Here is a 113,555-nt window from a genome sequence, read left to right on the forward strand (position 1 = left end):
TTATAAGATTTTGACAGATAAATTCAATTCTTGAATGCTGGATAGGTTTATATATAGCGTTTTACAGCTCAGTGAGGTACAAATTTATAAATCACGATTAACCTGACAGAACTCAAAGAATTGTTCGTCTGTCATTTGCATTGATGGCGGAAGTTGCAACACCAAAGGGGATGAAAGCATAATCCTACCAGATTGACTTTTACTTTTATTCTGACGCTAAGAAAAAAAAGACGCGAAGATATAACTTTGCGCCTTTGCGTCTAATGTATAAAATATTTTAATCAAACTTACTTGTTGGGTTGAGGAGTTAACCGCAAGTAGGGTTTTACTTCCTCGTAACCTTTGGGGAATTTCTCCTTCAGCACTTCTGGATCTTTGAGTGAGGGGACAATTACAACCTTATCCCCATCTTTCCAGTCAGCTGGTGTAGCCACGCTGTAGTTATCAGTCAGTTGCAGAGAATCAATTACCCGCAACAGTTCATCAAAGTTGCGTCCGGTGCTAGGGGGGTAGGTGAAAGAGAGGCGGAGTTTCTTATTGGGGTCGATAACGAAAACCGATCGCACTGTTACCGCTGCGTTGGCGTTGGGGTGGATCATATCATAAAGGTCAGAGACTTTACGATCTGCATCTGCCAAAATTGGGTAGTTGAGAGTAGTACTTTGTGTTTCTTCGATATCGCCCACCCATCCTTTATGGGATTCTACATCATCAACGCTGAGGGCGATCGCTTTGACATTGCGCTTGTCAAATTCTGGTTTGAGCTTGGCAACTGCGCCTAATTCAGTGGTGCAAACAGGTGTAAAATCGGCAGGGTGTGAAAACAGCACTACCCAGCTGTCACCTGCCCATTCGTAAAAATTTATGTCGCCGTGTGTTGAGGCTTGCGTAAAGTTGGGTACTGTATCACCAAGACGGAGAGTCATGAGGGATTCCCTGTAGTTAGAAAAGCATTATGTATCTTACTACCAATCATGACATAAAGCTCCGGTTCGCCTATCGGATTAAGCGGCTTGTCATAAAATTTTAAACTATGTAATTTCTCCTAAAGTAGCTAAATTAATTACTCAATTACAGTTAAGATTTGCTTGTATGCAGAGATAGTTTGACGAGCGATCGCATTCCAGCTGTAATGTTGCAATGCGTATTTTTGGGCATTTAATCCCCGTCGCTGGCGTTCTTGGGGATTTTGTAAAGCTTCTTGCAATAAATTTACTAGTGCTTGCACATCTGTTGCGCCTACCCACCCCGACTGGCTTTCACTCACCTGATGACAAATATGCACCTGGTCAGAAATCACCACAGGTGTTCCTGCTACCATTGCCTCAGCTACAGCAATACCAAAATTTTCATAGTAGGAAGGCAAGACAAATAAATCAGCAGCTTGTAATAAACTAGTTTTTAATTCACCTGTAACAAAGCCTGTAATTGTAGTGTGCGATCGCAATGGTGAATTTTGGATCTGGAATGTAATTTTTTGTTCATAATCTGGATCTTGGGGATTTGTCCCAGCCAACACAAAGTGAAAATTACAACCCATCAATAACAACTTTTCTAATGCTGGAATCAACAAATTCAACCCTTTTTTTGGGTCAATCCGCGACATAAATAATACTATAGGCACATCGCTTGAAATTCCCCGCTGGCTTTGTAACATACTTCTTGTTTCTGTAACAGAAGATTGTTGGGGAATCACACCCAAAGGAATCACCAAATCCTGCGTAGCTACACCAAAACGGTTTGATATTTTTGCCTCTTGAACACTGGTAAAATGAATCGCCGCCGCACCTGCTAAATTTCGCCGTTCCAGCATTGCAACATAAAGCTGTTTCAATTGCTTTTTCTTGCATAAATCAGCTGGATCGAGAGTTCCCAAAGGACGCAAAATATAAGGTAGCTTTTGCTGACGACACACAATTGCAGCGGCACTACTTACAGGAGAGAATAAAGCATGAATATGGGCTAGATCAAACTCACAAGCGTGACGTTTTAGCCACTGGATTAACTCCAGCGAAAACTTGTAACGGCGAAATGGAGCGCAACGGAAATAAATTATTTCATAACCATCTTGTTTCACTGGTTCATTTAACGGCACATCCAAGGATTTTTGTCCAGTATCGCCATTACTATCGGTTGTGATAACAGTAACTTCTACTCCCTCTTTTGCTAAAGCGGGAGCTAGTCCTAATACCATTTGACTGGGGCCGCCATAAATTAAAGAAATTGAAGGAACTATGTGCAAAATTCGCATATTTTTTAGTTGTCAGTATATGTTATTTTTATTGATGATTAAATTTTAATTACTGATTACTAACAACTTTTTGGTAAAACTCTAATTGTTGTTGAGCTAATGCTTTATTTGTATATTCATTCAGCGCTTTTTGATAACCACTTTCACCAATATTATTTGCAAAATCTGGTTTTTCTATTAGTTGAGTTAAGCAATTAGCAAGAGCTTTAACATCACCTTCAGGAAATACTAAACCAGCATCGCCAATTACATAAGGAATTTCACCAGAGTTAGAACCAATCACTGGCACTTTACAAGCCATTGCCTCAATTAATACGTGCCCAAATTGCTCCTTCCAACCAACGGCAGTCAAAGTTTTAAAATTATAAGTTGTTTCTGATGGCAGTACTAAAGTACTCATTAAATTTATATATTTAGGAACTACATCATGAGGTACACTTTCAATAATTATTACTCGTTGTTTAATATTGTTTTGCGCTACAATTTTAATTAGTTCTTCATGCAAAGGGCCACGCCCAAGCAGTAGTAATTTCCAAGGTTTATCTTGCAAAGCTACTAATGCCTGTAAAAGTGTTAGTAACCCCTTCTCTTGGACAAATCTACCGACAAATCCCACTACAAAATCGCTTGGTTTAATTCCTAGTTGAGTAGCTAATTCAGGTTGAGGTTGAGGAGCAAATAGGCGTTCATCCACACCCAATTGTGGCATTACCTTAATAGGGCCTCGATATCCTCGTTGTTGTAATATTTCTGCTCCATCCTGATTGCCGCAAATAATACCGTGGCTATGCTTTAGGTTATATTTTTCTAATAAAGCAACTGGGAATTTTAGCTCGTATGGTAAATTCCACCAAGTAAAAAATATATTTTTTGCCTTTAATCTCAATAGTTGATTTAAAAAAATCATCTGAGTATAAGCCAGCGCTCTAGAACCTTGCTCCACCTGGATAATTTCTGGGCGAAACTGTTGCAATAAAGATATTAAATCGCTACCAAAAGTTAAAAGCCCTTGATGATTTTGGCTAAAATTATAAATTGGAACTATTCTAAATGCTCCCTCATCGCAGTATTCAGTTTCAATAACTTTATTTTGCACGCCACCAGGTTTCCAGCGTTTGGGAACAACAACCGTCACTTCAATTCCTGGTTCTAGTTGAGATAAAGCGCGTAGCTTTTCACAGTTTAGGTCTACAATATAAGTATGGCTAGCAACTAAAATTTTCATTATTAGAAGTAATTAGTAATAGATACATTAAAAATAAAATAGGAATTAGCAGCTAATGACTAACTCCTCATTTTCCATTAAAACGTATTGGCATTTAAGCTTTAAAATTGCTCATCTAAACGGCTATAAATTTGACCATCATTCCATCTAGATTGAATGACAGTCCCCAAAGCTTTGAGAAAACCCAAGCTGTAGAAAAAGCCGCGAGTCAGAATTTTGAGAGGAGAACCGCTTTTATGGCAAGGTGGTCTTCCCAAAACGTGACAGTCGAATAAACGGGCATATAGCTGTAAAGCTTGGGTAGCAGTGAGGTTTTTTAATGCCATTAAGAAATGATTGTGGTAAAAGGTAATTTGATATTCTAGTGATCGCATACTAATATCATGGCAACCTCCTGTCTCTTCACCTAAATGCACTAAATAAGCATCTGGGTCATACCAAATCTTATATCCCGTCTGCCGCAGCCGCAAACAAAAATCTGATTCTTCGCGCACCGCACTACCACCAAATCGTTCATCAAATCTCAACCCATACTTGGTAAAAATTTCACGGCGAAAGGACATATTACAACCCCTAGCTGTTAGCACTTGCTGTGGTTTGATAGTATGCACTAAATCAATGTGATACCAAGCAATTCCTGGGTTCATTGCTTGGGGAGGAAGATATTCAATTTCTAAATATCCTCCAGAATCACCTAATTTCATTCTGTCAAATACTCGTCCAGCAACAGCTCCTATCTCAGGATTGTACAAATAGTTTTTTGCATGGGCTGATACAAATTCAGGAGTTATTTTAACATCATCATCAATAAATAAAATGATTTCCCCATCTGCTCGACGCACACCATAATTACGCGCCCCTGGTAAACTAGCCCAATTTAAGCGAAACCATTTAATCTTCTTTGCTGTTGCTAATTCCTCCAAATAAGCTTGAATTTCTGGTTGGTGTTTTGGGGTTTGATCAACTACTAAAACTTCAAAATTCGGATAATCTTGGTTCAATAAATCTACAAGGCTATCCCGCAATGCTTCCTCCCGTCCATAGGTCGGGATCACTACGGAAATTGAAGGTAAAATACTCATAATTTCTTATATAAAAAATATTTGCTGTTTGGGAAATCAGATAATGTAAAATTGGTTAAATTTATATTTTTGAGCCTTTTTTCTTAGTTTGTTGCGTCAGACCAGCTTCTTGCTTCTCTTGTTTATCTAGTACTGGCAATTTAAAAATAACTCCTGCAAAAAACCAATAGTAGGCAGCAACTGGATCGACATCCAGAGGATAGTAGTAAGTGTTGTAGCTAATAAACAATATAAACACCCACAAAGCAGATCCGTAACTGCGGAAATTACGGTTTTTCACTGAGCGATAGGCTTTGAAGGCTGCTTTTATAAGGACGGTGACCAAAGCCAGAAAACCCAGTACTCCAAGAATTCCAACTTCATACAATACTTTGGGATAGTAGGTTTCTACCAGTTTGGTTGAACCCATCGCACGGGCAGAGTTAGTAGCTCGACCTAAGCCACTTCCTAAAGGCCCATCGACATTTTTCCAATTCTCCTCAAATTGCTGGATAATAAACTCTTCGGGCGGTGAAGCTTCCCAACGCCCCGTAAAACTCTCCATCCTTTCTTGCACGACAGTAGGGTTTGTTACCATCGCAATTCCGAGAATTACAGCAAGTCCTATACCGATGGGAATGAACCGTTTGAGGTTGGCAATTTGACCAGTAACAAATAGCAAAATTACAAAGCAAGCTGGTACTAAAGCTAAGGCAATTCTCTGCCCAGAAATTACAGCATTAATAAAAACTGACGCTAAAGAAGCTAAACTGATCAACCGCCAAATAATTGATGGATCAGTGAAGCCAGTACCAAAAGTAAAAAAGGTGCTGGAAATTAAGAACCATGCCCATTGCCAAGGAGCTACAAAAGTTCCTGGTAAACGAATAACACCTTCTTCTGGACTATATAGCAGCGAGCCACCAAAATAACATCGGGCCTCCAATGTTGCTCTAAATAAAGCATCTCCCTCTAAACCTCTAGTACCTTGGCATACACCGGTTAGCAGCAATAGATATTGAATAAATCCTAAGACACAGCAGATAAGTGTCAGGACAACCTGTAAGCGTGATAAAAAAAGAAAATCGCTCTTATTGCGAATTAGATAATAAGCACAACCTATTAAGGGTACATAGCCTAAAAATACTTTCAGCCCCAGAATACCCATGCCTATGGGAAATTCATTTGGTGGTTTTTCCAGCAATCCTACCTTAGGCGGGTTGAACTGCTGCCCTCCGTTAACAAACAGCAGCGTTAGCAAACACAAGCCCAATAAAATAAACAGTGGAGTTTTAATCTCTTTGGGAATAATGAAGGGTAGCCCCTGTTTACGGCAAGTTTGCCAAAGTCCAATCAAGGCTGGGACATAAAAAGCGTCTTTAGCTAATTGCAGTATAGGACTATTACCGATGTAGTAAGTGATTGTACCTCCCAAAGGAATGTAAATCATGAAGGCAACAAGGGCTTGGCGGGGATATTTGTACGATAGAGAAAAAATAAGAATTGCTAAGACACCTGGAATTGCTGCCTTAATTCCACCCACGAAAAAAAGAATAATGCCAAAGAAGACACCGCCAAAGGTGGCGGTGGTTAGTAAGCTAATAAATTCTTTGCGTGCTAGGGTTGCTTTGCGCTTTTGGGCTAACCGTTCTTTAACGCTAAGGGTAGGTTTTTCGCTTTGCGATCGCTTTTTTGATTGTTTGGATTTTCGCTTGGGTTTGGGCATGAATTTGAGTTATCAGCGCTGAGTTGTGAGTAGATCCACTCAGCACTTCAGCACTCTTTATCCTAAGTGTTGTTGGACTTGTGAAACTAGTTCATGTGTCCAGTAGTTGGCAAGTTCAGCGTTGGCCGCTTCCACCATAACCCTGATTACTGGTTCTGTGCCAGAGACGCGGACTAAAATTCTGCCAGAATCATTCATTGCTGCTTCGGCCAGGGCGATCGCTTTTTGTACAGGTTCACAATCTTTCCACCCCAAACGGCGATCGCGATCTACTACTCGTACATTCCGCAACAATTGGGGATATGTCTGAAAGCTTTGGTCTACCATTTCGTTGAGGGAAACACCAGCTTCTTTGATCAAAGCTGTTATGTGTAAGGCTGTTAACAAGCCATCTCCTGTAATACCATAATGACGGCAAAGAATGTGACCAGATTGTTCACCGCCTAGCATTCCTCCATGACGCAGCATTTCTGCTTGCACATACTGGTCACCTACTGCTGTGCGAATCAAATTACCACCAAGCTGTTTCCAAGCCTTTTCAAAGCCTAAGTTGGCCATAACAGTGGAAACTATCAGATTATCTGGTAGTTGTTGCTTTTGCTGTAAATGCCGTCCCCAAAGGTAGAGAATGTAATCGCCATCGACTGGTCTACCTGTATTGTCTACAGCTAACACCCGGTCAGCATCGCCATCAAAGGCAAAACCAACGTCAGCATGGTGCTGCTTAACTGCTGCTTGCAGAATTTCTAAGTGTGTGGAACCACAATTGACATTGATGCGCTCGCCATCTGCTTCATTATGCAAACAAATGACCTCTGCCCCCATATCTGTAAATACTGATGGGGCTAATCCTACTGCTGCTCCCCATGCTAAGTCCAAAACAATCTTCATTCCCTGAAAATTGATTGCGCTGTGCAATGGTTGTTTCAAAGAGTCGCCATAATGCTTGACTAACTCATTTCGCAAATAATGCCGTCCACAATTACCCACACTGGCAACTACTGACCGATTGCCGCGTAGCCCTGCCTCAATTTCTGCTTGCAAGGCTGGTGATAACTTAGCACCATCCGCACCAAAAATTTTAATTCCATTGTCCTCTGGTGGGTTATGGCTGGCAGAAATCATGACTCCGCCGATGGCATCACTAATGCTAGTAAGATAAGCGACACAGGGAGTCGGGCATAAACCCAAATACCAAACTTCAATTCCCGCTGCTGTTAACCCTGCACTCAATGCCATTGCCAGCATATCGCTGGAATTTCTAGAGTCTTGTCCGAGAATGATCGGCCCTGAATTAGAAGCATGGGTACGCAACACAATACCCGCCCAAAAGCCTATCTGTAATGCTAAAGGCGCACTTAGCAATTCTCCTACTCGTCCACGAATGCCATCTGTACCAAACAGAGGAGTTGTTGGCAATGATATTAAGTTGAGGGCAAAATTGCTTGTGATATTTTCTCTCGATCCATCAGATGCGGAAGCAGAACTTCCATGAACGCCGTCTTGAGTACGAGTTATAGATGAAACCATAATTTTAAACACTCCACACAGTCACACAGGACAATAGCACTTTACACTTTGTTCAACAATTTTGACTCAATAGTTCTAATTGGTGAAGTAACTAAGTGTAGATAAACATCAGCGTGAGATTTGCCAGTAGATATACCTGCTCTTCGCTTTTCATTGACAGTTATTAAGGGTTTTTTACGTTTATTTCTACCCACCAACTTCACTATAAACTTGTTTTTCAAGGCAGGCATTGATTCTAAGAAGACTGTTTTTGCGTAAAATTACTTATAAATATTTGTAGTTAATTGTAAAGATTGTCTAAGTTTGGCATTTTCTCAAAAGTCAGAAATCGTCTTTGCAAATATCGCTATCCATGAAGATGTTTATGACTTCGTTTGATGCTAACGGATAACTAATAGCACTTTACAATGTGTCCGAGAATGAATAAACTATAAAAAGTCATTAATTTTAGCTTTTTTAGCAAATTAATGAGTTATTTGGTCAAAAATAATCATCTAATCGCAAATTAGCTAATGCAAATAAAAATCCAAATTTAGGTTACAGAGATTTTATATTCTTAGGCGTTTTGCCATGTCAAAAATTACAACCCGTAAGAGCTTAAAAATTTTTAATATAAATTCTCATCAAATAGTTCTAATGTAACGTTTTAATGGCCTTTTTTAGCCGTTAGTAAATCAAAACTGCGGCAGTTGACCTTTTAAAGTAGAGAAATTTAGCATGAGTAGCAATTTAGCAAGCAAATTGCGTGTAGGCACTAAAAAAGCTCACACAATGGCAGAGAACGTCGGTTTTGTCAAGTGCTTTTTAAAAGGGGTAGTAGAAAAAAGCTCCTACCGAAAGCTAGTTGGTAACTTCTACTTCATCTACTCAGCTATGGAAGAGGAGATGGAAAAGCACCGTAACCATCCAATTCTTGCCAAAATTAACTTTCCTCAGCTGAACCGCAAGCATACCTTAGAAGAAGACTTGAGTTACTACTATGGTTTCAACTGGCGGGAGCAAGTTCAACTATCTCCTGCTGGGGAAGCTTATGTGCAGCGCATCCGAGAATTATCTGCAACCGAACCAGAGTTATTAATTGCACATTCTTACACCCGTTACTTAGGCGATTTATCTGGAGGACAAATTCTCAAAAACATTGCTGTAACGGCGATGAACCTTTCAGAAGGTCAAGGTACAGCCTTCTATGAATTTGCAGAGATTACCGACGAGAAGGAATTTAAAGCTAAATATCGTCAAGCTTTGGATGAATTGCCTATTGATGAAGCTACAGCCGATCGCATAGTTGATGAAGCTAACGCTGCTTTTGGCATGAACATGAAGATGTTCCAAGAATTAGAAGGTAATTTGATCAAAGCGATCGGTGTAATGCTGTACAACACCCTCACACGGCGGCGTACACGTGGTAGCACTGAACTCGCTACCGTCGAGTAAATTATTGTAAGTTAATTTTTTGTCAATTTTAGGGGCAATTTCCCTGGGGTCTCCTGAGTAAAATGAGGCGATCGCAAGGAAGTTGCCCCTACTGTTGCAGCTTGTTAAGAGCTTCTATTGCGTGCTATTTCAAAGTTTTAGCGAAACCAGTTGCGGCAATATCATAAATTGATTATAGAGTTACAAACAATTGCCTTAGTGCAAAATCTCGATTAAACAATGGCTACAAAAATTCCTGTCACAGTAATCACAGGCTTCTTAGGCAGTGGTAAAACCAGCCTAATTCGCCACCTGCTACAAAACAACCAAGGCCGCCGGATTGCGGTTTTAGTTAATGAATTTGGTGAACTTGGTATTGATGGCGAATTGCTGAAATCTTGTCAAATTTGTCCCGAAGATGGCGATAGCGGGGGTAATATTTTTGAGTTGACAAACGGTTGCTTATGCTGCACGGTGCAGGAAGAATTTTTCCCCACAATGCAAGAGTTACTGAAGCGGCGGGACAGCATCGATTGCATTGTGATTGAAACTTCGGGTTTAGCCTTACCAAAACCCCTAGTAAAAGCTTTTCGCTGGCAGGAAATTCGTGCTGGTGCAACCGTGGATGCTGTGATTACCGTTGTAGATTGTGCAGCGGTAGCAGCGGGGACATTTGCCAGCGATCTAGAAGCGATCGCAGCGCAGCGGCAAGCAGATGATAGCCTAGAACACGAAACACCCTTACAAGAACTTTTTGAAGACCAACTTGCTTGTGCAGACTTGGTGGTGTTGAATAAAACTGACTTGGTGGATGCCAAGACAAAAGCCCAAGTTGAGGAGTTAGTTAAGCAAGAGTTGCCCAGAGTTGTGAAGATTGTCGAGAGCGATCGCGGTCAACTTGACCCATCTATATTACTGGGATTTCAAGCCGCAGTTGAAGATAACTTAGATAGTCGTCCTAGCCATCATGATACCGAAGAAGACCACGACCACGACGAAGAGATTACCTCAACTCACCTCATTTTAGACCGTGCCTTTGACCCAGAAAAACTGCAACAACAGTTGCAAATACTGGCAAACCAACAAGAGATTTATCGAATTAAAGGCTTTGTAGTCGTACCAAATAAACCCATGCGCCTAGTAATGCAAGGTGTAGGAAACCGATTTGATAAATTTTATGATCGCCCCTGGCAACCAGAAGAAGCAAAGCTAACCCGTTTAGTTTTTATTGGTCGTGATTTGAAAACCGCGGAAATAGAATCACAACTGGTAGCTTTATGAGTAAATTATGAATGATAATATTTATCATTCATAATTTCACTATGACTCTTAGTCAACTGTTTAATGCTGCCAATCTTTTTGTTTTGCCCTTTTGGGCTTTGATGATTCTCCTGCCAAATTGGAAAGTAACAAGGCGGGTAATGGAATCCTATCTACCCTTTGTGCTTTTAGCTGGGGCATATTTGTATTTGTTCATTAACAGCATTACCCCAGAAAATGCCCAAGCTTTATCAAATCCCCAGTTAGCAGATATTGCACGATTTTTTGCAGATGAAAAAGCTGCTGCAACTGGTTGGATTCATTTTTTGGTAATGGATTTGTTTGTAGGTCGTTGGATATATTGGGAAGGGCAGAAAACAGGTATTTGGACAATTCATTCCCTTGCCCTATGTTTATTTGCTGGGCCGTTGGGAGTTTTGTCTCACATCTTGACTTACTGGATCACTAAGATATTTTTCCCCAACTTTCAGCAAGATGAAACAGCGAAGGTAGCAGAAAATTCTGCATCATCAACTAGTGCTTAGTTATATATAAATACAACCCTCGAACACATAGGTAAATATGTTCGAGGAAATTTGTAAGGGGTAATTGGAGAAATTGAATTACTCCTTATCTAATTTGAAAAACTCTAAAGTTAAGAGTTTCTGTAGTTGGCATCTAACCAACAACGTGGTAGCTTCTCTCCAGAAGGAAATACCAGATTTTCTTTTTTAAATGTATCAGATTCTTGTTCTTCTTGACCTTCTTGTTCTTTTCCGTGAACAACGTCGATATTGGGATCAATTAGTTCCTGAACATCGATAATTTTTACTAAATCATCACTATCTTTGAGTTGTAAAAGCATAAAGTTAACCTCCGTAAGTTTACATGGAAATTTGAAACGAGGTGAAGATAATCTCGCCTAAGCTTGAATTAATACAAATGGTTGAAGCACCTTAGTTTTGGTAAATACCCAATTTTTAGCGTTAACTATCAACCATTACTTAAATTCTCCATCCAACAAAGTAATCCTTACTTACCAGATTGTTGAACTAATTTTTTAAACCGCATATATGCTTCTTCTGGTGTCAGCGGTTCTGATTCATTTTCGTTCGGAATGTAGTATTGTCTGCTATCAGAAAAATAACGCACTACAAAACTTGGTATTAAACCCAACTTTAAAGCTTTTTTACCCAGTTGTTCTGCTGTTTCCGCTAGAGTATATTCATCATGAAACTGATACGTGGTCATGTTATTGACCTCCTAAAAGAACATCGCCCAAAAAGCAATTTTGAATACTTTAAAGTGGAGAAATTAAATTTGGCTTTGATATTTCTCTAAAATATCTACCAGATTAACCTGACATTGCAGAGGTAGTAAATCGATTAAAGGAAGTTCTTTTCTCCCACCACCAATCTTTACTGGAATAGATTCCAAAAGTTCTATAACTCGGTCTTCAGTTACACCATTAGAACTTATCAAAGGATAAACTTTTTCAGCAACGACTGTATGCAGCTTGGCATCAGATAAATAAAGATGCCACTTAGCAATGTCTATATAGACGTTTTCGCCTATTTCAGCTGCTAGGGCTTCCAGTAATTCTGTGGTGTTAGTCTTAGCCATAAAAATAACCCTATATCAACAAAGAGCGCGAACTCTCAGGCTATTTAACATTATGGCTCAATTAGCTAGGCTAACTCTACAGCCCCAGGTTACAATCGCCCCAGCATTAGTAGTCCCTCTTCAGGTGGATTCGGGTGGCGTCTCGGAGTAATTGGCGATCGCGGCAATATAAATAAAATGCACCAACAGTAATACTATCCAGCTTACTGTCAACCAAGGCAGCCACTCCCAGGTAGCTGCTTTCAGATTATGGAAAAACCACAGCCCAGAATTAATCGTAGCTGCGATCGCCACGTGCAAGGCAAAATTCATTCGGTCATCTATCTTGCGGTAAGCTGGGTCTTTGCGATCGGGTTTGGTAGGCCAACGAGGAGGCATAAATATTTGTTACAAATTTCAACACACTTAATTATTCTAAGATTGTTAGGGCTGTAGTTACTATTAGTCCAGACAATACGGCAAATAAATTTTCCTTGACACTGAACAGCATTGATCAGATGACTATCTTGCTCTACAAAACGCTCTGCATCTAAACTTGATAGTTTTTCGGCTTGTAGCGCGCAGGGGTTCGCTCCTTGAAGGTGCGATCGCTCCCATGCTTGATAAATTGGCGATCGCAACAGATTCATAGGAATTGCACCAGTAAATTTATATACGCGTCCTGCTCCAAATCCATCACTATATAGAGAGGACATGGCCTTAATCCCAATTCACAGTTATCAGTGTGGTCTAATAAATCTCGTCTTTTTTAAATCTTTTTATCTGTGACAGTTGTGACAGTATTTAAATCAGATACTATAACATTGAGTAACTGATTAGTTTTACTTAAAACTTAAAATTCCAGATTATTTTAATATTGTTAGTTAACAAACTATTGCTGATCTATAAATTGGTTTCTGCCATTATTTAATAGTAAATAAATTACAAAGGTTGTTAAAAATAGATTTTGAAAATGAATTTTTGATTATTAGAAAGTATCTAATATAAAAATTGTTACATCAATCGATTGGCTGACTCTAAATATTTATAAGTTAAAAATGTTTCCTCTGTTTGATCGAGGGATTCAAGAAATCCACTTGTGAAAATCGAAATGAACTTTGGAGGTGGATAAAATGGCTAAAGCTAACCCAATTTCAGTACAAAAATACTTGAAAGGTGTTGACTATCCCGCTACCACAGAAGAATTGATTCAACACGCTCAAGAGCAAGGCGCTGATGAGGAAGTGCTATCAATCTTAGAGCAATTACCCGAAGATGAAGAATTTGAAAGCCCAACCGAGCTCAGCGAAGCCATAGGCGAGCTTGAGTAGGCTATAGTTCAGGCGGGGAATAATCTCCTGATTTCCCGCCAGTTTTACTAATTAACCGAATCGATTCAATTTGAATCGACTTTTCCAAAGCTTTTGCCATATCGTAAAGAGTAAGAGCCGCAATAGAAACGGCGGTTAAGACTTCCATCTCTACACCAGTTTCGGCTTTGGTTTTGACGGTGGCCTGAATTTGATAGCCGGGTAGTTGCGGTTCGGGTATTACCTCGACTTCAACTTTTTGCAATGGTAGGGGATGACATAGAGGAATTAAAGAAGCTGTCTGTTTAGCTGCCATAATCCCAGCTATTCTAGCAGTTCCTAACACATCACCTTTTGGGGCATTTCCGGCTTGAATAGCAGCGAAGGTTTCTGGTAGCATTCGCACCTGTGCGGCGGCTACAGCTTGGCGAATCGTGGCGGCTTTCTCAGACACATCCACCATTTGGGCCTGTCCTTGCCGATCTAGATGAGTTAAGTTGGCAGAATTAGATTGAAAATTGTCTTGCATCATTTTGAGATAACGTGTTAATATAATTTTCTTGTAAGGGCGTGTAGCTCAGTGGACTAGAGCACGTGGCTACGGACCACGGTGTCGGGGGTTCGAATCCCTCCTCGCCCGTTAATGAAGAATATTGAGAGATATAAATAATTGTATCTCTCAATATCAAGATTTATTTAGGGCATAAGCATCTCGCCCACGGCCAAGAGCAAAACGCAGAGAATCTGACAGGTTTCTGCTGCACTGAGTCAGGAAAATCAGCAGTGCCAGAACAGTTAAACCAGCGCAGTAAGCAAACATATTACGGTAGCCGACTTGTTCAGCTACAGAACCCAGAACAGGGCCAGCGATCACAATTCCTACATCTAAACCCATAATACAGATAGAAAATACTCGTCCCCTTTCTTGCGGCAGTGCCCGATCCGCAACCACTGTAGAAACCATCGGCATCAGGATACCAGAACCAGCCCCCTCCAAAAATCCTGCTATTAAGAAAATATTCGCGCTGTTAGCTTTCCATAGCAAAATCATGGATACAGCATAAATCACGAGGCTGAGGGTAATAAACAAACCTCGACCGTAGCGATCGCTAGCTTTACCACTGAAAAATCGGACGCTAAAACTAGCAAGTGCGCCAACTGTATAAAACAAGCCTGGGTTTAAATTTACCTGAGCAGATTTGATAAATAAAGGCACAAAGGTGTGCAAAGTCCCAAAAACCAAGCCAATCAGTAACATGACTGTTGCTAGAACTCTCACTCTCGGACTAAATAACAGTTGCCAAAATTTGCGATCGTTACTGTTAACTCGGTGCTGCTTTTGGATTGGTGGATTGACAATCGGGACAAGACACAATAAACCGACCCCAGCCAATCCCGCAGCTAACAAAAATAACAGCGTGTAACCAGTCGCAGCTTGTAAATATCCTCCTAATGCTGGCCCAATGGCTGCACCAATCGGAGTTACCAAACTCATATAGCCAATGATTTCACCACGATTTTTTTCTGGGGCCAAGTCTGCTACCAGTGCTAAATAACCTGTGGTAAAAGCAGCGATACTGATACCATGAAAGGCACGCAGCACGATTAACTCAGGAATTGATTTGGCTACTAAGTAACCAAGCGGTGCGATCGCATTGACCAGCATCCCGATCAGCAAGACAATTTTACGTCCTCGGTTATCTGCCAACCGCCCAAATAAAGAACGAAATAGCAACATACCAATTGCAAAACTGCCTAGCACAATTCCAATTTGTTGGTTGGTTGCACCCAACTCTTCCATGTAGAGCGGTAGCGTTGGTAATAGAGAACCTAAACTAGACCAGAATAATAAACCTGCTGTGAATAACGCCAGCAGGTTACGTCGTAGTTGGGAACCAAAGAAGTGAAGGACTTTCAAGGCTGATGCAATTGAAGACTAATGTGTTTTATTCCTATTGTTACGTTAGTTAACACTTTTAGCTACCACCTCCCGCACTCGATAGATGGGTCTTCCTTGGGATTCATGGTAGGTACGCATCAATAACTCTGCCAAAAGGCCAAAGGAAAATAGCTGCACCCCGGTTACCAATAGCAGAACCGCTAAAATCAGCAATGGGCGATTGCCAATCATCTCGCCTAAAACTAATTTGACAAAAGTTAAGTAAATTCCGATGATTGTCCCTGTAACCATTGAAAATAAGCCCAAAAGCCCAAAAACGTGCATTGGGCGTGTGAGGAACTTTTTCATAAAGGAAATGGTTAACAAATCCATCATTACCCGGAAAGTCCGCGATAACCCATACTTACTTCGGCCAAAGCGCCGGGGATGGTGACGCACGGGTATTTCTGTAATTCTTGCTCCTTCGATATAAGCTAGGGCAGGTAAAAATCGATGCAGTTCCCCATATAAATTCATATCGGCCAACACTTCTGCACGATAGGCTTTTAGGGAACAGCCATAGTCATGTAATTTCACACCAGTGATGTTGCCAATCAGCCAGTTGGCAATTTTAGAAGGAAGTAACCGCGACAGTGCTGCATCTTGCCGTTTATGTCGCCAACCACTGACCAAATCGTAACCTTCCTCCAGTTTTGCCAATAATATGGGTATATCAGCAGGGTCATTTTGTAAGTCAGCATCTAAAGTGACGATCGCTTTACCTAAAGCATGGTTAAACCCGGCTGACATTGCCGCAGTTTGGCCGTAGTTACGCCGCAGAATCACCGCTTTTAAATCACTGCGGGTTTGTGCTTGTTGCTTGAGAAATTCGGCAGAACCATCAGTTGAACCGTCATCCACACAAATAATTTCGTAACTCAGCTGACTGGCGCTAATAGTAGAAGCGATCGCCTCCAGCAACAGCGGCAAACTTTCCACTTCATCACGCACCGGTACTACCACTGAAATATCTAGGACAGTTGATACAATTGCCCCATTTTCCCCAGCCGTTTTTTCAGGAACCAGCCCACTCCTCATATTCCTCCGCATCCTCAGCGTCTCTGTGGTTCGTAACTCTTCACAACTCTGCCAGCACCGCGCAGTTGCTGATAATATGACCGACTAACCTCATCTCCCTGTTCCGTGAGGCGGTCAATTCCAATACCGTTTCGTCCTTTATCTTTTCCAGAACTATGGATATAGTAACCATCTCCCAAATGCAAACCTACGTGAGTTGCTTTTTGGGGAGTTCCAAAAAATATTAGATCTCCAGGTTCTAATTGCGCGATGCCTTCGGCAACCCGAAACGGGAACGCAATTGGTTGAGTAAAAGCTTCCTGTTGATAGGCATCTCTAGGTAACCAAATACCCACCGAGACAAACGCAGCTTGCATCAATCCAGAACAGTCGTAATTTGGCCCGACCGTACCACCCCAAAGATAATAGTTAGATTGTTGCATCGCTTTGTGCGTGAAGGCGATTACCTTCGGTAGCAGTTTTTTAATTTCAGATTCAGAAAATATTGCAGCTCGATAAGGTAAAGTAGCTCTTTGTAATAAACTCACATCAGCAAGGGATAACCAACCAGGGTAATCATCTTCACACAAATACACCTCAACAGCCGCATCCTGATAATTTGATGTTACCCGTAGATGTCGCCCAACTGAGGCTTGAGTTGCCAAGCGCGTACATTCAGCAGAATCATATATGTTGAGGTCAGCGAGGCAATCGTACTCAGCCGCTTGGAGATTTTGAATTGGGGATTTTAGATTAGAGACCATTCTGCAAGGTTAATAACTAACAATGATTTTCTTTCACAAAGACGAACAACTCGAAAAACTTGGATCAGACATATTAAAGGCAACTTGGGCAGAATTTCCTACCTTAGCCCGTAATCAAATTGCTCTGACTTGGATTGTCTACGATCCGCCTGTACTAGTAAATACTGGTGGTGCTTTAACTCCCAATGCTTTTTGGAACCATGCTGTCCGTGGTTTTACTTATCGTGGTGTTGAGCGGATTTATCCTGCGAGTGTAGTGAAATTATTTTATCTAGTGGCAATCCACGAATGGCTAGAAAAAGGCATGACTCAAACTTCTAAGGAGTTGGAGAGAGCCATACGCGATATGATTGTGGACTCCAGCAATGATGCTACTAGCTTGGTTATGGATGTTCTCAGTGGAACCACCTCAGGGCCAGAGTTACCGCCAGGGCCATTTGAAACCTGGAAGTTTCAACGCCATATTGTTAACCGCTATTATCAGTCTTTAGGCTGGGAAGAAATGGAGACGATTAACGCCTGTCAAAAGGCTTGGGGTGATGGCCCTTATGGTAGGGAGAGGGCGTTTTATGGGGAAATGCTAGACAATCGCAATATGCTGACGACCAATGCGATCGCTAGATTATTACATAGTATTGTTGGTGGGGTGGCAGTTTCGAGTGGGCGATCGCAACAAATGATGGCTTTGCTCAAACGTAGCCTCAACCCTGATGATTTGCCCACTGATGTAGAAGAAGATCAGGTAACAGGCTTTTTGGGCGGTGGACTTCCCCAAAATGCCCAACTTTGGTCAAAAGCAGGTTGGACAAGTCAAGTGCGCCATGATGCAGCATACATTGAAATACCAGATCAACATCCCTACCTTTTAGTGGTATTTACTGAAGGCAAAGCAAATGCTAAAAATAGGGATATTTTGCCCTTGATTTCAAAGCTAGTTACTGAAGCAGTTGGTAGCCTCTAACGCTAACTGAAGTTATATTTTCTCCTGAGGCTTGCAGAAATCAGTTAGTTCCCTAAATTCAAAACATCAGCGTTAAAAAGCGATATTTATCTAGGCTGAAGCCAGGGCTTTGTTTTTGCGCGACTACTCAGGCTACGTTAGATATAGAGGCTTTTTATTATTACCAAGTAATATAACGCTATTTTTTGAAATTATTGCCATCCATCAACTTCAGGATATTTTGTATAGATTTTTGGTGTGGAATCTTAAGGAACTCCGTCAATTACAGGATGTGAGAATTAATTTTTTCGTGCTAAAAAATGGTTGAGTGTTGCCAAGATTTCTTGCTCAACACAAAAAATCGTTTATCTATGTGTGGTAATTTTCTGTTAGGAGTGAATGTGAATACTATTTTTCTTCGTAAAGCAGTTTTTTGTCTGCCAACTTTAGCAACTCTAGCAGTTCTAGGTAATGGCTTCTCCGCTGTTGCCCAAACAGTAGATACCTCAAGCAATCAGCAGATCAGCGAAACTTCTGCAACTGTAGTGTCTCCCAATCAATTAAGTACTGAAGTAGAGGCTACCAGCCAAAACCTTCCTGGTGGAATAAATCAATATTCGACACTAGAGAAGCAGTTCCCTAACGCTGCTCACCAGGAAACTGCTAGTCGAATAGTTACACCTATTCCAGGTACAGTAGCAACCTCATCTGTGGCATTTGATTCCCAATACTCAGAAGCTACATCACAACAACCTACTTCACAACCATCTGCACCCGAAGTGGCGCAAGCGGATATTGATTTAGGTAGAACTACCCGTGGTGGCAGAAGCTATCTTGGCCTTGCTGCCAACATTGGTTTGAGTGGTAGTGACTCAGGTTTAGCTGACGGGAACTTTGCGATCATCAGCAAAGTGGGGATAACAAATGCTTTATCAGTGCGGCCATCAGCAATACTGGGAGACAACACCGTAATTTTAGTTCCCCTTACCTATGACTTCTCTTTCCAACAGGTAGCAGATCCATTTAGCGAACCGTTACCGATTGCGCCTTATGTAGGAGTAGGTGCAGCCTTTAAAACTGGCGATAACTCTGAAGCAGCCTTTTTAGTATCTGGTGGTGTCGATTTCCCTCTCAATTCTCAATTTACGGCTACAGCTGCTGTAAATGCCGGATTCTTTAACAATACCGATATTGGTTTGTTGGTAGGAGTCGGTTACAACTTCACTGGCTTCTAAAAACTTAAAGGTTATAGGCTGGGGAGCTAAGTGCGGAGTAATGAAGTGCTGAGTGCTAAGTAACAATTTCTCTCCTTGTCCCCGTGTCTCCCAGTCCCCAATCCCCAGCCCCAGCCCTTAGTCCCTACTTGGGGCTAACTTTGTCAATCACCTTGATTTGTCCATCTTCTCCTACCGTCCAGACATCGTAGACACCCACAACATCGCCATTTGCGTCAACGTCTACGTTACCGCTGGCTCCTTGGTAGTTAATTTTTTTACCTTCTTTAAGTAACTTCAACCCCTCACAGACATCGGTAACTTCTGTACCAGTCCCACTGGAAACTTCACGAATTTTGTTGGCAATGCCAACGCCTGTATTTTCCTTAGCGGCTTGTGCAGCTAATACCAGCAGTGCAGCTGCGTCCCAAGCTTGAGGTGCATATTCACCAGGTGAACCGCCCTTTTTCTCTTTCCACAGCTTATTGAAACCTTCTAAAGCCTTACCATCAGAACCAGGGACTGTACCGATCGCTCCGGTTAAAATATATTTGCCGTCGCTACCTTTGCCAACTTGCTCAGGAAAAGTAGGTGCTTTCACGCCATCGGTAAGTAGAATTTGCACTCCCTTAGTTAAGCCTTGTTGATAGGCAGCTTTGAGGAACAAACTGCCAGTCTCGGCATATAGCACCGCCAGTACTGCATCTGGTTTACCAGCAAAAGCAGCAGCGGCTTCGGTGTCAAATGTCTGAGCTTTGGGGTCGTAGCGGACAGGTCTGTTTTTATTAACTACAGTTCCACCCAATTTTTCAAAAGTTTGTACAAATGCTTTTTCAAAACCAACGCCATAGTCGTTATTAATTACAACTGTAGAAACTCGCTTAAATCCTTTTTTATTAGCAAGTTGGGCTAAAGCTAGTGCTTGGTAGGTATCGGGGGGAGCAGTACGGGCCCAAAAGCCATTAAAGTCACCTTTTTGGGCTTTTTCGGTAAATACAGGGCTGGTGCTACCAGGGGAAACCAGCATTACTTTATTAGGTGTGGCTACTGAGACGGCGGCAGTAGAAACACTGCTAGCAAAGGAACCTACTACACCAGCAACCTTATCCAGAGTTGCCAGTTTGGTCATACCAGCTGCACCTGCTTTGGGATCGGTTTGATCGTCTACTGGCACTAAAGTTACTGGTTCACCATTGACTCCGCCACAGGCATTGACTGTCTCAACGAGCAAGGGAACTGAACCCACCATCTGCTGTCCGATGGAAGCCAAGTCGCCAGTTGTTGGAAGTAGGGAACCAATTTTTAACCCCTTGGCACTGCTAGTTGTGTTTGCTGCTGGGGCCGCAGAAACTCCAGTGCTACCTGTGGTATTGGTTGTAGTAGTATCACTGCAAGCGCCTAAAAAGACCCCTGTTGCTAGGGTAGCCACACTGAGGGCTAAGGCTGTACTAATTCTTTGCATAAATTACTTTCGCTCCTCTAATCTTCAGGAGCCTGAAAGTAAGACTCAAACTAGATTTTCAGGTTAGGTTGATCTTATACAGACTCCAAAGGATAAATAATAGCATCCTGCTGAAGATATAGATGTACAAGCCTCTATATTAATACCTATACCTAAAGACCTATTTTTTAAAGGGGTATACAAATTCTTTATCCACAATTGTAGAAACAATTGTAAAAAGGTTAGTTTTCGTCAGTGATGAGATCTACTTTCCATTATTCATCACTTAGCTAAATGCTTTGAAAAACGGAGAGGGAGGGATTCGAACCCTCGGTACGGAGTTGCCTGCCGTACAACAGATTAGCAATCTGCCGCTTTCGACCACTCAGCCACCTCTCCTGGGTCACGAATAACAATATTAGCTGATATGTTGTGAAAAGTCAAATACTTTTTAGTCAGCTGAGTAGTGAGTGCTGAGTAGTGAGTGCTGAGTGAATAGAGTAATGAATCTTTTGGTCAGTACTCGTCGTTACTCCTTACTCAACACTGTCTTAGCATCTGGTATATGCCCCGCTCCTTGTGGGCGCGGTTTTTTAACTCAGGACTCAGCACTTTTAACTCAGGACTCTTCATAGTACTTGCGATCGCATCCAAGCCAGTGGCAATGTGCGTATTTTTTTCCACTGAGGGACATAGGCACGCTGACTGAAAACATCATAATTGTTGCGTTCAATCACATCCAAAATTTGTCCATACAGCATCGAAGCCGCCCACACAGGCCAACGGGCATCAGTTGCTAGGCAAGTAATTCCCCTTTCTGCCTGTGTATAGAATTGGCGCGCTCGGTCTATTTGAAAGCGCATTAGTGCTTGCCAGCGATCGTCTACTACACCTTTGAAGAAGTCTTGCTCAGTGTAATTGAACCGCGTCAAGTCCTCTAGAGGAATGTAGATGCGTCCACGCTGGGCATCCTCCCCCACATCTCGCAGGATGTTGGTAAGTTGATTGGCTATTCCCAGAGCGATCGCTTCTTCGGTGGGAATATATGGTTGTTGTTTCTGATGCCAGGGAGCTGTGTTTTTGGAGGTATCCACGCCCATAACTGCTGTTGACATCAAGCCTACAGTGCCAGCGACGCGATAACAGTAAAGGTATAGCTCTTCAAAAGTTTCGTAGCGACTGCGATATAAGTCCATGCGCTGACCGGCAATCATATCCCGAAAGGGTTGAATGTCTATCGGGAACTGTTGCAAGGCATCAACTAAAGCCACATCGAAATTTTCTACTGGACGTCCTGCGAAAATTGATTCTAGGCGCTGCTCCCATAGGTCTAGGGTTTCTGGTGTGGTAATAGCAGCAGCAGGGCCGTCCACTAATTCATCTGTACGGCGACACCAAGCATAAATTGCCCAAATAGCTCGACGCTTTACAGCACTCATCAGTAAAGTGCCCAGATAAAAAGTCTTGGCATACTTTTGTGTGAGATGCCGACAAAGTTGATAGGACTCGTCCACAGAGACCAGCGTTTTCATGCGCGGGGGGGAATCAGGCAGTTGCAGCATTCGTTGCAGGCGATCGGGTTAGCGTTTGCAGGTTTGAGGCATTTGCCACTGGCAGTGATTCACAAATCGCCTGCGCTGTCAGCTTACCAGAAAGTACGGCCCCTTCCATACTGCCTAAGTAGCGTTGCATGGTGTAACTCCCACTGAGAAAAAAGTTGGCTATGGGAGTTTTTTGGGACGGACGATACTGTTGACGACCTGGGGTCGCTTTGTAAACTGAACGCGGCGTTTTCACCACATGAGATTTCAGCAATTTTGCGGGATTGTCTCCCCCAAAGTGGTCGGGGAAGAGTTTTTCCAACTCGGTCATAGTTGCAGCAACGATTTCCTCGTCGGATTTGTTAATCCAATCTTTGGCTGGAGCCAGAACTAGTTCCAGCATTGAGCGATTAGGATCAGCATATCCACGACAAGTATTGCTCATATCAGCATAAACGCTGAGGAGGGGCGATCGCGAAAATAGCAAATGATCAATATCTGTTAATTTCCGATCAAACCATAAATGCAGGTTAATTACTGGTACGCCTTCTAAACCTTCTAGCTTCTGGAAAAACTCCATTTGCTTCCAAGGTTCTGGCAACATGACTTTCAACGGGTCAACTGACATAGCTGACACGTAAAAATCTGCTGTAATAACTTCATCTGGTTCCTCATTTAACCCACGCAGCAAGAACCCTTTTACTGTACCATCCGGGTTGAGCAAAATCTCTTTCAAGGGAGCGTTGAGTCTTACTTCTCCACCACGTTCGGTGATGTAATCTACGATAGGTTGGCAAAGCCGTTCTGTGGGAGAACCATCTAAAAAGGCTATTTTGGAGCCATATCGTTCTTGCAGAAAGCGATTTAGTGCAGTTAATAAAATTGTTGACGAAACTTCATCAGGATTGATAAAAGTAAGCGCCTTAGAAGCAGCAATAAACACGTCACTTGCTACCCGTTCACCAACACCTTGCCTTTTCAACCACTCTAAGAAGCTGTACTTGTCCATCTCCTCGACATACTTCTGGCCGCGAACTATCGCTGGAAGTAGGCCAATCGCGAAGCGAATCTTCTGCTCCCAAGTCAACATATCGTTGTTGCGAAGAATCGACGCTATCACGTTGAAAGGAGATGGAATATCTGGAACATCAAAACGTGAGAGTGTTCCTGGCTTCTCCGGTTGATTAAAAATCAGTGTATGCTCTTTCCACTGGAGTCTGTCTTCAATGCCCAACTCTTTGAGCAACTGGAGCATATTGGGATATGCCCCAAAGAAGGCGTGTAACCCAGTTTCGTACCAGTCGCCGTCAGAGTCTTTCCACGCCGCAACAAGGCCACCCAATACGTCCCGACGCTCCAAGACAATGGGAGTATGACCTGCGTCTGTGAGATATTTCGCGCAGGAAAGTCCTGCTAGACCAGCGCCCGCGATCGCTACTCGCATTTAACCCTACTATTCTTCAATATTTCTTAATCGTTTTGCCGTTCTCATTATACGTTGCAATCTGTTACATTTAGCGGCCGATGTGCGATCGCTTCACGAAAAAACTTCTAAATTACCTGCAAAATCACTACTAGCACTCCTATTGGCAGCTTTTCCGGTATACCAAAATAAATACCTACAAGCTCAGATGTTTGATGATTTACAAGATTCTCAGTTTCCGCAGCCAAATTACACTAGCCAGAATTCACCTCTTCTCTCTCCAGGTTGAGGAATTCAGCAATTTTGTTTTCTGCCAACTAATATGCTGTTAGAGAGTCGGCGCTTTGTGTTGCATTCACAACTACCACAGTAAGTATTTGGTTTAAGCGATCGCTACAAATATTTAAACATACCCATTAATGCAATTTTGATTTAAAAGGTTAGCTAGATTTGCGTGCTTCTACATTTATTTTCAATCTTTTATTGTAAGAAACAAATTAATTATAAAAATTTTAAATTAAAAAACTAATATTTAAAAATAATATCAGAAAGTATTATTTACTTGTTTAAGTAGAAAAAATTCTCAACAAAATTACTATATAGCAATCCAATTTGATTCCCGAATTACTTGCGTGGGCAGGTAACAGGAAAAAAGGCATAGATGTGTACTAAGTATTGTTCAAAAGTCAAATAGGAGTCCTATAGTAGTGACTTTTTAGCAAGTAAATAGATTAACAATACTCGTAGAACAGCAAGAAACAATGTATAATTTGACTCTTTTCCAAAAGTATCACTGTTTCCTCATATCTAATTACTAATAACTAATTGCATAATTATCTGGTAACAATTACCATACTTTTGAGATCAAAAATTAATCGGTATTAAATTTTTAGTTTATAAAAATAGGTAAAATATTATGCCAGTAGGACAGCATCTACAAAACTTTGGGCATCATTTGATTCTCGGTGTTTCAGGAACTACATTAAGCGATGACGATAAACGTGTACTTAGTGAATTGCAACCAGTTGGGGTGATATTTTTTGCTAAAAACTTTCTAGATGGCACTTCCTATGAGATTTGGTTGCAAACCTTTAGGGAGTTGATTGACCAGATACGACAATATGCTGAACGTGATTCCATGTTTATTACTTTGGATCATGAAGGAGGCCGGGTTGTCCGCACACCATTACCAATTACTCGATTTCCTCATGCCTTTCTGTTGCAATCGCGATCGCGTCAGGTAGGAAGAGCTACAGGAGTTGAACTCAAATCGCTGGGCATAAATTTATCTTGGGCACCTGTAGCAGATATTTATTCCAATCCCCAAAATCCCGTTATTGGGCCTCGCGCTTTTGGTATAACTCCCGAAACCGTTGCCAAATGTGTCCGTGAATATTACTTCGGACTTCAAGAGTCAGGAGTTTTAGGATGTGGCAAGCATTTTCCTGGTCATGGAGATACCAGCAAGGACTCTCATATTGAGTTACCAATCCTCAATTTGACTACAGAAGACTTGCGAAATCGAGAACTTATCCCCTTCAAAGCACTAATTGAAGAACAAGTGCCTTTGATTATGACAGCCCATATCCTGTTTCCCAAAATAGATCCTGATGTACCTGCAACTCTTTCTCAGCCTATCCTCAATACCATACTGCGCCAGGAATTAGGCTATCAGGGAATAGTGGTGTCTGATGATTTGGATATGAAAGCGGTCTCAGATATGTTTATCCAGAAGGGAACTGTAGCGCGGTCATTTCAGGCTGGCTGCGATCTGTTTATTGTCTCGCGTAATATCAACTCATCATCTATCGAACGTATCTACCAGATTGCTGAAGATTTTGGCGATTCCCTTGGTAAGGGTAACCTCGATGAATCAGTAGTAGCAGCAGCTAGAAGCAGAATCGAGAAACTGCTGGCTGCAACTCCCCAATATCTCGTCCATACTCTGGATAAAGATACATTACGAGAACACGCTGAGTTGGCGATCGCTTGTTCTTTCCAAGAAGTTGGGTTTTAAATAAATAGCAGGCGTTGCAAGTTACAGCCAAGATTCTAAGGCAAAGGATTGAGCCTGATGAATTCGAGTAAAATCGCTTTTTGGCGAAGTTCTGGATGTGTCATCATATCATGTCCATTCAAATAACCGTCATTGCGACCGTAGGGAAGCAATCCCAAAAACATTGCGATTGCGTCGTTTGACTTCGTTCCACTCGCAATGACATTAAGGGTGATTTGCCGGACATGATATCAGTACTTGATTAACGTGAGTTCGGCAAACCTCTCTCTCCCAGCCTCCCTCTCCTACAAGGCGAGGGAGAAGCAAGGTAATAATCAGGTTTCAAAGCCTCTCTCCCTTTGGGGGAGAGGAATGGAAGCGGGGTTTTTTAGATCTGTCGAACTCACGTTGATTAATTGTCTATTTTTTCAACTTCTTAATTTTACAATCTTAGAGCTTATCTCAGTTTTGCTAAGAAAGTAAGCTTGACCAAAAAGTTCTAGTTTTGAAAGTCAAATACCGTGACTTTTACCAATTACCCAATTACGCCGGAAAAATCGCGCTAAAGCAGACTCTTCTAACGATAAATAAATTGGTCTTCCGTGGGGACAGGTGCGGGGGTTACGAGTGCGTTGCCAATCATCTAACAATTTCTGCATTTGTTGCAAATTCATCGGTGTACCATTACGAATGGCACTGCGACAAGCAACGGCTACTTGCGCTGCTTGTAAATCACCACCTAAACTGAGTTCTAAAATTGCGTCGGCACAGTCGTCTCGCTGCTGCAACATTGCAGGTACATTACGGACTGCCCAAAGTTGTTCACCAAAGGGTTCTATATCTAAACCGATGCGTTGCAGCTGCGAAACTTGGGCTGGAGACAATTGATAGAGAATTATTGCTGGTTCGACGGGGATAAGTTGCCAGTTATCGCATAATTGCTCATACAAAACTCGTTCATGGGCGATGTGCTGTTCTACTAACCACACTCCCTCAGGATGTTCTACCACCATGTAAGTATTACTAACTTGAGCAACAGCTTTTAATGAGTGCTGAGTGTTATCTCCTTCGTCGGTATTTTTAGGATTAAAATTGTAACCGCTTTTGGCTTCGGCAGCTTTGATTAATTTACTAACTCGCGTTGTATGAACTGCTTCTTTAAGATTGGCAGAATTGATGCGGAGTGCTTGATCAATTGCTTGGTTAATTTGCTCTTGCCAATAGTTGACTTCATTAAGGTAAATTTCTGTTTTTGCTGGATTGCGATTCCAGTTAATATGATCGGGGCAAATCGCAAGATGTAAGAAACAAATTGGATAGCGATCGCGTGGTAATGTTTTGTGAAATGCTACCAGAATTGTTTGCTCTAATTCCGGCGACTTTACCATCCGTCCGTTAATAGCCACCCGCACCCAATCTGGACGATGACGATGACAGCGATCAGGTAATCCTACCACCAATGTAAGTGCTGAGTTTTCAGTTTTGAGTTCTGAGTTAGGAGGATTGGATAATTTGAGTTTTACCTCCTGTAAATCAGCTTCTTTAACTTGAGGTAAAAACTGCGGCAGTAATTGTTTGATTGTAGTAGATGGACAGATGGTGAACCATTCACGGCCATTTTGCCAAACTTGCCAGGTAACATGGGGATGACACAGGGCAATTTGTTGAATTGCTGCTTGCACGGCTTTCATTTGCTGTGCGACTGTGGGTAAACCTTGACGACGCGCTGCACAATTAGCAAATAAGTTAGAGACTGTGACTACTGTACCAGGAGCGATCGCAGCTATTTCTACTTGACTAGCTTTCCCCGCTTCACCATAAACAACCCGCCATCCCAAATCCCCACCAGCCGGACGACTCAAAATCTCCAAATCTGCCAGATTAGTTAAGCTGTGCAACGCTTCACCGCGAAACCCCAAACTGGTGATTTTCCATAAATCTGCACAACTGTAAATCTTACTGGTGCTATGGGTTGCAGCGGCTTTTTGCAAGTCATCTAAGTCCATTCCACAACCGTTATCTGCCACGCGGACTCGCCACTGTTGCGGCCAGACGGAAACTACAATTCTTGTTGCGCCTGCATCGAGGGAATTTTCTACCAATTCTCGCACTACAGAAGCTAAAGAGTCGATAACCTCTCCAGCTGTAATTAGATATACGACTTCTGTTGGTAAAGCTTGAATAGTAGATGACATAAATTACAGTGTAGGCGAACAGCCAACCACTGAATAGGATAAGCAATTTTATTTATCGTTCAACAGAAATTTTGATTAATTGTAAAGAAACCTCGATAGAAATTAGATCTTTGATAGATTGCTTTTAAGGATAGAAGCGGTAAATGCTGATGTACACGATATAAAGTCTCGCCTAGAATGGGGTCAACCAGCTTTTACAATTGTTGATGTGCGCGATCGCTACACATACAATGATGGACATATCACTGGAGCGATTCAAATCTCATTAGATGAATTGGCACAAAGAGCTAAATCTGCTTTGCATACAGAACGCCACATTTATGTTTATGGCACAGATGAGTAGCAATCAGCCCATGCAGCCCAAATACTTCGAGAGGCGGTTTTACTCAGGTATCTGAAATCCAAGGTGGTCTTTGGGCTTGAAAAACTGTCGGTGGTGCAACAGAAGGTATTGGTGCTTAATATTGTCTAATTTTTTGTACTGCATACTAGTGGTCTATCGTATTAATTTTGATGGTTTGTAGTAAGCACTTTAGTACTGAAAATATTCTATAAGTGAAGTCGTAACTATGAACTAATTCACTCCTCATAATTAATGCGATGAACCACTATGCAGTACATTTTTTCAAAGTAAAAAGATTCACTGGCTGCGACATCAAGATTTTTTGCACTTACCTTTGTTAATTAATCCCTCATTGCCAGAAGTTTAGGGGGTTCAGGTTTTAGTAAACCGTTCAACAAAGATGCAGGACGTTTGTCATGGGGCCAAGCAAAAGCATGACGGAAAGCAGCATCTTGACAAGCTTGTAATTGTCCAAAACTAATAATGTCGTAAGTCAAGAGATTTTCATACTCAAATGGTAGACGTACATTGTGTAAGCCAGCATTATCAGTACAAATAGCAATGTCTACCCCAGCATCAAAACATCGGTCAAATACCAACTTGAGTTGACGTATATCTTGTAAAGTACCAGTTTTTAGATAGGTTGTAGGGCAAACCTCCAAACACTGCCCCTGTCTAGCTAAATCAGGAAGTAACTCAGGATACAACAAAGGTATCTGGATACCGTGACCAATGCGCTTCAAATAAGGTAAAAGTTGGGGATAACAACCAGCAGTGGTTTCGTAAACGTGTCCCGTTGTCTTAATGTTTAAAGAGCAGGCATAATTATACAGACTAATCCATTCTTCTAGGCGCTCGGCATAGTAGCTATCACCACCAGCTATGTCTACAGCACAGACATACTGTTTGTTTTGTGCTGCTAAATCAACAATTGCCTTGTTAACCTCATAGGGTAGGCGCGAGTGCATACAAAGAATTTGACTAGTCACAATTGGATATTCTTCCAGGTGACTGGCTTGTCCAACAACTTCCACAATTTCCGCCATCTTGTCAATTCTTTCAGATTGACTCAGATGCTCAGGAGTCCGCAAATACGGAGTATAGCGCAGTTCCAGATAAGCTAAATTTTCAAATATATAAGCACCCCGTAGCAAGCGATAGATAAAGTAAGGCAAAGTCTCTACAGTTTGTACACTTTCTACCAAGGTGTGCAATTCCAGATACTCATCTAAGGTATTGCGCGGTCGTGTATAAAAGTCTTCAAATTCTGGATAGTTCGCAAAACGGGAAATCAATTCGGATGAATGTCTCTCGAAATATCGCCACAAAACACGAGGTACAACCGAACCGCCCAGGTGTCGATGCAATTCAGCGTATAAAGCCATAGTGGTATTTTTTGAGAAAATTTTATTAATGTTAACAAAAACAAAGCCAAAAAAAATCTATACCAGAAACAATATCGGATAAAGCAATTGTTAAGTTCTGCCGTTGACTACACTAATAGTCTGCAATAAGTCTCTCGTAGTGCAGGGTTGAGCTAAAAATGCTCTTACCCTATGCTAATAAATTCCCCAAAATTTTGATTTGATAACCGTCAGCTAATGGCAATAATTTTTACATGAGGGGTAATTTTTTTAACGAGCGATCGCTATTCGCATCATCTATTGATGGCATATCATAATGATACAAAAATCACATTATAAATGCCTCTGTTGGTATACCAATTATACAGATGCTATTAATCACAACTTTATCGACTATCAAAATTATATTTTAAAATTCAACAATTTTCTTGACAAGGGTTACGTAATATGTTGATAATAGTTGTTTGTGGAAACTTTACCTCTATAAAATAAACGCTTGGCTAACGTCATTGTCATAGGTGCCCAGTGGGGCGATGAAGGAAAAGGTAAAATAACAGACTTACTCAGCCGCTCCGCAGATGTTGTTGTACGTTACCAAGGGGGCGTCAATGCTGGACATACAATTGTAGTTAAAGGTCAAACCTTTAAGCTACATTTGATTCCCTCTGGTATTTTGTATCCAGATACCAAGTGCATTATTGGCTGTGGTACAGTAATCGATCCAAAAGTTTTGATAGCAGAACTTGATCAACTAGAAAAATTAAATATTTCCACTGCTAATTTGCTGATTTCAGAAACAGCACACGTAACGATGCCTTACCATCGATTGATTGACCAGGCATCGGAAGAACGACGGGGAAGCCATAAAATCGGCACTACTGGCCGAGGGATTGGCCCTACGTATGCTGACAAATCCGAGCGTACAGGCATTAGGGTTTTAGACTTGATGAATCCGCAAGGGTTACGTGAGCAATTAGAGTGGACGATTAATTATAAAAACGACATTTTAGAAAAGCTTTATAACCTACCTCCCCTCGACCCAGAAGAAGTAATTAAAGAGTATCTGGGATATGCAGAACGCTTGCGGCCTTACGTCGTTGATACTTCGCTAAAAATATACGATGCAATTCAACGACGACGCAATATTTTGTTTGAAGGGGCACAAGGTACACTCCTTGACCTAGATCATGGTACTTATCCTTATGTCACCTCTTCTAACCCCGTAGCAGGGGGGGCTTGCGTTGGCACTGGGTTAGGGCCGACAATGATTGACCGGGTAATTGGAGTGTCGAAAGCGTACACAACGCGAGTCGGTGAAGGGCCGTTTCCCACCGAACTAGATGGAGAAGTGGGAGAATTGTTGTGCGATCGCGGTGCTGAATTTGGTACGACTACTGGCAGGAAGCGTCGCTGTGGCTGGTTTGATGCCGTTATCGGTCGCTATGCAGTTCGGATTAACGGCATGGACTGTTTAGCAATCACCAAACTAGATGTCCTCGATGAACTAGAGGAAATCAAAGTTTGTATCGCCTATGAAATAGATGGCGAACGCTGCGAACACTTCCCCACCAGCGCTCGTCAATTTGCCCGGTGTCGCCCCATCTACAAAACATTACCAGGATGGCAAGTATCAACAAGTAACTGCCGCACCTTGGAAGACTTGCCACAGCAAGCCCTAGACTATCTGAAATTCTTAGCAGAATTGATGGAAGTCCCGATCGCGATCGTCTCCTTAGGAGCTAGCCGCGATCAAACCATAATTGTAGAAGACCCCATCCACGGCCCCAAGCGTGCTTTGTTACACGCTGACGGCACTCCCGTTTCTTTGCTTAGTGCTTAAAGCTACTAATTAGTGATTAAGCAACTAACAACTGACAACTGATAATTGATAACTGACAACTAACAACTTGTATGGCTCTTACAGTCGAATGTCAAAAGCGACCAGAAGGTAGCAAGCCTAGAGCTTTGCGCCGTTCTGGGGAAATACCTGCAAATTTATACGGTCACAAGGGTACAGAATCAATTTCTTTGACCATTAGTGCCAAAACTGTAGAACGTTTGCTCAAAAAGGCTTCCGTTAACAACACCTTGATTGATTTAAACGTTACTGATATACCTTGGCGGGGCAAAGCGCTGCTGCGGGAACTTCAGATTCATCCAGCAAAAGGTACGCCTTACCACCTCAGCTTTTTTGCGGTTGCAGGCCATGGCGACACCAATGTAGAAGTACGCCTGCGTTTTGTAGGAGAAGCTATTGGTGTTAAACAAGAAGGTGGTTTGTTAGACACTGTAATCAACGAAGTGCAAGTGAGTTGTGCGCCTGAGAACATCCCAGATGTAATTGAAGTTGATGTCTCTAACCTGAATATTGGTGACAGCCTACATATCAGTGATATACCTTTCCCTGAAGGTGTGACAGCTCTAGCTGAACCAGAACGACTAGTTGTCAGCGTTTTGCCGCCCTCAATAAGCGCTGATACAGAGAGTGAGACAGCCTCTTAAGCTACATAAACTGTGTAATAATTTTTGATGATGCCAGGGGGGAACTCCTGGTTTTTGCATTTTAACCGCAGAGGCGCAAAGAGCGCAGAGGAAAGAGATGGCACAAGTGTCTATTCCGGCTTTAGTGCAGCAAATGTTGCAGCCTGGATTTTATCCCCATGCGGTAACAGAACCGATTCAACTGATGCAAACCCACGTTTCTTATGTACTGCTAACTGGCAATTACGCCTATAAGCTGAAAAAACCCGTAAATTTTGGCTTTTTAGATTACTCAACCTTAGAAAAGCGGCAGCATTTTTGTCAGGAAGAATTACGGTTGAATCAACGGGGAGCAGGCGAACTTTATTTGGAAGTGCTACCTGTAACTTTTATGGAGGAGCAATATCATCTCCAGGGAACAGGAGAGACTGTAGAATATTTGCTGAAAATGCGCCAGTTTCCCCAAGAGGCGCTGTTTAGCACACTGTTTGAACAAGAGAAATTGAATGAAACCCACTTAAAAGATTTGGGAGGGGTGGTGGCTCAATACCATGCTCAAGCCGAGACAAATGATTACATTCGTAGTTTTGGCGAAATCCCAAAAGTACGAGCAGCATTTGATGAGAATTACGAGCAAACCCAGAAGTATATTGGCGGCCCCCAGACACAAGTACAGTTTGAGGAAACAAAGCAATACACAGATAACTTTTTTGCGGAACATCCAGAATTATTTGCTAGCAGAATTCACAATCAATACATTCGTGAATGTCACGGGGATTTACACCTGAGAAATATTGCTCTGTGGCATGACAAAATCATGCTATTCGACTGCATTGAGTTTAATGAGCCGTTTCGCTTTGTTGATGTCATGTACGATGTGGCATTCACGGTGATGGATATTGAAGCGCGACAGCGAAAAGACTTAGCTAATGTGTTTTTGAATGCTTATGCGGAGCAAACTGGAGACTGGGAAGGTTTACAGGTGCTGCCTTTGTATTTAAGCCGTCAGGCTTACGTGCGGGCAAAGGTGACTTCGTTTTTGTTAGATGATCCTGGTGTACCCGTAACGGTAAAAGAAGAAGCGGCAAAAACAGCTTCTGATTATTACAAGCAGGCTTGGGAGTATACTCAGCCCAAGCAAGGGCAACTGATTTTGATGTCAGGGTTGTCTGGTTCTGGTAAAAGTACAACAGCGCGATATTTAGCCTCTCAGCTGGGAGGAATTCACATTCGCTCAGATGCAGTCAGAAAACATTTGTCAGGAATTCCCCTATTGGAGCGTGGTGGGAATGAAATTTATACATCAGAGATGAATCAAAAAACTTATACACGGCTGTTAGCATTGGGGATTATACTGGCTAATCAAGGATGGACAGTAATTTTAGATGCCAAGTATGATAAACAAGAGCTGCGACAAGAGGCGATCGCCCAAGCTGAAAAATATCAAATTCCCCTTGAGATTATCCAATGCACAGCACCTGTAGAAGTATTGCAAGAGCGTTTACTCAAGCGTACTGGGGATATCGCTGATGCTACTGCCGAATTATTGGAGTCACAACTCAAACAAATTGAACCATTCACTGACACAGAAAAACCTTACGTTAAGATTTTGGATACAACTGTGCCACTCCAGGCACAATTAAAAGCAGTAATTCGCCAATAGCCTTGTTTACCTCATGGCACAGAAAAACAACGACCTCTTCAATCTTTCGCCACAGTTCCTATCTCAACTGATATTTGGGTTAATTCTAACCCTCGTATTGTCCATGTCAGGGTCTTCGCTGGCTCTGAGTATATTCTTAGGCATCATCGGTGGTTTTTCTTTAGGCTGGATCACCGCAGCCAGTAATAATAGTCCCCAAGCCCAGTCTGTAGCCTCTTCGGATGGCATTGATGCAGCACTTAAATATTGGTTATTTTTCTTGGTTGGTTTTAGTTGGTTAGGGTATCCAGCACCCTCAAGTATCTTACTTGGGGCAGTAGGTGCTTTAGCTGCGGGCTTGATTTTCGCTTGGTGGGGTAGCAAAGAAGAAACTAGAACTCAGCTACCACTTGAAACCGCAGAAGATGGCGAAAGTGAACAATCTAGCAGCAGAATCACCAGACAGCAAAGAAGGAAACCTACCCGCCGATTCCGCCGCACTTCTAGAGGTATCAATTTTAGGTTTTGGGAACGGTAGCATTAGGGAAGAATCTTCGCCAATACCCAGCCCTTAGTATGTTTTTGTATCTATCCAAGTTGTTGCCGTTATTTTTCTATCCGTTAGGGCTTGCCTGTGTAAGTTTAGTAGTGGCATTAGTAACTTTACGGAAACGCCCACGCACGGCAGCGATCGCAATTGTGTCAGCACTAATTTTATTGCTATTTTGCAGCAATAGTTGGATCTCTCATTTGCTGGTGCGATCGCTAGAATGGCAAAATATCCCATCTGCCCAAATTCCTAATGCAGAAGCCATTGTGGTTTTGGGTGGTGCAACTAAATCAAATTTTTGGCCGCGACCTACTGTCGATTTAAGCGAACAGGGCGATCGCGTGATTTATGCTGCTCAACTATATCGTCAACAAAAAGCTCCGATAATTATTCTCAGTGGCGGTCGCATCGATTGGCGTGGCGGTGGTTCGCCAGAGTCGGCGGATATGGCAGCGGTTCTCACGTCTATTGGGATACCACCAGAGGCAATTGTTGAAGAGCCTAATTCTCTCAATACTTATGAAAATGCCGTGAATGTTCGTAAAATTCTCCAGTCTCAGAACATTCGTCAGGTATTATTAGTAACTTCGGCAATGCATATGCCGCGATCGCTCAAAATTTTTCAGCGTCAAGGAATTGAGGCTATCCCTGCACCTACTGATTTTCTCGTCAGCCAAGGCGAACTGCAAGAACTGGGCAGCACTCCTAAAGCCGCTATATTAAATTTGTTACCTGATACCGACAACCTACACCAGTTTACTAGCGCTTTAAAAGAGTACATTGGCTTTTTTGTCTATAGCTTGCGTGGTTGGCTATAGCAAATTCTGGGTAATGGAAATGAGGAACATCGCACTTTCCCATAAATACTAATATTTTTCTCATCATTACCTAATCTGTTGCAACTTGAAAGTGAAATTGTATTAGGTGTTGGATTGTCAATAGCTATAATTTCAATAGTCACAAATTTTTATTTTTAAATTCCTCAGGAATCAGCAATCCCTGATTTATGTCTAAAAATTTACCTTATATTATTCCCGCAACTCCAACCGAAGTTGAGGAAGCTTTTGCCACTTACCAAACAACTCACCAGTTTTACCATGAAGTTCGGGAGCGGTCAGAATTCCAACGCCATTGTGAGTGGTATCACAAAACAGCAAAAAGCCATCGTCAAGAACTAGAAAGAATGCGCGGCGAATTTAATATTTTGCAGTGGTTTCGCCGCTCCTGAAATATCTAGATGATTTCTAACTCATTTTCACGTAAGTGAGCTTTAAATTTTTTACTAAACTGGACTAAAATTGGCAGATTAGCGCTCACAGGTCTACCTTGCCACTGGTTAACAATAGCCACGACTTCGCCTTCTGAGCCTTGAAGGTCAAAAGCCTGACCACGATGTTCAGGATGATGGTAAACTACAACCGAATCTTTAATACGAACGCGATCGCCAACTTTCATAACAGCATTTACACCTAGCTTTTCCTTTTCCACAAGTATCTCCACAGCCATTCCTCACTGAACTTGCTTTTTTGAAAAATAGACTGCTTGCAACAGTCGCACTTCAGAGATCATCTGTACAGACTGGCTGTTGAATATCTTCGTACCTGCTATACGAACAAAGCCTGCCCGTGCAGGCTTTGAAGTTGATCAATCGGCGACATCACAGCCGCCTGGTGCTTTAGCAAGAGGTCTAATCCTTTTAATTGCAATTAACTTTTCAACTTCCCACAGTTCAACAAACTCTGACAATCAGTTTGTCACAAACAGTGGTTAACCAGAAAACCCTGGAGATTTTCTTTCTGTCTTAATGCGTCTTAACCAGCCTCAAACAAGCCAAAATTTAAAGATTAAAGCTAAAAGATTTTTCTTTTACTTTAGAAAGAAGCAATTAATTGCATCTTTACTTTCAAATTTTGCCTTGATGAAAAACCCGCCATTTGAACGAGCCAGGCTTTTTAGTTTTAAATCAACTCCGTACCTCAGAGTAGACAGAATGCATCGACAGGTTATGTGGGAAAAATTTATTTTTTCTTACTGACGGTAAGAAAGCGATGAACTCCAGCTGCGACTTCCGCCGAGCGGCAGATAGTGAGCAGGAAAATCCACGCCACCACTGCTTCCTCTTTGCACTTGTCCACTCCCACGGGTGTCTCAGAGGCGCTGATGTAGAGGATGGGCAGCTAGCTTCACGGGCAAAAGGATAACCCGCTTTAGCTCTTACTGGGCGCTTTAACGCCAAGTCTAATTCTACAACAAGATAGTTATTCTATCCCTAGATGCTGTGCCGAATAGAAATGCTATTAAGCAGCGAAACCAATTGTGATTGGGCATTAGGCATTAGCAGGAGAAAAATATAGTAGTCACGCTACTTACTTTTTCTGGGGACATAACTGCTGTACGTTGGCAGGAAGTTGACGACAAACTTCCTGAAATGTTTGGGGATGAAGTTGCGACCAAGCAAATAATCCCAAGCTCGTACCCCCCACAAATACTGCTAATAATCCTCCAAGTAGCACTACAAGCTTACCTCGGCTTGGTTTTTGGACTGGAGTTGAGATTTCTTCTGCTGTAATATCCAAATCTAGCAGTACTTGCGAACTTTCTGCCAAAGAGAATTCTTCTTTTTCTACTTCTACTTCTACAACCTCTACTTGCGGCTGTTGCTGTTTACGAACTACTGGCACTAAGTACTCTCTAGAGATACGGCAAAGAGTTAAAACAACTGATGTATTGTCATGGCCATTTTTTTGGTTGGCTAATTTAATCCAGTCTTGGACAGCATCTTCAAGGGCAAGTTTACCTGTTAACACTGGCACTGCGTAATTCTGCCAGGATTGTTCCACCCAGTTATTGTCACTTAAACCATCGGAACACAGCAGCAATATGCCATCTTCTTCCAAAATAAATCGCTTCATCAAAATTCTCAGAGATTCGGCATCTCTTGTTCCTAATGCTTGGGTTAATGCAGCCGCATCTGGTCTGAGGAGGGCTTGACGATATAAATTCCGGGCAAAGCGTAGTTCCCGTGCTACTACATCATCATCTACTGTCAGTAGCTGGCAATAGTTACGAGTAATCCAATAAGCACGGCTATCGCCAACGCTAGCTAAGTAAAGTTCATGAGCATTGTCTGAAACCTTACCAGAGATTGTCTGCACTCGTTGTGGCACTTGCACTGCCATCACAAGAGTTGTAGCCATGCGTTCTCTACCTTGGCGTTTTTGTTCGTCATTACGGGTACAAATCACGTTATTTACTACCCGTAAGCTTGCCTCTAGTTGTTCTGTTAATAAGTCTGGTGAAATCAGTTCAGTTTGTTGTGCTACCTCTGCTAATAAGGCAGGAATTTGCAACTTCATGGACTGCACTGCCAATTGGCTGGCAACCTCTCCGCCTTGATGCCCACCAATGCCATCACAAACAATCGACAAGCGTGGTAGTAATAAGTCGTCTAGATAACTAGAGCCGTTAGGGTAGCAACTATCTTCATTTCGTATCAGTTCTGGGCCAATATCCGTTGCCCCTGCCACTTCTAGGGTTAATGGTAATTCTGCCGCAGTTGATAGTAGTAAGGCGTTGAGTTGCTTGGTGATTGCTTCTAGCTCTACATCATCTCTACACATCTGCTCGATTATATTCTGTAACTCTTGGGCTATCGGTGCTTTTGCAGACGCTACCCAAGGCTGCCAAGATTGCCCTAAATCTTGCAAACTAGGTAAGTTTTCGTTTGTCTGCTGAAGTTCCAATAGACGTACACACCAACCTTGGACTCGTAAGTTGTCTGGCAACAGTAAACTACTGGCAACTTCCAATTCTGATAAAGGTTTCCAAAGTTGAAGAATCTGCCATAGCCAGTAGAGTTGTCTTACCGCCGTTGCTTGTTCCCATACATCAGCGATCGCCGGATATAAATTTCCATTTTCATCTATCGGCACATTTTCCAGTAAGAAAATATCATCTGCGTCTTCTTCCAAGGAGCGAGCTAATCCGTACACTTGGGGAAGATGTAATCGCTGTTGATATAACTTTAGGTAAGGAATAACTTGTGGTGGCAGTTCTTCGGGTATATCTGGCAATAGCCCTGGTTGAGTATCCAGCCAAATCTGGTATGTAATTACCTCATACCTATTTGTCACCATTGTTTCTGGTGGAATTTTAGTTGCCAATGAGCCGACAGCCCAGAGATAGCGGTGAACTAAAGGAGTTTGGCAATTTATACAAATTTGGCTTCCCAAAGAATTAATAGGGCTAGAACAGTCTGGATTTATGCAATAAATTATCCGTTGAGTAGAAATCATAAAGTTATAAATTTAAGAGATAAATCAACTTGTGAATTTCGTTTAAATATAGCTGTCAAATACTTGAAGGCTAGAATAGACTGGTTTCGTGTACATCTGGCTACACCTTGTTACTGAAATTAATCAAAATTGATGTTAAAAACACCATATTTTGCTTTCCGTAAATAGCCAAGTTCTGGGTGTATCTAGTAAAAGAAATACATTTACGTGAATGTAGTGTCTAGGATGGCGCTATGCCAAGTTATACCTTAATCTGGCTACTGGCAGGATCGGTTCTATGTTTAACAGAACTGTTCCTACCATCGGCTTTTGTTGCTTTCATGATGGGCATTAGCGCCTTTGTCGTGGCGCTGCTATCTCAAGTAGTTTTGGGAAGTTTATGGCTACAAGTTGTAGTTTGGCTGTTGCTTTCTACATTGCTAGTCGTACTTTCCCGCAGGTTGGTACAACCGCGACGACGCAAGTCAATCATTCAGGACGAAATTATAGCTGAAACCTTAACAGAGATTCCGGCTGGGAAAGCAGGGCGGGTGCTATACGAAGGAAATTCTTGGCAGGCCAGATGTGACGATGACAAACTCAGCGTTGCACCCCATCAAAGAGTTTATGTCGTCCGTAGGCAAGGCACTACGTTGATTGTGATGCCAGAAAACATTTTGCATTCTTAATCAATAGTCAATATTTAACAATAATTTTTCCTTTGTCCATCTCTCACCGCTCATATTTAATACTCCACAAAACGAGACAATCACTATGGAACAGTTCTTTTTGCTAGTCTTTTTGGCCCTTGGAGGTTCTGCCTTAGCTGGATCAGTTAAAGTTATTAATCAAGGTGATGAGGCCTTGGTTGAACGATTGGGTAGCTATAACAAAAAACTAGAACCGGGGCTGAACTTTGTTACCCCTTTTCTCGATAAAATTGTTTACAAACAAACTATCAGAGAAAAAGTTTTAGATATTCCGCCACAACAATGTATCACTCGTGACAATGTGTCTATTACCGCTGATGCAGTGGTTTACTGGCGGATCATGGATCTGGAGAAAGCTTATTACAAAGTAGAAAATCTCCAGTCAGCAATGGTGAATTTAGTGCTAACTCAAATTCGCTCGGAAATGGGGCAATTGGAGTTGGATGATACATTTACTGCCCGTTCTCAAATCAATGAACTTCTATTGCGAGATTTGGATATTGCTACCGATCCTTGGGGTGTAAAAGTCACACGCGTAGAATTGCGAGATATTATCCCCTCTAAGGCAGTGCAGGAATCGATGGAATTACAGATGTCAGCAGAACGGCGCAAACGCGCATCAATTCTTACTTCAGAAGGCGATCGCGAATCTGCTGTTAATAGCGCTAGAGGTAAGGCTGACGCTCAACTTCTGGACGCAGAAGCCCGTCAAAAATCTGTAATTATGCAGGCTGAAGCTGAACAAAAAGCTATTGTTCTTAGAGCACAAGCAGAACGTCAACAACAAGTTCTCAAAGCACAGGCTATTGCTGAGTCAGCAGAAATTATTGCTCAAAAAATCAAAAATAACCCCGACGGACAACAAGCACTGGAAGTTCTTCTGGCTTTAGGTTATTTAGATATGGGCACAACAATTGGTAAAAGCGATAGCAGTAAGGTTATGTTTATGGACCCGCGCACTATCCCTGCTACTTTAGAAGGCATACGCTCTATTGTCTCAGATACTCAGACTGACTCTAACGGACTTCTCAAAAGCGAGTTACCAGGGTTCAATAATAACCGCTCTTAGTTGAGAGTGAGACACGCAAGAGATACAAAGCAAATTCAAAATTAGAATCAATTTTCTAATTTTGAATTTTTCATTTTTAATTGGAGCGCAGCAACCTGCTATTGGCTAATCTCGTTAGCTTGATTGATTTGGCATTGACCACACAAACCAAAAAACTCTAGAGTGTGGTAAAAAATTTTAAATTTATGATTGTCTTGCAACTGGTCTTCTAAGTCATGGACTGGGCATTGATTAATTGGAATTGAAATGCCACATTGCAAGCAAGTTAGGTGGTGTTTGTCTTGTTGCGCTAAACTATAAAGGGCTTCGCCATTTGCTAACGTCCGTATTTGCACCAAGCCTTCAAGTTTTAAGGCTTCCAAGGAGCGGTAAACTGTTGCTAAACCCATACTTTGATTACGGCTACGTAATTCTACGTAAATATCCTGAGCAGAAATCCCTTGTTTGATGGTTTTTAACAGGTTCAAAATCCGCTCTTGACTGCGGGTGCGTATGGCTCTCATAAACTATTTTTTAAATTTGCCGCTGTAATTGAAGCTGTCATATTGGCTAACTGATAAATTAAGTGTAATCGGTTCGTAATCTTATTTTCGCTCAGTTGCGACAGAAAGTTATAGTATAGCGATCGCAGCATTCAGCAAAAAACCTGTGCAAAGCAAGTATTTAGCTAAAATTTTTGTAACGCTTCGCCCTTCGGTCTTAGACCCTGCTGGTGTGGCTGTACAATCTGGTCTCAAGCAGATGGGATACGACAACGTAGAACAGGTGCGAATTGGTAAATACATTGAATTAACCATCACCTCGTCTGACGAAAAGACAGCACGCCAAAATCTAGATAGCATCTGTGACCAAATGCTAGCAAATCCAGTAATTGAAAATTATCGCTTTGATTTGATTGAGGTCGAAACACAAACGGGAGTTTTTTAGGGACTGGGGACAAGGAATAAGAAAGGAATTTTTCTAGATACCCAGTTTCCGATACCTAATATTCAGTAGCCATTGGCTGATGACTAAGTAACTAGTTACTAAATGACTAATGACTAAATTCGGTGTTGTTGTTTTTCCAGGTTCTAATTGCGATCGCGATGTTGCTTATGTAACTAGAGACTTACTAAAGCAACCAACTCGCATGGTTTGGCATCAAGAGACGGATATTGCTGATTTGGATGTGATTGTCATTCCTGGTGGTTTTAGCTATGGGGATTACTTACGTTGCGGTGCGATCGCGCGGTTTTCGCCAGTAATGCAGCAGGTTGTCGAACACGTCCAAAAAGGTAAGTTTGTTCTCGGTATTTGTAATGGTTTTCAAGTATTAACTGAAGCAGGACTATTACCAGGGGCATTAGCAAGAAATCAGGATTTGCATTTTATATGCGATCGCCTGCCTCTAAAAGTCGAGCGTACCGATCTTCCTTGGACGCAAGTTTATGCAACCGATGAAATTATCACTGTACCTGTTGCCCATGGAGAAGGCCGATTTTATGCTGATGCAGATACTCTGGCAGAAATTGAAAATAACGGGCAAGTAGTGTTCCGTTATCAAGGGGAGAACCCCAACGGCTCATTAAACAACATTGCTGGCATTTGCAACCGCCAAGGCAATGTTTTGGGCATGATGCCCCACCCGGAAAGAGCTTCTGACCCCATATTAGGCGGTAGCGATGGTTTGAGGCTATTTCAGGGTTTATTGGAAAAGGTGGCGGCGATCGCTTAGGGTTCAAGAGACGCGGAATTTCGCGTCTCTAACCCATCTTTATGAAAAACTGTCATGTTCTAGTAATTATTACTGTATTAAAAAGTAAATAATTATACATTGTAACGAATTTTTTAAATTAAAGCTATAAATCATTCTCCCCTGCGCCTCTGCTCCCATCCTCCTGCTCCCACACAACGCTAGTATAAATCCGTAGCGAATTGACGCGTGAAAATACTCTGCGCTTATTTTGCGTCCCCTTGCGTTTAAAAAAGCTACGAACTTATGCAAAGCAGTACTTAGACAGAATTAATTACACTTGTTGTTCTGTTCCCTGTCTCCACTGATGAATTTATTTTTGTCCAACTACTTAACAAATGACTAAAAAGCAGAAATTTCCTTACCTTGTTGGTTCTAGATGGACAGCGCAGCAAAAAGTAGATGGTTGGCGACACTTCCAAGTCGTCAACCGTAAAAATCAGGGTAAGTGGGTTTATGCCGAAATGGTTGCAGCCTGTGATCCAAAAGTCCGCTTCTGGATTAATGCCAAATTATTACAAGACAACTCGCAGTGGCAAGCTGGCTGGCAACCATTAAAGGAAATAGAGCAACTCGAAGGAGACGTCTCCTAATTTACTAGGTGCTACAACGATAGACAATATGTAAAAAATTAATCATTTTTTACATAATAAAAATTCCTTGCTCAAAAACCATAATTCGAGATTCTTGGCAGTTGCCCAAAAACTGCCAGTTTATCAGTTATTGATAATTTATTTGGTATTTCTACTATCTGGCTGCGAATACCTATATCTACGTTTCAGCCTTAGTATCTATGACCTCTAATAAGCTGATATGAGGACAATCTAATTCTATGGAAAGTATTGAAAAAACTGGATTGCAAGCTTTTGTTTTTTGTAACTATTTTTATTTAAAACGCTAATAAAATTTATAAAAAAAAGATTTTAAAGCATATTTATGTTTTTTGATAAGATTAACATATAATAACAAAGCGACAATCGCTAAATATATTGTTATATGCTTCTAGCATATTCAAAGCTACTTTATTTCCCGTGTAATTTGGACAATAATGACACTCAAGAGACCTCACGCATCGCCATTTCAGGCTAGGTGAAGGCAAATGTTTCAGCCAAGAGTTTGACAAGAAACTATAAGAGGCAAACAACAGTGAAACTAGCAGTTTATGGAAAAGGTGGAATCGGGAAATCCACAACTAGCTGTAACATCTCAGTCGCCCTAGCCAAACGCGGCAAGAAGGTGCTGCAAATTGGCTGCGACCCCAAACATGACAGTACCTTTACTCTCACAGGGTTTTTGATTCCAACGATTATTGACACCCTCCAAGAAAAGGACTACCACTACGAAGATGTCTGGCCGGAAGATGTGATTTACAAAGGCTACGGTGGTGTCGATTGCGTCGAGGCAGGTGGCCCACCAGCGGGTGCTGGATGCGGTGGTTATGTAGTAGGCGAAACTGTAAAATTACTGAAAGAACTCAACGCCTTTGATGAGTACGATGTAATTCTGTTTGACGTACTAGGTGACGTTGTTTGTGGTGGTTTTGCAGCACCACTCAACTACGCAGATTATTGCTTGATTGTGACCGACAACGGCTTCGATGCTTTGTTTGCTGCCAATCGCATTGCTGCCTCAGTCAGGGAGAAATCACGCACTCATCCACTACGTTTAGCTGGTTTAATTGGTAATCGTACCTCCAAGCGCGATTTAATTGAGAAATATATAGAAGCAGTACCAATGCCAGTTTTGGAAGTTCTGCCTTTAATTGAAGACATCCGTGTTTCCCGCGTCAAGGGTAAAACTTTGTTTGAAATGGCAGAATCCGACCCATCTTTGAACTACGTTTGCGATTACTACCTCAATATCGCTGACCAAATTCTGGCACGCCCAGAAGGTGTAGTACCGAACGATGCCCCAGATCGTGAATTGTTCTCTTTGTTGTCGGATTTTTATCTAAATCCGAGTAAACCCCAGGTGCGGAATCCGGAAGAGGAATTAGACTTGATGATTGTATAAATCATCTAATTCTCAGGATGGGGGAAAATAATATGGCTTTCTTTCATAGCTTTACAGATTCGATAAGGCAAAAGTGGTTGCAGTTCTTCCAGACGAATCGTGACTGGATTACTCTACATATGGAAGTGGAATCAGTCTACACCCCCGATGGAGGGAAGCGACCATCTTCTTACCTCATCCTGGGAGTCGTGAATGCGCTGGAACCAAAGTTAGCGCAGTTAATGTTGCCCTTTTCAAAACTCAATCCTGACGCCGATACCCTAATTGAAGTACTAGATTTGCATTTCGACCCAGACATTGCTCTTGGTAACCGCTTACTTCCCAAAATGGAATTAGAGAATTTCCAGAGTGATTCAGCAGATGGCATTGAGGAAAACTCCGCAGGTGAGCCATTAAAAAATTCTCATCTAAATGGTTTTGCTGAAGTAGCAATTGCTCAAGAGTTCACAATTGTAGATTCTGCTCATCCAGCCCAGCCAGGAACTGAGGTGAAAGAAAACCACAATGGGCTGAACGGTCATAACTCAAACGATAATTCACATCAGGCATCCAGCGTAGATGCAGATGAGTTTGGTGAGATTACTTTTGATACAACAATTACATCAGAAAGAAATCTCGATGAAGAAGTACTTGATGAGCTGAATACACCAGACGAGAACGCTTTTAGTGACGTGTTATCAGATGTCTGGGGTGATGAAACAGCACTGCAAAAGGGTGAAGGAAATAATGACTTTTTAGGGGAAGAACTGCCATCTGGCGTTTTTGATGAATCGGAGATTGCCCGTCTCTTCCCCAACGCTTAATTATTAGCGTTCCTGTTGAATCTAGGGATTGCTGGCTGGTGCTATGTGCTATATATCACGAAAGCCTGGGGGAAGAATCAATCTTTCCCCATATGCCTACCCTATATTCACCTGCCTTGTTCGCTTTAAATATCAAGGGGAGAATAACCAAAATGACTGTCGCTCAACAACCAGAAGCTTTAAACTTTGAGTGTGAAACTGGTAATTACCACACCTTTTGCCCAATCAGCTGCGTGGCGTGGTTGTACCAAAAAATCGAAGATAGCTTCTTTTTGGTGATTGGAACCAAGACTTGTGGGTACTTCCTACAAAATGCGATGGGGGTGATGATTTTTGCTGAACCCCGTTATGCAATGGCAGAGTTGGAAGAGGGAGATATTTCGGCACAGTTGAATGACTATGAAGAGTTAAAGCGGTTGTGCTTGCAGATTAAACGCGATCGCAACCCCAGTGTTATTGTGTGGATTGGCACTTGTACCACTGAAATTATCAAAACAGACTTGGAAGGCTTGGCCCCTAAGCTAGAATCCGAAATTGGTATTCCTATCGTTGTAGCGCGTGCTAACGGGCTAGATTACGCCTTTACCCAAGGGGAAGACACCGTATTAGCTGCAATGGCTAATCGTTGCCCTGATAAGGCTCCTGTAGCAGAAACAGAGAAGAATGAGCGCAACGCTATTTCCAAACTGCTCAACTTCGGTAAGAAGAAAGAAGAAGTAGTCCAAGAAGAATCTGAGTATGTAGACCACCCGCCCTTGGTTCTCTTCGGCTCCCTTCCTGACCCCGTGGTTACTCAGTTAACCTTGGAACTGAAGAAGCAAGGCATCAAAGTTTCCGGCTGGCTCCCTGCGAAACGCTTCACTGAACTGCCAGTACTGGAAGAAGGCTATTATGTTGCTGGTGTCAATCCCTTCCTCAGCCGCACTGCTACTACCTTAATGCGTCGCCGCAAGTGCAAACTCATCGGCGCACCCTTCCCGATTGGCCCCGATGGTACTCGTGCTTGGATTGAAAAAATTTGCTCCGTGTTCGGCATTACTCCCAAGGGTTTGGATGAGCGCGAGGCCCAGATCTGGGCAGGCTTGGAAGACTACGTAAAACTTATTCGCGGCAAATCTGTATTCTTCATGGGTGACAACTTGCTGGAAATCTCCCAAGCAAGGTTTTTAGTGCGCTGTGGCATGATAGTTCACGAAATCGGCATTCCTTACATGGATAAGCGCTATCAGGCGGCTGAGTTGGCACTGCTGGAGAAAACTTGCCAGGAAATGGGCGTACCTCTGCCAAGGATTGTAGAGAAGCCGGATAATTACAACCAACTTCAGCGGATTTATGAGTTGAAGCCTGACTTAGTGATTACTGGTATGGCTCATGCCAACCCACTGGAAGCACGGGGTATTAATACTAAGTGGTCTGTGGAGTTCACCTTTGCTCAAATTCACGGCTTTGGTAACGCTCGTGACATTTTAGAACTGGTGACTCGTCCGCTACGTCGGAATAATAATTTAAAAGATTTAGGTTGGGATAAGTTGGTGAGAGAAGAAGCGAAGATTTAGGATTTGGGTTTTAATCGATCAACAGCATAACACTATAATTAATCAAGGCGAACTCGAAAGTTCGCTTTTTTTATGAACCGCAGAGGCACAGAGAACGCAGAGGAAGAGGATAAATTCGGATAATCAAAAATGTTAAAAATCTTATATTAAATCTTAGTTTTTCCTTCTTAACTTAATGGAAATTACAAAATTGCCTCCTCAAGGATTAGATGTAGCTCGAAAATTACTTTTAACTGACAGCAATAGCTAGTTTTTACATTTGTTAAAATACAAAAATAATTCTTGGGTGCACCCAAGAATTATTTTTGTATTTTCTGACTTACTGAAAAATTACAAATGAGGATAATTGGCTAAACTGCACCACTGTTTTTATTAAATAAAATGACTAGAGTTTTGAAGATTAGCTTGAAATCGTACAGTAAACTCCAGTTTTTTTGATACTGTAAATCCAGGCGAATGACATCTTCAAAACTACGTACTGTAGACCTTCCATTAACTTGCCATTCTCCAGTCATACCAGGTTTAACATCCAAACGTTGCCATTCTGGTACTTCATAGCGTTCCACTTCATCAGGCGTGGGTGGTCTAGTACCAACTAAACTCATATCTCCTTTGAGAACATTCCAAAATTGCGGCAATTCATCCAGACTGGTTCGCCGTAAAAAGCGCCCTATGCGTGTTACTCTGGGATCGCTCTCATTCTTGAAGAAAGCGCCTTGCACTTGGTTTTGGACTTGAGATTTTTTTGCTTCTGCATCCACACACATTGAGCGGAATTTCCAAATCTGAAAACGCCTACCCATCCAACCGCAGCGGGTTTGACTAAAGAAAATAGGGCCAGGATCATCGATTTGAATCGCAACTGCAATCGGAATCAACAAAACTCCTGTAATGACCAAACCTATGAGTGCGCCAAAAATATCGATTAACCGCTTCATCCACGATGCTACAGAAGGATGAGTACTGGGTAGCGGCTCAACTTTACGAGAAGAAAATCTCTGAGTATCTAGTGAATAAGTTGGTTCTTTTGGCGACAAAATACTCAAAGATTCGATTGGCAGTACTTGATCTAATCCTGTAAGATTAAGGACTGCCATTACTGGAGGGGTAACATTACGTAGTATAATTGTAATTCGTTTTTCCTTAGCAGTTTTAAAATTACTGACTAGGGCACCTAAACCACTACTATCCATAAAAGTTGTTTGGTGAAAGTCAATAAAAATTTGCTTGAGATGTGCATGAGATTGGATTAACTCTTGGCAAGTTCGCTTAAAGCCTACTGCCTCAAGTACACTCAACCGAGCAGGTACCTGCACTATTGCTATTTCATTTAGGGAAATAACTGGAAAATCGACCTCTTTGGATGGGCTAGTCATGAAGCTTTGCACTTTAGTTGCCGTGTAAATGTAAGCTGCCAAACGTTAATTTTGTCCTAATAAGTTATCTAACCTCATTTTGAATTAGTAGGAATCAGGACTAATCGCAAGTTACTTTGGGTGAGATTGGAGATTGCCAGCGACGATTCACAATAGAACAAGAAGCCAAAATAAACATACTTGTTTTTGTGACGACGCGGCGCGATCGCGTTGCTATCATCCCATGACTGCTAAAACTACGGTTAAACCTACTGCACGCCTGGTTGAGGTCTTTTCTGCTATTCAAGGGGAAGGACTGAATGTCGGGACACGTCAGATTTTTATTCGCTTTGCTTTTTGTGACTTACGTTGCCACTTTTGCGATAGTGCCCATACTTGGAGTGCATCCCCTACCTGTAGGATAGAGAAAACCCCAGGGTTACGAGACTTTGAAATTCATTCAAATCCTATCCCTCTGCCCATTTTATTAGAATGGGTTGAACGGCAAAATCTACCTTCTCTACACGATAGCATTAGCCTAACTGGGGGCGAGCCACTTCTTCATGCTCGATTTTTAGCACTTTTCCTACCGCAAGTGCGATCGCTAACTAATTTACCTATTTATCTAGAGACTGGAGGCCATCGCCCAGAACAACTGGCTATACTTCTGCCTTACTTAGACTCCGTGGGAATGGATCTCAAGCTGCCTAGTGTTAGCGGCGAAAGTTATTGGCAAGAACATGCGAAATGTCTGACACTATGCTACGAATCACACTTAAGCGTTTTTATCAAAATAATTGTTTCCCAAAATACAGACCCATCTGAGTTAGAACGTTCAGCTTTGTTGGTGGCAGCAGTTAGTCCTAATATCCCAGTATTTTTACAGCCAGTAACACCCTTGCCAGCGTCTGAAAAACTCAGCGCAATACCAGTGCTTGCCCCTTCTCCCGAACAAGTTTTAACGTGGCAAGCTTTGATGAAGCGATTTTTGGCACACGTCCGTGTCGTGCCTCAAACTCATAAAATGCTAAACCAGCTATGAGAAGTGCTGACTGAGTGTTGAGTTTTAAGTTAAGAGTTTTGAGTTGTGAATTAGAAACTTGATTTACATACTGGCTCTTAACTTCTTACTCAAAACTCCAGACTCAGCACTAATTATAGTCCGCTCTCATCTGTAGTCCTGGACTTAGCTTTTGCTTTATTAGCACTGCGTTTGAGGGCAGCCAGACGTGCTTCGTATCTGGATCGCTGGCGCTTGCTAGGAGTGTTATCAATCAGGGTTTTCAAGGCACTACCAAGACTCTTGTAGGCATTAGGAATACTATAGCCAAAGCGAGTTGCCAGAGCGATCGCTTTCTCGTCAGCATCAGCCAATTCTTTGAGTTGCTTGTCTCCGTTATTCTTTTGATACAGTCGCCAGCCTGACACGCCACACAGTGCCAATGCTAAAACTAGTAGCAATCCATCCTGTACCCACAATTCACCTACAGCACCACCTAAACCAATCGCCAGTGCTGCCATTTCCCAACCATCTTTGGGGATCGTGTCATTTTGAATGCGAGCGACTTCGTGCCAAAACAGCAGATTACGCTGATCCATTGCGAGGGAATCCCATTTCACCAGGTCAATTTGAATTTCTACCTGGTCTTTACCAATTTCTTCGCACCGGATCAGGGGTGGATTGACCTCAGTTGTGCCTTCAACCGTGACCCAGCTCTGCAATTCTGGCGGTAGTAAGCCTTTCAACCGCCGGAGTTCACTCATTTCCGCTTTGGCAGAGGAGGTTGCATAGGATGTCATAAAAATCCAGCCCTAGAAAAATTCAGTATATAGTGAGGTTATCACTTTGGAGTATAGCTATTTCAGTGATAATTCGCCTCACTCGTTGGGAAAGCTTCCTCGCTTTTTCCGGGCTTCCATTGCCTTTTCTAGAATTTCTAGTAATCCAGGAGCCTCTTCCTGGATACTAAGTAAAAGTCTTTCCCCAAGTTCTATATTCCCCGGATCTTGACCTGTTTCCATGACCTCTTGTAGACGTGGCATTGCGATGCTATCTACAATCTGAATTAAAGCGCTTAAACAACGGTTAAATTGTCTTTCTGTGAGAATCGAGTCTTCCAAGGGAAACTCGATAATGGCACGGATCTCTCCATCACATGGGTCATACTCCCATTGCAGCATTTTGGTTTCCCAGGAAATAGCAAGCATCGTCTGTAGGATAGCTCCTTTGTAGGGATGCTCTTGAACTCCCACCAGAACTTGCGGAGCAAATACTCGGAAAAACTTTCCCTCTTCATCTAGTTGAACAACTATCAGGAAGTCTTCTATGTTATCGGCTTCCACACCTGTGATAATACGATCTTCTTCACCATCAAAACGATAGTCCCAACCAAGGTTGTCTAAGTATTTGGCAATCTGTTTCAGATTAGCTCCCATAAAAGCCTCATAAGGAACGGTGGAGCAGTTCTTACCAGACTTAGTTTAACCTGCTAGCGGCAGATGCTTAAGTTGGTGTATTTACTTCTCCTCTATATAAAAGTATGCAATAAAGCATTGATTCATTAGCCTCAGCCTATACTGGTTTTGAATTTATCCAGTTTTGATGAATTTAGCAAAAAATGAGCAAAATTTGCTCTCAAAGACAAGTAGGATAACCAGCAATTATGGCAATTTATGTTTAATAAAAGCTCAACAATAATTAATTCTGCTGGTCAAAGTTTCAGAATTGAGTTGCCAGATATATACAACAGATTGATTGCAAAAGAGTGATACCGTTTCACTTTAAGGTTGATACAAATAGGCAGCAGGGGGAAAGAATTAGAGACAAATCATTTGTATCAGGCATTTCGTGAAATGGTATGAGGTAAAGATTATCGTAAGAGCACAACACTGTTGTGCCCCTATCCATGTACTTCATTCGCCTGAAAAACTCTATAGCTTTACTTGATGATTTTATTAGAAGAACAAGTTAGATTTGTTTTTGTGTGTTTTAAGCTTGGCTATTTTGTACTTTCACAGTTAATTAGTAAAAAAATATTAATTATTTGGAAAATTACTTTAAAAGCTAATAATGAAAAATCCTTACATTTTATTAAAATTTTAAAAAATTATAACTACTTTTGATTTAACAAACTGAACAAAACGCCAACTTATTCCTCATAATAAATAATAGTTGAAATGACAATCATCTATCGAAGCTAGTTTTAAAAATAAGTAAAAATCTCAAATAATTAGATGAATATAAATAAACATAAAACATGAAAAGTAGCTCAAAAACTTTATTCACTTATGCCTCCTGCCCCCTGCCTTGTGAAGAGATATACCTTTTTGAAGGTTGACCTACTTACCAATTTTCTGTAAGTAACTTTAACACAGGGTCTAAAAAAGTTTTATATTACAAGAATCTATCTGCTTTCACAAAAATATTGTAGTTGAAAAAACATTAATATTTATGGATAAATCAGCGTTAATTTTAGCGATCGCACCCCTAATCTTTGCCATCAGTGCTTGTAGTGGGGAATCAGGAAATACAGCGAACACAGCCAGCGCCCCAGGTAGTGCTTCAACAAGACAAGTAACTCAAAATCGCTGGGATACGATCAAAAACCGTGGTCAGTTAATTTGCGGTGTCAGCGGTGAAGTACCAGGGTTTAGCTTTGTGGGAACTGACGGTAAATACAGCGGTATCGACGTAGATATTTGTCGCGCCATAGCAGCTGCTTTATTTGACAACCCAGATGCAGTAGAATTTCGCAATCTCAATTCCAAAGAGCGATTTACAGCTTTGCAAACTGGAGAAGTAGACATTCTCAGCCGCAACACTACATGGACACTTAGCCGTGAAACTTCAGTTGGTTTGGAATTTGCGCCTGTAGTCTTTTACGACGGTCAAGCCATAATGGTTCGTAAAAATAGCGGGAGCAAGTCCCTTGCAGACCTGAAAGGCAAAGCTATCTGTGTTCAAACTGGTACTACTACAGAGCAGAACTTAGCAGACCAAATGCGGAAACGGGGGATCACTTACAAACCTGTTGTTTTTGAAGACGTTAACATTACCTTTGCCACTTATGCTGAGGGACGTTGCGACGGTATTACAGCTGATCGTTCAGCGTTGGTTTCTCGACGTAGTATTTTACCCAAACCAGAAGATAACGTAATTTTGGATGAAGCCATTTCTTCAGAACCGCTAGCGCCAGCAATTGCAAAAGGAGACAGTAGGTGGGCTGATATCGTCAAATGGGTGGTTTATTCTCTAGTTAAAGCCGAAGAGTTAGGGATTAATTCCCAAAATGTGGCACAATTTGCTACTAGTAATGACCCAGATATTAAACGATTTTTGGGAACAGAAGGTAACCTTGGTGAGAGTCTTGGCTTAACCAATGACTTCGCATCTAAGATAGTTAAGCACGTCGGTAACTATGGCGAAATTTACGATCGCAATCTCGGAGCAAAGACAAAACTCAATCTAACTCGCGGTCAAAATCAACTTTGGTCAAAGGGCGGATTACTTTATTCTCCACCGTTCCGGTAAAAGAAAGATGGGGGATACTATTGACCACTGACTAATGAATAATCTAAAGTCCAAAATCCAAAATCCAAAATTGTTGTTGTGGCGTAATTATCGCTTCTGGCGTATTGCTGGACAATTTATCAGCGTATTTTTAGTAGCAGTTGTCATCATAATCTTATGGGGCAACCTCAACCGTAATTTGCAGCAATTAGGCATTCAGTTCGGCTTTGATTTTCTCCAGCAGCAAGCGTCTTTTGACATTGGTGAAACTCCAATTGCTTACAAACCAACTGATGCTTACAGCCGCGCTTTATGGGTAGGGCTAATTAACTCGTTGCGGGTAGCGATTGTAGGAATTTTCTTCGCAACAATTGTGGGGTTAAGCGCAGGAATTGGTCGTTTGTCTGACAACTGGTTAGTACGTAATATCGCACAAGTTTATGTAGAAATTTTTCGTAATACACCTTTACTTTTACAATTGCTGTTTTGGTACTTTGCCGTTTTCCTCGGTTTTTTCAAAGTAGAAAATAAAATTTCCGTCTGGGGGTTGATTTCCTTTAGTCAAAATGGCATAGAACTTCCTTGGTTTACCTTATCTCCAGAGTTTTCGACTTTACTGCTGGGTTTGATTTTTTACACAGGTGCATTTATTGCTGAAATTGTCCGAGGCGGAATTCAATCAGTAGCAAAGGGACAATGGGAAGCCGCGCGATCGCTAGGGTTAAAACCAGGATTAGTGATGCGTCTAGTGGTTTTTCCCCAAGCATTGCGGGTGATCATACCACCGCTAACAAGCCAGTATCTCAATTTAACTAAAAATACCAGTTTAGCGATCGCCATTGGTTACCCTGATATTTATTTTGTCGCCTCCACCACCTTTAACCAAACGGGGAGAGCGGTAGAAGTCATGTTACTAATTATGCTTACCTATCTCACCCTCAGTTTAACTATTTCTATAATGATGAATTTGTTAAACCGCATGGTGCAGATTCAGGAGAGATAACTGGGAAGTTGGGTAAGACAAGGAGAACTAAATACTCTTGACTAATGACTAATGACTAATCCTCAATTATTGTGGCTGCGTAAAAACCTATTTAGTACTTGGTACAACAGCTTGTTAACTGTTGTCTGCTTAGTATTATTGTTTTGGGTAGTGCGGGGAATTTTAACTTGGGCAATTACCCAAGCACAATGGGCAGTAATTTTAGTTAATTTACGTTTATTTTTAGTTGGCAGATTTCCTCAAGCCTTGTACTGGCGAGTTTGGATAATACTGGCGATCGCTTCGACTTTAGGCGCGGTGACTTGGGGTGTATTTTCTGGTAGACAACATTTAACAAGGCGTAAGATTGCTTTGTTAGCTTCAATTTTTGGCGTGTTGTTGGTTGTTTTGCCATTGGATTTAATATCTCGCCTCTGGTTGCTGTTAATTGGTACTTTGCTATTTTTAGGTTTTTGGGTTGGCAGAAAATTCGCCAAATTAATAGCTCCTTGGCTTTCTTTAGTATGGTTGTTGTCTTTCCCCGTTATAGTGTGGTTAATTGGCGGTGGATTTGGCTTGCAATCTGTATCTACAAATTTGTGGAACGGTTTACTACTGACATTGTTGATGGCAACAATTAGTATTGTGCTTTCTTTTCCCATTGGAGTTTTACTCGCTTTAGGACGCACCAGTAATTTGCCAGTAGTACGTTGGTTTTGTATCTTGTACATTGAAATTATCAGGGGATTACCTCTGATTGGAATTTTATTCCTTGCACAGGTTATGTTGCCATTATTTCTACCAGCAGATGTACGTTTAGATCGGTTACTGCGAGGAATTGCTGGACTGGTGTTATTCAGTGCTGCTTACATGGCAGAAAATGTACGCGGTGGACTTCAGGCAATTCCACGTGGACAAATTGAAGCCGCCAAAGCATTAGGATTTAACTCTCTGTTTTTGGTTATATTAATTGTGCTACCGCAAGCCTTACGTGCCGTGATTCCTGCAATTGTAGGTCAGTTTATCGGCTTATTTAAAGACACTTCACTCTTATCTTTAGTGGGCTTGATAGAACTTACCGGTATTGCCCGTTCTATTTTGGCACAGCCGCAATTTCTCGGACGCTATGCAGAAGTATATCTATTTATTGGATTAATTTACTGGCTATTTTGTTACTCGATGTCCTTAGCTTCTCGACGGTTAGAAAGGCAGTTAAGTAATTAGTCATTAATCATTCGATGCAGGAATGTTTCCCTTGGTATATTTTTGAATTATGAATCTTTAATTTGAATTTTTTCTTCTGCTTTTATCACATCAACATTAAATACTGAGAGGTGAAATTCTATGTCAGAACAAAACCAGATAATTGTTGCTGAAGATGTTCACAAATGGTATGGAAAATTTCATGCTCTTCAAGGTGTGAGCTTAACAGTAAATCGCGGAGAAGTAGTGGTATTAATGGGGCCTTCTGGTTCAGGAAAATCCACTTTTATCCGTACATTTAATGCTTTAGAAGAATATCAACAAGGAAAAATTATCATTGACGGAATTACACTTAGCCACGACTTGCGAAATATTGAAGCAATCCGCAAAGAAGTAGGAATGGTATTTCAACAATTCAATTTATTTCCTCATTTAACAGTGCTGCAAAATATTACATTAGCACCAATTTGGGTGCGTCGTTGGACGAAGGCAAAAGCTGAAGAATTGGCGATGCAACTGCTAGAAAGAGTAGGAATATTAGAACAAGCACATAAATATCCAGGACAGTTATCTGGAGGACAGCAACAACGGGTGGCGATCGCTCGTGCATTAGCCATGCAGCCTAAAATTATGTTGTTTGATGAACCCACTTCAGCTTTAGATCCAGAAATGGTACGAGAAGTTTTGGATGTAATGCGAGGTCTTGCCCGTGACGGCATGACAATGGTAGTAGTTACTCATGAGGTTGGATTTGCTCGTGAAGTTGCTGACAGAGTAATTCTGATGGATAGCGGTTCCTTAGTAGAGTCAGCCACCCCCGAAGCATTTTTCACCAAACCCCAAGAAGAACGAACTCGCAAGTTTTTATCACAAATTCTCTAGAGAATTTTCGAGTGTGAATTCTTTTTTGAATTTTTTAGCCTTTATGCCCTACAACCTCACACCAAGTTTGAGCAAAAAATCCATCAGGATGCTGGCTCCATTCTCGTAAAGCATTACTCATCAGTTTCACGTCATAAGCTTCCTTCTCCACGCCTTGAGGGACATTCACAGCAACCTCAATTTGTAGTGCCAAATATTCTGCTGCTAAACTCAATGGTTCATAGCACTGATAAGAAGCTGAAGCTTTGATATTGATAAACCCGGCTTGTCGTAGCAACGCACGTAACTCTCTACCTACCTCAAGATTTCCACCATTCTGCTGCTGAAGCCACTTGTAATAAGACATTGCCTGATCTAATTCTGGAGTGCTTGGTGCAATTAAAAAACCACTCCAATCAGGACTGCGAAGACCAATAACTCCCTCTGGTTTTAAAACTCTGAATATTTCCTGCAAAGCCTTAGCTGGTTCTTGAAGATGCTCAAACAAAGCATGAGAAAAAACAGCATCAAACGATTCATTAGCAAAAGGTAAATCATAAATATTTGCCTGTCGGAAATTAGCATTAGCGATCGCTTGTTTCAAAGTATTTTCAGCAGCTATGCAAATTTGAGAAGCTTCTTGGTCAATACCTGTAACCGTACCGGGAGCTATTGCTCGTGCCAAACCCAAGGTAATCGTACCAGGGCCACAGCCGCAATCTAACAATTTCATTCCTGGACGCAGATAAGGCAGAAAAAATACAGCATGGCTATCTACAGTACGATTTGCCATGAAATTCGTCGCGTTGCTTGAATAGCCTGGAGTATACTTTTCCGGCATGACTTTAACTACTTCTGATGTCTATGTATGAGTATCATAGATAGGCAGTTTTTAGATGTCCAATATATATTTAAACTAAATTGACACTTATAAAATATCAAATTAATGGAATTGCGACACCTGCGCTACTTTATTGCTGTGGCTGAAGAACTGCACTTTAGTAGAGCTGCAGAACGACTGCATATTGCTCAACCTCCCTTAAGCCAGCAAATTCAGCAGCTAGAGGCGGAATTAGGGGTAGAACTATTTGATCGCAAAACTAAGCGACAGGTACAGCTAACAGCAGCCGGCCAAGTATTTTTGCAAGAGGCTTATCAACTCTTAGCTCAACTAGACAAGGCAATCGATTTAACTCAACGGACGGGACGAGGTGAGAGAGGACAGTTACGAATCGGGTTCACCAGTTTGGTGAGTTATGATGTACTTCCTGTAATTTTGCGGAGTTTTCGAGAGCAATTTCCAGAGGTTGAGTTAATTTTGCAAGAGTTAAGCACAACCCAACAAGAGCAGGCATTAGGTGATCGCTCCATTCATGTGGGTTTTGCCCATCCACCCTTGGAAAACAACACACTTTCTCAGGAGTGTATTCAGCAAGAACCCCTAATTGTAGCTTTGTCAGAAACGCATTCCTTAGCTAAACAAGAACGTATATCAGTGCGATCGCTGGCTGATGAGTCTTTTATTATGTTTCCTCGCCATTTAGGGCCGGGACTTTACGACCAAATTGTGAGTCTTTGTCAGCTAGGAAATTTCAGCCCCAAAGTGGCTCAAGAAGCCATCCAGATGCAAACAATTATTGGGCTAGTGTCAGCAGGAATAGGGATTGCAATCGTACCGTCTTCTTTGCAAAATTTTCAAAGGTCTGGCGTAGTCTATTGTCTAGTACAAGAAAAAACACCATTAGTAGAAACTTCTGTAGTATGGCAGCAAGAAAATATAACGCCAGTAATTAGAGAATTTTTACAGGTTGTGAGAAATATTTGTAGTCAATCCATTCAAGAATGAATGCAATAAAATCTGCACCTATAGCTAGCTTAATAAAGCTAAATTTTAATCAGTTTAATTAATTTAATTACCCATAAAAAATTTAAATATTATTCAATTTTTAGGCGTTATATTGAAATTAGATATAATTTGTCTCACGACTTAGTAAAGGATAAAATTCCGCCAGAGGCTTCTACTTAATTAAGTCTGATTACTAGAATTTAAACTTTTGATATTTTGCTCATGTCCACCTATAAATCTAATCTTTTAGTGTACAGGTTAATTAAACGTACTTTTATATAAGATCAGCTATAGCTAATACTCGTAATGCCACAGCATTACTGTGCCTCTAAAGCGTGGTCTATTTATCTAAAAATAGCTGTATTTATATATTAAATTTACATTTTTATAATTGCATAAATATCCATTAATATATTATTTAAAATCTTTTTCAGGTGTAGAGCGCTATAGTTTAACCTCATTAAGCAAGTATCAAATTTTACTAAATGTAATGACGCTCTAAGATAAAATCTGTATAATAAATTTATATTTTTTGTTGTTGGGCAGTAATTTCTAAAGTTGTCGATACTACAATAATTTTTATCTTTACTAAACGTTCTACTCTCTGTTTAGTCTTGGTTTTAAAAAAATTGAGAAAGTTATTTTGATTATTATTGGAAGCTTTATGAACTAAAATTTATAGTAATTATACTTAAGTAATACTTCGAGATACAAAAGTCAAAAAATATCTGATTAGTAATAAATACCTTACGTACTATTTACGGATTTTATATCAAATTTTACTCAATCTTCAAAAAATATTACTGACATAAAACCCATCTACATAGAGAATTAAGTATAGATGCTTTAGATCACTAACGATCCTTGATAAAAATATTGTTTTTTAATAAAAAGCCAGGGACTTCTGACTAATTTGTTATGCGGATTTTAATTTATTCCTACAACTACTATCCAGAACCAATTGGTATTGCCCCGCTGATGACGGAATTAGCAGAGGGTCTGGTTAAGCGTGGACACCAAGTGCGTGTAGTCACCGCTATGCCCAACTATCCTGAGCGTCAAATTTATCCAGGCTATCGAGGCAAGTGGTATATGACTGAATACAAAAATGGTGTTCAAATTCAACGCAGTTATGTTTGGATTCGCCCACAACCAAACCTACTAGACCGGGTATTACTAGATGCTAGTTTTGTCGTTACCAGCTTTTTGCCCGCACTCATGGGCTGGCGTCCAGATGTGATAATCTCAACGTCACCATCATTACCTGTTTGTTTACCAGCTGCTCTTTTAGGATGGTTGCGTGCTTGCCCGGTAGTTTTAAATCTTCAAGATATATTGCCGGAAGCAGCTATTCATGTAGGACTATTAAAAAATAAATGGCTTATCAAGCTATTTACGAACTTAGAAAAATTTGCTTATCACAGCGCCACTAAAATTAGCGTTATCACTGATGGATTTGTAGAGAATTTGCAAAATAAGGGCGTAGCGTCTCATAAAATTGTGCAAATTCCCAATTGGGTTGATGTGAATTTTATTCGTCCTTTACCTGTAGAAAATAATCCTTTTCGTGCGACACATAACCTGAAGGACAAATTCGTAGTTTTATATTCCGGTAATATTGCCCTGACTCAAGGCTTAGAAACTGTCGTCAAAGCCGCGGCTATGTTACGCCATATCCCAAACATTGCCTTCGTGATTGTTGGGGAAGCTAAAGGGTTAAATAGACTACAGCAGGAGTGTCTGAACTGCGGAGCAGATAACGTTTTACTACTGCCATTTCAAGCCCGCGAAAATCTGCCACAGATGTTGGCAGCAGCGGATGTTGGTTTGGTGGTGCAAAAGAAAAATGTTATCTCTTTTAATATGCCTTCAAAAATACAAGTTTTACTTGCCAGCGGACGGGCATTAGTTGCGTCTGTACCGGAAAATGGCACAGCAGCAAGAGCCATCAGGCAAAGTGGTGGCGGATTCATTGTTCCTCCAGAAGATCCCCAAGCTTTAGCAAATGCAATTTTAGACTTACATCAACATCCAGAAAAAGCCAAAAATCTAGGTTATAAAAGTCGCCAATATGCTGTTGAACAATATGCTTTTGAGCAAGCTTTAAATAGCTATGAGATGTTGTGTTACTCTCTAAAAGCAGATTTCACCGCAATGAAGCCCACAAGTGTTTCAGAACAGAAAGTTTAAGAAATCCGCATTGTGTTCCCACTCATGACTACAAAGTAGATGAATATCTGAAAGTGTGATTATACTAAGCGAGTTTATGAGGCATGACATCCCCAAGCTTGTAGATTTACGTCGGCATTAATAGACTCGAATCGCTGGGATAACCTAAAAAATTAGGTAATTGTCTGCCAGGACAACCTTAGTCAAGATGTATTACTCTCTTAATGGTTACTTGAAGAAGTATTACAACTGTTTGCCAATCAAACTTTAGATAGACCAAGTATGACTTCGCTATGGTGTATGTTATTTTCAACAGAACACGTGGATGCAAGATGCGGCAATATTTCTGAATAACAATACAATTTATGACTCCGGGAGCGATCTTATATTATATATCTCAAGTTGTTTGGTGATTCTGTAATTATTTCCTGAAATTACTGCTTGACAGCCATTGCTTGATATATTCCCGCGCAATATTCACTCACAATTAGTTTTTGCTCTCATAACATGCTCAATTAGCAAAAACCGTCTTTGGTCTAGGCAGTAGTCATGTAGAGCATTGAGCGCATCTGTTTAATAAACTAGTTCACCTAATATCTAAATTGCCAGCCAGATTACCGAAACTAGCGTCAGATGCTTTCTCGTTAATCTTGAAATTCAAACAGCCAATAGTATAACCAAGCCGCATCGACACCCTTTTTTTTGTTAGTATTCAAGAAAAACAATTTACATACTTACAGTTACAGTTCAATTGTTGGTTGTCAGTAATTGTAAAAAATTGTAACGAAAGGGATAAAGTACCTGAGGTTTAATGGCTGATTATTTCCAAGGAGATTTCCCAATACAGTCCGTTTCTTTGACAAAGAGTGCGGTCACAAGCGCACAAGCTGAAAACGAAGAAGCGAGTAGAAAAATAGCTTTAACTGTCGCTGAAGCAGCATCAGACCGCAAAGCTGGGGATATTTTATTGCTCAGGGTAGCAGATGTATCTTACTTGGCAGATTACTTCGTGATGATGACTGGCTACTCTAGGGTACAAGTAAGAGCGATCGCCGAAGCTATTGAAGAACAAGTAGAAAGTGAATGGCAACGGCGTCCCTTGCGGACAGCAGGCAAAGCAGAGGGAAGTTGGGTTCTGCAAGACTATGGCGAAGTGATTGTTCACATCATGATGCCTAGAGAGCGGGAGTTTTATAATTTAGAAGCGTTCTGGTCTCATGCAGAACGCTTAGAACTTCCAACATCCGATGACGGTGGGAGTAAACCAACATGATGAAATCCTCGGTTTCAAATTGCCCAGTTCCGACTGAACAACAACCACTCAATGAGTACGAAGAATTAAAAGCGTCCTGGCTGTTTCGTGATTGTGCCTCAAATTGGAGTGAGCAGATCACGAAAATGGTTTGGATTTGGGGTTTATCCTGGCTGGTGGCAGGGCCAGTGGCAGCAGCCAGTTTTCCCCCACATAAACATATTGCCCAATTTATTCTCTGTAGTGCAGCAGGAGCGAGTATAGGTGTAGTGCTGGCACTAGTGCGATTATATTTGGGCTGGTTCTATGTGCGCGATCGCCTCTTCAGCCCAACGGTATTTTATGAAGAGTCTGGGTGGTACGACGGTCAAACTTGGACGAAACCGCAGGAAGTGCTAACCCGCGATCGCCTGATTGCTACATACGAAATCAAACCTATTCTCCAGCGCTTGCAATTTACTTTTGCTGGCTTGGCAGTAATGTTCCTTGCTGGTACTATAGTTTGGCATTTGTTGTAAATAGTCATATCGTCAACAGTCAAATAGCTCTTAACTAGGGTCTTTTGGTTGTTGACAAATAAAAAATTGTAAATAACACAAAAGTGATAAATTTTAACCCATGACAATGGGAAAACGAACACAAGCCGCAGCACTGGAAGTCAGGTTGCTCCGGGAAGGAATCATTGAATCGAGGCATATAGTCCAGGCTGTTGTATGCGACGAGCGGGGACGGGTTTTGTCCGTTGCCGGAAACTCTGAAACTGCTGCATTTGTCCGGTCAGCACTCAAACCGTTTCAGGCACTTGCAGTTACATCCACAGGTACATTGGAACGCTACGACCTCAGCGATCGTGATTTAGCGATTATTACTAGTTCCCATAAAGGAACAGTAGAACAGGTAAGACAGGCATTTAACATTCTTTGGCGGGCCGATCTTGACCCGACTACTCTTCAATGTCCAATTCCTGAAGGAAAACGCAGTCCTCTAGAATACAATTGCTCTGGTAAACATGCGGGAATGTTAGCTGTTTGTCAGCAACGCCACTGGCCTTTGACTAACTACTTAGAACGCAAACACCCAGTGCAACAATTAATTCTCAGCAAGGTAGCAGAATTGCTCCGAATGCCATCTGAAGAATTTCTCAGCGCTCATGACGACTGTGGTGCACCGACTTATCTCATGCAACTCGGTCAGATGGCATCTCTGTATGCCTTACTAGCCTCTGGTAAAACTTTGGATATGGAGCGCATTGTCCGTGCCATGACTCATCACCCAACTATGGTAGCTGGAGATGGTGAATTTGATACGGAACTAATGCGCCTAGCCCCAGGAGAATTGGTCAGTAAAGCTGGCGCTGAAGGCGTTCAGTGTATTGGCAGGCTAGGGGAAGGTATGGGATTAGCGATTAAAGTCATGGATGGGGCAAAACGAGCAAAATATGCCGTTGCTATTTACTTGCTTCAACAAATGGGCTGGATTAGTCCCAGTGTGGCAGAAAGCCTGTCTGAAAAGTTTATGATCTTGGGAAAATACAAGCGTTTAGAAGTTGTTGGAGAATTATCACTTTTATAGTTGCCAAAGTTGGAACTTTGTGGTTATACTATAAAAGTAAAGAAAACGACGCGGGATAGAGCAGCCTGGTAGCTCGTCGGGCTCATAACCCGAAGGTCAGTGGTTCAAATCCACTTCCCGCCACCAAGTTAAAGATAAAACAAACCCCTGTAATCTGTTAAGGTTGCAGGGATTTGTTTTATTTTGATCTATCCTGGTAGAAGCCATCCAAAAAGCGCGGAGAGTCATGGTTGTGAAGTTGCAGCGACCAATTTTAGTGGGAGGATTGGGACTGTCCTTTTCCCTGTGGATGTTAGACAGTTGGCACGATTCAATAGTGCAAGTTGGTGAGTTTGGTTTATTGAGTGCCATAGCCGTCGGCGGTGGTTTGTGGTTATTGCGGCAAACTCGCCCTAAAAGCAACCTAGATTTTCTAGATGATGCAGTTGTAGATCGGGCAAGCGTAGAAAGTGCGATCGCCAAAACTGAAGCCGTAATTAATCAACTAGCACAAGAAGCGGAAAACCATACAGCCTTAGGGAACCTACGAGAACAAGTTACCCAATTACTCAAGGAATTAGATAGGCAAGACATTAAATTAGCTGTTACTGGCGGCAAATCAGTGGGTAAAACCACTTTGATTCAAGTTTTAGAGTCTAGTTGGCAGCAAGAAATACAGCGAAAGATTACCTATCAAGAAACAGCACCTTTATTTATAGAAGCGGGTGGCAAGTCAGATACAGCTGTTTTGGCAGAAGTACAAAAATCAGATTTTGTTCTGTTCCTCACCAACGGTGATTTAACAGATTCAGAATTTCAAACTCTACAGCAGCTAAAAGCAGCAAATCAGCCGATAATGCTGGTTTTCAACAAACAAGACCAATATTTGCCTGATGAACGCGCTAGCATTTTGCTGTCGTTGAAACAGCGGATGTCAGGTAATTTAGTTGCAACAGCAGCCTCTCCCCTTACCATCAAAGTGCGGAAACACGAGGCAGACGGTTCTGTGCAAGAGTGGATGGAACAACCAGCACCAGACATCGAGTCTTTGACACAGCAGTTGAGTGAAATTTTAGTTCAGCAAGCACAAAAGCTCGTATGGGCAACTACGATCAGAAAAGCTAGGTTGCTAAAAGCTGAGGCGAAAAATTGGCTGAATGCAACAAGACGCGATCGCGCTACCCCAACCATTGAACAATATCAGTGGATAGCTGCCGCTGCTGCCTTTGCCAACCCAGTCCCAGCACTTGATGTTTTGGCAACTGCGGCTATTAATGCCCAGATGGTAATGGATTTGGGTAATATTTATCAGCAGAAATTTTCTTTGGAACAAGCACAAACCGTAGCTGGAACAATGGGAAGTTTAATGCTGAAACTCGGTTTAGTAGAACTTTCTACCAAAGCTATTAGTACTGTTCTTAAAAGTAACGCCATCACCTTTGTGGCTGGCGGCGTCGTGCAGGGAGTAAGTGCAGCTTATCTCACCAGAGTAGCCGGGTTAAGTTTAGTTGAATATTTTGAGCAACAGGAAATAGCTACAGATTCGGGTACTGCTTTGAATCTCGATAAGTTACGCCAAACCTTGCAAAAAGTGTTTCAACAAAATCAACAGATGGCTTTCCTACAAGGTTTTGTTAAGCAGGGTGTGAAGCAGCTGTTGCCAGAAGCCCAGCAGGGTGAACTCATCGCTGTTGAGAAAGCTGTGGGATAATTTCGCGCAAAGGCGAGGCAGGGCGTTGCGGTGATTCCAGCACTGCCTCTTTTTTGTGATTCGTTTCTGATTTCTTGCGCTATGTCCTATAAATAATTGGGCGCATCTTCGTACAGAATTGGTATAAGGCGCAAAGATATTCTTAGCATCTTGGCGGCTTGGCGTGAAGTAAAACAGTAGTTTGGTAAAAGTCTATGGTGACGGCTGCGGCTCTTGCGGAACAGCGGGTGATTCTTAACAACATCAGCTGGCAAACTTTCACAGCTATTCTAAAAGAATTGGGTGAGAAACGAGCTGCGCGTTTGGCATATAACCAAGGAACTTTAGAAATTATGACTCCCTTGGGAGAGCATGAAAACACCAATAGATTTATTGATGATTTGATTCGGATATTAGCAGATGAATTAAATCTAAATTTGAAAAAGTTTGGTTCCTTAACCCTGAAGCGTGATGATATGCAGCGTGGAGTAGAACCTGACTCTTGCTACTATATTCAAAATGAGTCTCTTGCCAGAGGTAAAAGAGATATTGACTTAAACTTTGACCCACCGCCAGACTTAGTTATTGAAATTGATATTACTAGTACTTCTTTAGATAAACGCCCAATTTATGCAAATTTGGGTGTGCCAGAATTTTTGTTGTATGATGGGCGCACTCTAAAATTTTTTGTGCTATCTGAGCCAATCTTAATTTATACCCTAGTACAACAGAGTCCGACTTTTCCTTTGTTAATGCTAGATGTAATTCCTCGGTTTATTGAGCAAAGCCTAACTGAGGGAGAAACATTAACTTTGCGCTCGTTTCGTACTTGGGTGAGCCAAAGATTGAAGTATTAAAAAGGTTTTTATTATAATAAATAATCTCACTATAAATTTGATACGTGCATCTACAAAATTTAACTTGCTAATTAAATACCTTGATAATCTCATGCAAAGGTATAATTCTTAAATGTTGGGATACTTTCCTTATAAACCTGTGATTTTGATTGCAGACAAAATATTTATATAGTAATTTTTACAAGGATTATATGTTAATAGATGGCTAGTTTTCGCCCTTGTCTTTTCTCCTTTTTTGCTGGTTCAGGGTTTCTAGATTTAGGATTTGAAACTAGCGGTTTTAACATAGTCTACGTCAACGAGATATTTTCCCCATTTATGGCAGCATATCGCTATTCAAGGGAAGTTCTCAAACTGCCATTGCCAGAATATGAATATCATCACGGAGAAGCAGCAGACGTAAGTAAACTTATCGAAGGAATAGAAGCACAACACTTCTGGCAATTAGTCAAAGATTGTCGCAAATCCCATAATATTATTGGCTTTATCGGTGGGCCTCCCTGTCCTGATTTTTCTATTGGGGGAAAAAACAGAGGTTACTTAGGAGATAATGGTAAACTTTCATCTGCCTATATTGAATTAATTTGTCGAAATCTGCCAGACTTCTTTTTATTTGAGAATGTCAAGGGATTGTGGAAAACGAAAAAACACCGTTTATTTTTTGAGTCACTTAAGCACAAGTTAAAGCAAGCAGGCTATATATTAACAGAACGCCTGATTAATGCCATTGAATATGGTGTACCGCAGGATAGAGAAAGAATCATTCTGATTGGCTTCCAAAAAGATTTAATTCAGGATATGAGAATACAATTTCTAAGCGACCAAGTAATACCTGAAGAAGTTTTTCCTTGGAAGAATCAGATTCTCTATCCTAAAGAAAAAGTTTTTGCTTACCCTTGGGGTAAGTGTGAACCATTTCAAGTAGATTCTATAATTCCTTGTCCTGAAGGTATTCCTCAAGAACTAACAGTTGAATACTGGTTTAACAAAAATAATGTGTTGAACCATCCTAATACTGAACACCATTTTCAACCTAAGGCAGGTATTACAAAATTTGCTGCTGTTGATGAAGGAGATGATTCTAAGAAGTCTTTCAAACGTCTTCACAGATGGCGTTACTCTCCCACAGCTTGCTATGGAAATAATGAAGTTCACTTACATCCCTACAAACTAAGGCGAATTTCTGTAGCGGAAGCTTTAGCAATTCAATCTTTGCCTGCAAATTTTTACCTATCTGAGAATATGTCACTCACCAATATGTTTAAAACTATTGGTAATGGTGTACCGTATTTGGCATCAAAAGCATTAGCTCAAACTATTCTTAATTTTCTAATAACTGGGATCAAAAATCCTGTTGATCTTTCTCAGGTTACAACTGGCTAATGGTAACTCTAATACCGACAGTAATTCAGATGTACCTGCACAGCCTGCATCCAAGGCTAAATAAGTAGAGTGTTTTCGGGGAAACCCGTAATAAATGTGGTTTAATATATATATAAGAAATGATTTAATTTTTCATATAGATTAATAATCAAAGCAATCACTGGTAGAAGACACAATGGCAGCAGACTATCCAGACATTGATATTGCGCCATTTATCGATCATTCCCTGCTGATGCCAACGGCTACCCCAGAGCAGGTTGAGCAATGGTGTGAAGAAGCATACAGATTTAATTTTGCGGCGGTTTGCCTGCACCCTAGCTACGTGAAGAAGGCGGCAGAAATTCTGCATGGCAAGAATCCTAAAGTCTGTACAGTGATTGGTTTTCCCACTGGAGCAACCACTCCAGCAGTTAAGCTATATGAGGCTCAAGAAGCAGTAGAAAATGGAGCCACTGAACTCGATGTGGTTATCAACTTGGGCTGGTTAAAAGCTGGCAAAACTGAAGAAGTTCACCGAGAAATTGCCGAAATTTGTGAAGAGACTGGGCAAACTGTCAAAGTAATTCTGGAAACTAACCTGCTGACAGATGCAGAGAAAAAACTGGCAGCAGAAATATCTATGGAAGCAGGGGCAGCATTCTTAAAAACCAGTACAGGTTGGAATGGTGGTGCTACGGTGGCGGATGTACGCCTTTTGAAGGAAGTAGCAAAGGAAAGGGTGGGAATTAAGGCCTCAGGCGGTATTCGTACTATCAATCAAGCTTTAGACTTAATCTTGGCAGGTGCTACTAGATTAGGCACATCTCGCGGTATCGATTTGATCCGTCAGCGCGATAACCTGGAAAAGGTTGAATAGTCATTTGTGTTTTGTCCTTTGTCAGTTGTTTGTTGTCAGTTGTAGTTGTTTGTGTTTTGCCACTGACCACTGACCACTGGCTACTCACTAACGACTGATGGCTAACGACTAATGACTAATGGCTAATGACTAATGAGTAAAACCTATCAAGCAACTGGAATTAATCTTAAAACCCAGGTACTAGGAGAATCGGATCGAATAGTGACAATTTTGACACGTGAGTTCGGTCTGATTCGAGCAGTTGCTCCTGGGGCACGCAAGCATAACTCAAGCTTGGGTGGTAGGAGTGGGATGTTTGTAGTAAATGAACTACTGATTGCTAAAGGGCGATCGCTCGATAAAATTACACAAGCACAAACAATAAAAACTTATCCAGGTCTGGCTAAAAATTTAGGTAAACTGGCAGCCAGCCAGTATTTAGCTGAGGTAGTCCTATGCCAAGCTTTGAGCGAACAATCCCAAGAAGAACTTTATGAATTACTCAACGAACATCTTAATCGGTTAGAGGTGTTGCCTAATACAAAGGCATCAAGTATTCTCGCTAATCTAGCTCATGGGGTTTTTCATCTTTTAGCCTTTGCAGGACTAACGCCTCAGGTGCAAGTCTGTTGCTTAACTCAACGCCCTCTAACGCCAAACTTTATAGATCCCAATTGGCAGGTAGGATTTAGCGTCCCTATGGGTGGAATAATTTGCTTAAAGGCTTGGGAAGACTTGCGAAAACAGACACAAAGGGAGAAAAAAACAGATACTTCTGTCGCCCCATCACGCCATCCCCCAATCACTACAGCCACTCCAATTCCCAGCTACCAAACAGTTACCCATCGGCAAGAAATACCTGTGATTTCTACTCGTCTGAATGCCACACAACTGGCTATACTCCAGCAGCTGTCGCAACCAGAGATAATGCAAATTAATGCAGCCAGCGATGATGGCTGGTTATCCATTGAGCAAATTCTACGCCAGTATGCTCAATATCATTTAGGTCACCCGATTCGCTCCGCCACCTTAATAGATTCTTATTTTGCTGCCAACCAACCATGATGCAACCGTCTGATTTGGATACCAAAATTCTGCCTTTGTCGCCAAGCTACGCCAAAAAACAGAATAGAGCATCAGATTCTACAGCACCTAATCACCTAAGTGCTGTTCCTAAGTCTACACCCGATCAAATTAATAGCCAAGAAGTGTCTCCAAAAGACGTTTCTAAAATTGATAAAAATTGGACATCGGAAATACCAAAAGCCGATGTTACAGAAGCATCTGAAAAACACTCAAAAGAGCAATTAAGAACTACTGAGGCAAGCGGCAAAGGTACTTCCATCACGCAGATGCCAGCCGTTATTAACCCAGTAAAAGAACCGCCGAAATTAAAAGATGTTGATTCAAGCACAGAAGAAGAATCAAATGATGTACAACAGAAGGGTTTTTTGCCTGTATTAAAAAACCCTAATTTTCTAGCTCTTTGGGGTGGTCAAGTTTTCTGTCAATTGGCGGATAAAGTTTATCTAGTGCTGATGATTGCCTTGATTAACACTCAGTTTCAAGCAGGTAATCAGAGCATTAGCGCTTGGGTGTCAGCCTTAATGATGTCTTTTACAATTCCAGCAGTACTATTTGGTTCTGTAGCTGGTGTTTTTGTGGATCGCTGGCCAAAAAAGGCGGTACTGGTAGCAACAAATGTTTGGCGGGGTATCTTGGTTTTGGCTATTCCCCTACTGTTATGGTTGACTCATGATTGGAAACCATTAGGAATGTTACCAATTGGTTTTTTGATCATCTTGGGTGTGACATTTTTAGTGTCCACGCTGACGCAGTTTTTTGCACCAGCAGAACAGGCAGCAATTCCTTTAGTGGTGGAAGAACAGCATTTACTCTCGGCTAACTCTCTGTACACGACTACAATGATGGCATCGGTAATTGTAGGGTTTGCTGTAGGAGAGCCACTGTTGGCGATCGCAGATCAACTTTGGCTGCAACTTGGTGGTAGTGGTGAATTGGGTAAAGAAATTGTCGTGGGTGGCAGTTATGCGATCGCTGGGCTAATTTTGTTTTTCCTGGCTACGAAAGAAAAACCCCACGGGCCTGAAACAGAATTTCCCCACGTTTTCTCTGATCTGCACGATGGACTGCGCTATCTCAAAGACAATCATCGTGTCCGCAGTGCTTTATTGCAATTGATCATCTTGTTTTCCATCTTTGCGGCATTAACTGTTCTAGCCGTTCGCATGGCAGAAATAATTCCCAACTTGAAAGCCTCCCAATTCGGCTTTTTACTAGCAGCTGGTGGTGTTGGCATCGCGGCTGGAGCGACAATTCTAGGGCAGTTTGGTCAACGCTTCTCCTATACCAGCCTCAGTCTGTGCGGTTGTGTAGGTATGGCAACTTCCCTGATTGGTTTGTCGCTATTTACAACACAACTATGGATAGTCCTGCTTTTGATAGCACTATTGGGAATTTTTGGAGCGCTAGTGGGTATACCCATGCAAACTGCAATCCAAACAGAAACCCCGCCAGAAATGCGTGGCAAAGTTTTTGGTCTGCAAAACAATGTGATTAATATTGCCCTTTCCTTACCCTTGGCATTAGCAGGTTTAGCAGAAACCTTTATCGGATTACAAGCAGTCTTTTTATCATTAGCTGCGATTGTCTTTTTTGGAGGTATATTCACCTGGTATAACTCCCATAAATAGTTATCCGATAAATAAAGCTATTAATCATTACTTGGCATAGTTAATAATTTACTGAAAGCTTTTGTTTTCGTGGTAAACTGATTTCAGCAATCAATTAACCATAGTCTAAAGTAGGGATCATTATGAATATTGGCTTGAATAAGTTGTTATCGATGCATAACCATTAACAACTGACAATTAGAATAAATAAAATTATAAATTTACTGGGTAAATTAAGAGCAAAATGTGGCTTTTTTGCAAAATAAAAAGTGGAATTTAATAATACATAAAAAGCCAGCTAGTAGAACAGAATTAAAGAAAAACTACAAAGCAAACAAAACTGAAATATTACCCGCTGTTCTTATAACTGAATAAAGAATGCGTATAGCCTGGATTGGAAAAAAATCACCCTTTTGTGGCAATGTTACCTACAGTCGAGAAATTACAAATGCCTTGCTAGACCGAGGGCATCAAGTTAGCTTTCTCCACTTTGCCCAAGAAGAATCTGAACCCGACAAGTGGCCAAATTTCCAAGAAGTTTCCCTTCCCTTCATTTACAAGTCCCAGGTTTACACAATTCCCACTTTCAAAGCAACTAAGGTATTAACTGATTCGCTGCGGGAAATCAAACCAGATATCGTTCATGCTTCTCTAACTCTGTCTCCGCTTGACTTTGTTCTACCAGAAATTTGTGAGCAACTGAATTTGCCACTAATTGCTACTTTCCACACACCATTTGCAGGAAAGGGAGCAAAACTGATATCAGGAACTCAACTATTGGCATATCAACTATACGCACCTTTTTTGGGTAACTATGATCGCGTAATTGTCTTTTCCCAAATTCAGCGAGAATTATTGGCGCGTATGGGTGTGCAAGAAAAAAATATCGCCGTAATTCCCAATGGAGTTGATACTGCTAAGTATTCTCCGGGGCCTTCTAAAGTTAAAGTAGAATTTCAAGCCGAACGCTTATTTGTTTATCAAGGCCGCATAGCTCCTGAAAAAAATGTTGAACCTCTGCTAAAGGCTTGGAAGCAGTCGCAAATGGGGTCTGATAGCAAGTTGTTAATCGTTGGTGATGGCCCTTTGAAGCCTTCTTTACAGCCATTTTATGGTGCAGATGAGGGCATTATCTGGTTAGGATTTATTGCCGATGAAAACCGACGTATCGATATTCTGCGGGGAGCAGATGTATTCATTTTGCCTTCATTGGTAGAGGGATTATCCCTATCTCTGTTAGAAGCTATGGCATCTGGGCTGGCTTGTTTAGCAACCAACGTGGGTGCAGATGGAGAAGTTTTAGAAAAAGGGGCAGGGGTAGTTCTGAATACAAAGACAGTGCGATCGCAATTACGAACTCTCTTGCCACTATTTCAAGACCATCCTGAGTTAACCACTTTGCTGGGGCAAAAAGCCAGAAAGCGTGTATTAGACCGCTATACTCTCAGTAAAAATATTACTCTACTGGAAGAACTGTATCAGGAAGTATTAACACAGCGACCTGTACAGTTAAGTTGGGGAGCGTAGAAAAAAGTTCTTATCTGAATTTTGGTTAGTATTTTTAGTTTTTCGCTATCTGAAAACTTGCTTTTTGAAACACCTGCTAGAAAGGCGTTTTCAAAACTTTTTAGCAGTGGCGAAACTTTCGTAACAGTAGCAATTTCTTAGGCTGTGCCTTTTGTAGAAAACGCAGATGTTGAGAACATCTTGGATAAAGCGTTTTCAGCAAATTTAAATCATATAAATACGTTTCTAGTTGCGTTCTAAGTGTTGGGTGCGATCGCTCACTAGCGGTTTTTAGTGCTTAGTGATCAAGTTAACAATTTAGCACTGGTAAGTTAGGTAAAAATTAAGAAAAGCTTGTGATATTAAAGTTGCGAGGCTTGCACCACAAGCTTTTCTTTTCCACCAAGCTTGCTTCAGGATCATCCGTGAAAGGCAGTAGGAGGCAAGGTTTTGCCGAACTATGTCACAAATATTTTAAAAAACTTTACAAAACTTAAGTTTTATTGTTACACTTCTTTACATAAAAGATAAACCTCTGATGAGAGGGCTGCATGACTAAGTGCAGTTTTGTCATCCACCGCTAAGTGTGAATTAACACATTTGCAATCGCACTAAATATGTACCTGCAAGACAGTCCCCAGACTGGCTTGAGTTGGTATGCAAACAAACTTACTTTTTGCAAGTACTTTCGGGTTGGTTGTGTCTCACTTTTAGCGCTGAAAGTCTTGAATTGAGGAGAGTTGATAGGGTTTCTTGCTAGCTTGCCTCAGTTTTAAGATCCTTCGTTGAAATTTTGAAAGCAGCTAATTAACAAACAATACTGGAGATTGTGATCATGGCTTTGACTATCGAGTCCGCTCAAAGTATTTTCTCTAACACTCAAGTTCCTAGCCCGATTCCAGCCACTATAGCGCTGTTCGATCAACTCAGTGTTGATGATCAGTTGGCATATCTCTGGTATGCCTACACTGAAATGGGTCGTACAATTACCCCTGCTGCTCCTGGCGCAGCACGCCTGCAACTAGCAGAAAGTTTGCTAACCCAAATTAAGCTGATGTCTCAGGAAGAGCAAATGCAAGTCATGCGAGATCTTGCTAACCGTGCTGATACTCCTATTAGCCGTTCTTACGGATTCTTCAGCGTTAATACCAAGCTGGCTTTTTGGTATGAGTTGGGAGAGTTGATGAAACAGGGTATCGTCACTCCTGTCCCAACAGGTTATCAAATGTCCCCTGGTGTGAAAGTAGTGCTAGAAGCAACCCAGAAGCTTGATCCAGGTCAGCAAATTACAGTACTACGTAATACCGTAGTAAACATGGGATTCGATACTTCAGAGCTTGGCCCAAGTAGTTATCCCAAAGCCGTTGCAGAGCCTGCGTTCCCACGTACAGCTCCCGTTGCTACCTCAGTCAAGATAGATGGCATCACAGAACCTGCTGTACTCAGCTACATTGAAGCTATGAATGCAGACAACTTTGATGCTGCGATTAATCTGTTTACTCCTGACGGTGCGCTACAACCACCATTCCAAAAAGCGATTGTTGGTCGTGAGGCGATCGCCAAATATATGCGTGAAGAAGCCCAAGGACTTAACATGATGCCAAAGCAGGGCATTAGCGAAGTTCAACCAGATGGCTCTAAGCAGCTTAAAATTACAGGTGTAGTACAAACTCCTTGGTTTGGTGTCAACGTAGGGATGAATATTGCTTGGCGGTTCTTAATCAATCCGCAAGGCAAGATTTTCTTTGTGGCGATCGATATGCTGGCATCTCCTCAAGAATTACTTAGCCTGCGTCCTGTGTAGAAAGCATCTATTTAAGAAATAAGTGAAACCCAACAAACCCCCGGAAATGTTGGGTTTCACTACGTTCAACCCAACCTACGCACTATAAGGTTTTTGACTATACAAAAATAATCAAAGGATCGCGCAACAAAGTTAAGCAGCTTTGAGAACAGTAATTAGTGAGAATTAAATACACAGTTATGTCTGATGATTAAAGAGATATCTAGCCTAAATGTTTAATAATCTATATTTGTAAATCCTTCAGGATCTTGTAAGATAAATATGAATTTATGATGGTGAAAATAAATTTTAGTAAAAAGCAGTAATGGGCGTGATGAGCAATAAAAGTCATTTTCCATTACCGCTACAATTTTTTCAAAACTATATTTATTTTTGAACTATCATACTATCCGAGATAAAACTTTTTTAGCATTAAGGTAAAGTTCCACATGATTCGGATTACCAACTAATAGACGAAACATATCCCATTCATCTGGTGTAATTTGTACATAATCTTTGTAACCGTCTGCTGTAGCTCGGATTTGCCGTGAGCTATTTGTTTTTGAATTAATTTTTAAGTATCGCCCTCGGTCTCCTGTTCTACGCACCCTGATTCTCCATAAAGTACCAGAACTATCTTGTACATCTACTTCACCGTAATAATCTTTACTATCATGCATTACAAAGTTAAATGCTTTGTCAAATTCTGTACCAAAGTCTTTAACATCCTTGAATATATCGAATATTCCCATTGCTCTTAAACCAATAAAGGCTAATATTATGGTTCCCAGAAATTATTAGGAATTAACTAAAAAGCCACGACCGCGCAATAAAGGTACACAATATTGGTAGTTGTAAGCCTTGTTAAATATAGTTTTCGGGTGAGTTGGAAACTTGATATCTTACTTTTTTCTTACCCGCTGAAACTCAAGCGACTATCAAGGCCATCCTAAGCTGGTTGGCTGTTCATAAACCCGCTTCAAGGTATTCACATCTCTAGGAGAAATAGGCGGTGGATTACGAACTTGAGAAAAGTATAGGGCATCGGTTTGTAGCGGACTATGACCCCAAATTCCCAAGGCATGACCAAATTCATGGCGGGCTGCTGCGACGAGATAATTACCACTCTGGCTAGGACTCAGCAAAATAGTGAAGCGGTGCAATAAAACTTTGTTGTTGGTATATAACTCGTAGTTAGTTTGGGCGGAACGCGCACGGGGAATTTTGTTATTGGGTGAAATTTGAAGTGGTGGCGCTTTTCGCAAAATTTTAATATCTGCAACCTCTGGCTGTTCAACTACTGCTAAAGGCAAATAAGCATTCCACTCCTGCACAGCCTGCAAAACACTGTTAACCCATGCTTGAGCTTGCTGGCTACTAATTGCTTTTGGTGGTTGTACGTAAACCCGAACGGGAAACTGTGACCAAATGAGATAACCAACTTGGGTAGTTGTGATTTGAGAAAAGTAATCACCACTGTTGGTTTTATCTTGCCACTGCGCTAGTGTTGGCGGTAGAGGATGGGATTTTGGAGAAGGTATAGAGAGGGAGGTAGAGTCCTCGGTATACAGCGTTTTGGTAGGAACAGCAGTAGACTGAGTGTTGGTAAAAATGACTAACAGCCCTGTGCCAATAGCTAAGGCAAGGACTGCTAGTAACCGCCAGGTAATTAAATTTTTGAGGGTGTTGGGTGTTGGGTATTGGATTTTATTCCCCATTTCCCTATTTTCCTATTTTTATTTAGGCAGCCAACCAGCGCTCAAAACTACTGTTAAACCGAGGAAAATTACTGTCAATGCCCAAGTAACTCGGTTCAATGTATTTTCTGCACTCTTGGTGCTGCTAAACAGCTGAGCTTGTCCACCAATGGCTCCAATACCATCGCCTTTAGGACTATGCAGCAACACTAAGACAATTAAACCAGCGGCGGAAAGCGCCCAAATGCTTTGCACAATGTTAGAAACTGTCATAGTAACAATCTAAATAGATAGATAATAAATTTTAAAACAAATGAGTCAAGAGTCAGGTAACAGGTAACAGTTAAATGTTACCTGCTATTAATTTTACAGACCAACTTGCGCGGGAGTACGAGTGCGTTGTACATCATATTCTGCTGGTTTCAGCAGCGATCGCCCTGTCATTTCTGATGGCTGAGGTAGTTGTAAAATATCCAGAATTGTGGGGGCAATATCGGCTAGCTTACCATCGCTTCGCAATTCGACATTTGTACCATGTCCAGGGATTTTTACTTTTTCTCCTTCCACCACAATTAAGGGAACTGGGTTGGTAGTGTGAGCTGTCCAAGGATTACCCACATCATCTAGCATATGTTCAGCATTGCCGTGGTCGGCAGTAATAATTGTTGTGCCGCCAACTTTAATAATGCTAGTGAGTAGGCGACCCAAACAACGATCAACCTTTTCAATTGCCTCCATCGTAGCTTCTATCTGACCAGTATGCCCTACCATATCTGGGTTGGCATAATTAATCACAACTAGAGAGTAGACACACTTTTCAATCGCTGCGATCGCTACATCTGTAACTGCTGCTGCTGACATCGCTGGCGCTTTGTCATAAGTTGCTACCATTGGACTGCTTACCAGTTCCCGGTCTTCTCCAATAAAAGGTTCCTCTAAACCCCCATTAAAGAAATAAGTGACGTGGGCATATTTTTCGGTTTCCGCAGTGCGTAGCTGCTTCAGACCATGATTAGCTATAACTTCCCCCAGAATATTACTGAGATTCTGAGGTTCAAAAGCTACAGCTACTTCTAAGTCTGGATCATACTGAGTAAAAGTAGCAAAAGACAGCGGCTTAATTAGCTGTCTTTCAAAGCCTGTAAAGTTGGGGCTGACAAAAGCTTGAGTTAGTTGTCTAGCGCGGTCGGGGCGGAAGTTAAAAAATATTACCCCATCACCTGTTTCTATTGCGCCTGGAGCAATTCGTAATGGAAGGATGAACTCGTCCGTCACACCTTCGGCGTAAGATGCTTGCAAGATTTCTACAGCTTGGCGCTCATCATCTACGGTGTTTTGTGTCATCACGTCATAGGCACGTTTGACCCGATCCCAGCGGTGATCGCGATCCATCGCATAGTAGCGACCGCTAAGAGTGACTATGCGCCCAATTCCTATGCGGTCTAGGTAGTCTTGCAGCAACCCAATGCTTTTTATACCATTTGTCGGTTTAGTGTCACGGCCGTCGGTGATGGCGTGGATACAAACTTGGGAAATTCGCTCTTGCTTGGCTAAGTCAAGTAGTCCGAATAGATGGGTGAGATGCGAGTGTACCCCACCATCAGAACAAAGCCCTACTACATGAAGCTTGCCATGGCGATCGCGAACTTCCTGGCAAATTTTGACAAGTGCTGGGTTGCTCTTGATAGAACCGTCTTCGACAGCATCTGAGATGCGGACTAATTCTTGTGGTACCACTCGCCCAGCGCCAATGTTCAAATGACCAACTTCAGAGTTGCCCATTTGGCCCTCTGGCAACCCCACGGCTTTTCCTGATGTGTGGATGAGGGTGTGCGGATACGCTGCCCATAGGCTATCCATGACTGGAGTTTTAGCCGCAACAATAGCGTTTCCTCGCGTCTCCTCGCAGTAGCCCCATCCGTCTAAAATGACTAGCACCACAGGAGCAACAGGTGCTTTGGTCATAGTAAAATTGCCCTTTACTTTTTGTAATACCCGAATGATACCACTGCTACTCACCGCTGCAAGTGAATTTCTGCTTATTAACTTCTTTTATGAATGATTTACATTATTTTGATGCTTTTTTAAAATTTAGTAACTTTTGCGTGTTTTTTTGATAATTAGGTGGACATAATCATAGACAAAAAAGTTTTTGATTACCGTCAGTGAGCAGTAGTTCCTCATTAGTAGCACTTACGGCTTTTCAATATTCACTGACGAACCTGATACTTATATTTATTTATGCCCAGTAAATTATTTAAACAGAGGTTTATTTATTAGTAGTAAGCCATGAAATACCTACTACTAATAATTCCTTCATTTGCGCTTGGTAGAAGCTTTAGAGGCTTTGGCAGCTTTCTTAGCAGCTTTTTCGGCAGCTATTGCCGCTAACTTTGCTTGCTCTTTTTCTTCAGCAGTTTTTTCCAGATAGTAGTGATAATTGCCTAAATAAACACGGAATTCACCATCGCGGATTTCCACAATTTTATTGGCTACCTGAGAGATAAAATAACGGTCGTGAGAAACAACAATCGCTGTACCGTCGTAGTTCTGTAATGCTTCTTCCAACATTTCTTTGGCTGGAATATCTAGATGGTTTGTCGGCTCATCTAAAATTAGTAAATTTGCTGGGCGTAAGAGCATTTTTGCTAATGCTAGCCGTGCTTTTTCTCCCCCACTCAATGCCCCGACTGGCTTAAATACGGTGTCACCAGTAAATAAGAACCGTCCCAAAAGCGTCCGGACTTCTTCATTTTTCCAATCAGGAACTTCATCATGGATAGTTTCCATGACTGTTTTCTTCAAATCTAAAGCTTCTGCCTGGTTTTGCTCAAAGTAACCGGGAATAACATTGTGATCGCCTAATTGAACGCTACCTTCTGTAGGTTGTTCCATGCCCATAATCACGCGCAACAGCGTAGATTTTCCTGCACCGTTGGGGCCAAGAAAAGCAATGCGATCGCCTCTTTCAATCAGAAGATTCGTTCCTAAAAATAAGATTTTATCATCGTAGATGTGAGTTAAATCTTTAATGTTTACCACCTCTCGTCCGCTGCGAGGTGCAGGTGGAAAGCGGAAATGTAAAGTTCTTACCCCAGCCGTGGGTGCTTCAATGCGCTCAACTTTTTCTAGTTGTTTTTCGCGGCTTTTTGCCTGGGTGCTGCGGGTAGCACTAGCGCGAAATCTGTCAACAAAAGCTTGCTGTTTTTCTAGTTCTTTCTGCTGGCGTTCGTAAGCACTCAATTGTGCTGATTCATTTTCAGCTTTTTGGAGGAGGTATGCTGAGTAATTGCCAAGGTATGTAGTAGAAACTCCGCGTTCAGTTTCCACAATCTGGGTGCAGAGGCGGTCAAGGAACTCCCGGTCATGAGAGACTATTACCATTGGCGTAGTCAGACCTTTAAGGTAATTTTCTAACCACTCAATTGTTTCTAAGTCTAGGTGGTTAGTCGGCTCGTCCAGCAGCAATAAGTCAGGTTTTTGTAGCAGGATTTTACCCAAACTCATCCGCATCTGCCAACCACCAGAAAAGGCACTAACGAGGCGATCGCCATCTTCTGGTTCAAATCCCATTTCTGGTAAGATTTTCCCGATGCGTGCTTCTAAACCGTAGCCATCCAAAGCTTCAAATTGTCGCTGTAAGCGATCCAATTTGTTGATCAGTTGATCTAGTTCCTCTGGAGTAGCTGTTTCCATGTCTCTTGTCACCTGTGCCAGAGACAGCTGTACAGAGTTGGCTTCTTTGAAGACAGTCCAAAATTCTTCTCTAACGGTGCGACTGGGGTCTACTTCAAACTCTTGGTTAAGGTAAGCTATATGTAAACTGGCAGGACGAATGATTTCGCCAGCGGTGGGTTCAATTTCTCCAGATATAATTTTCAATTGGGTAGATTTTCCAGCACCGTTAACACCGACTAAGCCGATGCGATCGCCTGGTTTAACTTCCCAGTTGATATCTTTGAGAACTTCGCCTGTAGGATAAATTTTACTTATATGTTCTAATCGTAGCATCCAGTTTCTCTCAGGTAGGGAGTGGGTGGTTGGGGGAAGAAGTGCTAACGCCGTGTTAATCTTAACAAAATTTAACTAAAAATTCGTCGTGGGTAACTCTTGGCAGACACAGAGAAATTTGTCATATACCTAAGCATAAGTCTTAGCTGAGTGCTTCGGTCACACTCGTTATACTTCCAAAGCTGATACCTGTGCTGTACATCTCACGATCAACCTCAAAATTACGCTAGGGAAATAGCCTCCATATTTAGTTTTGCGTTTACCTGCAATTATTTATCACTTTTATCGTTTACACCATCTTGCATTCCAATTAACTGCTCTTTCGATACTCGTAATAACCATGACATAATTAAACATTTATATTGGAGTCCATTTTAATAAATTTTAGATATTAGCTAAAATTATCATTTTGAATGATATCAAAGACTATTTATACTTATTCATAAGAAAAAGTTCAAAACCAATAGCGCTGTCTCACTGCTACGCGTATAGGTTTATTAGCAGTTCAATTGGCTTTTGCTTCATCCCCAGATGCTTCAGCGACAGCAGCTAACCTATCTACCGCAGCTTGAACAATCTGAGCCACTTGGCTTAGAGGCATATGTTTTATTTGCCAGAGATGGAAGATGCACTCAACATTGCATTAGAAAACCGCTTGTGTGTATTGAATACAACAGCACAACAAGCGGTTTTTGGGTTTTTTAGAAGCAGTAATTAGCTATTAGCACCAGAAGTAGCCAACTCTGCCAATCTTTCCTGCTGGTCTTGAGAAATACAAGATTGAATAATCGTCTCCAATTCACCTTCTAATACTGGGTTAAGAGAATAGTTCTGTCCTAGACGGTGGTCAGTAACGCGGTTGTCTTTATAATTGTAAGTGCGAATTTTTTCTGATCGCGACCCTGTACCGACTTGCGATCGCCGCATAGAAGTTACAGCTTCTTGTTGTTCGCGTAACTTCATTTCATACAGCTTCGCCCGCAGAATTTGCATTGCCCGTTCTTTGTTTTGTAACTGGCTGCGTTCTTCCGTACAGAAAATCCGAATTCCTGTCGGTTTGTGCATTAAGTCAACGGCAGTTTCCACTTTGTTGACGTTTTGTCCACCAGCGCCACCAGAACGAGCCGTGGTCATTTCAATATCCTTGGGGTCAATGTGGATTTCCACATCATCGACCTCTGGCATGATTGCTACTGTAGCTGTCGAGGTGTGAACCCTTCCCCCCGCTTCAGTTGCAGGTACGCGTTGTACGCGATGCACCCCCGCTTCAAACTTCAGCTTGCTATAAACGCTGTCGCCTTGAATTTCCAGAATCACTTCTTTAAAACCGCCCATTTCACCTAGTGACTCGCTCACTAGTTTCACTCTCCAGCCTTGGCTATCAGCGTAGCGGGAGTACATCCGCAGTAAATCTCCTGCCCAAATACTCGCTTCATCACCACCAGTACCAGCACGAATTTCCAACATGATGTTTTTATCATCATTCGGATCGCGGGGTAGCAGCAATATCTTCAAGCGAGTCTCTAAATATTCTAGTTTTTGCTCTAGTTCATCTACTTCCAGGGCTGCCATTTCTTGCAACTCTGGGTCACCGTTTGCTTCTTTGAGTACCTGACGCGCCCCTGCCAATTCTTCTTGGGCAGTTTTCCAACTTTCATAGGTATTTACTACCTCTTCCAAAGAAGAACGAGCCTTGGCAATTTTTTGATACTCATCAGGGTTTTTGGCGGTATCAGGGTCGGCAAGGCGACGAGTCAATTCATTAAAGGTTTGTTCTACGGATTTTAATTTCTCCAGCAGGTATGATTCAGCCATGACGAGTGCGACGCTCCTTAAAATAACAAGTTGGCTCGAGCATTAAATGACAAGCGACCCAGCGGATGCAGGGTCGTCGTTAACAGCAGAGCCAACCCGCTACTTTTTGTTTTTGTCGTCAGAGCCTTGAGTGCTGCTCATGCCATACTTACGGAGGAAGCGCTCTACTCGACCCTCAGTATCAATCATCTTCTGAGTACCAGTGTAAAATGGGTGGTTCCCAGACCAAACATCTACGTGCAGTTCTGGCTTTGTAGAGCCAACAGTCATCACAACTTGACCGTTGCAGTAAACTTTAGCTTCTGGATACCACTTGGGATGAATATCAGGTTTAGCCATTGTTCCTTTTGTGGTGAATCTCTAAATAAATTATAACTTTCAGATGAATTCAAGGACTAGGGAATGGGGATCGGGGATTAGGGACTGGGAAAGTGCTTTTCCTATACCCAGTATCCACTGCCCAATCTCCAGACACTTATCTTTTGGAGTACTGAGGTGCTTTGCGGGCTTTGTGCAAACCGTATTTTTTCCGCTCTTTGGCTCGCGGATCACGAGTTAGGTAGCCTTCTGTTTTTAAAGGTGAGCGGTTATCTGGGTCTAGTTGGCACAAGGCGCGAGCAACTCCCAGGCGAATAGAATCTGCCTGTCCGGTCAAGCCGCCACCTTCAGCTTTCACCAAAATGTCATATTCGTTTTCCAATCCCAGAGTTTCTAAAGGTGCTTTGATGACACCAAGGTAGTTGGCGTTGAATTGAAAATATAACGTTCCATCCTTACCATTCACGGTCAGTTGACCGCTACCTGGAATCAGGCGTACTCTGGCTACTGCGGACTTACGACGACCAGTACCCCAGTAGACGGCGCGACCGCTAGTGGTTTCTGCTACTGCTATCATTAATTTTCTGCTCCAGGAATTGTATTAATTATTAGTTCTTTCGGTTTTTGAGCTTCATGAGGGTGAGTTGGCCCTGCGTAAACTTTCAGCTTGGTGAACAACTGCTTACCCAAGCTATTTTTAGGTAGCATACCTTTGACAGCGTGTTCTAAAATTCTTTCTGGTAAACGCTGTTGCAGCTTGGCAAAAGTTTCTGTCTTCATCCCACCAGGACGACCCGAGTGGCGACGGTAGACTTTTTGGGTACGCTTTTTCCCGGTGACTGCGACTTTTTCGGCATTGACAACAATGACAAAATCGCCTGTGTCTAGGTGGGGAGTATACTCGGCTTTCTTTTTGCCTCTTAGTACCTGGGCGATTTCACTAGCGAGGCGACCGAGGCGTTTGTCAGTGGCGTCTACTATGTACCACTCACGCTCAAGAGCTTCTTGAGGAGGAAGGTAAGTTTTACTCATTGGGGTTGTAATTTACTTGCTTGCGTGGAATTAAGATAAACGGTTTCCGTAGGGGTAGTTAGATCCTCTTTTTGGTGAGGATAATCCCCTGGAATATGCGTAGGGAAGACGAACTTAGGCAGGTTGTCATACCAAACATCTGGAGAAAAGGGAAAATCTGGATAGCCAACTCGCAACAAGCACAAGCCTTGGGGAGGTGCGGCGTGTTTCACTTCTTCCCGACGTTCTGCTTTCCAGAGTTCAGTAAAGCTAGCAAGACTGCGCTGCCCAGAACCTACTTGTACCAGCATCCCTACCAACAGCCGTACCATGCCATACAAAAATCCATCTGCCTGTATTTCAATATGAAGCAATGGCCCACTGCGATGACACTCTGCTGCTTGTACCTCTACCCAAGAATGCGATCGCTTAGAGCCTGCACGGTGAAAAGCAGCTAAGTGATGCTTTCCCAGCAAAGGTTTCAGGGCAGCTTTAATTAAGGATTCATCTAGGGGAGCATAATAATAATGCCAACTGAAGGGTCTAACGAACAAGTTCGGCTGATCTTCAGTGTATATCGTGTAGCGATACCTTCGATAGGCTGCACTAAAGCGAGCGTGCCAACGGTTACCTACACCTGCTGAAGCCCTGATTAATATATCGTTGGGCAAATAGCTATTAAGGATGGCTGACCACTTGTGAGCCGGAATTACACCTGTAGACTCAAAATGGGCTACTTGAGCTGCGGCATGAACGCCGGCATCGGTTCGTCCTGCACCATGTAGTGTCACATGATACCCAAGAATTTGAGCGATCGCTGTTTCTATCTCTTCTTGGACTGTACGCTGCTGCTTTTGTCGTTGCCAGCCATGAAAATGAGTGCCCAGGTATTGGATTACCAGGGCCACTCTGTGAGTCGTCATAGGCTGGTGGCTTTCTAACATAGAATCAACTCAAATTTGAAGTATGAAGGATAAAAATTTCATCCTTTATCCTTTAAACTTCATCCTTCTTAAACCAATTCAATTATTGCCATCTCAGCATTATCGCCTCGACGAGGCACAGTATGCAGGATGCGGGTATACCCTCCTTGACGGTTAGCATAGCGAGTGGGAGCTTGCTCAAATAGAGCATGAACTAGTTGTTTGTCGTAAATGTAGCCTAGAGCTTCTCGGCGTGCTGCTAAGGAGCCGTCTTTGGCTAAGGTAATCATTTTATCTACTTCACTTCGTACTACTTTAGCTCGGACTAAAGTGGTAGTAATCCGTCCATGACGAACTAGTTCGGTAGTCAGCGCGCGCAACAAAGCGCGACGCTGGTCTGCTGGTTTACTGAGTTTCTTGACTCGACAACGGTGACGCATAATAATGCACTATGAATTATTAACGGTTTTGCCTTAACTGTGTTTAGAGCTTCTTTCTTGAGGTAAAGTAATACCTAAGCGTCGCTGTAGAGCTTCAACTACTTCTTCTGCTGACTTTTGACCAAAGTTTTTAATTTCTAACAGGTCTTCTTGGGTGTAGTCCAACAAGTCGGCCACAGAGTTAACTTGTGCTCGCTTTAGACAGTTGTATGCTCGTACAGAAAGTTGTAACTCTTCGATGGGAATTTGGGCGGTTGGATCGTCTGGAATATCTGCGCCTGTATCGGTTGGTTCCAGGGATATATCTTTCAATGGGTTGAATAGATCTACCAAAATCCCAGCGGCGGATGATAATGCTTCTTGAGGAGAAACACTACCATTTGTCCAAACTTCCAATAGCAATCTGTCCTTGGTGATGGAGCCATCTCCACGGGCTTCTTCGACGCTATAGTTAACTTTTCGCACTGGCATAAATACTGAGTCGATTTGCAGAAAGTCCAAAGATGTGGCTTCTTCGCGTCCTCGCTCCACAGTGCGGTAACCTTTACCTTTCTCAATCCGAAATTCCATTTCCAGCTTGCCACCTTCCGCTAGGGTAGCTACATACTGGGTCGGATCGATGATTTCTACTTCACTGGGCAAATCAAAATGCGCCGCAGTGACTGTTGTTGGCCCGTTAACGAGCAAGCGCCCAATTTGAGGCTGAGAGGAATAGCTTTTGAGGATGACTTCCTTCATCCGCATGATAATTTCCAGCACATCTTCCCGTACACCTGGAACTGTGGCAAACTCGTGTGAAACGCCTGCAATTCGTACTGCTGTAACTGCTGTACCCTCTAGGTTGGACAGTAAAACCCGCCTCAGGGCGTTGCCAACTGTTGTTCCTTGACCACGTTCTAGAGGTTCTAGGACAAATTTACTGTAATGGCTTCGACTTTCCTCAGTATTAGACTCTACACATTCAATTTGAAACTGCGCCACGGAGTTGCCTCCCTTATTTTAAGGTGCTGCTAGTAGGCAAATCGATTGCCTCCTGAATTTAGTTTTTGCCCTAAAGCTTACTTCAGGTATATCAAGCTACTAACTTCAAATGCCGCTAGAGTTTGACGTCCCTGTTAAGCTTATGGGCGCTAATAATTAATTTTGGTTTTTTAAGTTGGGAAGTAGTTCAAAAGTCTCAATCCTGATACAGCAGTTTGCACGCTAGACGTCCAAGCGGCTATTACAGGTGGCTTTCCTATGCTCCAACTTTTTGCCTTCATTGCGCCAAAGAATCGGTTCTAAACTCGGCGGCGCTTAGGCGGGCGGCAACCATTGTGAGGAATCGGGGTAATATCCCGAATGAGTGTAATTTCCAGCCCTGCTCCTTGAAGTGCTCGGATAGCGGTTTCTCTACCTGCACCAGGGCCACTGACCATTACTTCAATTTGGCGCATTCCTTGATCGATGGCTCGACGAGCAGCACTTTCAGCTGCGGTTTGTGCTGCAAAGGGAGTTCCCTTTTTTGCCCCTTTAAAACCGCTAGAACCAGCACTTGCCCAGGAGATGACATCTCCGTTTTGATCGGTAATGGTGACAATGCTATTGTTGAAAGTAGACTGGATGTAAGCCATGCCGTTGGGTACGTTGCGTTTCTGCTTTTTGCTTCCAGTTTTTTTAGTTGGTTGTCGCGCCATAGTTGTGTAGTGAATTTAGGGTAAACTTTGCTCTGTTGAGCAAGCGTTGAAATCTTATTTGCCTGGTGCTTTCTTCTTACCAGCCACTGTCTGCCTTCTCCCACGACGGGTTCTGGCATTAGTGCGAGTTCTTTGTCCTCTTACCGGTAAGCCCATGCGATGACGCCGCCCCCTGTAAGTACCAATGTCAACTAAGCGCTTAATGTTCATCGCTTCCCAGCGCCGCAAGTCCCCTTCGACTTGATAGTTGCTTTCTACTTCTCCTCGCAGGGCTGCAACATCGGCATCACTGAGTTCTTTAACGCGGGTGTCTGGGTTTACACCTGTAGCCGCTAAAATTTCTTGCGATCTGGATAAACCAATTCCGTAGATGTAGGTTAGACCAATCTCAACACGCTTATCGCGTGGAAGGTCTACTCCGGCAATACGTGCCACAATGAATCTCTCCCTTTCGTTCTGACAATTGCTGTTAGAAAAACGCGATTAATCGCATCTTTAGCTGTTGATGGTGCTTTTGTGTAGCACTTCACTCTGTTTGTGGTTTGAAGTGCTATCCTTGACGTTGCTTATGCTTGGGGTTAACACAAATCACCATGACGCGACCACGGCGTTTGATCACGTTACACTTTTCACAAATCTTTTTGACTGAGGCTCTGACTTTCATGCCTTTTTTAATTAACTCCAAATAGTGAATTATAGCATTTTTAGGTAATTTAGTCAGTTAAATGACTAAGCAACACCCAAAAGGGTAATTTTATGGTAATATTCTCTACATAAACTTACTTCTTTCGCAGTCGATAGGTAATTCTACCCTTTGTCAAGTCGTAGGGAGTTAACTCCACTTTGACGCGATCGCCAGGTAAAATCTTGATGTAATTGCGGCGGATTTTGCCAGAAATGTGTGCCAGGACATTAAAGCCATTATCCAAGTCAACGCGAAACATCGCATTGGGCAATGACTCGGTGACCGTGCCTTCCATTTCAATCAAATCTTGCTTAGACAATTTGTGTTTTCCTCAACTCAACAATCTCCTGTTCTTTTGCCGTAGCTTCACCTGCACAAGAACACAATTTACGAAATATATCAACAGTTTATTAATATATCTTAGCTAAAAATGCCATATGCCTTATCTCCAGAGCCAACAGTGAGGTAGGGCATGGCTGAAAGTGAGGCTATGGGAGAAATTATGAATTTTAAATTGTCGATTCCTCCCTTCTACCCCTCCTCGGCTGTGATTAAAAAGCTATTACCTTTTGAAGTTCAGTCGTGACTTCTTCTTGGGACTGGTTACCATTGACCGTGAGGAGTTTTTGGCGATCGCGGTAATAATCAATTAAGGGTTCAGTTTCAGAACGATAAACTTCTAGACGACGACGAATCACTTCTTCGCTGTCATCTTTTCTACCTCGTGCTAGTAAACGTGCTACCACAACATCATCTGGCGCATCCAGGTTAACTACCCTTTCTCCACTCTGATGTATTGTTTCCAGCAACTCTTCCAAAAACACCGCTTGCGTTACTTTGCGGGGAAAGCCATCTAGAATCCAACCAGATTTGGCATCCGGTTGCCCTAAGCGTTCCTGTACCAATTCCTGTACTAGCTGGTCGGGAACTAACTCACCGCTATCAACATAGCTTTGAGCTTTTATCCCTAAAGGGGTTTGCTCTTTCATGGCTTGCCGTAATATATCACCGGTAGAAATATGGGGAATATGCAAGTGTTCAGCCAAGGTGTGAGCTTGAGTTCCTTTTCCAGCCCCAGGTGGTCCCAAGAAGATTAATCGCGTCACTATTGTTTCACCATTCCTTCATATCGCTGAGATATAACGTAGGTTTGAACTTGCTTAGCTGTATCAATCGCCACACCAACTAGAATTAATAAAGATGTAGCGCCCAGTCCTTTAAAAGTTGGTACTCCTAAAGCACTTTCGACAGCGGTGGGTATAATAGCAACGATGCCCAAAAATATCGCACCTAAAAAAGTTAGTCGATTGATTACCCGCTCAATATACTCACTCGTTGCCCTACCTGGACGAATTCCTGGAATACTAGAACCCATCTTCTTCAAGTTCTGCGCTACATCTACTGGGTTGACAATCAACGAAGAATAGAAATAGCTGAAGAAAATGATAGAAACTAAATAGACCAAGGCATATGCCCAAGCCTGAGATCCACCAGGGCTGAGATAAGTGTTAACGATATTTGCTAAGTCCGGATTTTTGGTGAAATTAGCAATCAGCAGTGGCAAACTCAAAATCGCAGCTGCAAAAATAATTGGCATAACACCACCGGAATTCAGCCGCAGTGGTAGGTAGCTACGTTGTTCAGCTAAAACTCGCCGCCCTACTTGACGACGTGCTGAAATAATTGGGATGCGACGAATTCCTTCCTGAACAAACACAATACCAACAATTGTTGCCAGGAATACTACTAACAGAACAATTACGCGACCCACGATTTCTCTACCACCAACTTGCACCAAGTCGATAGTGTCACCCAATGATTTTGGTAGTGATGCTACAATGTTGACAAAAATCAACAATGATGCGCCATTCCCTATACCGCGTTCTGTGATTAGTTCTGATGCCCACATCACGAACATTGAACCAGCAGTCAGAGCGATCGCGGTTTCGGCTACGAATACTGGGCCTGGGTTTAAGGCAAATTGCTGTAGGAATAAGGCAGAAAAAGCCACACTTTGAATAATTGCCCACCCTAAAGAGACGTAACGCGTAATCTGCGAAATTTTGCGCCGACCCGCTTCGCCTTCATTTTTCTGTAAATTTTCTAAAGATGGTAGAGCAGCAGTGAGCAATTGGATAATAATGGACGCATTAATGAAGGGTAAAATACCCAAGGCAAAGACTCCCAAAGTCGAAAGTCCCCGCCCAGAAAATATATCCAATAAACCAAATATGGAATTGTTGCTCGATATTGCTTCGCCAAACCGAGCTCTATCAATACCTGGTACAGGCAGAAAGATGCCCAGGCGAACCAAAATTAAAATACCGACAGTGACAAGCAGCCTACCTCTTAGCCCAGCTGCTTGTGCCATCTGCATAAAAGTTTCTTGAGCCGTTGGGGATTTGTCTCGACTGATCATAGAGTGCTACCTTTATCGTGAACCAGGCTCTGGAAGCGAGTTGGTTAGCATTGAAGTGCCCTATTGGGCTTCACTCTGGGACTTCACAACTTCCTCCAGCTGCCTCAATTTTGCTACGAGCTTGACCTGTGAAAGCCGCCGCTTGTACCTTGAGCGGAACGCTCAATTCCCCATTACCCAAAATTTTCAATGGGCCCTTAATAGAAGTAATGATCCCTGCCGCTTTTAAGGAATCTAAAGTTACTTCTGTATTAGCAGGGAGGGAGGCTAGCTTATCTACATTTATCGTAGTGTAAATTTTCCGATTCACTATCGGAAAGCCTTTTAACTTAGGTAGGCGGCGGTACAATGGCTGTTGACCGCCTTCAAAGCCCGGTCGAGTACCGCCACCAGAGCGAGAGTTTTGACCCCGCATACCTAGACCAGCACTTGCACCTTGACCAGCAGAAATACCTCTACCTACACGGCGACGGCGTTTTTTTGAGCCTTTTTGGGGCTTGGCATCGTTGAGTCTCATGATGTAAATAGTAATTTTTTACACTAATACTCTACAGGGGCGGCTCTACTAGATGTAGAGATTTTCAATAGGAATACCCCGATCTTCCGCAACTTCAGCAAAGGTACGCAGTGTAGATAGGGCGTTAACTGCGGCTCTAGCGTTATTAAGTGGATTATTGGAGCCGAGCTGCTTGGCTAAGATGTTGCGAACTCCGGCCAACTCCAGCACAGTCCGGACGGCTCCACCAGCAATTACTCCAGTACCTGGTGCGGCTGGTCGCATCATTACCTTGGCTCCACCACCTGTACCATCAATGGGGTGGGGGATAGAGTTAGATTTGGTGATTGGGATGTCAATCAGATGTTTTTTACCGTCGGCTACGCCTTTTTTAACGGCACCAATTACATCTGAGGCTTTGCCTACTCCTACACCGACTTGACCTCGTTCGTTACCAACGACAACGATCGCTCGGAAGCTGAGTTTTTTACCTCCTTTAACGACCTTACTTACACGTCGGATCTGAATTACCCGCTCTTGCCAGTTGGTTTCTTCTTTCTTTGCGCGGTTTGCTTTACGACGACCAGTTGCCATAATCATGCTCTCTCAACGTCAGTTGTCAGTTGTCATTTGTCTTTTGCCATTTGTCTTATGTCATTCGTTAAATGACTAATGACCAATGACTAATGACTAATGACTTTAGAAATCTAAACCAGCCTCACGTGCTGCATCAGCTAGTGCTTTGATGCGACCATGATAGAGGTTGCCACCGCGATCAAACACTACTTTGGTGATGCCTTTTTCTAGCGATCGCGCTGCTATCAATTTGCCAACTTGCACCGATGCTTCGCGGTTAGAGCCTGTATTTAAACTAGATTTCAAATCAGGTTCTACAGTTGAGGCTGCCACTAAAGTATGATGTTGAGTATCATCAATTACCTGAGCATAGATATGCTCATTAGAGCGAAATACGGCTAGACGTGGGCGTTCTGGAGAACCTTGAACTTTACCACGGATACGTCGATGACGACGCACTTTTGATTCTCTACGAGTAAGTTTCATTTTTACTTCTTACCACTCTTACCAGTCTTACCAGCTTTGCGTCTGACCACTTCACCGGCATAGCGAATGCCTTTACCTTTATAAGGTTCAGGTGGACGAACGGCACGAATTTTTGCTGCTGTGTTACCTACTATTTCTTTGTCATAGCCACTGACTATGACATTAGTAGTGCCTTCCACTGCAAACTGAATTCCATCTGGTGGAACAATTTGTACTTGATGGCTGTAACCCATGTTGAGGACTAGGTTACGGCCTTGGACTTGTGCCCGGTAACCGACACCTTGAATTTCCAGACGACGCTGGAAACCTTGGGAAACTCCCTCGACCATGTTGGCAACCAAAGTACGGCTTAAACCGTGCATTTGCCTAGAGGTACGGGAATCATCCCGACGGTTCACCAGTAATGTTTCCCCTTCTTGGGAAACTGTGACATGGGCAGGGAGATCGCGAGAAAGTTCTCCCTTGGGGCCTTTGATTACAACTTTTGCGCCGTCAATCGCCACTTGGACTTTGGCGGGAATAGTAATTGGACGTTTACCAATACGAGACATGACTTTTTGCCTTTTGTTATTTGTCCTTTGTCTATTAAGAAGACAAATGACTAATGACTAATGACTACCAGACGTAGCACAGCACTTCACCACCCAAGTTCTGACGCCGCGCTTCGCGGTCAGTCATGATGCCACTGGATGTAGAAATAATGGCAATGCCAATGCCGCCCAGTACTCTAGGTAATTCTTTTCTATTGGAGTAAACGCGCAAACCTGGCTTACTCACTCGCTTTAAGGCGGTAATGAGCGGCTGACGATTTTTACCCTTGTATTTCAAGGAAATCACCAGATTGCGCTTTACTCCCTCTTCTGCTTCTTCAAACTCAGAAATAAAACCTTCATCGCGTAGCACTTTAGCAATACTACGGGTGAGTTTTGTGGCTGGCACTTGTGTAGTTTGATGCCTTGCCAAATTGGCATTGCGGATGCGCGTCAGCATATCTGCAATTGTGTCGTTAGCCGCCATCGTTCCCTCTTTAGATGAACTTATTGATCACGAAAAGGCATTCCTAATTCTTTAAGTAAGGCGCGGCCCTCTTCGTCGTTTTTCGCTGTGGTAATGATGGAAATATCTAGACCACGGACTTGATCGATGCTGTCGTACTCGACTTCTGGAAAAATTAGCTGTTCTCTGACACCCAAGGTGTAGTTACCGCGACCGTCAAAGCTTTTGGGACTAATGCCGCGAAAATCTCGGATTCTGGGTAGTGTCAGGCTAACGAGTCGGTCGAGAAAGGCATACATCCGTTCGCCTCTCAGGGTCACCATGATACCAACAGGCATACCTTGACGAATTTTGAAGCCAGCGATCGCCTTTTTTGCCCTTGTTACTACTGGCTTTTGACCAGTGATCAAGGCAATTTCGTTTAAGGAAGCTTCCAGTGCCTTAGCGTTTTGAGCCGCTTCCCCCAAACCTCGGTTAACAGTAACCTTAACCAACTTCGGTACTTGATGAACGTTGGTATATTGAAACTGATTGGTCAGCTTGGGGACAATTGTCTCCAGGTATAAGTTTTTGAGTCTTGGTGTCGCCATAGTTTTTCGTTCTGTTTATCCCTGGGCTTGGTCAGGGAACCAAAAAAGCATCAAGTCTGAAGTCATTATTATTACTTTTAAATTTTTATCCTTCAGCTTTTATACTTTATCCTTCATCCCTATTTATCCAAAATTTCGCCGGTTTTCTTGAGCTTCCGTACTTTTTTACCTTCTGCGGTGAAGGTGTAGCATACACGACTAGCAACGTTTTGCTTAGTGGAATAGAGCATCACGTTGGAGCTATGAATTGGGAACTCTTGGGTGACTATTCTTCCCGATTCTCCTTCTTGCTGAGGCTTGACGTGTTTAGTTTTAATATTTACACCTTTGACAATGACTTTACTTAGCTGTGGAAGTGCTTGGATCACTTCACCAACTTTACCTTTGTCTTTGCCAGCAATTACTTGCACGGTGTCACCAGTTTTGACGTGCATTTTGTGGAATACTTTGGGCGTACCCTGTTTGGTTGCCATTACAGCACCTCCGGAGCCAGAGAAACAATTTTGGTGAAGTTCTTATCGCGCAGTTCCCGTGCGACTGGGCCAAAAACCCGTGTGCCTCTGGGGTTACCATCTTTGTTGATGATCACTGCGGCGTTATCGTCAAAACGAATGCTCATACCGCTGTCTCGATTTATGCTTTTACGAGTGCGGACAATTACTGCCTCCACAACATCAGACTTTTTCACAGCCATGTTGGGTTGGGCATCTTTAACAACGGCAATAATTTTATCACCTACGCCACCATAACGACGGTTGCCTGCGCCTAATACGCGAATGCACATTAGTTTTCGGGCACCACTATTATCTGCGACATTCAGGTAAGTCTGGGGTTGAATCACAATTTGTCTCCCTTGTTCAGTTGTTAGTTTTATAACAACTATTAAGTTGTAGCTTTGGCGTTGAGAATTTCTGTGACTTGCCAGCGCTTAGTTTTACTCAGGGGTCTGGTTTCCTGAATGCGAACGCGATCGCCCACTTTGCACTGATTGTCCTCATCGTGAGCTTTATAGCGCCGAGTTTGAACTACAATCTTGCCGTACTTGGGATGAGGAGCGCGGTTTTCAACGGCGACTACCACCGTTTTTTGCATTTTATCGCTCACTACCAAGCCAACTCGTTCTTTGACTGACATAATCTCCTACTTTTCTTCTTTAGACGGTTGACTTGCTGCGCGTTTGCGTTCCCCCTCTACCGTCAGTAATTGGGATAGCCGATGTCGGGCGTGCTTAAACTGATGAGGCTTGTCTAGTTGTCTGGTAGCTTTTTGCAAGCGCAACTGGAATAGTTGTCTTTTAACAGCAACAATTTCCTCAGCCAGTTTCTCGTCACTTAATTCTCTAGCTTCTGAAATCTTGGGAAGAGGCATAACCTACTCCTGCTCCTGTGGTTGAGGGCGCGTAATAAATTTAGTTTTAATCGGCAGCTTATATGCAGCCAAGCGCATAGCTTCACGAGCGACTTCCTCAGAAACGCCAGCGATTTCAAACAAAATTCGCCCAGGCTTGACTACAGCTACCCAAAACTCTGGGTTGCCTTTACCGGAACCCATCCGGGTTTCAGCGGCACGCATGGTTACAGGCTTGTCAGGAAAAATCCGAATCCAAATTTGTCCGCCCCGGCGAATATAACGGGTCATTGCCCGACGCGAAGCTTCGATTTGACGCGAGGTAATCCAAGCAGGTTCTTGAGCTTGGAGGGCAAAATCGCCAAAGTTAAGGGTACTGCCACGGGTGGCTAGACCTTCCATCCGTCCGCGCTGTTGTTTGCGGAATTTAGTTCTTCTAGGACTTAACATGATTGGGTACTAGGTACTATCTACTGGGGATTGGGGATTGGTGAGACAGCGCGGTCTTGGGGGTTTCCCCCATGAGCGACTGCGTACACGCGAAGCGGGTTCTCGAAGAGTACCCGAAGGGGCATTGGGCATTGGGCATTGACGACAATTCCCTGTGTCCCATGCGCCATGACCTATTCCCATTTATCCTTCATTTGAGCGGTCTTCAAATTGTTGGCGACGGCGTTGTTGTTGACGACGACGAGGTTCGCGCTCGCGGGTTGCAGGTGGGGGTGGAGTTTCTTCCTGTCCCGGGATGATTTCTCCTTTAAATACCCACACTTTAATGCCCAGAATGCCATAAACCGTTTTGGCTGTGCAGTAAGCGTAGTCAATATCAGCCCTTAAAGTATGTAAAGGTACTCTACCTTCACGAGTCCACTCTGTTCGGGCAATTTCTGCACCGTTGAGTCGACCGCTAACTTGAATTTTAATGCCTTGAATACCAGCACGTTGGGCACGCTGAATCGCTTGCCGTACCACTCTGCGGAAGGAAACGCGGCGTTCTAATTGTTGAGCAATGTATTCAGAAATTAAGTAGGCATCAGCATCAACTCGTTGCACTTCAACTACGTTAATGCGAATTTGACGATTGCTACCCAACAATGATTGAAGTCCGGTACGCAATGATTCGATACCTTGTCCACCACGACCTACTACTACACCTGGTCTAGCTGTGCGTACCTCTAAGTCGATTTGGTCTGCTTTACGCTCAATCCGCACCTCAGAAATGCCGGCGTTGTTTTGAGCCAGTCTACCCAGCTTTTGTTCTATGTATTTACGGAGTTTATGGTCTTCTTGTAAAAGTTCTGGATAGCGTTCAGGAACGGCAAACCAACGGGATTGATGCTCTTGTGTAATACCCAGGCGAAAACCAACTGGATGAATCTTCTGTCCCACAAATGCTTCCTCTAAAATTTCTTACTTTACGCAATTTTTCGGGTTTTAAGCTTATTCATCTGAGGAGCTAGCACCAACAGCCACAGTGATATGACACGTCGGCTTGCGAATTTGGTAAGCTCGTCCCTGTGCCCTAGGTTGGAACCGTTTCAGCACTGGACCTTGATCAGCGTATGCCTGAGTAATTACTAGTTGAGTTCGATCTAGACCAGCGTTATGCTCGGCATTGGCAGCGGCGCTTCTGAGAACCTGTAAAACTGGTTCACAGGCTCGATAGGGCATAAATTCCAGAATGATTAGCGCTTCTCTGTACGATCGCCCCCGAATTTGATCGAGTACACGACGGACTTTATAGGGAGAAATGCGTATAAAACGAGCGATCGCCTTAACTTCAGTAGTATCAGTAGCCATAATTTTCTCCAATTTTGTCAGTTGTCAGTTGTGATGCAGTACGGTCTTGGGGGTTTCCACGCCAGTTGCTTCAAGCCGGGAAACCCGTCCAACGCACTGGCTCCCCATGAGTAACTGGCGAACCCGTAAGGGTTAGTTGTCAGTTGTTTGCTACTACTGACTACTGACAACTAACCACTTACCTGCCTGATTTTTTGTCACTTTTTCCATGACCCCTGTAGGTGCGGGTAGGGGCAAATTCTCCCAACTTATGCCCTACCATTTGTTCACTGACAAAAACTGGAACGTGCTGGCGTCCGTTGTGGACAGCTATGGTATGACCTACCATTAGGGGCAAAATTGTCGAGGCTCTCGACCAAGTTTTAATAACTTGCTTTTCGTTTCTAGCGTTTAGCTTTTCGATCTTGCTAAGCAAATGATCGGCAACGAAAGGACCTTTTTTTAGAGAACGACCCATAATTAGAAAGTTTTGAGTTTCGAGTTTTGAGTTTCGAGTTTTGAGTTGTAAGTTTTGAGTTGTTTAATTTTGCTCAACGCTCACCACTCACAACTGGGCACTAATTAGGACTCACGACCACCACGACCGCGTTTAGAAGATTTGCGACGACGGCGTATAATGAATTTGCTACTGGCTTTCTTGCGTTTGCGTGTCTTCGCACCTAAAGTAGGTTTACCCCAAGGTGTAACTGGCCCTGATCTCCCAATGGGTGCCCGACCTTCACCACCACCGTGGGGGTGGTCAACTGGATTCATGACGCTACCCCTGACTTTGGGACGGCGACCCTTCCAACGATTTCGTCCTGCTTTACCAGCGCTGAGGTTTCTGGCGTCAGTATTGCCTACTTGTCCAATGGTGGCGTAACAATCACGCCGAATCAGGCGGACTTCCCCTGAAGGTAACTTGAGAGTTACGTAATTACCTTCTTTAGCGACCACTTGAGCTGTAGCACCAGCAGAACGGACAATTTGACCACCTTTACCAGGAGTCATTTCCACATTGTGAACGCTGGTACCCAAGGGGATATTGGCTAGCGGTAAGGCATTGCCATCTTCAATGGGAGATTCTGGCCCAGCAATAATTTTTGTCCCAACTTTCATGTTATTGGGTTGAAGAATATACCGCTTTTCGCCATCTTCATACAACACAAGGGCAATCCGCGCATTGCGATTGGGATCGTATTCAATTGCTATTACTTCAGCAGAAATGTTACGTTTATCCCTTTTAAAGTCGATGATGCGGTATAGCTGTTTATGTCCGCCACCGCGACGACGGCTGGTAATCCGCCCCTGATTATTCCGACCTTTGGGGCGATGGACGTATTCTGTTAGCGATTTTTCTGGTTCAGTTTTGGTAATTTCCGCAAAGTCAGAGATTGTAACTTGGCGAGTACTGGGGGTATAAGGGCGATAAGAACGAGTACCCATCTTTTTTAGACCTCTGGGAATAGAACTTGTCTAATCTTCTCTACATCCCCAGATGCGACTGTAACAATAGCTCGCTTGTATTGGGGCTTGTAACCAATAAATTTACCTACGCGCCTTTTTTTGCGCGGTGGAATAGCTGTATTGACTTGTACAATCTTGACCTGAAATAAGTCTTCAATTGCGGCTTTGATTTGTGGCTTGGTTGCCTTTGGAGTTACTTCAAAAGTATATTTATTTTGCTCCATCAGAATTGTCGCCTTCTCGGTGACAATAGGGCGACGCACTAAGTCCGGAAGGTTGCGGGGGTCAAACTTAGGCACTGTAGACCTCCTGAATTTTTTCTAGAGCTGATGCTGTAACTACAATTTTGTCAGCGTGCAGTAAATCAAAAACATTTAACTGGTCTGCTGCAATTACCTTTAAATTTTCTACGTTGCGGGCTGAAAAATGAATGTTATCCGCAATTTCAGACAAAATTAACAGTGTCTTATTTTCTGGTGCAGCTCCCCAACGAGCTAGTGCTGCCACTAAGTCTTTGGTTTTGGGGCGGGATAGCTGTTCGCTAAATTCTTCTACTACGATCAAATCGTCAATGCGGCTCACAAAAGCTGTTCGCAGTGCTAAACGTCGCTCTTTGCGGTTCAACTTGAGGTTAAAATCTCTGGGTTTTGGCCCAAAGATTACACCGCCACCACGCCACAAAGGTGAACGAATTGACCCTGCACGCGCACGACCTGTACCTTTTTGCCGCCAAGGTTTGCGGCCACCACCTCTTACTTCGGAACGTGTTTTTGTGCTGGCAGTTCCCTGACGGGCATTGGTCATTTGTCTTACCAAAGCCCGATGCACAATATGAGCCGCTGTTTCTTCTTTGGCAATGCGCAACTCGAAGGTCGTCTCCCCGACTTGTTCTCCTTGCCAATTTTTAACTATACTCTGAACCATCTTTGTCACTTGTCCTTTGTCATTTGTGAGCCAGTGCAGTCTTGAGGGTTTTTATGCCATGTGCTTCAAGTCTGACGACCGAATGCACTGGCTCCCTATGAGCAACTAACGTTCCCAGTAGGAGTTCCGCAGAGTACTCAAAGGATCTTTTGCCATTTGTCCTTAGCCATTTGTCCTTAGCCAGAAACTAATGACTAATGACCTTAACAAATGACTCTTGACTATCCCACTTGATTGGCAGGCACAATACTCACTAGAGCACCTGGTTTACCAGGAATAGCTCCCTTGATTAGTACTAAGTTGCGTTCTGCATCTACTCGCACTACAGTCAGCTTGCGAATTGTCACGCGTTTGCCACCCAACCGTCCTGCCATCCGCTTACCTGGATAGACACGACCTGGGGTTGTACCAGCACCAATAGAACCCGGTGCTCTATGGTTTTTAGAACCATGTGACATGGGCCCGCGACCAAAGTTGTTACGTTTCTGGTTGCCTGCAAAACCGCGACCAATACTTGTACCGGTTACATCTACAATTTGACCTGCACTAAAAATATCTGCTTTAATCTCTTGACCTAAAGCATAATCACTCGAAGTATCTGTGTGATACTCGCTTAAATGACGTAATGCTGGGGCAGATGATTTCGCCAAATGGCCCAACAATGGTTTGTTCAGCGCCTTTGGTTTGACTGAGCCAAAACCAACTTGAATGGCGGCATAACCGTCGGTCTGTTTCGTTTTTATTTGGGTAACAGTGCATGGCCCAGCTTGAATAACGGTGACAGGAATTGCTACTCCTGCATCGTCAAATATTTGGGTCATGCCCAGCTTGGTGCCGAGAATACCTACAGACACAGTTACTGGTTCTCCTTATCTACTTGCTAACCTTGGCATCGGACTCTAAAAGACAGGCTGTTTATCTACCGATCTAGGTTGGACGAGCCTCCGAAATTTAGAGCCGCGTCGGCTAATCCAACTTTTCTGGGATACAAAAATCCCTGTCTTTACTGTTTGGTGAATTCGTTTACTTTCACTCACTTGTTCACCAGAACAGCCATAAGCGCCTTCCTGTTAGGAAGGAGTAACTTCTGGAATCAAGGCAAGGCTTTAAAGCTTTGCGCTTTGTGCAGCAATGCTTTCATCCAAGCGATTGCTTAGGCACTTTCTGGAGGCAGGTCCTTAGAGGGGTTTCCTGACTTAAGGAGCCATTGCCTTGCTGGGGTTCTCCCCGTTAAAGCAAGTGGCGTGCGACTGCCGTGTTGTAGTGGGACTTAAGCAGCTTCTTGCCGCCCAGTATCCATTAACTGAGGCTGATGCAATGCCATCAAACCAACATTACTGCTCAGTTGCTACTTCACTAAATACCTTAAACCATTGTTCAAGATTTTGCCTGTTTTTTTCAGGGCTACAGGAGTGAACGTAGTCTAGAACTTAGTATGGGCTTTGATTTCCCAATTCTAAGCTCCACAGTAGTTGACCTGAAAGCTTTTTTAGTGTACTTGTCTCTTATGAGTCTTAGCTAGCTTATCCCTTTTGGAATCAAGCGATCAGCCCTTGATGCTCACACTAGCCCAGAATGCCAATAAGAGGGCAAACTAATTTGCGTGTTTGGTCACAATCTAACAATATAAATGATTTATTTAGATTTGTCCAGGAATTTTCAAAGCAGTGTTTGACTAAATAAGGGGAGGAGTGGCGTTAAGCTAATTTAACTTATAAGTTAGTTATCTAACTTAATCTAGCTCTTCACAGTAAATAATAGAGATATCTAAGTGGGATAGAACGAATATCTAACGAATATCTATGGCACTAATTACCACTGGCAACGCTTTTATTCGCGAACTGGAAAAAGTTGGCTCTCTTGGTGTTTATGTACCTCCGGAAGGGGGTTATGAAGGACGGTATCGACGCCGCCTACGTGCTTCTGGCTACATCACTCTCCACATTACTGCTAAGGGGTTGGGCGATGTAGCTGCTTATATGACAGGAGTTCATGGAGTCAGGCCGCCTCATTTGGGTAGAAAAAGTAATGGTAGTGGTGCGGCAGTAGGAGCTGTATACTATGTGCCACCCATTATCGGCTATAACTTAGAACAGTTACCGCCAAAGTCGAAGGGGCTGGTTGTGTGGATTATTGAGGGGCATATTCTTTCCAATCAGGAAATTGAGTTTTTAGCGACTTTGCCCAGCTTGGAACCAAAAGTAAAAGTAGTAATTGAGAGGGGTGGCGATCGCGCCTTCCGTTGGACTCCTCTAGAAAAAACACTTTTAGCTAGTTAGTTCTTAGTTCTGAGCCCTTAGTCAATAGTCATTAGTTTTATAACTACTGACTACTGACTAAATTCCATCAGCATTTCTATGGTGCTGATGCGAAAACCACAGGATGCAAATAACCGCCGCGCTGCTTCGTTCACAAATGCAGTATCTAGCCGTATTTGCTTCACCCCCATTTGATGAAAACGTTCAATGACGATGATCAGCATCTGTCTAGCTACTCCTTGTTGGCGATATTCTGACTCGACCCAAATATCATGAATAAAGGCAAATTCCTGTAATCGGTAAATTGGGATTTCTCGCTCAACTGTCGCTACGACAAACGCCACCAGATTTCTTTCAACTTCAGTAACTAAAAATACACTCCGCTCATTATTTGCTAACCGCGTCAACCATTGTTCATAACGCTGCTCAGGATGGGGAATAAAACCATATTTGGCAGAGTCCCAAGAATCATGCAAAGCACAAATCTTTGCAACCATGGGTAATACTGCGGGTACGTCGGCTGGTGTGGCGGATCGGATCAGCATAAGCTCTGGAAGCGCAAGAAATATTCTTAGCAGTAAGGTGAAGTTCTGAAAAAACCGACAGGTTAGATTAAATCAAATTTCGAGCGAAATCCCCTAATTTAAAGTTTAATCTTGTTGGTGAGCAAATTTATAACCACCCCAAAGTGAAAGGGCGATCGCCATCACTAATAAAATTGGCACGCTGTACCAAGGAAATTGAGACAATGGCAAATGGGCTGCTGCACGCAATCCGATGCTGGCATAGGTCAGTGGTAAAAAGTAAACTACAACTTTGAGAGCAGCTGGCAATGTTCCGGGGTCAAAAAATGTTGCGCCCAAGAAAGACATGGGGATAATTACAAAATTGTTGTAAAATCCTACCGATTCAAGCGATCGCACACTCAATCCTACAATCACTCCCAAGCCAGCAAATACAGTACAATTTAGGACTAATAACAGCAAAAACAGCGGATGGAGAAAATTCCAGTTGCCAGTCAACAGCAACGCTACCAAAATTACAGAACTGGAAGTCATTAATCCTCGCACTACTCCTGCAAGCATTTTCCCGATATGCAATGCTAAAGGATGTATAGGAACTAGCAAAAACTCTTCAAAGGTGTTCGTAAATAGCCTATCTCCACAAATTGAAAATGTTGTTCCAGCAAAACTGATAGTCATTGACGACAGCGCCACCATCCCCGGCAAAATAAATTCTAAATAGTTATCATAGTTACCACTAATTCCTGAACCAGGTCTAATTGAACTACCTAAACCCAAGCCAAAAGCTAAAATATATATCAGCGGAGATACTAAACCAGATGCCGCAATTTGTACTAACCTGACACGTAAATCTAACCACTCTCCCCAAAAAATTGTGAGACTATCAGCTAGAAGAATTTGCAATTGCGAAATTTTGAACCCTTTGCTTCTGAGTAGTGTTCTTTGATATCTCACGTTATTGTAGTTAAATATTAAAATTTTCTTAATTATAATTTTACATTTTTCTATGTATCCTTAGTCAGTTAAAGAGCACTATCGTAGAGTGTGGCTCAAATGTATAGGCACTAAATTAAGGGCAAAATCAGATTTTCAAAGTCATGTTTATTGCTACAGCACTAATTTCAAGAGAAAAATACTCGTAAAATATGACTAATGGCAGCAATAACTAACAAAGTTGAAATTATGTATAAACAGCTAGACAAATTACTAGAGTGAAGATTGAGCAAAAGTTGCGGGCAATTCTAGTTAATACTCGGCATACTTAAAGAGGGAGATGCAGTTTAAACAACTCCCTGCTATCTGAGGCATGAAGGTGATCAAGCGATAATGAGACGTACATCCACTGGTAGATCGACTAATACTTCCAAATCTTCTGGAATTCAATCCCCTATATTTAATTTCACTACCATAGCAATTTTGGGGGGGGTATTGGTTTTGGGAATTGGAATTGGCATTGCTTTTAGCTCTACAACCACATTATCCCCATCTAATGTGGCTTCTCGTGAATTCATTGACACTAGAGCACCAAACCCTGAGATTTGCGTGCAGTATGGAGCCAGCGCTATGGTGATGGACGCTAGACTGTTCGTGACTCTTAACCCCTTCAATGTCTACGTTGCTCAACCCAACATGCGTCCTGGATGTGTTCTCCGTCAAAATAACTGGGCAATATTAGAGCAACGAAAGCTGGTGACATCCGACCAGGTAAGAGAATGCAAGAATCGCCTTAACACGTTTGGCTTTACTGGTAACTTAGACAGTGACAAACCTGATATCAGGTGCATTTACCAGAATGAGGCTGCTCAAAACTTCTTCACGTCTCAACCAGGAGCAGTTACGTCACCTCAAGATACGGATAGATTCTAGATTTTAGTAATGGGTAACAGATTTTGCCAATTTACCCGTTACTAGTAGTCTGTCTATCAGTCTGTTCTATTATCTTTTGATGGGCAATGGTTGACCGAACTCAATCACTCTAGGCTCATCCGCGTTAGATGGGTAGTTAGGGACTGTTGGGGTGGGAAAATCAGGCCTAGCAATAGGACTATTAAAATTACTTGGTTGATTAGGAAAATTAGGTGGAGGAAGAATAGAACTAGGTAGTTGAGATGGGTTGTTAGGAATAAGAGGAGGTACAGAGACAAACGGCTGCTGTAAGTTATTGGTTATTGGGGGTAAGTAGTTGGATGGAGGTGGCAGAGTAAAAAACGGCTGTTGTGAATTCGTAGTAGTTGGTAACAAATTACTAGGCGCTTGTGGATTGTTATACAGATTTAAGGGTATGTTACTAGGCGCTTGTAGATTGTTATATGGGCTTGGAGATAAGTTATTGGATGGTTGTAGATTGTTATATGGACTTGGGGGTATGCTATTAGGTGGTTGTGAATAGTTTCTCTGCTGTGAAAAATTATTATAACCAGTAATAAAAGTACGTAACACCCAGCGAGTGGGGTTGCGCTTAGACTTGGGTTGCAATTGTACCTGATTTGGAGAAACAAAACTCCCTGGTGCTAAATCTAAAACAATACGAGTTACGTCGGCTTTTAGTTGGGAAACACGAACTCTTTGAATTGCTCCAGAGTAAGTTTGTTGGGTGGGAACATAGCCCAACTTGGTATTTGGCAAATCTACAACGATACGAGGGGGTTGGGTAAGATAAAAGTGGTGGGGAGTTGCGCCGACTGAAAGAGTAAATTCTAGTTGCAAAGTCTTTGGGTTAAAGCGCCAATCATCTAGCCTGCCTAAGGGTGCGGTAACTGTGTCCTTGCCAGTTTGTATTTGTACATTTGCATTATTAGAATCTTGTGCTTTCTTCGCTACTGGTTTAGCAGCACTACCACTAACTTCCAGAGCAATTGCTGCGTATAAGCCAAACAAGCTAATACCAAATAATTGCTTGCACAATTGGAAAAATTTTTTAGCCTTTAATCCCTTGTTCATTATTTTAATCTCTTAATATATTGAGTTGTTTAGAGTTTGTAAGTGATGGATAACAGGTAATATTTCGTGCTTATCTAGAAGCAAGTAACAAGTTATAGCAGAGTGCTGAGTATCAACCCAGCTGCTACCCTGCGGGAAGCTGCTTTGCGTCTACAGGACTTTGAACAATTAACACTGTCTTAACCTATGTAACTACGGCTATACTATTGTTCATCGTTGCTCATTTTTTAATGGCTATCTAACTTTTTTGACTGTTCCTGGGCTTTTTGTGGTGTAGCAGTAAATTCTATAATTTGTGGTTTGTCGCTTATTGTTAATTGACCTAAAAAACTTCCTTGATTCACTGATTGCATTTTAATTTCAGCTAAGTCAACAGAAGCATTTTGGCGATAAGAAATATTACAAAGGATGAATCTGTTAATTTTGCCAGATAAACTCAAGTGTTGATTTCTCAGGATACCTGAGAGGAAATTATTTTCTCCATAAATGGTAGAACTTTCACTGTAAAATTTGGCTGGTAATAAAGAAGCATTTAAGTAAATACCTGATTGCTGAAGATTCAGAATCAAAGCATTTGATTTACCACAATTCGGTAAATTTTCAGCCAACGTGAGACTGTAGCGACCATTAATTTCATGAGGAGCCTTGAGATTGTTTTCTCCATAGAAGGTTACAGTTTTAAATAATACGATAACTGAACCTATTGCTATGCCATAAAAGGCTAAGGATTGGAATTTGAAATGATTCATAGTTTCAATTCCTAGCTGCTGATTCTTGAGTATTAACCTCAGGAAGCACTGAGGCAAGATGAGAAGTAATTTGACTATAGCGGCGGGTAATGAGTAGCGAAGAGCGGCATTGGATAGCTAATTGATCTGTATATCTTCCCAAGGTTTGACGTTCAATGCCCCAAGCGCGGCTAGTACCGGCAATGGTGAGGTCAACAGCCTCTGAAGCTGCAACTACAGCTTGGATTGGCTCTGGGGACTCGATCATCTTAATTTCAATGCGATCGCGTACACTAATTGGCAATTGCGCCATCATTGTTTGCAGTTCGTAACTTAATTCATCTTTGGCTTGGTTTTCTGAGACAACTTGTAAAATATGTAACACACAAGTGTCACGATTGATTAGCAACCTCAAAGCAAGTATCAGTGCTAAATCATCATGGATGTTTGCAGAGTAGGGAACTAACAAGTTTTCTAATCGCGTCCTTCCCCGGTCAATGAAAACTGCTACATCCACTGGCGCGGTAGTCAGAATTTGGCCGACTCTTCCACCTAAACGATTGTTACTAAAAGCTGGGCGATGCCAGCCTACTATAATTAAATCTGTTTGCTCGATTTTGGCAATTTCTGCGGTTTCCCGTGCAACATTGCTCGATAATCGAACGATGGGATGCACATAAGAGCGTGTTGCTGGTGGTTCTAGAGTATTAATCAATTCTTCTAGTTGTTGGCGGCGCTGTGCGATTAATCGGTTGGCCTCAACTGGGGTACTCTCAAAAGCATAGTCTTCTTCAAACTCAATCAGGCTGAGGGGATGAACAACGGCAGGTTGGTGGTAGTTGAGTGCGATCGCAACTGCCAACTGCACCAAGCCTTTTTGCGTGCTGGGATTAGCTACTGGTACCAAAATTCGGTACTCGTAACTAGCAGTGTTGCTCCTGCTTGTTTCCTGAGCGAAGTTTGATTCCACGACATCTAACCTGATCAGCTTTTTCGGATATGTCCACTCCAGCAGTGGCGAGGTCATGAATGTTGTTACTAAAGCCATAATTACCAACATGGTAAAGAGTAAGGGCGAAATTACACCTAACTCCAAACCAATATTTAATACTATTAGCTCGGTCAAACCGCGAGTATTCATTAACCAACCAAGCGCCGATGCTTCTCGATTATTAATGCCACTAACGCGAGCTGCTACATAAGTGCCAAAATACTTGCCTGCGATCGCCACCCCTAAAACTAATGCACACAGCAACCATAATTCCGGACGGTTGAGCAAACCAATTTGCGTCCGCAATCCACTAAAGGCAAAAAATACTGGTAGCAAAAATATCAGTACAAAGTCTTCAGTTTTTACTGCCAACTCTCTCACCAAATCTGCGTTCTTGGGCATGGCTGCGCCTAGTAAAAAAGCTCCAAAAATTAGGTGAATGCCAATTAACTCCGTGATCAGGGCTGAAGCGACAACTCCCATATAGATTCCGGCCAGAACGAATTGGCTTAGACGTCCAGTGCGTTGGTAGTATGTGGTCAAGCGTTGAAGAAACCAACGCCCTAATGTCACCATGAAGCCGATGTAAAGTAAACCAGTAATAATCGTGGGTACAGCACTAGCAATGCTGCCTTCTCTAGCTACAGCGATCGCTACTGCTAAAAGACACCAAGCCGTCACATCATCCACAGCCGCACAAGTTAACGCCAATGTCCCCAAGCGCGTGCTTTGCAAGTTATTTTCAGTAATAATGCGTGCTAGTACAGGAAAGGCAGTAATTGACATCGCCGCCCCTAAAAACAAGGCAAAGGCAGTAAAGGAAACACTAGCATTGGAAACCAATGGATAAAGCAAAACCGCTAGCAGCGTTCCTAAGGAAAACGGCACCAAAATACTTACATGAGAAGTTAAAATTGCTATCTCTAACTGACCACTGAGGTACTTGGGATTGAGCTCTAATCCAATCAGAAACATAAAAAAAATTAGTCCCACCTGAGATAACATATTCAGGAATGGAACTGCCTCAGGTGGGAATATCATAGCTGCCGCTGATGGTGCAATTAAGCCAAATAGAGAAGGGCCAAGCATAATCCCAGCAACAATTTCACCAATTACTAGCGGTTGCTTAATTGACTTAAATGCTAGCCCTACAAGCCGTGACAGTCCAATAACAATCAGCACCTCAAACAGAACGAGCATTACTGTGTGCATGGTTTCCTCAAAAGCGACTATCCGGTTTCCTAAGATGATTGTTTAAATCACTGAAAGATGTCAATCTTTTTATACACACCTGAGATGTAATCGTGCTAGTTTTGGATGTTAATTGTTGTTACGACAAAATAGTAGCGGCAAATAATGAATTATTGGGAATTCAATAATAAAGTTGCAAATCATTAAACCTATATTGAAAATAAGGCAGAAGGTGAAGCAGCGCGGTGCTTCGCTAAAATCTTAAATTCCAAATTCTATAATTTTGATGGTCAGGCATGAAGCGGACTAAAAATTAGTTTGACTGATTTATACTTGTATTTTATGTTTATAACTTAATTTTTGTGAGGGATGGGTTTATTTAAGTAACATTTAAGCGTTATTTATACCCATTATATGAATCACCCAATCCCCATAAAATTAATATTAGGTAATTGCTCAATTAATTTTCTGCTAGCTTTGCTTTTTATTCAGCAGGGGATGATGCATAAATTGTACCTTGCAACAACAAAGCAACTAGTGGTGATGCCATCAGTATAGTGACAATTGCCATAATAACCATGATAGTGAATAAAGTTGGGGTAATTATGCCTTGTTCAAGACCGATATTGAGGATAATTAACTCCATCAAACCGCGAGCATTCATCAAAGCACCAATAGTTGCAGATTCACGCCAATTTTCTCCAGCAAATTTTGCTGCTAGCATACAAGCAATACCTTTACCAAGAATGGCGATCGCAACTATTACAAAGGTAATTCCCCATAAAGTAGGAGTGTTTCCTAAGCCAATTTGAGTGTTGAGTCCAGAGAAAACAAAAAATACTGGTAGTAGAACAGTAGTTAAAAACTCGGTGCGATCGCGTACTTGCTCGGCAAATTCACCTCTTGGCATTGCTGTACCCAAAATAAATGCACCGAATAGTGCATAGATGCCCATCGCATCGGTAAACCATGCACCAAACATCAAAACCATCAACGCTAAAGTCAAAGTTTGAATTGTGATTCCACCATCTTTTTGTGTGGTGCGAGTGAAAATTGTAAATGCAGGTTTACCAACAAAAATTGATAATAGTACATAGCCAATTCCACCACCAATTGCAAAGACGGCAATATTTGTATTGGCATTAAGACTCGCTAGTACAACAGCCAATAAACACCACGCAGTCGCGTCATCAATTGAATCTGCTGCTAGCGCTAAAGTTCCAAAGCTAGTTTTAGCAATACCGCGTTCGTAGAGCATCCGGGCTAACAAAGTTCAATAAAAAAATATATAGTGAGAACTCAAGTCCTAAAGATAAAGATTTTAGCGCTTACTATAAACTTTTTAATTATGACTACTTAAAGGGTAAATAACCTATAAATAAGCTTGATAATATAACCTCGACACAACAATCAAAATTTGTACTTGTGAGATGGTGTTGCGTAGCTATGAGCAATGAGTCTGGCTGGTGCAGATTTTATGCTTCATAACCACTCTCCACCTCGGAAGCGCCAACGAGGAAATATAATACGCATGAGGCTTTGCGAGGTAATAAATACAGCTAACCATACGACGCTGTAGTGCAAGAGAAAAACTCCTAAAGGCAATTCATCTTTAGGTATTGGAATTGGTAAGAAGCCGACAAGTTTGACTCCACAAAAGATAAATATCAATTCCCAGATACCAGCAAAAAGTTGATAAGCTGCGGGCCAGTCTCTGTCCCAGCGGAATTTTTGCAGATAGTCATAAAGCACATCCCAACCTAAGCCAAAAATGGCGACATAGGCAAGTATCCAAAAATAAATTACACCAGGCTGACCACCAACCCAGCCAAGCACAAAGGGTAATGATACTAATAGACCTACAGTTGCAAGTAATAATAATCGAGTTTGCCAGCGACCAAATAAAGTTGGAGTCATAAGGGTATTAAGTGCTGAGTTTAACTGAGTTTACTCAGACTCATCTTAAAAAATCCAGCAAAATTGTGGTGCTTTCCGCAAAAATGGGAAATAAAATCGAGTTCGATTGAATACTTATCGTTCAGGCTGATTAGGGAATAAAGAAACGCGGGGATGTTTTGAGCAGCACTGAGAAATTATATTAGACAGTTATGGGAGAATGATAGGTTGCAAGGGCTTCCCAATTGATCACATCTTCTAACAAAGCTTGATAGCCCAGTGTGTTAGGGTGAAGACCATCGTGACTCAAGCGTTTGCGCCTCCAATTTTCGCCCCGTTCTATCCACTGCTCAAAAATATCCAGGTAGGGAATCCGGCGTTTGTTGCAAGCAATTCTAGTAGCTTCTTTGTAGCGATACTGATCGGCATGATTGTAGTAGAAGCAATCTAGAAATGGCATTTTAGCTTCATCAACTGGAACCATACCGACAAATAGCACAGGACAGAGTTGTTGCGCTTGTTCTAGTAGTTCAGCTATTTGTGATTCAAATAGGGCAAAATCGGTGTAATTTCGTCCATTAGGACGCGCCAACCGCGCCGAATCATTCACGCCTACCGACAAAATAATCAAGTCGGGGACACGATTTCGTAATTCACCCCGATGGCGGAATTCTACTTCTAGCCTTTGTGCTACTTGCTGTGTGCGATCGCCTCGCACTCCCAAGTTATAAAGTATATGACCAGCGCTATCCGGTAACATCCACTGGCGTCGCAGTTGTTCGACCCAGCCTCCATTATCTGGATCGCCGAATCCGTAAACTAAGCTATCCCCCAGTACGACAATCTTCAAAGGTTGACAATGGTTTGGTGTTAAAGACAGCTGCATTGAGGAAGGAGCTGAAAATGTTTGCATCTTAAAAAGAATTTAATTTATATCTTTACAAGATTCTATACATTTCTACACCATTCCAGGGTATCTTTCTACGCCTTTATCTGTTGATTAAGCTTGATTATTTAACTCCCCATCTTGGGAAGCGTTGATGAAATAAGGAATCGAAGCATTCTGGCGCGGCCAATTGCGAGAGATGAAGCGAACTAGTAAAGGTAATGAAACTAGCATAAGCAAGGCTCCAAACCACCAACCAGAACGTAATTGTTCTAAAACATTTACCGATGAAGTAGTCTTAGCACCACCGGATAACAGCCCCATGGCGTATGCTATGGAATTGTTTAAGGCATGGCAGGCGATCGGTACAATCAGTGTGCGAGTTTTGATGTATAACACTCCCATGACGATGCCAAATAGGGACAATCCCAGAATATTGGCGTGTAAAACTCCGAATGTTACCCCAGAAATCACCACAGCAGAGCGAATACCCCACTTGGTTGCCCAGCGCTGCAAGATAATCCCCCGGAAGAGAAATTCCTCAGTAATCGGGGCGACTATTACGTAGGCGATCGCAGACAGCAGATTAAAGAACAGTGGTGCAGAACTGCGAGGTGAGGGACTGCTGGCCGCTTGTTGCACGATTTTCTCTACAAAGGAAGGTGCGGCTAATGATAGTAGGTAAAATGATACAAGGTAAGCACTAAGTGAAAAGATAATAATCAGGATAACTAAGCCCACTATTGGCAACCACTTATGCCTATTTGGTAGACTACCCACCACATATTTGAGATTGATGCCTAAACGATTAAAGTTTGCCAACTCCCAGAGGCAAAGTAATCCAAATATCAAAATATAGAGAATTAGCGTCGTCACTTGGTTTGGGAATTTTAAACCAGTAATTCCTTGCACCAATCCTAGGCCAATGCCGAGACTCATTGTGAGCAAAAAACCCCGCAAAACTAAATTGCGAACCTTGAGCTGAAGAAATGGATTCTGAAAATTTGGAGGCATCATAAATAAATGGATGGGAGCGTGCTGAGTTCTGAGTACTGAGTGTGAGTATTGAATTTTAAGTGATGAGTTAAGAATAAGAATTTTTCTTCTTATCCACCAATGCCCAATCCCCAGCCCCCCTTCGGGTTCGCAGTCGCTCATGGGGGAAACCCCCAAGACCGCGCTGTCTCACCAGTCGCCAGCCCCTACTAAGCAGGAGACTGATTGAACACCCACTTCAACCACTGATTAAAAGAACTTAGGGTATTCAAATAATGTACTCTAGGCGCACGGGCAGCAGCGAGTCCATCAACTGAGACTAATGCGGCATATTGCAAGCCTAAGAAGCTATCAACTGCTGCATAAGGGCCACCGAGAGTAATTGTTCCAGCTGCATACATTTGGCCTTTACCATTACGCATTTCTACTAACTCAAAATTGTTTGCTACAACCAAGCGCCCCAGGTGATTAAGTGGCAGATTATAATGTTTCACCATATCTTCGAGTAGTGGGCTGGCTTGCACCTTAGCATCCAAACCGGTGGCATCAATAATAAAGTCAGCTGCCAATTTCATTTCTCCCAAACCCTTTTCGCGGATATGGGTAATAGTTCGGTTTTGGCTATCTTTTTCCACACCCAGCACTTCACCAAAGGTTATTTGATACCAGCCTTCGCTCAACCCTTGTTCTGTAATCTGTTGCCAGTCGTGGCGATCGGCAGTGGTAGTCCCACCCCAGTCTGCTAGTAGGCTTTTGCGCTCATCGGGGGTGGCTTTTTCTAACATTGCCCGAAGTTCACCACCCCAACAGGCTTTAGGCCAGTTAAAGGGTTGAAATTCGTAATGATTTTTGACTGAACGCTGGGCCTTTTGGAATTTGTTGCCTTGGGGTTTAGGCGATCGCATTAAATGCAAAACTGTAATATTGCGATTTTTATTTCTAGCCTCATAAATTCGCTGCACAATCCGCGAAGCCACAATTCCCCGCCCCCGAATCAATACAGTACCACCCTGTTGTTCTAGCTGCTGATAAACATGATCGTGTTCTTCATAAGCATTCACGACAGATTTAAAGTCTTGATATTTTTCTCTATAGGCTTGCAAATCTGGGAGAAACTGAATTGCTGGATAGCCTGTTGCTAAATGTAAGTAACGTGTTATTAAAAAAGCATAATCTCTAGTACCGCGAGAATAAGCTACGCAATATCTGCCATCGTCAGTTTTGCGAATTGCTCTAACTCGTCCATAACGATAAATTTGATTCCAGCCAATACGCTTTGCTTCTCGATCTATGGAATCAAAGACATTACCTGCGCGGGGTGTATAAGTGTCTACAAATGTGGGTTCGGCAAATACTTGCCATAAATACTTCAATGCTGAACTGGGCTGACCTTTGCTGAAGTCATGCCAAGCTTCTCTTAAGGCATAGCTAGGCCAACCCCAAATATTATCGGGGCAAGAGTCAGAATTAGATCGTAGTCTTTCATGTAAAGGAATTTGTGAATTGAGACAAAGGCGCTTGTAACGCGCATAGGGTTCTCCTTCTAATCCCAAAGCCACAATCTTTTCACTACGGACACCGCTAATTCGCAAAAAATCAACCCAGACAAAGCTACCCAGTCCCGCCCCGATTGTCAGATAATCACATTCATCTACTGGCAAGCCTGTAGCATGAATTGCTTGCACTGCGACATTTTCCGCTTGAAATGCTGGTGGTGGGAAATTGCTCCCCAGTGGTGTTATGGGCGCGGCGGCAGGCAAACTGGGGTCTGGGAGATTGGTATTGGGGTTAAAGTGAATTGTGGAAGGAGGACTGGTAACTGGTGCAGGTGCGCTGACAGCAAACGTCACCGCGATCATGTAAGGGCCAATTTGTAACGTGTCACCGTTAGCGATCGCACTGTGTGTTTGACGTTGACCGTTAACAAATACACCATTAACGCTGCCTTGATCAATCACTACCAACTGGTTTTGTTCCCAGTCAATTAAGGCATGGTAGCGAGAAACTTCGTTACTGTTCAGCAGCAACCGCGATACCCGCTGTCCCTTTAGTTCAGTTGGTAAGCGAGCGAATTCTCGACCGAAGGCAATTGGCGCACTCAATCTTGGCTCTCGTCTTTCTCCTGTAGCTGGATCGTCCCAACTCAATTGAATTTGTAAGTTAGTCATTGATCATTAGTTATTAATTATTTCTCCCCCTGCTCCCATCTCTTTAATGATTAGGTGCGACCAACACACTTACGGCCGCAGCTAAAGATGTGCCACACCAGCGACAGCCAATTTGCAGATTCTCAGCGGGGGAAACTTTGTGACATTTGGGACACTCTAAGCCATAAACTCCTGGTGGCGGTGATGGGGGTGTTGGGGGATGGTAGTAATGTCCGGCTTGTATTGGTTGCTGCTGGTTTACAGGGGGTTTAGTTGGTTGGGAGCTTACCACTGTTGCTTGTGGTGGTACTAAAATTGTTGGCGGAATGCTGTTAATTAAAACGGCAGTAACTTTGAGTTCCATTTGTCCTAAGTAGATAATACTGCCCTCTTGTAAAGGCTTTTCACCCTGGACTAGTTTTTGTCTATCTACTAAGGGAGGATTTTGCGATCGTAGATTTCTAATGTAAAAGCGTTGCTCTTGGGCGTGAAAAAAGATTTCTACGTGCAGTCCAGATACCGTGGGGTTACTGACAACAATGTCGCACCGGAGTGGATCTCGACCGATGCGGACAGTACCAGGATTTTTGCTTGGTTGTTGTTCGTAAATGTTCTGAGTTTTATTTTGTCCTGCATCTTGCCACTGTAAAGTTAGTGCATTCATCGTTCTAACTTAGTAACTTTTATTTAGTTACTTCAACTCCTTTCTGTGCGATTCCTAACATGATTGGGTAGGAGCAAGCAAGTATTTAGAAAAAACTTCAAACAAAACAATATAAAGAATATTCGCTTTATCTCGAAGACGCTAACTTATCAGCAATGCGTGTAGTTTCCGGTAGCCGATATTTAGTGGTACAACGCATTACGTAGTTAATTGCTGTAGGTAAACTTACTCGATGACCACTGGATATGTATAAAGGTTTTACTCCTGTGCGCGTGCGTAAAACTGCTCCTATTGTTTCATTTTTATGTATTAGCGGTTGCCAGCTACCTTTTGTTTCTGGCACGTCCTGATACTTGCCAATCAGTAAAGATTTTGCTACACCAATTGTGGGCATATCTATAAGTAAACCTAGATGGCTAGCAATACCAAGTCTTCGGGGGTGGGCGATTCCCTGACCATCACACAGTATGATGTCTGGTGTAATTTTTACCTTCTCCAAGGCATCAAGTACGGCTGGTATTTCTCGAAATGAAAGGAAACCAGGAATATAGGGAAAGGTTGTAGGACGACGCGCTAGCTGTGTCTCGACTACTTGTAAATCAGGGAAACTCAGTACTGCTACTGCTGCACGGCTAATTGTACCATCAGCTTCAAAGCCCATGTCCACTCCTGCAACATATTGGACATTTTCTGGCAGGTTATCTTCTGTAAGTGTTTGATTTCTTAATGTTTCTTGGATTGCGATCGCTTCTTCTACGGTACTAGGCCACGTATGCTGTTGAGCTATATTCATATTAAGTTTTGACTTAATAAAATTCAAATACTTTTTGCCGAAATCTCTATTAGCAATAGTGTATCTATTGTTGTGATTAATTTAATTTTTTTGTAACGTTTTGCTAAAGCTAAAGCGCCAGTATTGTTGCTATAACCTTAGCAATCAGCTAGTTCCATCTTTATTTGAAAAAATAACCATGCGTAACAACATACATACTGCCAATGCTTTTCAGTTCAGTACCTATTTTGTGGGCGGAGTATTCTTATTGCTGTTAGCAATTATTTTCCGCCCTTTCACGATTGTAAATGCTGGCGAACGGGGCGTTGTCATGAAGTTTGGTAAAGTCCAGGATCGAGTTTTAGATGAAGGGCTTCACCCACTCATGCCAATTGTCACGTCAATTAAAAGGCTGAGTGTGCGGGTGCAGCAAAACACTTTTCAATCGGATGCTGCTTCTAAAGACTTACAAAAAATCACCAGCGAACTTGCTGTTAACTGGCACATCGATCCGAAAAGAGTGAATCAGGTTTACCAACAAGTTGGTGATCAGCAACAAATTATCACAGGGATTATCACTCCTGCTATATCTGAAGTGTTGAAAGCAGCAACTGCTAAAAAAACAGCAGAAGAAATCATCACTAAGCGAACTGAACTTAAAGAGGAAATTGATAGCCATCTCAAAACCCGTCTGTCGGCTTATGGTTTGATAGTAGATGATGTTTCTCTAGTAAATTTTTCGTTTTCTCCAGAGTTCAGCAAAGCCATTGAATCGAAACAAATAGCTGAACAAGAAGCTAAACAGGCAGAATTTGGTGCTAAAAAAGCAACTCAAGAAGCTCAAGCAGAAGTTAACCGTGCCAAAGGACAAGCTGAGGCGCAAAGATTACAGCGGCAAACTTTAACCGCAGAGTTGTTGCAGAAGCAAGCAATTGAAAAATGGGATGGACGTTTCCCTACGGTTATAGGTGGCAATGGTTCATTGCCATTAATTAACATTAATCCTAATAGTTTTGCTAACGCAGAAAAACAACAGTAATGTCTG

At 42.3% G+C, this 113,555-nt stretch carries 122 protein-coding genes, 3 tRNA genes and 3 pseudogenes (1 of these 128 only partly in view); 48 read left to right on the plus strand and 80 right to left on the minus strand.

All coding sequences use genetic code 11. From position 1 onward, the window contains the following. Positions 1-34: the 3' portion of a dynamin family protein gene (locus AC5JL8_RS35810; protein WP_495884443.1), read on the plus strand. Its footprint begins 2,204 nt before the window's first position; 34 of the gene's 2,238 nt are visible here — the last part of the coding sequence; its start codon lies off the left edge, out of view; the stop codon is at positions 32-34. Positions 35-87: 53 nt separating this feature from the next. Here the strand turns inward: AC5JL8_RS35810 and AC5JL8_RS35815 are convergent. The 7 genes and pseudogenes from AC5JL8_RS35815 to glmM form a co-directional block, all read right to left on the minus strand. Then, positions 88-180 (minus strand): annotated as a pseudogene (locus AC5JL8_RS35815) (Uma2 family endonuclease); the annotation flags it as partial. Positions 181-287: 107 nt separating this feature from the next. After that, the gene (locus AC5JL8_RS35820; protein WP_495884444.1) at positions 288-926 is read right to left on the minus strand and encodes a peroxiredoxin; all 639 of its coding nucleotides are present in this window, start codon (positions 924-926) and stop codon (positions 288-290) included. Between the two features lie 137 nt (positions 927-1,063). Beyond that, positions 1,064-2,251: a hormogonium polysaccharide biosynthesis glycosyltransferase HpsP gene (gene hpsP, locus AC5JL8_RS35825; RefSeq protein ID WP_495884445.1), complete on the minus strand. Its 1,188-nt coding sequence runs from the start codon at positions 2,249-2,251 to the stop codon at positions 1,064-1,066. Positions 2,252-2,300: 49 nt separating this feature from the next. Continuing rightward, positions 2,301-3,476, minus strand: a complete 1,176-nt coding sequence (gene hpsO / locus AC5JL8_RS35830; RefSeq protein WP_495884446.1) for a hormogonium polysaccharide biosynthesis glycosyltransferase HpsO — start codon at positions 3,474-3,476, stop codon at positions 2,301-2,303. 101 nt (positions 3,477-3,577) lie between these two features. Beyond that, positions 3,578-4,558 (minus strand): hormogonium polysaccharide biosynthesis glycosyltransferase HpsN, encoded by a 981-nt coding sequence (hpsN, locus tag AC5JL8_RS35835; RefSeq protein ID WP_495884447.1) that lies wholly within the window; start codon positions 4,556-4,558, stop codon positions 3,578-3,580. Positions 4,559-4,619: 61 nt separating this feature from the next. Continuing rightward, positions 4,620-6,263 carry a hormogonium polysaccharide biosynthesis protein HpsL gene (gene hpsL, locus AC5JL8_RS35840; protein WP_495884448.1) on the minus strand — a complete coding sequence of 548 codons (1,644 nt, stop codon included), beginning with the start codon at positions 6,261-6,263 and terminating at the stop codon, positions 4,620-4,622. Between the two features lie 57 nt (positions 6,264-6,320). Continuing rightward, positions 6,321-7,793 (minus strand): phosphoglucosamine mutase, encoded by a 1,473-nt coding sequence (glmM, locus tag AC5JL8_RS35845; RefSeq protein ID WP_495884449.1) that lies wholly within the window; start codon positions 7,791-7,793, stop codon positions 6,321-6,323. A gap of 717 nt (positions 7,794-8,510) precedes the next feature. Between glmM and AC5JL8_RS35850 the strand changes: the two genes are divergently transcribed. The 3 genes from AC5JL8_RS35850 (at position 8,511) to AC5JL8_RS35860 (ending at position 11,011) form a co-directional block, all read left to right on the plus strand. Further along, on the plus strand, positions 8,511-9,227 hold the full coding sequence (locus AC5JL8_RS35850) for a biliverdin-producing heme oxygenase (protein WP_495884450.1): 717 nt from the start codon (positions 8,511-8,513) through the stop codon (positions 9,225-9,227). A 219-nt stretch (positions 9,228-9,446) separates the two neighbouring features. After that, the gene (cobW, locus tag AC5JL8_RS35855) at positions 9,447-10,487 is read left to right on the plus strand and encodes a cobalamin biosynthesis protein CobW (protein ID WP_495884451.1); all 1,041 of its coding nucleotides are present in this window, start codon (positions 9,447-9,449) and stop codon (positions 10,485-10,487) included. A 41-nt stretch (positions 10,488-10,528) separates the two neighbouring features. Beyond that, positions 10,529-11,011 carry an ABA4-like family protein gene (locus tag AC5JL8_RS35860; protein ID WP_495884452.1) on the plus strand — a complete coding sequence of 161 codons (483 nt, stop codon included), beginning with the start codon at positions 10,529-10,531 and terminating at the stop codon, positions 11,009-11,011. 110 nt (positions 11,012-11,121) lie between these two features. On the opposite strand, the gene AC5JL8_RS35865 is transcribed toward AC5JL8_RS35860, so the two are convergent. From AC5JL8_RS35865 to AC5JL8_RS35885, 5 genes are all read right to left on the minus strand, one after another. Further along, positions 11,122-11,331, minus strand: a complete 210-nt coding sequence (locus tag AC5JL8_RS35865; protein WP_495884453.1) for an acetyltransferase — start codon at positions 11,329-11,331, stop codon at positions 11,122-11,124. A 167-nt stretch (positions 11,332-11,498) separates the two neighbouring features. Beyond that, entirely contained in the window at positions 11,499-11,717 is a 219-nt protein-coding gene (locus AC5JL8_RS35870) for a hypothetical protein (protein WP_495884454.1), read from the minus strand. Between the two features lie 63 nt (positions 11,718-11,780). After that, positions 11,781-12,089, minus strand: a complete 309-nt coding sequence (locus tag AC5JL8_RS35875; RefSeq protein WP_495884455.1) for a DUF3181 family protein — start codon at positions 12,087-12,089, stop codon at positions 11,781-11,783. Between the two features lie 120 nt (positions 12,090-12,209). Then, entirely contained in the window at positions 12,210-12,467 is a 258-nt protein-coding gene (locus AC5JL8_RS35880; RefSeq protein ID WP_495884456.1) for a hypothetical protein, read from the minus strand. Beyond that, positions 12,410-12,784: a hypothetical protein gene (locus AC5JL8_RS35885; RefSeq protein WP_495884457.1), complete on the minus strand. Its 375-nt coding sequence runs from the start codon at positions 12,782-12,784 to the stop codon at positions 12,410-12,412. Before AC5JL8_RS35885 ends, AC5JL8_RS35880 begins: the two co-directional genes overlap by 58 nt. Before the next feature lie 417 nt (positions 12,785-13,201). On the opposite strand from AC5JL8_RS35885, the gene AC5JL8_RS35890 reads away from it, so the two are divergent. Continuing rightward, positions 13,202-13,399, plus strand: a complete 198-nt coding sequence (locus AC5JL8_RS35890; protein ID WP_495884458.1) for a DUF2795 domain-containing protein — start codon at positions 13,202-13,204, stop codon at positions 13,397-13,399. A gap of 1 nt (position 13,400) precedes the next feature. Here AC5JL8_RS35890 and moaC read toward each other — a convergent pair whose 3' ends face one another. Beyond that, the gene (moaC, locus tag AC5JL8_RS35895) at positions 13,401-13,910 is read right to left on the minus strand and encodes a cyclic pyranopterin monophosphate synthase MoaC (protein WP_495884459.1); all 510 of its coding nucleotides are present in this window, start codon (positions 13,908-13,910) and stop codon (positions 13,401-13,403) included. Between the two features lie 34 nt (positions 13,911-13,944). Between moaC and AC5JL8_RS35900 the strand changes: the two genes are divergently transcribed. Next, positions 13,945-14,018: transfer RNA gene (locus AC5JL8_RS35900), tRNA-Arg, on the plus strand. A gap of 45 nt (positions 14,019-14,063) precedes the next feature. On the opposite strand, the gene AC5JL8_RS35905 is transcribed toward AC5JL8_RS35900, so the two are convergent. Genes AC5JL8_RS35905 through AC5JL8_RS35915 form a run of 3 tightly spaced genes read right to left on the minus strand, consistent with a single transcriptional unit; the run spans position 14,064 to position 17,098 of the window. After that, entirely contained in the window at positions 14,064-15,296 is a 1,233-nt protein-coding gene (locus AC5JL8_RS35905; protein WP_495884460.1) for an MFS transporter, read from the minus strand. Between the two features lie 45 nt (positions 15,297-15,341). Beyond that, positions 15,342-16,355, minus strand: a complete 1,014-nt coding sequence (locus tag AC5JL8_RS35910; protein WP_495884461.1) for a glycosyltransferase family 2 protein — start codon at positions 16,353-16,355, stop codon at positions 15,342-15,344. A 14-nt stretch (positions 16,356-16,369) separates the two neighbouring features. Continuing rightward, positions 16,370-17,098: a C40 family peptidase gene (locus AC5JL8_RS35915; protein WP_495884462.1), complete on the minus strand. Its 729-nt coding sequence runs from the start codon at positions 17,096-17,098 to the stop codon at positions 16,370-16,372. 22 nt (positions 17,099-17,120) lie between these two features. Here AC5JL8_RS35915 and AC5JL8_RS35920 point away from each other — a divergent pair, with 22 nt between their 5' ends. Both AC5JL8_RS35920 and AC5JL8_RS35925 read left to right on the plus strand, forming a co-directional pair. Then, complete coding sequence (locus AC5JL8_RS35920; RefSeq protein WP_495884463.1) at positions 17,121-18,059, plus strand: serine hydrolase; 939 nt, start codon at positions 17,121-17,123, stop codon at positions 18,057-18,059. A gap of 380 nt (positions 18,060-18,439) precedes the next feature. Then, positions 18,440-19,273 carry a hypothetical protein gene (locus AC5JL8_RS35925; RefSeq protein WP_495884464.1) on the plus strand — a complete coding sequence of 278 codons (834 nt, stop codon included), beginning with the start codon at positions 18,440-18,442 and terminating at the stop codon, positions 19,271-19,273. Positions 19,274-19,397: 124 nt separating this feature from the next. Here AC5JL8_RS35925 and AC5JL8_RS35930 read toward each other — a convergent pair whose 3' ends face one another. The 4 genes from AC5JL8_RS35930 to pds all read right to left on the minus strand — a co-directional run bounded on the left by AC5JL8_RS35930 (position 19,398) and on the right by pds (position 23,678). Beyond that, positions 19,398-20,714 (minus strand): ABC transporter substrate-binding protein, encoded by a 1,317-nt coding sequence (locus AC5JL8_RS35930; RefSeq protein ID WP_495884465.1) that lies wholly within the window; start codon positions 20,712-20,714, stop codon positions 19,398-19,400. 286 nt (positions 20,715-21,000) lie between these two features. Further along, a tRNA-Ser gene (locus AC5JL8_RS35935) sits at positions 21,001-21,092 on the minus strand. A gap of 230 nt (positions 21,093-21,322) precedes the next feature. Further along, positions 21,323-22,255: a 15-cis-phytoene synthase CrtB gene (crtB, locus tag AC5JL8_RS35940; RefSeq protein ID WP_495884466.1), complete on the minus strand. Its 933-nt coding sequence runs from the start codon at positions 22,253-22,255 to the stop codon at positions 21,323-21,325. Then, a complete protein-coding gene (gene pds, locus AC5JL8_RS35945; RefSeq protein WP_495884467.1) occupies positions 22,239-23,678 on the minus strand; it encodes a 15-cis-phytoene desaturase in 1,440 nt (479 codons plus the stop codon). Before pds ends, crtB begins: the two co-directional genes overlap by 17 nt. Positions 23,679-23,760: 82 nt before the next feature. Here pds and AC5JL8_RS35950 point away from each other — a divergent pair, with 82 nt between their 5' ends. Both AC5JL8_RS35950 and nagZ read left to right on the plus strand, forming a co-directional pair. Next, positions 23,761-23,946 (plus strand): hypothetical protein, encoded by a 186-nt coding sequence (locus tag AC5JL8_RS35950; protein ID WP_495884468.1) that lies wholly within the window; start codon positions 23,761-23,763, stop codon positions 23,944-23,946. Positions 23,947-24,573: 627 nt separating this feature from the next. Continuing rightward, complete coding sequence (gene nagZ, locus AC5JL8_RS35955; RefSeq protein ID WP_495884469.1) at positions 24,574-25,674, plus strand: beta-N-acetylhexosaminidase; 1,101 nt, start codon at positions 24,574-24,576, stop codon at positions 25,672-25,674. A 35-nt stretch (positions 25,675-25,709) separates the two neighbouring features. On the opposite strand, the gene AC5JL8_RS35960 is transcribed toward nagZ, so the two are convergent. Both AC5JL8_RS35960 and mutL read right to left on the minus strand, forming a co-directional pair. After that, entirely contained in the window at positions 25,710-25,838 is a 129-nt protein-coding gene (locus tag AC5JL8_RS35960) for a hypothetical protein (protein ID WP_495884470.1), read from the minus strand. Positions 25,839-26,165: 327 nt separating this feature from the next. Continuing rightward, the gene (gene mutL / locus AC5JL8_RS35965) at positions 26,166-27,848 is read right to left on the minus strand and encodes a DNA mismatch repair endonuclease MutL (protein ID WP_495884471.1); all 1,683 of its coding nucleotides are present in this window, start codon (positions 27,846-27,848) and stop codon (positions 26,166-26,168) included. Between the two features lie 130 nt (positions 27,849-27,978). On the opposite strand from mutL, the pseudogene AC5JL8_RS35970 reads away from it, so the two are divergent. Then, positions 27,979-28,271, plus strand: a pseudogene (locus tag AC5JL8_RS35970) (rhodanese-like domain-containing protein). 261 nt (positions 28,272-28,532) lie between these two features. On the opposite strand, the gene AC5JL8_RS35975 reads toward AC5JL8_RS35970, so the two are convergent. After that, on the minus strand, positions 28,533-29,576 hold the full coding sequence (locus AC5JL8_RS35975; protein ID WP_495884472.1) for an adenosine deaminase: 1,044 nt from the start codon (positions 29,574-29,576) through the stop codon (positions 28,533-28,535). A 475-nt stretch (positions 29,577-30,051) separates the two neighbouring features. On the opposite strand from AC5JL8_RS35975, the gene AC5JL8_RS35980 reads away from it, so the two are divergent. The 6 genes from AC5JL8_RS35980 to AC5JL8_RS36005 all read left to right on the plus strand — a co-directional run bounded on the left by AC5JL8_RS35980 (position 30,052) and on the right by AC5JL8_RS36005 (position 35,456). Next, entirely contained in the window at positions 30,052-31,395 is a 1,344-nt protein-coding gene (locus tag AC5JL8_RS35980; RefSeq protein ID WP_495884473.1) for an adenylosuccinate synthase, read from the plus strand. 71 nt (positions 31,396-31,466) lie between these two features. Further along, the gene (locus AC5JL8_RS35985) at positions 31,467-32,057 is read left to right on the plus strand and encodes a 50S ribosomal protein L25/general stress protein Ctc (RefSeq protein ID WP_495884474.1); all 591 of its coding nucleotides are present in this window, start codon (positions 31,467-31,469) and stop codon (positions 32,055-32,057) included. Between the two features lie 97 nt (positions 32,058-32,154). Continuing rightward, positions 32,155-33,699 (plus strand): bifunctional aminoglycoside phosphotransferase/ATP-binding protein, encoded by a 1,545-nt coding sequence (locus tag AC5JL8_RS35990; RefSeq protein ID WP_495884475.1) that lies wholly within the window; start codon positions 32,155-32,157, stop codon positions 33,697-33,699. A gap of 13 nt (positions 33,700-33,712) precedes the next feature. After that, a complete protein-coding gene (locus AC5JL8_RS35995; protein ID WP_495884476.1) occupies positions 33,713-34,216 on the plus strand; it encodes a hypothetical protein in 504 nt (167 codons plus the stop codon). A 38-nt stretch (positions 34,217-34,254) separates the two neighbouring features. After that, positions 34,255-35,046, plus strand: a complete 792-nt coding sequence (locus AC5JL8_RS36000; RefSeq protein WP_495884655.1) for a YdcF family protein — start codon at positions 34,255-34,257, stop codon at positions 35,044-35,046. 188 nt (positions 35,047-35,234) lie between these two features. Further along, complete coding sequence (locus AC5JL8_RS36005; RefSeq protein WP_495884477.1) at positions 35,235-35,456, plus strand: hypothetical protein; 222 nt, start codon at positions 35,235-35,237, stop codon at positions 35,454-35,456. 5 nt (positions 35,457-35,461) lie between these two features. On the opposite strand, the gene AC5JL8_RS36010 is transcribed toward AC5JL8_RS36005, so the two are convergent. After that, positions 35,462-35,734 (minus strand): ferredoxin-thioredoxin reductase variable chain, encoded by a 273-nt coding sequence (locus AC5JL8_RS36010; protein WP_495884478.1) that lies wholly within the window; start codon positions 35,732-35,734, stop codon positions 35,462-35,464. Between the two features lie 542 nt (positions 35,735-36,276). Here AC5JL8_RS36010 and AC5JL8_RS36015 point away from each other — a divergent pair. Further along, complete coding sequence (locus tag AC5JL8_RS36015; RefSeq protein WP_495884479.1) at positions 36,277-36,429, plus strand: hypothetical protein; 153 nt, start codon at positions 36,277-36,279, stop codon at positions 36,427-36,429. A 165-nt stretch (positions 36,430-36,594) separates the two neighbouring features. On the opposite strand, the gene AC5JL8_RS36020 is transcribed toward AC5JL8_RS36015, so the two are convergent. Further along, positions 36,595-38,523 (minus strand): 4-Cys prefix domain-containing protein, encoded by a 1,929-nt coding sequence (locus tag AC5JL8_RS36020; protein WP_495884480.1) that lies wholly within the window; start codon positions 38,521-38,523, stop codon positions 36,595-36,597. A 233-nt stretch (positions 38,524-38,756) separates the two neighbouring features. Here AC5JL8_RS36020 and AC5JL8_RS36025 point away from each other — a divergent pair, with 233 nt between their 5' ends. Both AC5JL8_RS36025 and AC5JL8_RS36030 read left to right on the plus strand, forming a co-directional pair. Beyond that, positions 38,757-39,191 carry an NfeD family protein gene (locus AC5JL8_RS36025; protein WP_495884481.1) on the plus strand — a complete coding sequence of 145 codons (435 nt, stop codon included), beginning with the start codon at positions 38,757-38,759 and terminating at the stop codon, positions 39,189-39,191. An 85-nt stretch (positions 39,192-39,276) separates the two neighbouring features. Beyond that, on the plus strand, positions 39,277-40,281 hold the full coding sequence (locus AC5JL8_RS36030) for an SPFH domain-containing protein (RefSeq protein ID WP_495884482.1): 1,005 nt from the start codon (positions 39,277-39,279) through the stop codon (positions 40,279-40,281). Between the two features lie 98 nt (positions 40,282-40,379). Here the strand turns inward: AC5JL8_RS36030 and AC5JL8_RS36035 are convergent, their stop codons facing one another. Next, entirely contained in the window at positions 40,380-40,784 is a 405-nt protein-coding gene (locus AC5JL8_RS36035; protein ID WP_495884483.1) for a Fur family transcriptional regulator, read from the minus strand. A 145-nt stretch (positions 40,785-40,929) separates the two neighbouring features. Here AC5JL8_RS36035 and purS point away from each other — a divergent pair, with 145 nt between their 5' ends. The 6 genes from purS (at position 40,930) to AC5JL8_RS36065 (ending at position 46,385) form a co-directional block, all read left to right on the plus strand. Then, a complete protein-coding gene (purS, locus tag AC5JL8_RS36040) occupies positions 40,930-41,208 on the plus strand; it encodes a phosphoribosylformylglycinamidine synthase subunit PurS (RefSeq protein WP_495884484.1) in 279 nt (92 codons plus the stop codon). Between the two features lie 109 nt (positions 41,209-41,317). Next, positions 41,318-41,995 (plus strand): phosphoribosylformylglycinamidine synthase subunit PurQ, encoded by a 678-nt coding sequence (gene purQ, locus AC5JL8_RS36045; RefSeq protein WP_495884485.1) that lies wholly within the window; start codon positions 41,318-41,320, stop codon positions 41,993-41,995. Positions 41,996-42,351: 356 nt separating this feature from the next. Next, entirely contained in the window at positions 42,352-42,606 is a 255-nt protein-coding gene (locus tag AC5JL8_RS36050) for a TIGR02450 family Trp-rich protein (protein WP_495884486.1), read from the plus strand. 553 nt (positions 42,607-43,159) lie between these two features. Then, on the plus strand, positions 43,160-44,026 hold the full coding sequence (gene bchL, locus AC5JL8_RS36055) for a ferredoxin:protochlorophyllide reductase (ATP-dependent) iron-sulfur ATP-binding protein (protein ID WP_495884487.1): 867 nt from the start codon (positions 43,160-43,162) through the stop codon (positions 44,024-44,026). Positions 44,027-44,058: 32 nt separating this feature from the next. After that, on the plus strand, positions 44,059-44,829 hold the full coding sequence (locus tag AC5JL8_RS36060; RefSeq protein WP_495884488.1) for a DUF5331 domain-containing protein: 771 nt from the start codon (positions 44,059-44,061) through the stop codon (positions 44,827-44,829). A 152-nt stretch (positions 44,830-44,981) separates the two neighbouring features. After that, a complete protein-coding gene (locus AC5JL8_RS36065) occupies positions 44,982-46,385 on the plus strand; it encodes a ferredoxin:protochlorophyllide reductase (ATP-dependent) subunit N (RefSeq protein WP_495884489.1) in 1,404 nt (467 codons plus the stop codon). Positions 46,386-46,735: 350 nt separating this feature from the next. On the opposite strand, the gene AC5JL8_RS36070 is transcribed toward AC5JL8_RS36065, so the two are convergent. After that, complete coding sequence (locus tag AC5JL8_RS36070; RefSeq protein ID WP_495884490.1) at positions 46,736-47,761, minus strand: anti-sigma factor antagonist; 1,026 nt, start codon at positions 47,759-47,761, stop codon at positions 46,736-46,738. Positions 47,762-47,984: 223 nt separating this feature from the next. Between AC5JL8_RS36070 and AC5JL8_RS36075 the strand changes: the two genes are divergently transcribed. Continuing rightward, the gene (locus AC5JL8_RS36075; RefSeq protein WP_495884656.1) at positions 47,985-48,782 is read left to right on the plus strand and encodes a 7-carboxy-7-deazaguanine synthase QueE; all 798 of its coding nucleotides are present in this window, start codon (positions 47,985-47,987) and stop codon (positions 48,780-48,782) included. A gap of 113 nt (positions 48,783-48,895) precedes the next feature. Here the strand turns inward: AC5JL8_RS36075 and AC5JL8_RS36080 are convergent, their stop codons facing one another. Then, a complete protein-coding gene (locus tag AC5JL8_RS36080) occupies positions 48,896-49,540 on the minus strand; it encodes a DUF3318 domain-containing protein (RefSeq protein ID WP_495884491.1) in 645 nt (214 codons plus the stop codon). A 78-nt stretch (positions 49,541-49,618) separates the two neighbouring features. Next, positions 49,619-50,176 carry a type III secretion system chaperone family protein gene (locus AC5JL8_RS36085; protein ID WP_495884492.1) on the minus strand — a complete coding sequence of 186 codons (558 nt, stop codon included), beginning with the start codon at positions 50,174-50,176 and terminating at the stop codon, positions 49,619-49,621. A gap of 1,015 nt (positions 50,177-51,191) precedes the next feature. Between AC5JL8_RS36085 and AC5JL8_RS36090 the strand changes: the two genes are divergently transcribed. The 4 genes from AC5JL8_RS36090 to AC5JL8_RS36105 all read left to right on the plus strand — a co-directional run bounded on the left by AC5JL8_RS36090 (position 51,192) and on the right by AC5JL8_RS36105 (position 55,317). Beyond that, a complete protein-coding gene (locus AC5JL8_RS36090) occupies positions 51,192-52,271 on the plus strand; it encodes an amino acid ABC transporter substrate-binding protein (protein ID WP_495884493.1) in 1,080 nt (359 codons plus the stop codon). 34 nt (positions 52,272-52,305) lie between these two features. Beyond that, positions 52,306-53,253, plus strand: a complete 948-nt coding sequence (locus AC5JL8_RS36095; RefSeq protein ID WP_495884494.1) for an amino acid ABC transporter permease — start codon at positions 52,306-52,308, stop codon at positions 53,251-53,253. Between the two features lie 51 nt (positions 53,254-53,304). Next, positions 53,305-54,456: an amino acid ABC transporter permease gene (locus tag AC5JL8_RS36100; protein ID WP_495884495.1), complete on the plus strand. Its 1,152-nt coding sequence runs from the start codon at positions 53,305-53,307 to the stop codon at positions 54,454-54,456. Between the two features lie 120 nt (positions 54,457-54,576). Further along, on the plus strand, positions 54,577-55,317 hold the full coding sequence (locus AC5JL8_RS36105; protein WP_495884496.1) for an amino acid ABC transporter ATP-binding protein: 741 nt from the start codon (positions 54,577-54,579) through the stop codon (positions 55,315-55,317). Between the two features lie 34 nt (positions 55,318-55,351). Here AC5JL8_RS36105 and AC5JL8_RS36110 read toward each other — a convergent pair whose 3' ends face one another. Continuing rightward, complete coding sequence (locus tag AC5JL8_RS36110) at positions 55,352-56,137, minus strand: methyltransferase domain-containing protein (protein ID WP_495884497.1); 786 nt, start codon at positions 56,135-56,137, stop codon at positions 55,352-55,354. A 105-nt stretch (positions 56,138-56,242) separates the two neighbouring features. Between AC5JL8_RS36110 and AC5JL8_RS36115 the strand changes: the two genes are divergently transcribed. The 14 genes from AC5JL8_RS36115 to AC5JL8_RS36180 all read left to right on the plus strand — a co-directional run bounded on the left by AC5JL8_RS36115 (position 56,243) and on the right by AC5JL8_RS36180 (position 72,882). Beyond that, on the plus strand, positions 56,243-57,142 hold the full coding sequence (locus tag AC5JL8_RS36115; protein ID WP_495884498.1) for a LysR family transcriptional regulator: 900 nt from the start codon (positions 56,243-56,245) through the stop codon (positions 57,140-57,142). A 918-nt stretch (positions 57,143-58,060) separates the two neighbouring features. Further along, positions 58,061-59,332: a glycosyltransferase family 4 protein gene (locus AC5JL8_RS36120; RefSeq protein WP_495884499.1), complete on the plus strand. Its 1,272-nt coding sequence runs from the start codon at positions 58,061-58,063 to the stop codon at positions 59,330-59,332. 790 nt (positions 59,333-60,122) lie between these two features. Beyond that, a complete protein-coding gene (rsfS, locus tag AC5JL8_RS36125) occupies positions 60,123-60,584 on the plus strand; it encodes a ribosome silencing factor (protein WP_495884500.1) in 462 nt (153 codons plus the stop codon). Then, positions 60,581-61,081 carry a CGLD27 family protein gene (locus tag AC5JL8_RS36130; RefSeq protein WP_495884501.1) on the plus strand — a complete coding sequence of 167 codons (501 nt, stop codon included), beginning with the start codon at positions 60,581-60,583 and terminating at the stop codon, positions 61,079-61,081. The genes rsfS and AC5JL8_RS36130 overlap by 4 nt, the downstream gene beginning before the upstream one ends. Positions 61,082-61,181: 100 nt before the next feature. After that, a complete protein-coding gene (locus tag AC5JL8_RS36135) occupies positions 61,182-62,135 on the plus strand; it encodes an asparaginase (protein WP_495884502.1) in 954 nt (317 codons plus the stop codon). 49 nt (positions 62,136-62,184) lie between these two features. Further along, a tRNA-Met gene (locus AC5JL8_RS36140) sits at positions 62,185-62,261 on the plus strand. Positions 62,262-62,361: 100 nt separating this feature from the next. After that, complete coding sequence (locus AC5JL8_RS36145; RefSeq protein WP_495884503.1) at positions 62,362-63,825, plus strand: YcjF family protein; 1,464 nt, start codon at positions 62,362-62,364, stop codon at positions 63,823-63,825. A 194-nt stretch (positions 63,826-64,019) separates the two neighbouring features. Beyond that, complete coding sequence (locus AC5JL8_RS36150; protein WP_495884504.1) at positions 64,020-64,661, plus strand: Uma2 family endonuclease; 642 nt, start codon at positions 64,020-64,022, stop codon at positions 64,659-64,661. Between the two features lie 201 nt (positions 64,662-64,862). Then, on the plus strand, positions 64,863-66,044 hold the full coding sequence (locus AC5JL8_RS36155) for a DNA cytosine methyltransferase (protein WP_495884505.1): 1,182 nt from the start codon (positions 64,863-64,865) through the stop codon (positions 66,042-66,044). Between the two features lie 175 nt (positions 66,045-66,219). Beyond that, on the plus strand, positions 66,220-66,900 hold the full coding sequence (gene deoC / locus AC5JL8_RS36160) for a deoxyribose-phosphate aldolase (protein WP_495884506.1): 681 nt from the start codon (positions 66,220-66,222) through the stop codon (positions 66,898-66,900). 132 nt (positions 66,901-67,032) lie between these two features. Then, positions 67,033-67,944 (plus strand): DNA repair protein RecO, encoded by a 912-nt coding sequence (gene recO / locus AC5JL8_RS36165; RefSeq protein WP_495884507.1) that lies wholly within the window; start codon positions 67,033-67,035, stop codon positions 67,942-67,944. Then, positions 67,941-69,593 (plus strand): MFS transporter, encoded by a 1,653-nt coding sequence (locus tag AC5JL8_RS36170; RefSeq protein WP_495884508.1) that lies wholly within the window; start codon positions 67,941-67,943, stop codon positions 69,591-69,593. The genes recO and AC5JL8_RS36170 overlap by 4 nt, the downstream gene beginning before the upstream one ends. A 357-nt stretch (positions 69,594-69,950) precedes the next feature. Further along, on the plus strand, positions 69,951-71,099 hold the full coding sequence (locus AC5JL8_RS36175; RefSeq protein ID WP_495884509.1) for a glycosyltransferase family 4 protein: 1,149 nt from the start codon (positions 69,951-69,953) through the stop codon (positions 71,097-71,099). Positions 71,100-71,913: 814 nt separating this feature from the next. Further along, positions 71,914-72,882: an orange carotenoid protein N-terminal domain-containing protein gene (locus AC5JL8_RS36180; protein ID WP_495884510.1), complete on the plus strand. Its 969-nt coding sequence runs from the start codon at positions 71,914-71,916 to the stop codon at positions 72,880-72,882. A gap of 380 nt (positions 72,883-73,262) precedes the next feature. Here AC5JL8_RS36180 and AC5JL8_RS36185 read toward each other — a convergent pair whose 3' ends face one another. The 38 genes and pseudogenes from AC5JL8_RS36185 to rplC all read right to left on the minus strand — a co-directional run bounded on the left by AC5JL8_RS36185 (position 73,263) and on the right by rplC (position 97,371). Next, entirely contained in the window at positions 73,263-73,613 is a 351-nt protein-coding gene (locus AC5JL8_RS36185; RefSeq protein ID WP_495884511.1) for a hypothetical protein, read from the minus strand. Positions 73,614-73,799: 186 nt separating this feature from the next. Next, positions 73,800-74,579 (minus strand): peptidase, encoded by a 780-nt coding sequence (locus AC5JL8_RS36190; RefSeq protein WP_495884512.1) that lies wholly within the window; start codon positions 74,577-74,579, stop codon positions 73,800-73,802. Positions 74,580-74,597: 18 nt separating this feature from the next. Further along, on the minus strand, positions 74,598-74,831 hold the full coding sequence (secG, locus tag AC5JL8_RS36195; RefSeq protein WP_495884513.1) for a preprotein translocase subunit SecG: 234 nt from the start codon (positions 74,829-74,831) through the stop codon (positions 74,598-74,600). Between the two features lie 93 nt (positions 74,832-74,924). Beyond that, positions 74,925-76,523, minus strand: coding sequence for a 2,3-bisphosphoglycerate-independent phosphoglycerate mutase (gpmI, locus tag AC5JL8_RS36200; protein ID WP_495884514.1), 1,599 nt, complete (start codon positions 76,521-76,523; stop codon positions 74,925-74,927). 351 nt (positions 76,524-76,874) lie between these two features. Beyond that, a complete protein-coding gene (locus AC5JL8_RS36205) occupies positions 76,875-78,569 on the minus strand; it encodes an ABC-F family ATP-binding cassette domain-containing protein (RefSeq protein ID WP_495884515.1) in 1,695 nt (564 codons plus the stop codon). Between the two features lie 505 nt (positions 78,570-79,074). Next, a pseudogene (locus tag AC5JL8_RS36210) lies at positions 79,075-79,188 on the minus strand (transcriptional regulator); the annotation flags it as partial. 95 nt (positions 79,189-79,283) lie between these two features. Continuing rightward, a complete protein-coding gene (prfA, locus tag AC5JL8_RS36215; RefSeq protein ID WP_495884516.1) occupies positions 79,284-80,384 on the minus strand; it encodes a peptide chain release factor 1 in 1,101 nt (366 codons plus the stop codon). A 99-nt stretch (positions 80,385-80,483) separates the two neighbouring features. Further along, positions 80,484-80,723, minus strand: a complete 240-nt coding sequence (rpmE, locus tag AC5JL8_RS36220) for a 50S ribosomal protein L31 (RefSeq protein ID WP_495884517.1) — start codon at positions 80,721-80,723, stop codon at positions 80,484-80,486. Between the two features lie 136 nt (positions 80,724-80,859). After that, positions 80,860-81,276, minus strand: coding sequence for a 30S ribosomal protein S9 (rpsI, locus tag AC5JL8_RS36225; RefSeq protein ID WP_495884657.1), 417 nt, complete (start codon positions 81,274-81,276; stop codon positions 80,860-80,862). Positions 81,277-81,278: 2 nt separating this feature from the next. Continuing rightward, entirely contained in the window at positions 81,279-81,734 is a 456-nt protein-coding gene (gene rplM, locus AC5JL8_RS36230) for a 50S ribosomal protein L13 (RefSeq protein ID WP_495884518.1), read from the minus strand. After that, positions 81,731-82,657 (minus strand): tRNA pseudouridine(38-40) synthase TruA, encoded by a 927-nt coding sequence (truA, locus tag AC5JL8_RS36235; protein ID WP_495884519.1) that lies wholly within the window; start codon positions 82,655-82,657, stop codon positions 81,731-81,733. Before truA ends, rplM begins: the two co-directional genes overlap by 4 nt. 68 nt (positions 82,658-82,725) lie before the next feature. Then, positions 82,726-83,076, minus strand: a complete 351-nt coding sequence (rplQ, locus tag AC5JL8_RS36240; protein ID WP_495884520.1) for a 50S ribosomal protein L17 — start codon at positions 83,074-83,076, stop codon at positions 82,726-82,728. A 33-nt stretch (positions 83,077-83,109) separates the two neighbouring features. After that, on the minus strand, positions 83,110-84,057 hold the full coding sequence (locus tag AC5JL8_RS36245; protein WP_495884521.1) for a DNA-directed RNA polymerase subunit alpha: 948 nt from the start codon (positions 84,055-84,057) through the stop codon (positions 83,110-83,112). A 299-nt stretch (positions 84,058-84,356) separates the two neighbouring features. Beyond that, positions 84,357-84,752, minus strand: a complete 396-nt coding sequence (rpsK, locus tag AC5JL8_RS36250; RefSeq protein ID WP_096558115.1) for a 30S ribosomal protein S11 — start codon at positions 84,750-84,752, stop codon at positions 84,357-84,359. 54 nt (positions 84,753-84,806) lie between these two features. Further along, on the minus strand, positions 84,807-85,187 hold the full coding sequence (gene rpsM, locus AC5JL8_RS36255; protein WP_495884522.1) for a 30S ribosomal protein S13: 381 nt from the start codon (positions 85,185-85,187) through the stop codon (positions 84,807-84,809). Positions 85,188-85,302: 115 nt separating this feature from the next. Then, the gene (rpmJ, locus tag AC5JL8_RS36260) at positions 85,303-85,416 is read right to left on the minus strand and encodes a 50S ribosomal protein L36 (RefSeq protein ID WP_015129703.1); all 114 of its coding nucleotides are present in this window, start codon (positions 85,414-85,416) and stop codon (positions 85,303-85,305) included. A gap of 115 nt (positions 85,417-85,531) precedes the next feature. Further along, complete coding sequence (gene infA / locus AC5JL8_RS36265; RefSeq protein ID WP_006276978.1) at positions 85,532-85,756, minus strand: translation initiation factor IF-1; 225 nt, start codon at positions 85,754-85,756, stop codon at positions 85,532-85,534. A gap of 232 nt (positions 85,757-85,988) precedes the next feature. Next, positions 85,989-86,543 (minus strand): adenylate kinase, encoded by a 555-nt coding sequence (locus tag AC5JL8_RS36270; RefSeq protein WP_495884523.1) that lies wholly within the window; start codon positions 86,541-86,543, stop codon positions 85,989-85,991. Beyond that, a complete protein-coding gene (gene secY / locus AC5JL8_RS36275; protein WP_495884524.1) occupies positions 86,543-87,856 on the minus strand; it encodes a preprotein translocase subunit SecY in 1,314 nt (437 codons plus the stop codon). The genes AC5JL8_RS36270 and secY overlap by 1 nt, the downstream gene beginning before the upstream one ends. 70 nt (positions 87,857-87,926) lie before the next feature. Next, positions 87,927-88,373 carry a 50S ribosomal protein L15 gene (gene rplO / locus AC5JL8_RS36280; RefSeq protein ID WP_495884525.1) on the minus strand — a complete coding sequence of 149 codons (447 nt, stop codon included), beginning with the start codon at positions 88,371-88,373 and terminating at the stop codon, positions 87,927-87,929. A 48-nt stretch (positions 88,374-88,421) separates the two neighbouring features. Continuing rightward, positions 88,422-88,946, minus strand: coding sequence for a 30S ribosomal protein S5 (gene rpsE, locus AC5JL8_RS36285; protein WP_495884526.1), 525 nt, complete (start codon positions 88,944-88,946; stop codon positions 88,422-88,424). 105 nt (positions 88,947-89,051) lie between these two features. Then, positions 89,052-89,414, minus strand: coding sequence for a 50S ribosomal protein L18 (gene rplR / locus AC5JL8_RS36290; RefSeq protein ID WP_495884527.1), 363 nt, complete (start codon positions 89,412-89,414; stop codon positions 89,052-89,054). A 2-nt stretch (positions 89,415-89,416) separates the two neighbouring features. After that, on the minus strand, positions 89,417-89,965 hold the full coding sequence (rplF, locus tag AC5JL8_RS36295) for a 50S ribosomal protein L6 (RefSeq protein WP_495884528.1): 549 nt from the start codon (positions 89,963-89,965) through the stop codon (positions 89,417-89,419). 64 nt (positions 89,966-90,029) lie between these two features. Beyond that, complete coding sequence (rpsH, locus tag AC5JL8_RS36300) at positions 90,030-90,431, minus strand: 30S ribosomal protein S8 (RefSeq protein ID WP_495884529.1); 402 nt, start codon at positions 90,429-90,431, stop codon at positions 90,030-90,032. A gap of 20 nt (positions 90,432-90,451) precedes the next feature. Beyond that, a complete protein-coding gene (gene rplE / locus AC5JL8_RS36305) occupies positions 90,452-91,000 on the minus strand; it encodes a 50S ribosomal protein L5 (RefSeq protein WP_495884530.1) in 549 nt (182 codons plus the stop codon). A gap of 119 nt (positions 91,001-91,119) precedes the next feature. Next, positions 91,120-91,473, minus strand: coding sequence for a 50S ribosomal protein L24 (rplX, locus tag AC5JL8_RS36310; protein ID WP_495884531.1), 354 nt, complete (start codon positions 91,471-91,473; stop codon positions 91,120-91,122). Continuing rightward, complete coding sequence (rplN, locus tag AC5JL8_RS36315) at positions 91,473-91,841, minus strand: 50S ribosomal protein L14 (RefSeq protein WP_015129713.1); 369 nt, start codon at positions 91,839-91,841, stop codon at positions 91,473-91,475. The genes rplX and rplN overlap by 1 nt, the downstream gene beginning before the upstream one ends. 41 nt (positions 91,842-91,882) lie before the next feature. Then, positions 91,883-92,134: a 30S ribosomal protein S17 gene (gene rpsQ, locus AC5JL8_RS36320; protein WP_495884532.1), complete on the minus strand. Its 252-nt coding sequence runs from the start codon at positions 92,132-92,134 to the stop codon at positions 91,883-91,885. 6 nt (positions 92,135-92,140) lie between these two features. Further along, positions 92,141-92,368 (minus strand): 50S ribosomal protein L29, encoded by a 228-nt coding sequence (gene rpmC, locus AC5JL8_RS36325; RefSeq protein ID WP_495884533.1) that lies wholly within the window; start codon positions 92,366-92,368, stop codon positions 92,141-92,143. 3 nt (positions 92,369-92,371) lie between these two features. Continuing rightward, positions 92,372-92,797, minus strand: a complete 426-nt coding sequence (gene rplP, locus AC5JL8_RS36330) for a 50S ribosomal protein L16 (protein ID WP_495884534.1) — start codon at positions 92,795-92,797, stop codon at positions 92,372-92,374. Positions 92,798-92,817: 20 nt separating this feature from the next. After that, complete coding sequence (locus AC5JL8_RS36335) at positions 92,818-92,967, minus strand: hypothetical protein (RefSeq protein ID WP_495884535.1); 150 nt, start codon at positions 92,965-92,967, stop codon at positions 92,818-92,820. 13 nt (positions 92,968-92,980) lie between these two features. Next, the gene (gene rpsC, locus AC5JL8_RS36340; protein ID WP_495884536.1) at positions 92,981-93,736 is read right to left on the minus strand and encodes a 30S ribosomal protein S3; all 756 of its coding nucleotides are present in this window, start codon (positions 93,734-93,736) and stop codon (positions 92,981-92,983) included. Between the two features lie 51 nt (positions 93,737-93,787). After that, positions 93,788-94,147 (minus strand): 50S ribosomal protein L22, encoded by a 360-nt coding sequence (gene rplV, locus AC5JL8_RS36345; protein WP_495884537.1) that lies wholly within the window; start codon positions 94,145-94,147, stop codon positions 93,788-93,790. A gap of 178 nt (positions 94,148-94,325) precedes the next feature. Then, positions 94,326-94,604, minus strand: coding sequence for a 30S ribosomal protein S19 (gene rpsS / locus AC5JL8_RS36350; RefSeq protein WP_495884538.1), 279 nt, complete (start codon positions 94,602-94,604; stop codon positions 94,326-94,328). A 104-nt stretch (positions 94,605-94,708) separates the two neighbouring features. Next, entirely contained in the window at positions 94,709-95,572 is an 864-nt protein-coding gene (gene rplB / locus AC5JL8_RS36355; RefSeq protein WP_495884539.1) for a 50S ribosomal protein L2, read from the minus strand. Between the two features lie 5 nt (positions 95,573-95,577). Continuing rightward, the gene (locus AC5JL8_RS36360; RefSeq protein ID WP_495884540.1) at positions 95,578-95,892 is read right to left on the minus strand and encodes a 50S ribosomal protein L23; all 315 of its coding nucleotides are present in this window, start codon (positions 95,890-95,892) and stop codon (positions 95,578-95,580) included. Further along, complete coding sequence (gene rplD, locus AC5JL8_RS36365) at positions 95,885-96,517, minus strand: 50S ribosomal protein L4 (RefSeq protein WP_495884541.1); 633 nt, start codon at positions 96,515-96,517, stop codon at positions 95,885-95,887. The genes AC5JL8_RS36360 and rplD overlap by 8 nt, the downstream gene beginning before the upstream one ends. A 221-nt stretch (positions 96,518-96,738) precedes the next feature. Further along, positions 96,739-97,371 (minus strand): 50S ribosomal protein L3, encoded by a 633-nt coding sequence (rplC, locus tag AC5JL8_RS36370; RefSeq protein ID WP_495884542.1) that lies wholly within the window; start codon positions 97,369-97,371, stop codon positions 96,739-96,741. A gap of 948 nt (positions 97,372-98,319) precedes the next feature. Between rplC and AC5JL8_RS36375 the strand changes: the two genes are divergently transcribed. Next, positions 98,320-98,796, plus strand: coding sequence for an NAD(P)H-quinone oxidoreductase subunit N (locus tag AC5JL8_RS36375; RefSeq protein WP_495884543.1), 477 nt, complete (start codon positions 98,320-98,322; stop codon positions 98,794-98,796). Between the two features lie 50 nt (positions 98,797-98,846). On the opposite strand, the gene AC5JL8_RS36380 is transcribed toward AC5JL8_RS36375, so the two are convergent. Beyond that, entirely contained in the window at positions 98,847-99,320 is a 474-nt protein-coding gene (locus AC5JL8_RS36380; protein WP_495884544.1) for a GNAT family N-acetyltransferase, read from the minus strand. Between the two features lie 105 nt (positions 99,321-99,425). Beyond that, positions 99,426-100,253 (minus strand): ABC transporter permease, encoded by an 828-nt coding sequence (locus AC5JL8_RS36385; RefSeq protein WP_495884545.1) that lies wholly within the window; start codon positions 100,251-100,253, stop codon positions 99,426-99,428. 372 nt (positions 100,254-100,625) lie between these two features. On the opposite strand from AC5JL8_RS36385, the gene AC5JL8_RS36390 reads away from it, so the two are divergent. Next, a complete protein-coding gene (locus AC5JL8_RS36390; protein WP_495884546.1) occupies positions 100,626-101,165 on the plus strand; it encodes a DUF3172 domain-containing protein in 540 nt (179 codons plus the stop codon). Between the two features lie 69 nt (positions 101,166-101,234). On the opposite strand, the gene AC5JL8_RS36395 is transcribed toward AC5JL8_RS36390, so the two are convergent. The 10 genes from AC5JL8_RS36395 to nfi all read right to left on the minus strand — a co-directional run bounded on the left by AC5JL8_RS36395 (position 101,235) and on the right by nfi (position 112,531). Beyond that, a complete protein-coding gene (locus tag AC5JL8_RS36395) occupies positions 101,235-102,239 on the minus strand; it encodes an AMIN domain-containing protein (protein ID WP_495884547.1) in 1,005 nt (334 codons plus the stop codon). Positions 102,240-102,466: 227 nt separating this feature from the next. Continuing rightward, positions 102,467-102,988: a hypothetical protein gene (locus AC5JL8_RS36400; protein ID WP_495884548.1), complete on the minus strand. Its 522-nt coding sequence runs from the start codon at positions 102,986-102,988 to the stop codon at positions 102,467-102,469. A gap of 4 nt (positions 102,989-102,992) precedes the next feature. Beyond that, entirely contained in the window at positions 102,993-105,170 is a 2,178-nt protein-coding gene (locus AC5JL8_RS36405) for a cation:proton antiporter (protein WP_495884549.1), read from the minus strand. Positions 105,171-105,633: 463 nt separating this feature from the next. Beyond that, positions 105,634-106,419 carry a cation:proton antiporter gene (locus tag AC5JL8_RS36410; protein ID WP_495884550.1) on the minus strand — a complete coding sequence of 262 codons (786 nt, stop codon included), beginning with the start codon at positions 106,417-106,419 and terminating at the stop codon, positions 105,634-105,636. Positions 106,420-106,631: 212 nt separating this feature from the next. Beyond that, the gene (locus AC5JL8_RS36415) at positions 106,632-107,066 is read right to left on the minus strand and encodes a hypothetical protein (RefSeq protein ID WP_495884551.1); all 435 of its coding nucleotides are present in this window, start codon (positions 107,064-107,066) and stop codon (positions 106,632-106,634) included. A gap of 181 nt (positions 107,067-107,247) precedes the next feature. Continuing rightward, entirely contained in the window at positions 107,248-107,958 is a 711-nt protein-coding gene (locus AC5JL8_RS36420) for a GDSL-type esterase/lipase family protein (RefSeq protein ID WP_495884552.1), read from the minus strand. A gap of 87 nt (positions 107,959-108,045) precedes the next feature. Then, the gene (locus AC5JL8_RS36425; protein ID WP_495884553.1) at positions 108,046-109,089 is read right to left on the minus strand and encodes a CPBP family intramembrane glutamic endopeptidase; all 1,044 of its coding nucleotides are present in this window, start codon (positions 109,087-109,089) and stop codon (positions 108,046-108,048) included. A 47-nt stretch (positions 109,090-109,136) separates the two neighbouring features. Beyond that, on the minus strand, positions 109,137-111,095 hold the full coding sequence (locus AC5JL8_RS36430) for an FHA domain-containing protein (protein ID WP_495884554.1): 1,959 nt from the start codon (positions 111,093-111,095) through the stop codon (positions 109,137-109,139). Between the two features lie 43 nt (positions 111,096-111,138). Further along, positions 111,139-111,738 (minus strand): FHA domain-containing protein, encoded by a 600-nt coding sequence (locus tag AC5JL8_RS36435; RefSeq protein ID WP_495884555.1) that lies wholly within the window; start codon positions 111,736-111,738, stop codon positions 111,139-111,141. A 127-nt stretch (positions 111,739-111,865) separates the two neighbouring features. Then, the gene (gene nfi, locus AC5JL8_RS36440) at positions 111,866-112,531 is read right to left on the minus strand and encodes a deoxyribonuclease V (RefSeq protein WP_495884556.1); all 666 of its coding nucleotides are present in this window, start codon (positions 112,529-112,531) and stop codon (positions 111,866-111,868) included. 178 nt (positions 112,532-112,709) lie between these two features. Between nfi and AC5JL8_RS36445 the strand changes: the two genes are divergently transcribed. Next, positions 112,710-113,549: a prohibitin family protein gene (locus tag AC5JL8_RS36445; protein ID WP_495884557.1), complete on the plus strand. Its 840-nt coding sequence runs from the start codon at positions 112,710-112,712 to the stop codon at positions 113,547-113,549. Positions 113,550-113,555: the final 6 nt, after the last annotated feature.

The organism is Mojavia sp. (assembly GCF_059505145.1).

Excerpts from the sequence above, each read along its gene's own strand:
- AC5JL8_RS36435 (WP_495884555.1), bottom strand. The coding sequence starts at position 111,738 with ATGAATGCACTAACTTTACAGTGGCAAGATGCAGGACAAAATAAAACT.
- hpsP (WP_495884445.1), bottom strand. The coding sequence starts at position 2,251 with ATGCGAATTTTGCACATAGTTCCTTCAATTTCTTTAATTTATGGCGGC.
- AC5JL8_RS36005 (WP_495884477.1), top strand. The coding sequence starts at position 35,235 with ATGTCTAAAAATTTACCTTATATTATTCCCGCAACTCCAACCGAAGTT.
- crtB (WP_495884466.1), bottom strand. The coding sequence starts at position 22,255 with ATGCTGCAACTGCCTGATTCCCCCCCGCGCATGAAAACGCTGGTCTCT.
- AC5JL8_RS36030 (WP_495884482.1), top strand. The coding sequence starts at position 39,277 with ATGGAACAGTTCTTTTTGCTAGTCTTTTTGGCCCTTGGAGGTTCTGCC.
- AC5JL8_RS36130 (WP_495884501.1), top strand. The coding sequence starts at position 60,581 with ATGATGAAATCCTCGGTTTCAAATTGCCCAGTTCCGACTGAACAACAA.
- nagZ (WP_495884469.1), top strand. The coding sequence starts at position 24,574 with ATGCCAGTAGGACAGCATCTACAAAACTTTGGGCATCATTTGATTCTC.
- truA (WP_495884519.1), bottom strand. The coding sequence starts at position 82,657 with ATGTTAGAAAGCCACCAGCCTATGACGACTCACAGAGTGGCCCTGGTA.
- rplE (WP_495884530.1), bottom strand. The coding sequence starts at position 91,000 with ATGGCGACACCAAGACTCAAAAACTTATACCTGGAGACAATTGTCCCC.
- AC5JL8_RS36415 (WP_495884551.1), bottom strand. The coding sequence starts at position 107,066 with ATGACTCCAACTTTATTTGGTCGCTGGCAAACTCGATTATTATTACTT.
- AC5JL8_RS35850 (WP_495884450.1), top strand. The coding sequence starts at position 8,511 with ATGAGTAGCAATTTAGCAAGCAAATTGCGTGTAGGCACTAAAAAAGCT.
- AC5JL8_RS36135 (WP_495884502.1), top strand. The coding sequence starts at position 61,182 with ATGACAATGGGAAAACGAACACAAGCCGCAGCACTGGAAGTCAGGTTG.
- AC5JL8_RS36180 (WP_495884510.1), top strand. The coding sequence starts at position 71,914 with ATGGCTTTGACTATCGAGTCCGCTCAAAGTATTTTCTCTAACACTCAA.
- AC5JL8_RS36100 (WP_495884495.1), top strand. The coding sequence starts at position 53,305 with ATGACTAATCCTCAATTATTGTGGCTGCGTAAAAACCTATTTAGTACT.
- AC5JL8_RS36105 (WP_495884496.1), top strand. The coding sequence starts at position 54,577 with ATGTCAGAACAAAACCAGATAATTGTTGCTGAAGATGTTCACAAATGG.
- rpmC (WP_495884533.1), bottom strand. The coding sequence starts at position 92,368 with ATGCCTCTTCCCAAGATTTCAGAAGCTAGAGAATTAAGTGACGAGAAA.
- AC5JL8_RS35860 (WP_495884452.1), top strand. The coding sequence starts at position 10,529 with ATGACTCTTAGTCAACTGTTTAATGCTGCCAATCTTTTTGTTTTGCCC.
- AC5JL8_RS35910 (WP_495884461.1), bottom strand. The coding sequence starts at position 16,355 with ATGAGGAGTGGGCTGGTTCCTGAAAAAACGGCTGGGGAAAATGGGGCA.
- cobW (WP_495884451.1), top strand. The coding sequence starts at position 9,447 with ATGGCTACAAAAATTCCTGTCACAGTAATCACAGGCTTCTTAGGCAGT.
- AC5JL8_RS36400 (WP_495884548.1), bottom strand. The coding sequence starts at position 102,988 with ATGAATCATTTCAAATTCCAATCCTTAGCCTTTTATGGCATAGCAATA.
- purQ (WP_495884485.1), top strand. The coding sequence starts at position 41,318 with ATGACTAAATTCGGTGTTGTTGTTTTTCCAGGTTCTAATTGCGATCGC.
- AC5JL8_RS36110 (WP_495884497.1), bottom strand. The coding sequence starts at position 56,137 with ATGCCGGAAAAGTATACTCCAGGCTATTCAAGCAACGCGACGAATTTC.
- AC5JL8_RS36155 (WP_495884505.1), top strand. The coding sequence starts at position 64,863 with ATGGCTAGTTTTCGCCCTTGTCTTTTCTCCTTTTTTGCTGGTTCAGGG.
- AC5JL8_RS36115 (WP_495884498.1), top strand. The coding sequence starts at position 56,243 with ATGGAATTGCGACACCTGCGCTACTTTATTGCTGTGGCTGAAGAACTG.
- AC5JL8_RS36065 (WP_495884489.1), top strand. The coding sequence starts at position 44,982 with ATGACTGTCGCTCAACAACCAGAAGCTTTAAACTTTGAGTGTGAAACT.
- AC5JL8_RS35995 (WP_495884476.1), top strand. The coding sequence starts at position 33,713 with ATGGCACAGAAAAACAACGACCTCTTCAATCTTTCGCCACAGTTCCTA.
- gpmI (WP_495884514.1), bottom strand. The coding sequence starts at position 76,523 with ATGACCAAAGCACCTGTTGCTCCTGTGGTGCTAGTCATTTTAGACGGA.
- AC5JL8_RS36060 (WP_495884488.1), top strand. The coding sequence starts at position 44,059 with ATGGCTTTCTTTCATAGCTTTACAGATTCGATAAGGCAAAAGTGGTTG.
- rpmE (WP_495884517.1), bottom strand. The coding sequence starts at position 80,723 with ATGGCTAAACCTGATATTCATCCCAAGTGGTATCCAGAAGCTAAAGTT.
- pds (WP_495884467.1), bottom strand. The coding sequence starts at position 23,678 with ATGCGAGTAGCGATCGCGGGCGCTGGTCTAGCAGGACTTTCCTGCGCG.
- rplD (WP_495884541.1), bottom strand. The coding sequence starts at position 96,517 with ATGGTTCAGAGTATAGTTAAAAATTGGCAAGGAGAACAAGTCGGGGAG.
- rplB (WP_495884539.1), bottom strand. The coding sequence starts at position 95,572 with ATGGGTACTCGTTCTTATCGCCCTTATACCCCCAGTACTCGCCAAGTT.
- AC5JL8_RS36120 (WP_495884499.1), top strand. The coding sequence starts at position 58,061 with ATGCGGATTTTAATTTATTCCTACAACTACTATCCAGAACCAATTGGT.
- AC5JL8_RS36085 (WP_495884492.1), bottom strand. The coding sequence starts at position 50,176 with ATGGGAGCTAATCTGAAACAGATTGCCAAATACTTAGACAACCTTGGT.
- AC5JL8_RS36430 (WP_495884554.1), bottom strand. The coding sequence starts at position 111,095 with ATGACTAACTTACAAATTCAATTGAGTTGGGACGATCCAGCTACAGGA.
- secG (WP_495884513.1), bottom strand. The coding sequence starts at position 74,831 with ATGACAGTTTCTAACATTGTGCAAAGCATTTGGGCGCTTTCCGCCGCT.
- AC5JL8_RS36145 (WP_495884503.1), top strand. The coding sequence starts at position 62,362 with ATGGTTGTGAAGTTGCAGCGACCAATTTTAGTGGGAGGATTGGGACTG.
- moaC (WP_495884459.1), bottom strand. The coding sequence starts at position 13,910 with ATGATGCAAGACAATTTTCAATCTAATTCTGCCAACTTAACTCATCTA.
- rpsQ (WP_495884532.1), bottom strand. The coding sequence starts at position 92,134 with ATGTCAGTCAAAGAACGAGTTGGCTTGGTAGTGAGCGATAAAATGCAA.
- AC5JL8_RS35870 (WP_495884454.1), bottom strand. The coding sequence starts at position 11,717 with ATGACCACGTATCAGTTTCATGATGAATATACTCTAGCGGAAACAGCA.
- AC5JL8_RS36375 (WP_495884543.1), top strand. The coding sequence starts at position 98,320 with ATGGCACTAATTACCACTGGCAACGCTTTTATTCGCGAACTGGAAAAA.
- AC5JL8_RS35990 (WP_495884475.1), top strand. The coding sequence starts at position 32,155 with ATGGCACAAGTGTCTATTCCGGCTTTAGTGCAGCAAATGTTGCAGCCT.
- secY (WP_495884524.1), bottom strand. The coding sequence starts at position 87,856 with ATGATCAGTCGAGACAAATCCCCAACGGCTCAAGAAACTTTTATGCAG.
- prfA (WP_495884516.1), bottom strand. The coding sequence starts at position 80,384 with ATGGCTGAATCATACCTGCTGGAGAAATTAAAATCCGTAGAACAAACC.
- AC5JL8_RS35930 (WP_495884465.1), bottom strand. The coding sequence starts at position 20,714 with ATGCAAAGAATTAGTACAGCCTTAGCCCTCAGTGTGGCTACCCTAGCA.
- AC5JL8_RS36000 (WP_495884655.1), top strand. The coding sequence starts at position 34,255 with ATGTTTTTGTATCTATCCAAGTTGTTGCCGTTATTTTTCTATCCGTTA.
- rplR (WP_495884527.1), bottom strand. The coding sequence starts at position 89,414 with ATGAAACTTACTCGTAGAGAATCAAAAGTGCGTCGTCATCGACGTATC.
- AC5JL8_RS36025 (WP_495884481.1), top strand. The coding sequence starts at position 38,757 with ATGCCAAGTTATACCTTAATCTGGCTACTGGCAGGATCGGTTCTATGT.
- AC5JL8_RS36190 (WP_495884512.1), bottom strand. The coding sequence starts at position 74,579 with ATGGGGAATAAAATCCAATACCCAACACCCAACACCCTCAAAAATTTA.
- deoC (WP_495884506.1), top strand. The coding sequence starts at position 66,220 with ATGGCAGCAGACTATCCAGACATTGATATTGCGCCATTTATCGATCAT.
- AC5JL8_RS36075 (WP_495884656.1), top strand. The coding sequence starts at position 47,985 with ATGACTGCTAAAACTACGGTTAAACCTACTGCACGCCTGGTTGAGGTC.
- AC5JL8_RS36080 (WP_495884491.1), bottom strand. The coding sequence starts at position 49,540 with ATGACATCCTATGCAACCTCCTCTGCCAAAGCGGAAATGAGTGAACTC.
- AC5JL8_RS36395 (WP_495884547.1), bottom strand. The coding sequence starts at position 102,239 with ATGAACAAGGGATTAAAGGCTAAAAAATTTTTCCAATTGTGCAAGCAA.
- AC5JL8_RS36010 (WP_495884478.1), bottom strand. The coding sequence starts at position 35,734 with ATGGCTGTGGAGATACTTGTGGAAAAGGAAAAGCTAGGTGTAAATGCT.
- rpsH (WP_495884529.1), bottom strand. The coding sequence starts at position 90,431 with ATGGCGGCTAACGACACAATTGCAGATATGCTGACGCGCATCCGCAAT.
- AC5JL8_RS36095 (WP_495884494.1), top strand. The coding sequence starts at position 52,306 with ATGAATAATCTAAAGTCCAAAATCCAAAATCCAAAATTGTTGTTGTGG.
- rsfS (WP_495884500.1), top strand. The coding sequence starts at position 60,123 with ATGGCTGATTATTTCCAAGGAGATTTCCCAATACAGTCCGTTTCTTTG.
- hpsL (WP_495884448.1), bottom strand. The coding sequence starts at position 6,263 with ATGCCCAAACCCAAGCGAAAATCCAAACAATCAAAAAAGCGATCGCAA.
- mutL (WP_495884471.1), bottom strand. The coding sequence starts at position 27,848 with ATGTCATCTACTATTCAAGCTTTACCAACAGAAGTCGTATATCTAATT.
- AC5JL8_RS36150 (WP_495884504.1), top strand. The coding sequence starts at position 64,020 with ATGGTGACGGCTGCGGCTCTTGCGGAACAGCGGGTGATTCTTAACAAC.
- AC5JL8_RS36015 (WP_495884479.1), top strand. The coding sequence starts at position 36,277 with ATGAACTCCAGCTGCGACTTCCGCCGAGCGGCAGATAGTGAGCAGGAA.
- rpsK (WP_096558115.1), bottom strand. The coding sequence starts at position 84,752 with ATGGCGCGACAACCAACTAAAAAAACTGGAAGCAAAAAGCAGAAACGC.
- rplM (WP_495884518.1), bottom strand. The coding sequence starts at position 81,734 with ATGAGTAAAACTTACCTTCCTCCTCAAGAAGCTCTTGAGCGTGAGTGG.
- AC5JL8_RS36175 (WP_495884509.1), top strand. The coding sequence starts at position 69,951 with ATGCGTATAGCCTGGATTGGAAAAAAATCACCCTTTTGTGGCAATGTT.
- AC5JL8_RS36170 (WP_495884508.1), top strand. The coding sequence starts at position 67,941 with ATGATGCAACCGTCTGATTTGGATACCAAAATTCTGCCTTTGTCGCCA.
- rpsE (WP_495884526.1), bottom strand. The coding sequence starts at position 88,946 with ATGGCAACTGGTCGTCGTAAAGCAAACCGCGCAAAGAAAGAAGAAACC.
- AC5JL8_RS36380 (WP_495884544.1), bottom strand. The coding sequence starts at position 99,320 with ATGCTGATCCGATCCGCCACACCAGCCGACGTACCCGCAGTATTACCC.
- AC5JL8_RS36205 (WP_495884515.1), bottom strand. The coding sequence starts at position 78,569 with ATGCTACGATTAGAACATATAAGTAAAATTTATCCTACAGGCGAAGTT.
- rpsS (WP_495884538.1), bottom strand. The coding sequence starts at position 94,604 with ATGGGTCGTTCTCTAAAAAAAGGTCCTTTCGTTGCCGATCATTTGCTT.
- rplQ (WP_495884520.1), bottom strand. The coding sequence starts at position 83,076 with ATGCGTCACCGTTGTCGAGTCAAGAAACTCAGTAAACCAGCAGACCAG.
- AC5JL8_RS36335 (WP_495884535.1), bottom strand. The coding sequence starts at position 92,967 with ATGGCGCATGGGACACAGGGAATTGTCGTCAATGCCCAATGCCCAATG.
- AC5JL8_RS36035 (WP_495884483.1), bottom strand. The coding sequence starts at position 40,784 with ATGAGAGCCATACGCACCCGCAGTCAAGAGCGGATTTTGAACCTGTTA.
- rplX (WP_495884531.1), bottom strand. The coding sequence starts at position 91,473 with ATGGCAACCAAACAGGGTACGCCCAAAGTATTCCACAAAATGCACGTC.
- AC5JL8_RS35880 (WP_495884456.1), bottom strand. The coding sequence starts at position 12,467 with ATGCCTCCTCGTTGGCCTACCAAACCCGATCGCAAAGACCCAGCTTAC.
- rplV (WP_495884537.1), bottom strand. The coding sequence starts at position 94,147 with ATGGCTACTGATACTACTGAAGTTAAGGCGATCGCTCGTTTTATACGC.
- AC5JL8_RS35975 (WP_495884472.1), bottom strand. The coding sequence starts at position 29,576 with ATGGCTTTATACGCTGAATTGCATCGACACCTGGGCGGTTCGGTTGTA.
- AC5JL8_RS35890 (WP_495884458.1), top strand. The coding sequence starts at position 13,202 with ATGGCTAAAGCTAACCCAATTTCAGTACAAAAATACTTGAAAGGTGTT.
- AC5JL8_RS36445 (WP_495884557.1), top strand. The coding sequence starts at position 112,710 with ATGCGTAACAACATACATACTGCCAATGCTTTTCAGTTCAGTACCTAT.
- AC5JL8_RS36405 (WP_495884549.1), bottom strand. The coding sequence starts at position 105,170 with ATGCACACAGTAATGCTCGTTCTGTTTGAGGTGCTGATTGTTATTGGA.
- AC5JL8_RS36420 (WP_495884552.1), bottom strand. The coding sequence starts at position 107,958 with ATGCAAACATTTTCAGCTCCTTCCTCAATGCAGCTGTCTTTAACACCA.
- AC5JL8_RS35865 (WP_495884453.1), bottom strand. The coding sequence starts at position 11,331 with ATGCTTTTACAACTCAAAGATAGTGATGATTTAGTAAAAATTATCGAT.
- AC5JL8_RS36090 (WP_495884493.1), top strand. The coding sequence starts at position 51,192 with ATGGATAAATCAGCGTTAATTTTAGCGATCGCACCCCTAATCTTTGCC.
- AC5JL8_RS35875 (WP_495884455.1), bottom strand. The coding sequence starts at position 12,089 with ATGGCTAAGACTAACACCACAGAATTACTGGAAGCCCTAGCAGCTGAA.
- AC5JL8_RS35985 (WP_495884474.1), top strand. The coding sequence starts at position 31,467 with ATGGCTCTTACAGTCGAATGTCAAAAGCGACCAGAAGGTAGCAAGCCT.
- AC5JL8_RS35960 (WP_495884470.1), bottom strand. The coding sequence starts at position 25,838 with ATGTTTTTGGGATTGCTTCCCTACGGTCGCAATGACGGTTATTTGAAT.
- AC5JL8_RS36425 (WP_495884553.1), bottom strand. The coding sequence starts at position 109,089 with ATGAGCGACTGCGAACCCGAAGGGGGGCTGGGGATTGGGCATTGGTGG.
- AC5JL8_RS36020 (WP_495884480.1), bottom strand. The coding sequence starts at position 38,523 with ATGATTTCTACTCAACGGATAATTTATTGCATAAATCCAGACTGTTCT.
- AC5JL8_RS36390 (WP_495884546.1), top strand. The coding sequence starts at position 100,626 with ATGAGACGTACATCCACTGGTAGATCGACTAATACTTCCAAATCTTCT.
- rpmJ (WP_015129703.1), bottom strand. The coding sequence starts at position 85,416 with ATGAAAGTCAGAGCCTCAGTCAAAAAGATTTGTGAAAAGTGTAACGTG.
- rplF (WP_495884528.1), bottom strand. The coding sequence starts at position 89,965 with ATGTCTCGTATTGGTAAACGTCCAATTACTATTCCCGCCAAAGTCCAA.
- glmM (WP_495884449.1), bottom strand. The coding sequence starts at position 7,793 with ATGGTTTCATCTATAACTCGTACTCAAGACGGCGTTCATGGAAGTTCT.
- AC5JL8_RS36185 (WP_495884511.1), bottom strand. The coding sequence starts at position 73,613 with ATGGGAATATTCGATATATTCAAGGATGTTAAAGACTTTGGTACAGAA.
- AC5JL8_RS35920 (WP_495884463.1), top strand. The coding sequence starts at position 17,121 with ATGATTTTCTTTCACAAAGACGAACAACTCGAAAAACTTGGATCAGAC.
- hpsO (WP_495884446.1), bottom strand. The coding sequence starts at position 3,476 with ATGAAAATTTTAGTTGCTAGCCATACTTATATTGTAGACCTAAACTGT.
- rplO (WP_495884525.1), bottom strand. The coding sequence starts at position 88,373 with ATGAGACTCAACGATGCCAAGCCCCAAAAAGGCTCAAAAAAACGCCGT.
- recO (WP_495884507.1), top strand. The coding sequence starts at position 67,033 with ATGAGTAAAACCTATCAAGCAACTGGAATTAATCTTAAAACCCAGGTA.
- AC5JL8_RS35820 (WP_495884444.1), bottom strand. The coding sequence starts at position 926 with ATGACTCTCCGTCTTGGTGATACAGTACCCAACTTTACGCAAGCCTCA.
- AC5JL8_RS36070 (WP_495884490.1), bottom strand. The coding sequence starts at position 47,761 with ATGACTAGCCCATCCAAAGAGGTCGATTTTCCAGTTATTTCCCTAAAT.
- AC5JL8_RS35885 (WP_495884457.1), bottom strand. The coding sequence starts at position 12,784 with ATGTCCTCTCTATATAGTGATGGATTTGGAGCAGGACGCGTATATAAA.
- hpsN (WP_495884447.1), bottom strand. The coding sequence starts at position 4,558 with ATGAGTATTTTACCTTCAATTTCCGTAGTGATCCCGACCTATGGACGG.
- AC5JL8_RS36050 (WP_495884486.1), top strand. The coding sequence starts at position 42,352 with ATGACTAAAAAGCAGAAATTTCCTTACCTTGTTGGTTCTAGATGGACA.
- rplP (WP_495884534.1), bottom strand. The coding sequence starts at position 92,797 with ATGTTAAGTCCTAGAAGAACTAAATTCCGCAAACAACAGCGCGGACGG.
- nfi (WP_495884556.1), bottom strand. The coding sequence starts at position 112,531 with ATGAATATAGCTCAACAGCATACGTGGCCTAGTACCGTAGAAGAAGCG.
- AC5JL8_RS35915 (WP_495884462.1), bottom strand. The coding sequence starts at position 17,098 with ATGGTCTCTAATCTAAAATCCCCAATTCAAAATCTCCAAGCGGCTGAG.